This window comes from Henriciella aquimarina (assembly GCF_002088975.1).
GTDB classification, from domain to species: Bacteria; Pseudomonadota; Alphaproteobacteria; order Caulobacterales; family Hyphomonadaceae; genus Henriciella; species Henriciella aquimarina.
In genome coordinates this window covers 1-84,094 of the sequence record NZ_NCST01000037.1, presented here as the reverse complement: position 1 = coordinate 84,094, position 84,094 = coordinate 1, and the positions used below count along the sequence as shown (strand labels likewise).

The following is an 84,094-nucleotide window of genomic DNA, read 5'->3' as shown; positions in this document are numbered from 1 at the left end:
CTAGGTTCTGTACCCATAAGCGGGATTCCCATATTGGACGGGTCATGATTCACTTGCCTTGAAGGAGGTGTCTCATGGCCCGTTTTGATTTGAGCGATGCGGAGTGGGCGATCATTGCGCCCTTGTTGCCGAACAAGCCGCGCGGGGTGGCGCGGACCGATGACCGCCGGGTGCTGAACGGCATCTTCTATATTCTGCGGACGGGGTCGCCCTGGCGTGACCTGCCGGAACGCTACGGCCCTTACACGACGGTCTACAACCGCTTCAACAGATGGGCGAAGGCTGGCGTCTGGATCAATGTTTTCAACGCTTTGGCGCAGCAGAGCCCGGAATCCATGGCCTTCATCGACAGTTCTATCATCCGCGCCCACCAGCACGCCGCAGGCGGAAAAAAGGGGGGCCGGATCACGCCATCGGTCTCTCTCGCGGGGGACTGAGCACCAAGATCCATGCCGTGGTCGATGAGGCCGGCCTGCCCATCCGCCTGGCGCTCTCGCCCGGCCAGGCCAGCGACAAGGCCACCGGGGCCGCCCTGATCGCCAGCCTGAGGCAGGCCCGTCATGTCGTCGCCGACCGGGGCTATGACGCCCGTGCCCTGATCGAGCAGATCGAAGCGGCCGGGGCGGAGGCTCACATTCCCACCCAGCGGGACCGCAAAGTCCAGCGCTCAGTCGCAAGGGACATCTACCGCCAGCGCAATCTGGTCGAGCGATACTTCAACAAACTCAAGCACTTCAGACGATGCGCAACACGCTTCGACAAGCTCGCAAGGAACTTCCTCGCAGCCATCGCCCTCGCCTCAACGCGACTCTGGACCAGGGTTTATGAGTCCACAACCTAGTGTCGGGATATCTGCGCGCAATAGTGAAATTTGTAATATTCCAAAGTCAAAACGCCAATCTTGACGATAAAATCCCGAGCAGCCTACGTGGCGGTTACTAAGTCGGCGATAATGACGTCATATGTATAAGCGTCTTGGCTGGGAACTTTGCCAGCGGCGTGGCAGCAGGCACTTGGTCTATTCTGTTCAAGGCGCCATGGGGCTGAGAAGTCTTCAAGGACATCTCTGCCCGGCGCCTTGGTGAAAGCCTCCTGCTTTCTGCCGCCATCATCGCCCGAAAAACATAATGAGACGTGGCTGGTCCGGTCTGTCCGGTCATGGCGCGCGCGAGTGGTCTTCATGCGGCAAGAGACATGGTGCGACATGCTCTTGGCAGGGCTGCTTGAAGCAAGGGAGTTGAACGTTGAAAGCAATGACCATCGCCGCCCATGGCGGCCCCGAAGCCCTCAAGATGACCGAGGTTGCCACCCCCGAACCCGCAGAGGGTGAGGTGACGATCGATGTCGAATTCGCCGGCGTCAGCTTCATCGATATCTTCCTGCGCAGGGGTGATGTCACGATCCTGCCCCTGCCGATGACCCCCGGTGTCGAGGCGGGCGGGACGATCCGCGCGGTCGGCAAGGGGGTGACAGGCTTCAGCCCCGGCGATCGCGTCGTGGCCTTCCTCAACAATTTCGTTCTGACGAAGGGGCTCGGCGGCTATGCCGAGGTCGCTGTCGCCCGGCACGAAGTGATCCTGAAACTGGATAACGGCACTGATATGGCCGCTGCCACTGCCGCGCTGGCGAATGGCACGACGGCGATGATGGCGCTCAAGGATGCCGGCCAGGTGACGCCGGACGATGTCATGTTTCTCCCCGGGGCTTCCGGTGGGGTGGCGAGCATGGCCATACAGATTGCGAAGAATATCGGCGTTTCGCGCATCATCGGTGTGGCGTCGACAGCCGAGAAGCGGGCGGCCGCGCTGAAGCAGGGCTGCACCGATGTGCTTGAGCCGGATGGCCTGGAAGAGGCCCTGTCGGCCCTGACGGAAAAGCAGGGCATCGACCTCGCCCTCGATGCCGTGGGTGGCCCGATGCGCGCGATTGCCCTTCGCCAGCTGGCGCCCTTTGGCCGGATGGTCCTTCTGGGCAATGCCAGTGGCAAGGACGAGCCGCTGTCGGGCGACGAGATCTGGCATGGGGCGAAAACGGTGCGGGGCTTCAGTCTCGGGAAGATTTCCCAGGCCCCGGCAGACCTTGGGCGCGTGGCCAGCGCTGCGCAAAGCGTTGTCGATCTTGTCTCGCGCGGCGCCCTGGAACAGCCGGTCACTGTCCTGCCGCTCGAAGAGGCCGGGGAGGCCCATCGCCGCCTCGAGGCCCGCGAGGTCTCCGGGAAAGTGCTGTTGAAGATAGAAAAATAAGACCCGTCAACGCGACAGGGCGTGCCCGGTGTGTTGTGGGCTGAAAAGGGATTGAGGAGCAAAGATATGACAAAGTACAAATTGGTCGTCCTGATGGACGTGCCGGAAGATCTGTATGGCGAATGGGCCGACTGGAACCGGGATCATGCCCGCGACATGGTGAACGCCGGTTTCATCTCGGGGCAGACTTTCAAGGTCCGGCCCGACTATGAGGGCAATCATCCGGAGGCGCTGCCCTTTGTTCCCCCGTATTCCATGGTCAATATCTACGAAGTCGACGAGCCGATGCTCGAGACCATGCTCCTCACGAAAACCCCGGAGATGGGGCAGGGGCCTGCCGGCGGGAGCCGCCCATTCCCGTCTCCTCTGGGCAAACATATGGGCGATGGCTATCTGCTGGAGCCGGATTCAGAGGCGTTTCACAGCAAGGCCGTCGAAGAGGACCTGACACGCTACCGGCTGGTTCTGATGATGGATGTCCCGGTAGACCTGCTTGATGAGTGGAAGACCTGGAACCGCGATCATGCCCGGGATCTGGCACAGGTGCCCGGCTTCATTTCCGCCCAGTCCTATACGGTTCGCGATGACTACGCCCACATCCACCCGGAATCGCTGCCCGACCGGCCGCCCTACAAGGTGGCGGTCATTTTCGAGGTGAATGAGCATGCGCTTGAGAGCATGCTGCGCAAGCGGCCGGCCGTGGGCCAGGAGCCTGAAGCCGGAACCCGGACATTCCCCTCGCCACTCGGCAAGCACCTTGGTGACGGATTTCTCCTGGAGCCGATTGGCGAAGAATATCGGAAGCCATAGCGGTTGAGAGCGGCGCAGGCGGGCCTGCGCCTGTTTCGCCCTTCGGTCCTTCAGCTAAGGGGTTTTCCGTATAAAAATTGCACAATATCCAAATTATTGTGCAGGATAGTGGTTGGCCGTACGGTTGGACGGCCAGAACAGTCACGCAGGGAAGGAAGTTTCATGAGGCTGGTTTCCAATGGACGCGGAGGCACCTGTGATGCCGACCGCCTGCCATCATTCGCGGCGGGAGCGATGGTGACGACCGATCTCACGCTCGCCAGGAAGTTCTATGAGGAGTTCCTCGGCTTCGAATGTGTGCGCTACGCGCCGGACCGGCTGCTCCTGCGGGACAAGACTTCCGCGAACCTGATGAAGCAGGGAAAACGCGGCGGCTTCGTGATCGATGTCCGTGAAGTTGAAGAGGTTCTGCACCCCCAGCACCTGTTCAATCACTGGGGCCTCACCGTCGACTCGGCCGAGGAGGTCGACCGGATCCGCGAGATTGCCCTGTCGGACGGCGAGACTTACGGCCTGACCCAGGTCAACAAGATCTCCAAGATGCACAATTCCTATCAGTTCTACTTCAGTGACCTGGACGAGAACTGGTGGGAAATCGAATATCGCAACAATGGCATCACCAACGAGATGGTCTTCGAAAACGGCGACTTCAAAAGGAAGAAGAAGCCCGCTGAGACAGGAGAAGAGGCATGACGGTTGAAGTCTCGGAAAAGCCCGCTGCATCGGTGGTCGGCGAAGCTGAATTGACCCATGGTACGCTGGAGTGCCGACAGCTCGTTCCGTCCCGGAATTTCTATGAGAATGTCCTTGGCCTGCGCTGCGTGCAGCACTCCCCGATCACCCAACTGGTGAGCGGCTGCGGTGATGTGGGCGTCGTCTGCGCCGGGCTGGGAGACAAGGTCCATCCGCAAGGCGAAGAAAACCGGTGGGTCGTGGCCGTCGGCAGTGAGGAGGCCGTCGTCGATATCCGCAAGAAGGCCGCAGAGAGCGGCTTCACGCTTCATCTCGGCGAGCTTTCAACGAGCGACGGTATCACGCGCTTCATCATGCAGGATGCCGACTCCAACTGGTGGGAAGTCGCAAGCTTCGGGGAAGACTATTACCAGGCGCTCTTCGAGCGCGGCGATGTCGTGTGACGGGGGGGGGGGGCGCCCCTAGCGGCTTTTGCGCCGCTTGGGGGCGGTGTCGCCTTCGAGCTCCATCCCGGAGACAGAGTTTCCCCAATCCTCACGCAGGATGCGTCTCAAGGTAGCCACATCCTCGGCGCCGATCCTTGAGGTGAGTTCTTCTTCCAGGCCGTAGATGATCTCCACGGCCCTTTGCCGTATCCACTCGGTATCCTCGTGAAAATCGATGAGTTTGCCGCGTTTGTCATCGGGATGGTCCTTGATCTCGACCAGCCCGAATTTGGCAAGTTGTTCGGACATATGGCGTACGGCCGCCCGTGACAGGCGCATTTTCCTGGCGATCTCGACCGGGCGATGAACGCCTGCCGAGATATACATCATCATCATCGACTGGGTCTTGTTCAGGGTCGGCATGCCGCGCTCTGAGAGCGCCGTCTGGAGGCCGTTATCGAACCAGTCCCAGCCGGCGAGCAAACCCGACATGACATAGAGATGCGCTAGTCGCGAGGAGGCTGAAGACTGATTTCCCATCAGGTCTCACGCCAATAGATAGCCCGTCGTCGCTGCGCAAGCGAAATCTCGAGAACCGCTGCTTGCGCCCTGATGCATATATGTGGTCGAAGGCGCGCTCATGTATGTTAAATAATTTAACAAAGTTTCTTGTGGTCTTGAGCTCAGTGATGTTAAAAAAACTTACGACAGATCGTGAGATAGCTTCAGCGCGAGGGAAGAAAAGTGGCTTTTACGACAAATGGAGACGAAGGCGGCATCATTCCGGCCGAGCAGCGCATTCCGGAGGGCAATGACTGGCTGTCCCGAGAGGAACTGGACACACTGACGCCTGAAGAGATGGTGCGCCGTGCAAAAGCCCTGAAGCCCTTGCTTGCCGAACACACCCGTGAAGCGGAAATCCAGCGCAAGCCCGTCGACGAGGTCTGGCGTGAGGTGCGCAAGGCCGGCTTCTTCTACCACTTTGTGCCGAAGAAGTATGGCGGCCTGGAGTTCGACGTCGAGACCTTTGTCGACATTATCTATGAGCTCGCTCAGGGCTGTACCTCGACGGCCTGGGTGACCAGCTTCAACATGGAGCACAACTGGATGATGTCCCAGTTCCCGGAGGAGGGGCAGGACGAAGTCTTCGGGAAGTCTCCTTATATCAATGCGCCCGGTGTGAACGCCCCAACCATGGTGGCGACCCCGGTCGAGGGCGGATACAGCCTCAGCGGGCGGTGGGGGTTCGGTACCTGCATCATGCAGGCCGACTGGATCCTGGGCGGAGGCACCGTTCCGGGCGAGGATCCGCCCCAGCCCTGGTTCTTTGCCCTGCCGGCCGAACAGGCCACCGTGCTCGATACCTGGTTCATGGACGGCATGATCGGGACCGGCAGCAACGATATCGAGCTCAAAGACGTGTTCGTCCCGTCCCACCGCGTCTCGCATTTTGGAAAGATGGCTGCCGGTGCAGCGTATGGCCGGGAGCTTTACGACAACCCGCTTTATCACATGCCGATGATCCCGCTTCTGGCGGTGACGGCCGGGACCTGTGTTCTGGGCACGGCCCGCACTGCGCTTGAGAGTTTTACTGAGTATCTTTCCAAGCGGATTCTGTTCGGCTCCGGGGAGAAGCAGGTGGAAAAGCCCGCGGCTCAAATGCGGCTGGGCAAGGCGAGGCTGATGATCGACGCTGCCGAGCTGGCCATCCGGGACGTGGCGCGGCGCACGCAGGAAGCCGGCAAGCGGGGGGAGCCCCTGAGCGCGGAAGAGCGGTTTGCGCTACGCGCGCCTGTCGCTCATGCCGTGCATACCTGCCGCGAAGCGATCAATCTGATGTGTTCGGCGGCCGGCTCCAGCTCGCACCGGCTCGACCACCCGCTGCAGCGCGCGCAGCGCGACATCAACACCATGAGCAACCATGTCATCTACGACCTCGATGCCACCACCGAGCAGCTGGGGCGGATCGAACTCGGCATGCCGCTTTCTACAAATCTCGCATGAGGTTTCCAGGCTAGGGAACTCCAGTCCGAAATGATGCAGTTCATTTAGGTATTGTCTTCGGCACCTCCTGATGGCATGCCGTTTTTGATGGTATTGGTCGCGTTTCAATCGGTGATGGTGCTCGGTCTTTAGGTATTCAATTGTCTTTCGATGTATCTGAAGGGGTCACTGCAGGTTGAGTGCTGCGCAATGACCCTTTTAGACTTTTGAGTCACCTCTTCCTGCTTTTTGCCCTCTTAAACTCGGTATCGAGGCCAAGACCGGCCCAGATAATTCGAGTGAGGTCGCAAAATGCCGAGTGATAACGTTCTGACGTTCGACAGGCCAGCCATTGATGCTGTCCACGCAACATCGGTGAGGGCGTCCCTGGAGTTCGCCCTGGAATGTCTAGCCAGGTCGTCGAGCCGGAATGAGCCTCTCGAAGCCGCAATAGAGGCTGCGCTGCGACTGGCGTCGCGCAAGGAGCTGGAAATGGCGGTCTACCGCGACCTCAGTAAGGTGCGGCAGCGGCTCGGTCTCTATGAGCGCATTGCCGGCCTGCAACTGGTTACCGATCAGGAGGCAGACCCGCTGCAGACGCGTAAAGACCTTTTTTGACCTTTGAAGAAGTCGCCGGAAGCTTTGCTACCTTAGAGCGTAAAGGGGCCAGAACGAGTAATGAGGAAATCTGGATAGCGGTCTGGTTGGAAGAGGAGAGGGCCATGAACGATCTTACGCCCCCCGGTTTCACCGGCACATCCCCCGGCATATCGGAAGCGGCGCGAATACGCTTTCTGGAGGGGCTCAATATCCTCAACTTCAATAACGATCGCGAGCTCGATGACCTGGTCGAAAACCTTGCGGCATATTTTTCCGTTCCCATGGCCAGCTTTTCGCTCATTGGCAGGCGTCAGCAATGGACGAAAGCCAGTGTCGGCATCAACTACCGGCTGACCGACCGGGCAAAGTCCTTTTGCACCCATGTCGTCCGAAGCGGCCAGCCGATGGTGGTGAGCGATACGCTCAAGGATCCGAGGTTTTCCAGAAATCCGTTTGTCATCGGCGACCCGAATATCCGCTTCTATGCCGGCAGCCCGGTGGTTCTGGACCAGCACGTTATCGGTGCGCTTTGTCTGATCGATACGACGTCCAGAATACTGACCGGGAGCAAGTTGAGAATGCTCGCTCATTTCTCCGTAATACTGGGGGATATCGTGGAATATAAATACAACTAGAAACGATGGTGGTGTGTGTGAAGACAGGCAGGATTCAACTCTCGGAGCAGCATTTCAAGTCGATCAATAGCGAACTTTTCGTTGTCGACAGGCAGGGAAAGATCCTCTTCGCCAATAGCGCCTTCTGTACGCGTCTTGGCCTTCACAGAGCAGCGGGCCGCCGCTTTCTCGATCTCCTCGAGCGCAGCGGGCGCATGCGGGCCAGACGCTCGCTTGAAGACGCGCTGAAAGGTGAGGACCAGATCGAGGAGTATACGTTCTTCAATGGCGCCGTGAGCGTCATGAAGCTGATCCGGATCGGTTCGGACGAGACGACGGACCTGGTGGCCGGCCTGTCTTTCGTGTCGTCTCCGGCGGTGCATGCCAAAGCTGTCGAGGGCGCGCAGGACACACCGTCCCCGGACGCTGCCGCACTTGTCTATAAGGGGCTCTCGCTGGAACGCCTGCGTTTGGAACACAGGCTCCGTCGTGCCCAGCTAAAACACAAGGAAGCTTTGAAGGCCTCCAATACAGATCATCCGACCGGCCTGAAGAATCGGGCCGGTCTCGACCGGGATCTCCAGAAGGAAGTCGTGCAGGCCGGCGCAGAATGCGCCAATCTTTTTCTGGTCTATATCGACCTCGACGACTTCAAGTTCATCAACGATACCTATGGCCACCATGTCGGTGACCGCTTGCTGCGGGCGATCGGAAGGCGGCTTCGTGCGCCGGGCAACGTCGTCAGCGCAGCACGAGTCGGCGGGGATGAGTTTGCGGTTCTGGCGCGCTCGGAGGAAAAGGATCCGGAGGCTTTTACCGAACTGGCGCGCCAGGTGTGGTCGCGCGTTTTCGATGCAATACGGATCGATGGCCTGAGCCTCAACCTGACAGGGTCTGCGGGGGTGTCGGCTTTCGGGGCGGACGCGTTTGATCTGGAAACGCTGAAGCGCAACGCGGATGCGGCCCTTATCGAGGCCAAGCGCTCCGGCAAAAATCAGGTCAGACTGTTCGACGCGGCGCTGGAGCAGAAACGGGCGCGGCGAAAGGCGCTCGAACAGGGGCTGCGCCATGCTGTCTCAAAGGAGACCCTTGAGCCTTTCTATCAGCCTATTGTGCCGGGCAAGAGCGATCTTGGCATAGGGGTCGAGGTTCTCGCGCGGTGGCAGGATGAGCATCTCGGCGATGTTCCCCCGGATGAGTTCATTCGTGTCGCAACAGATTGCGGTCTCCTGTCCGATCTCGACCTTCTCGTCGCCCGGAAAGCTTGCCGGGAGCTGAAGCCCTTGGTCGAGAGCGGTCAGGTGAGTTTTGTGACATTCAATGTCTCTCCCATGGTGCTCAGCCGGGATGATCATGTCGATCGTTTCATCGAGGCGGTCCGCTGCTGCGGCCTATCCCTGGAAAACATCTGCATCGAGATCACGGAGTCCGACATCTTTCCAGATTTCGAGCAGGCGAAGGCGACCATCGCCACCCTGAAGCGGGCGGGCATCAAGCTCGCCCTGGATGATTATGGAACCGGGTATTCCAACCTCAGGGCCCTCCTGGACCTGCCGGTCGATGGCATAAAGATCGACCGGTCGCTGATGACGGGAGTCGCAAATGACGAGCGGGCGATGAGGGTCGTCCGCTCGATCATTCATCTCGCCCGGGTCTGCAACGCCTGGCTTGTGGCAGAAGGCGTGGAGACCGCCGCTCAGGTGGCAGTTGCCCAGGCCATGGGCTGCCATTACGTTCAGGGATACGCGCTCAGTAAGCCTTTGGCCTTTGCGGACCTTGAAACGTGGCTGGTCCGGCAGGCTGAAAGTCAGAAAAAAGGTGAGCCAAGCCAAGGATCAAAACAGGCGATTTCATTGGCATAATAGGCGGCCTGGCAGGTTGCCGAATTCAGGGAGGATAATTTCTTTCATGCGCATCCTGCTGATCGATGACGAGGTCAAACTGCTCAAGACAATCCAGCTTGGCTGGCCGGATGAGACGGATGAGATTGTTACCGCCCAGAGTTTCGCCGATGTGAGACAGATTATCTTTTCCAGCAGGCTTCTCGAGTTCGATTGTGTGATTGTCGACCTGCGCCTTCCCGATGCGAGCGGGTCGATGATCCTGTCTGAAATCCGGCAGATCGCTAAAGTGCCGGTTATCATGCTGTCGGCGTGGGGCGACACGCGGTTCCGGGCCGACACGCTGAATAGCGGGGCGGACGACTATGTGATGAAACCCGTGGGCGTGGAAGAGCTCCACGCTCGGGTCCGTAAACTGGTCGACAGTGCAGACCGGTCGCAGCTTCCTGCTGGCAAGACCTATGAAATCGGCCGGCTTGCTTTCGACCCGAATAGCCGGCTCCTGACGGGGCCGGGCGAAGCGTGTTCCCTCACCGGCGCGGAGGCCGCTCTATTGTCCAGCCTTGCTGCCGCCGGCGGTGGCATCGTTTCGCGCGAGCGCCTCTACCTGAAGGCTTTCGGACGTGAGGGCCGGTATGGCGAGAAGTCGCTCGAAACCTATGTCGGCCGCTTGCGGCGGAAGATGTCCGAGGCTGGTGACGAGGGAAACCGAAGACTGCTTTCGGTTCGCGGCAAAGGCTACCGGCTTGTGACGACCGCCTGAAGCGCCGCACCGAGGATCATGCATCCTCTGGTTTGATGTTCAGGGCTTTCAGGATCTTCTCGTGAAGCTCGTCGCGGCGATAGGGCTTGGTTAGCAGCACGCTGTCATCACTGATGTCGCCCTGATGGGCAATCGCATTCTGCGTATATCCGGTTGTGTAGATCACATGAAGGTTCGGGAGCATTTTCCGGGCCTCCCGGGCAAGCTCGTCTCCATTCATGCCGCCGGGCAGAACGATGTCGGTAAAGAGTAGCGAGATGTCCGGTTGCTTCCGGAGCAGCTCCAGCGCAAGGTTGGCATTTGTTGCTGTCAGGATCTGCAGTCCGAGTTCGGCCATGAGACGTTCGACATGGGCCATGACGAACTCATTGTCCTCGACAACGAGCACCTTCAGATCGGGCAGGGACGAGCCCTGAGAGGAATCATGATTGATCAGGCCGACCTCATCGGTATCGGCCTGGGGGAAATAAAGCGAGACGCGCGTTCCTGTACCGGGTTCGGAATAGATCGTCGCGTGGCCACCGGACTGCTTGGCAAAGCCATAGACCATGCTGAGGCCGAGCCCCGACCCAGCGCCTGCGACCTTGGTTGTAAAGAAGGGTTCAAAGGCTTTTTCGGCTGTCCTGCTGTCCATACCGGCGCCTGTGTCGCTGATGGAGACCTGGACATACCGCCCGGGCGACAGGCCTTCGACATGATCAGCCATCTTGTGGTCCATAAAGACGCTTCGCGATTCAATAAGGATGGTGCCGCCTTTGGGCATTGCATCCCGTGCATTGAGGCAGAGGTTCAGGATCGCCGTATCGAACTGGGTCAGATCCACCAGCACGATACCCGTTTCTGGCGAGAGCGAGAAATCAAGGTTGATCGATTCCGGCAAGGTTCTGCGCAGAAGCTTGCTGGCATGCGTCAGGCGCTCATTGACCTCGACATAGTCAGGGTCGAGAGGCTGGCGCCGCGCGAAGGACAGTAGCCGGCTGACGAGCTCTTCGGCGCTCTCGCAAGCCGCGAGCGAGAGGTCTGCCATATCCTTTAGCGGGCCGGACGGCAGGCGTTTGGCGAGACTTTCGCTATTGCCGAGAATGACTGTGAGCAGATTGTTGAAATCATGGGCAATCCCGCCGGTCAGCTGGCCGAGGGATTCAAGGCGCTCCGACAGCCTGACGCGTTCTTCCAGCTCCCGGCGTTCAGTGAAATCCTCCATCGTGCCGAGCATTCTGACGGGGGCGCCGTCTTTGTCGCGCACCGCTGTCACACGTTCCGAAATCCAGCGTATCTCGCCATCGGCGCGGATGAAGCGATAATCCTCCGACCAGAAGGTCAGCGTGCTTGCCCGAAATTGCTCCAGGCTTGAGAGAATGCGGTCCCGGTCGGCCTCGTGAATCCGGGAAACCCAGGACTCATAGGAGGCCGAGGTCCCTTCCGTTGAATAGCCGAATGCCCAAGCATAGTTATGATTCCACCAGATCTGGTCGTCCGGCAGTGACCTGTCCCAGATCACATCCTTGGTCGCCTGGGTGATGAGCCTGAAGCGGTTTTCCGCCATTTCGCGTTCAGCTGCGATTTTCTTGCGCTTGCTGATGTCGCGCATCACGGAGATGTAGTGGGTGTTCTTCTGACCGTCGTTCGATACCGGCACGATATCGATCTCGACCCAGAAGGGGGCGCCCATCTTGTCATGGTTGATCAGCTCTGTCCGGACCTGCTCGCCGTTCTCGAGGGCCTGCCGTATGCGGTCGAGTTCCGCGCGTGAGGACATGGGGCCCTGGAGAATGCGTGGGGTCTGTCCGATCGCAAACTCGCGGGAATAGCCTGTGCGTTTCACAAAGGCTTCGTTTACAAAGACAATCTTTGGCCCATGGGGGGAGTCGATATCGTCGGCCTTTGTAATAACGACGATATCGTTCAACCGGGCCACCGACTCGTTCAGGAGGTTGAGCTGGGAGGTTTTCTCCATGTCTTCCGTGACGTTCCGCGCAACTCCGGTCAGAATTCTACCGGATGTATTGTAGGTGATTTCTCCAACGCCCGAAAGCCACGCAATAGTCTTGTTTGGTAAAACCAGCCGATGGGTGAATTCGAACATTCGTGTGCGGTTGCGCTGGTATTCTTCGAAGCTGTCCAGGAGGGGTTGGCGGTCATCCGGATGGATAAGGGCAAGATAGTCACGAAAACTGCCCGGGAAATCCCTTGTGCGGATGTCGAGTTCGGCCTTCGGGTTGGAGATCCATTTCAATTCCATGGTTTCCAGGTTCAGCCGCCAGATCCACAGCCCGAGAAGGCGTTGGGCGGTACGGAGATTGGCTCTTTGCTCTTCAAGGCGCAGATTGGAAATCTTGAGATCTTCGCTTTGCTGGACAGCTGGGGCCAGCCGGGGCTCATTCATGAGGTCTTCAGGAGAAAAGCTGCTTTCGTTTCTGCCGGCCCGGTTAATGGCGTCTGTCACGTCCTCGGTGCGGTGAATAATGTAGGAGAGCCGGTTATCCTTGCCGAAAACCGGTTTATTTCTCGGTGACCAATAGGGCCGCGGCTCACCTTCCTCGTCAGTCGGGGCGATGTCGACCGGGATATACTGGATCGGCATGATGTCGGTTGCCCGCATCCGTTCGGCGCGTGCGACGGACCGCTTCAGCGCAGCGATCGTTTCAGCCCCCGGCTGCCCTTCCTTGGCCGCGAAGACCTCATAAAGAGGCCTGCCGACAAGCTCTTCGCGTTTGAAGCCGAATGCCGACACAAAAGCTTCCGTGACAGCAAGGATGCGATGCTCCTGATCGCTCGGGCCAAAAGCAATCATGTTGGAGGGGGAGGCTTCGAAGAGGAGCTGGAACCGCTGCGCCGAACTGTCCGCTTCGGCTTTCAACGTGCCCAGCTGGTCTGCTGTTGCGTCGGCCTTCTTCCGGGCCTGCATAACGTCTGCAAGATCGATGGGCAGCACCAGCTCGGCCTGCCGGTTGCCGTGATCCAGGGGGAGGGACGTAATCCGGACGTGAATCGTCTGGCCATTCTTGAGGGTATGTCGCCAGATGCCGGCCTTTTTGTTCCCGAAGGCTTGGCGGCGTATCGCTTCCCTGAGTTTTGGCACGTCTTCAGCGGGCCTGATGTCAGCGATGGTCATTCCCAGAAATTCATCCTTGGAATAGCCATAGAGGTCAGTGGCAGCGTCGTTGACGTCCAGAAAGCGCAGACTTTCACGATCGAAGACCAGGATGGGTTCTGGGTGGTCATGAAAAAGAGGGACAGAGAATTTCATGATATCTACTGGGCTGGCGCTGTCAGACAGGAGATTCGGATGAGACCGGTCACCTCGCCTTAACGGGCTTTTTGACGTTATTTTTTTGCCTGGTAATCTACTCGAAACACGGACTTCACGGACATCGGCTGTTATGATTTATTTATTCGCTCGATGGGTGCGATTGATTTTGCCTATGCCCAATTAATGGTTACCATATGCAATATTTAAATTAACCCTATTTTTTGCATCACGAATGCAAAAAGTTGTTTCCATTTTCGTGGCCCAAAACGGGCCCTTTTGGAAGTTATCGATATAAATCACAGGGGTTAGTGTTTCGGCGTCCGATCGCGTCAGCGGCGGCAGGGCCGGTTATTTAGACTTTTTGCGACCTTTGATTCCGGCTGCTTTAAAGCGGCGAATGGTTTCTCCCGCGCCAGTAGAAATGGCTGGGACGGTGAGTGTCATGCAAAACCAAATAATCAACTTTGGCTCCAAAGCGGCGGTTGCGGCCTTGATGGCCACAACATCTCTTTCGAGCACGGCTTATGCGCATACCGATGCGCTTGGCTTTATCATCACGCCTTCGGACTCCGAGGGCTTCTACGATGCCGAGATCTTCTATGGGAGCTGGCACAGTAGCGGCCTGAGCGCAGCTGAAGGCGACCTCCTGCTGACAATGGCGGACGGAACGCAAATCGGAACGCAGACCTTCGAACTGGTGGATGGTTTCGTGAGCGTGTCGGACGGCACGGTGCCGGACGGGCTCGTGGCTGGCGAGAACTACTTCTTTCCCAACACGTCCACGCCCGAGCAGGGCGACCTGACAGGTGATTCTGGTGGACACTCAATTTACGCCTTCCAGTCGGTGACCTTCACCAGTCTGGCGCCGGGCGAGTATCTGTTCGGCTATACGCAGGGCTCCTCCTTTACCGCGAACTGGCAACCGAGCGATACCGCCATCAACAATGGGTCCTTTACCATCGGCGAGTCGGGGGAACTGGAAGATGTCGGTGGCGCTGAGCCGAGCATACCGGATATCGACACAGCCGTCGGACAGTACACGGTCGATCAGCTCAATGATGGTGATGTAACCACTGTCTTTGACGGGGGCACGCTGGCGACGACCGGGGATGCGGCCCTTTCAACGGATTTCACGATCACGGATGCCGGCGGGACGATCGATACAGCGGGCCATAATATTGCCGTTACTGGCACGTTGAGCAATGAGGATGGGGCCTCGGGCGGTATGACCGTGGCGGGCTCCGGCTCGCTGACGCTGAGTGGTGAGAACACCTATGCCGGCGCGACGACCATCGACAATGGCGCGACACTCGCCCTCACTGGAACGGGCACTGTGGCGGCGTCCTCGGGGGTCACCGCAAACGGGACATTCGATATTTCCGGTACGGATGCCGGGGCTTCGATCACCACGATCGATGGCAGCGGCAAGGTTACGCTCGGCGACAAGACGCTGACACTGACCAATGCCAGCGGCCAGTTCGATGGCGTCATGTCCGGGCAGGGCGGCCTGACTGTTGCCGGTGGCGATGCGGCTCTCACGGCCCAGCAAAATTATCGCGGTGAGACCGAAATTCAGGAAGGCGCGAGCCTGGCGCTCAAGGGCGATGGCGATATCCGCTATTCCGGCGGTGTCACGGTGGACGGCACCCTCGACATCTCGAACAAGACAGATGCCGGCGAGGTCTGGTGGCTCAATGGTGGCGGTGAAATCGTCATGGGCGACAATGACCTCCGGGTGGTTAATGGCGAGACATTTGCCGGTGTGATTTCGGGAGACGGCGCGCTGCATGTTGATGGCGGGCAGCTGACTCTCGAAGGCGTCAACACCTATACAGGCGAAACGACCATCGGTGAGGCCACCGGCCTTGCCCTGAGCGGAAACGGCTCGATTGCCGCGTCGAGCGGCCTGGCCGTTGAAGGCTTCCTGTCCATTGAAGACACGACGGACGGGGCGACGCTGCAGAACCTGACAGGCTCGGGCGGCGTACGCTTTGGCGAGAAGACGCTGACCATCACACAGGCCAGCGGCCAGTTCGACGGCTGGACCTATGGCGATGGCGGCCTGGTCATCCAGGGGGGCGCTGCAAGCTTCGGCGGCGAGACCCACCACAAGGGGCAAACCGACATCAATGCCGGTGCCAGCCTCGCCCTGACAGGCGAAGGCAGCATCGCGGACTCCGCGGCCATCAAGGCTGACGGCACCTTCGATATCGCGTCGGCGGATGCAGGCGTTGCGATCAAGTCCCTCACCGGGGGCGGCTCGGTTGTCCTCGGCGACAATGATCTCACCCTGACCAGTGCTACAACGAGCTTTGGCGGCGTAATCTCGGGCGCCGGTGGTCTCACCATTTCGGCCGGCGATGCGGGCCTGTCCGGTGTGAACACCTATACCGGCTGCACCACGGTGGCGGAAAACGCGTCGCTCGCTCTGATCGGCAATGGCTCCATCGTCACGTCGGGTTGCGCCACGATCGAGGGCACCCTTGATATCTCGCATACGAATGAAGGCGCAGGCCTTCAGACCCTGGCGGGCAACGGGCGTGTTTCGCTGGGTGAGAAAGACCTGACCTTTACCGGTTCGGACGACTCGCTTTTCGGCGGCTCCATTTCCGGAACCGGGGCGCTCATTCAGGACGGCAAGGGGCTTCTGGCCCTGACAGGAGAGAACAGCTTCTCTGGCGGACTGACCATCAATGATGGTGGCGTGATGGCCGGGGCCGATGCATCTCTCGGCAGCGGGACTGTCACGATCGGGGATGCCATGCTCGTCGCATCCGGTGATTTTGCCAGCGACAATGCTTTCACTCTGAGTGATCCGAACTCTGTCATCAACACGAATGGCCATCTGCTTGAGCTGACCGGAAACATCGGCGGTGATGGCAGCCTGAACAAGGAAGGTGCGGGCACGCTGCGGCTTACCGGCGCCAACAGCTTCACGGGTCTGAACGTGAAGGGCGGCACGCTCGAGTTCGATTCCAACGCGGCGCTGGGCACGACAGACGGCATCGTCTCCATCGCGGATGATACGATCCTGCGTACGCTGGACTCGTTCGATATCGACCACACGATCTTCGTTGACGATACGCGCTATGCCGCCTTCGACACGGCTGGCCACGACGTTAACGTCACTTCGGACCTCACGGGCAACGGATCGCTCTACAAGCTGGGCGATGGCACGCTCACGCTCAGCGGCGCCAACAGCCAAGTCTATGTCGAAGTGCTCGGTGGCAACATGGTCGTCATGGGCGAGAATGCCTCCGGCTCTGCCGACGGCACGATCGTGCTGCGCCAGGATGCGACCTATACGGCCGGGACCGACCTCAACATTTCCCAGTCGGTCCTCATCATGGGCTCGAATGCGAAGGTCGATACCGGCGTGAACAATGTGTCGTTCACCGGCGGCTTCGCCGGTAGCGACTGCCTGCACAAGTTCGGTACGGGCAAGCTCTCGCTCATGGCTGAAGGCAGCAACGATATCGGCGCCTGCGTCCATGAGGGCTCGATGTCTTTCAACAGCGTGTTCGGCGGCAATGTCTGGGTCGACCAGGGCGCCGTAATGGAAGGCTCGGGCGGCGTTATTGGCGATGTTGAGGTGTCCGGCATTCTTGCCCCGGGCAACTCGCCAGGACGGCTTGTCGTCAGTGGCAGCGTCACACAGCTGGCGGGCAGCACGCTGTCGCTCGACATTGACGGGCTCCAGCCCGGTACGGGCGCCGGCTTCCATGACAGCCTCGTTCTGACGGGCGAAACCAGCGTCTATACCGCTGGTGGCACCATCGCGCCCATCCTGCGCGGCATCACGGGCGATGCCACCAACAGCTTCGACCCGTCCATCGGGGACATGTTCCGTGTCGTCGAGGCAGAAGGTGGGGTTGAAGGCTCCTTCGAGGGGCTCAGCCAGCCAGTCGACGGAATGCCGGAGAATGCCCGCTTTGACGTTGTCTATCTCGACAACACCATCCTGCTGACACTCACGCCGGAGTCTTATGGGTTGTTTGCCGACGGCAATGCCGGCGCCTTCGGGGCCGCGCTGGACCGCTTCCGCGGGGCCGCCGGTGTGCGCGACGACGGTGCGGTCGGGGCGCTGCTGGCCGGACTGTCCGGTCTCGACGCGGTCGAGCTTGAGCGTGTCATGCAGCAGGCGGCCGGTGAAATCCACGCCGACAGCATGGAGGCCATGTTCCAGACACGGCGTCAGATCCGGTCCACGGTGCGTGATCGCATGCAGGCCATCGCAGGGCGCGGTGAGGTTGCCGAAAGCCTGTGGGCTATATCGTCCTATGACTACACCCACTATGATGGCGACCGGAACGCCAGCAATTTCGACGCCGATACCCTGGCGCTGACGGTGGGCGCCGACGCGCAGATCGTCCCCTCGGTCCGGGCGGGGGCTGCGTTCACCTTTTCCGAGACCCGCTCCAATACCGAGCAGATGGGATCGGCCGTGGCCGACAGCTATACGCTGACCGCTTATGGCCGGTATGTGACTGGGAAGGCTTATGTCGACGGCCTGGTATCCTATGGGCTCGACCGCTATTCGACCAGCCGGTACGTCGATCTGTCGACTGGCACCGAGCAGCTGCGCTCAAGCCCGGATGGCGATTCGCTTGCTTTCGATGTCGAGGCGGGCCGCGCGATCGGTCTCAACGGCTTCACCATCACGCCGGCTGTTGGCCTCAGCCACAATGAGGTCGCCCGTCAGGATGTCCGGGAGGCCGGCGCCGAAGCACTCGCCCTCAGCTTCCATGATGAGCAGCGCGCCAGCCTTCAGGCCCGTGTCGGGGCTCGTCTCGCCGGGCAGTGGATCCGTGAGACCATGACAGTTCGCCCGACCATGTCGCTCTTCCTGAGCGAAGAGCTTCAGGATCAGGCGACAACCGTCGATCCGATGCTGCATGGGGCGCGTTTCGATGTGCAGTCGCCGTCGCTCGGCAACTATACGCTGAGCCTCGCCGGTGGCTTCGATGTCGAAGTGTCGAAGGCCGTCGATGTCGGCTTCGGTGTGCGCCTGGAAGAAAGCGACCGCTTCTCCCGGCAGAGCGCGAATGCCACATTCATCTGGCACTGGTAAGCAGAGGACCCCACACATGCCAGTTTCCAAACACGCCGCCTCCATCGTCGCCGGACTCGTTCTGGCAGCCGCCCCCTCTTTCGCAGAGGGGGCGGCCAGCCCGGCGGCCGGCGAGAAGACGGTTTACGACGCCTGGATTTCCCAGTGTTCGAAGCCGGGCGACCCACATAGCTGCCGCGTCTATTCGCCGGTGACCGTGAAGGCGGACAATGGCGAAAACGTTCTGACGAGCGTGATCTCGACCCGCCTGGTGAAGGGACAGGACACCCTGCAGGTCTCGGTGCAACTGCCGAATACGGTGTGGCTGCCGACGGGGGTGACCCTTTCTGGCGAGGAGGGCGAGCCGCTCGAGCCGCTTCCCTTCGTCGTCTGTGGTCCCCAAAGCTGCGAGGCCGGCCGGGTGCTCAGTGCGGAAGAGCGCAACCTTGTCGAGCAAGAGGATGCGCTGACGGCCAAGTATCGCTTGCAGACCGACCAGGATGTCCAGTTGAAGTTTTCCATGCAGGGCTTCAACGAGGCGTGGCAGGGTGTTCTCGCCCAGTCCGCGGGCGAGTAAGCCAGAGCAGGTGGGCCCTTCGCGGCTATAGGTTCTGCCGGGTCTCGAATGCGATGGCGATATCGACATCATCCTGCCTGACCAGCCGGGCCCGTGTGTCGATGCCGAGCCGTGGACACTGAAACCGGAAGCGGGGCGGGAGGGGCATGCGCTTGCGATTGCGGATGCGTGCGCCGGTTTCGGAAATGTCCATGCAGATGCCATGGGCTTTCCTGTTCGGTGGCCAGCAAAGCAGACAAGGCACCCATGTCTGCTGACGCTCGGCGCGGGAGGCTTGCAGACGCGGCTTTGGCATCGCCGCAGGCTTTGCCTTCCGTTTGCCAAGGGCCTGTTGAAGCCGTTGCTTGCTGATAGACCCGGATTTTTTCTTGAACATCTCTCTGCCGGCCTCTCCGTTTCCTGCGCCCGCACTGTGCCACAGCTTCTGCGACGGGCTGCATTATTTGCTTATCTAGGTCTGGCCGGAATGATTTGCAGGGCCACTGCCAGCAGCGGCCCTGCGTACTCATGTGTTTCCGGGGCAGAGAGCGCTCGGCTCCCAGCCAGCTTTTACTTCGGCAACGTATCGTAAAGTACGATGGCCGAGGTGGCGACGAGATAGAGGCCGAAAACACGTTTGAGGGCCTCGGCCGGAAGCTTGTGGGCGGCGTGCACCCCGATCGGCGCAGAGATGAAGGTCATGGTCGAGATTGCTGCGACCGCGATCAGATTGACATAGCCGAGCGAGCCAAAGGGAAGGCCCGCTTCTCCCAGGCCGAGAATGGCAAACCCGATACTGCCGGGCAGGGCGATAATGACGCCAAAGCCGGCGGCTGTGCCGACCGCCTGGTGGATCGGCCGCCCGCACCAGGTCATCACCAGCACCGCGATCGTGCCGCCGCCAATGCCCAGCAAGGCTGAAAACCCACCGAGGAAGGTTGCGATGGCCGCAAGCGGCAGGCCCGTCGGCATGGGAAGGTGGCCCGGGGTTTTCCGCTTCAGTACCGGGAAGAGGAAGTGCAGACCCATGAGGAAGACGCCCGCGGAGAAGATCCACTTCATCGACCGGCCATCCATGAAGCGCGCCAGAACGATCCCGATAACGACCCCGAAGAGCAGCCAGGGCAGCCAGTCCTTGATGATCTGGAAGTCTACCGCGCCCTTTCGGTTGTGGGCCTGCACGGAGCGTAGCGATGTGAAGATGATGGTTGCCAGGGACGTGCCGATGGCCAGGTGGGTGAGGACATCGTCCCCCACGTCGAAGACGTGGAAGACCAGCAGCAGCGCGGGCACGATGACGAACCCGCCGCCAATACCGAACAGGCCTGCAACAAAGCCGGCCAGAAGGCCGGCTGCAAGCATCACGCCGATGAGTTGAAGAATTTGTGTGAGGTCAGCTTCCATGCCCAGCATAAGCGACGCGACTCCCGATGATAAATTTGAAAATGAAGATTTGAAGAAATGAAAGGGAGTGGCGAGCGCCACTCCCTTCCAGCCGCATGCGGAGGAGGTCCCGCATACAGTGTATGCTTAGAATTCAGCGGCGACCCTCGCGTAGTAGAAGCCACCCTGCCAGTCGACGATGCTGTCGGAACGGTAGATCCGGCCGCAGCAGGAGTCCCCGATAAGGGCGTAGTCGGCCTCGTCCGGGTACTCGTCGAAGATGTTGCGGGCCCCGACGCTCAGCCGGACGTTCTCGTTGACCTGATAGCTGCCTTCGAGGTCGAAGAGCACCTCTTTGCCGAACTCCTGGATGTTGCCGTCGGCGCCACCGCTGTCGGAGTTCTTGTACGAGCCGTAATAGTTCGCACGCCCGACAATCGAGAAGTCACCGATACGGTGGGTCACGCTGAACACGCCCCGCCATTCAGGATCGGCATTCTCGAAGTCGTACTGGTCTTCGGCGTTGAAGATCGGCGTTCCGTTGACCACGGGAATGTCGCCATCGAACTCGGTCTTGTTGTAGTTCACGGACGCTGTGAAGTCCGTGGACTGGCCGTTCGCCCAGCTCTTGGCATAGGTGCCGACGATATCAACACCTTGGGTCGTCGTGTCGAAGGCGTTGGTGAAGTAGAACACGCCCCCGATCGATTCAGCCCCGACAACCCCGGCATCGACAAGCGCCAGATAGTTGTCATACGCCCCGCCCGATGTCGGGTCCGTGGACACATCCTGAGTGGAGACGGCGTTCACGCGGTCTTCCAGATCGATCTGGTAGAAGTCGACGGTCAGGCCGAAATTGTCCCAGTTGCTGGTGAAACCAAGCGTGTAGTTGGTCGATTTTTCAGGCTTGAGAGGTTCTGCCCCGAGAGCCTGGGCCACCGGCCCGCCGGCCGGGAAGAGGCCTGTCGCAACCGGGAAGCCGTTGGGCAGCCGGGTTGAAACGTTGGTCGTGCCCTGCTGGCCCGGTGTCGGTGCCCGGAAGCCGGTACCGACAGAGGCGCGCATGGCGAAGGCTGGCGTGAACTCATAGCGGCCTGCCAGCTTCCAGACGAGTTCGGAATCGAAGTCCGAATAGTCCTCGAAGCGAAGGGCGCCTTGCAGGAAGAGCGCATCGGTTACGTCCGCGCTCAGGTCGGCATAGGCGGCATAGGAATCGCGGGTATATTCCCCGGAGAATTCCGGCGAATAGCCCGGAAAGCCGTTCGAGCCGACACCGACAACAGTGTAGACCGGATCGGAGTCGTCGGCACAGTCGAGCGTTGAGCCGGTGGCAATCACGCCCAGACCTTCTGCTGTCGGCGTGCCATCGGCGTTACAGAAGCCATACGGGTCGGCACCGGCATAGGGCCCGGCTGCGTAGGACTGCGGATCGCCGCCTTTCAGCTCATAGGACTCATCCATATAGCTCAGGCCGAAGGCGAAGAGCAGCGGGCTGGCGAGCCCGGTATCGAAGCTCTGGCTGAAGTCCGCCTGGAGCTGCGTCTCTTCGTTGATCAGGTCCCCGGGATGGAAGCTGGTCGGCGATTGTTCGCCAAGCGACGGGTTCACCGTGTTTTCAAGGGTGTACTCGATCTCGTTGTGACCGAAACGGCCAGAGAGGTCCCAGGTGAAGCCGGTATCGGTTTCACCCTTGACGCCGCCCACAACGGAATAGTCGGTCACGTCACCGGAGAAACGCGGCGTGAAGCCGCCCGGGAAGAAGGCCAGCGGCGACCAGACCGAGCCGTCCTCAAGGCGGAGGTTCTCGATCGTGCCATTGCCCGGATAGCGGTAGAAGAAACCGCCGGAAGCTTCGGAGCTGGAATAGTTACCGAAGCTGTAGAATTCACCGAACCCGAAATCATAGCCGGCATTGTAGAACATGCGGAAGGCTTCGCTTTCCGGTTGTCCCCATGGCTGAACGACATCGCCGTCATTAATGTTGGCGTCCGGCAGGCCTGCGATGAACGCTTCTTCGTCGTAGAAGGCGATGTCAGTGTTGAAGCTCGGGAAAAGTGGGCTGTCGGGGTCCGTACAAGCCCAGGCTTCACAATAGGGATCGGCACGCACCGTCGATTCGCTATCGGAATATTCGCCCGAAATGCTGATGAACCCGTTGTCGCCAAGCGGGAGGCCGATATTGCCGGTCAGCAGATATTGCGTGCCGTCGCCTTCATAATACTGGCCCGTCTGTGCGGTCAGTGAAACGCCCTCGGCATTGTCCTTCAGGATGAAGTTGATAACGCCGGCGATCGCGTCAGACCCGTATTGGGCGGCTGCACCATCGCGCAGGACTTCGACGCTTTTCAGGGCCGAAGACGGAATGGTCGAAATATCCGGACCCTGGGTGCCCGACCCGCCGATCGAAACCAGCGCTGCGCGGTGGCGGCGCTTGGAGTTCACAAGAACAAGCGTCTTGTCGGTCGGCATGCCGCGCAGCTGTGCCGGGCGGATGAATGTCCCGCCGTCCGAGATCGGCTGGCGAGACAGCGAGTAGGACGGCACGAGCGTCTTCAGGACGTCATTGGTGTCGACAAAGGAAATGTCGGTGATCTGCTCTTCGTCAAACACGTCGATCGGCACCGGGCTGTCGGCGACCGAGCGTGGCATGCCGCGCGCACCAGTCACAACGACGGTTTCCTGAACGGCGTCATCATCGCCGGTTGTTTCGGTTTCCTGGGCATAGGCCGCGCCAGACATGCCGACAGCGATAACGCTTCCCAGAAGTAGCCCCTTTAGTGATCTGTTCATTAGATTTCCCTCATATCTAGTTGCCCCTGATCCAACGGCGCCCCATCCCTTTTTTCAGGGCGCACGAAGCTGTGTGCGGACGAACAAGGTCCGCAATAAATCGTTGATTTGGTTTGGCTTAATCGTGCCCCATCTCCGCTAGGCAGGAGCGGGGTAGCCGGTCCGACATTGGACAGCAGGGCCGCTCGCCGTTGAGACAGCCCGATATATGCAGACGACTAAACTTCTTGCTGGTGTGTAAACAGCGTTTCGTCCGTCGTTTGGTACAAGTTTGGCGACCGCCTCATTTTGATGCACTGCAACATTAATGCGACAAGAATTTCATCATCTGGGAATTATTTGCCGCGGACGCCGGCACTCGGCGCAAGGTCTGAAAGGCCGATAATGGTCTGGGCCACCTTGACGAGCTTAAGGCCTCTTTCCATGGCAACGCGTCTCATGGAGTCGTAGGCTTCCGCCTCCGAAAGGGATTGCTGCTGCATCAGAAGGCCCTTGGCTCGCTCGATCGTCTTGCGCGCGGTAAGCTCACTTTTCGAATTGAGCAACTCATTCTGCAGGGCGCTCACCAGGCGGTGACGCTCCATGGCCGTCTCGATGATCGGAGAGAGCCGGTCTTCGGCGAGCCCTTTCACGATAAAGCTGCTTGCCCCGCGCCGTACGAACTGTGCGGCCGCATTGGCGGGGGCGGTTTCCACGAAGATCACAACAGGCAGCTGGGTTTGCATGGCCACTTCGCCGCATGTCTCCAGCAATGCGTCATCCGCCTCACCGGCCAACAGCAGGACAAGGTTCGACCCGCCGCCCTGAACAGCGTCTATGACAGCATCGGTCTGGAGGTCCTGAAGGAAGGCAAGTCTTGCGCAATCAGCGATCGCCGCAGCGATCAGCGTCGCTTGCGAGGAATTGGCCCCCGCCACAGTTACGGCGAGCCCGTGCGATAGCTTATTCGGCATGATCCTGGTCTGCACTCAGTCGCGACTCCGAACATGGATATTATTTCAGCCATGAAATACAGAATTTCTTCCGACTCAAAGTCCACGATAATGCATGGCTATGGATTCATTGCAGTCTGCCTCAAAATCGAGCGGTAGCGACCTTCCAGACATCAGAAGGCGGAGGTTTTTGACCACTTTGGTTGTCTGGAGCGCATGAAAATGCCCTGACAGCCACCGTCCTTTTCGGATCGATGACGGCGGTGGAATGAAGGCGCGGGCACGTGCAGTATTCCTGCGAATGAGATTGACTCGCGATACCTGCAAGATTACCCGCGGGCGAAATTGAAAATCATTCTCACACGCAAAATGTGATCGCGAGGGCAACATGCAAGTCAGCCGACTGGCCGCAGCATTTCTGGTATCTGTAAGCACAACCGCGCTTGCGACAGCGCAGGAGTCCAGGACGGAGGCGGACAAGGAAAATCGCCAGGAAACGGTTATTGTCACGGGCACGACGGCCTTCGGAGCGACCAAATCGCAGACCCCGATCGTCGAGACGGCCCGCTCGCTCTCGGTCGAGACTGACGAGATGTTCGAGGACAAGGGGGCGCTGAACCTCTCCCAGGTCCTGACCTATGTCGCCGGTGTTACAGCGGAGCCTTACGGGTTCTCCACGCGTGGCGATTTCCCCCAGTCGCGCGGTCTCGATCTGCCGCGCTACCGCGACTCCATTCAGGAGCTGTTCGGCAGCTACAACTCCACCCGCGCCGACGTTTACACGGTTGAGCAGGTCGAGGTGCTGAAAGGGCCGGCCTCGGTGCTCTACGGCCAGGGTTCGCCCGGCGGCATCGTGAACTATGTCTCCAAGACGCCGAAGGAAGATTTTGGCGGCGAGCTCCAGGCAGATGTCGGCAATTACGACCGCTATCAGGTGGCCGGCGATGTCACGGGCCCGGTGGCGGGCAGTGACGGCAAGCTGCTCTACCGGCTCGTTGGCCTCTACCGCGACACGGGCACGCAGATCGATCAGGTCGACGAGAAGACGAGCGTGTTCATGCCGTCGCTTTCCTGGCTGCCGACTCCGGACACGAAGTTCACCCTGATCGGCCTCGTGCAGGAGACCGACAGCGACACGGCGGCTCAATTCATCCCGGTCGAAGGCACGCTCAACCCGCTCGATGGCGGCGGTTATCTCGACTATGAGGTCTATGCCGGCGAGCCGGGCTTCAATCGCTATGATACCGAATCCCAACAGGTGACTTTGCTCGGTGAGCACCGTTTCAATGACAATCTGATGATCGAGGGCACCGCGCTCTGGCGCTCCGGCGAAGCCGATTACCATCAGGCATGGCCGGCCTTCACGGGGGCGGGCCAGAGCCGGTATCTGAACGATATTCTGGCTGAGAATCCTGCCCTGCAGGCGGCCGCTGACGCACAGGGACTGACCTTCAGCGATACCACCGTGCCGCGCACCTTCTATCGGGGAGACAATACCTTTGACCAGATCGCCGGCGACATCCGTCTGCGCGGCAGCTTTACGACGGGTGTCCTGGAGCACGACATCCTCGCAGGCATCCAGTATCAGGATGTGGAGACCGACAGCGATACGGCCAATATTTATGGCGGCGGCGCGCTCGCCGGTGATTTCCGCTATGTGCTGGATCTGAAGAATCCGACCTATGGCAATTATCCCGATGAGAGTGCCTTTGATGCTGTCCTGAACAATACGCCCGCCGAAACCGTCGAGGACACGGGCGTCTACGTCTCCGACCAGATCTCGGTCGGCAATTGGCGCTTTACCGCTGGGGTTCGCGCCGATCGTGTTGAAAACGATAATGGCACGACCACGCAGGAAGACGATGCGGTCTCTACCAGCATCGGTGCGCTCTACCGCTTCGATAACGGCCTTGCGCCCTATGTCAGCTATTCGGAATCCTTCGAGACCGTCGTCGGCAGCGATGTTCAGGGCAACCAGCTCGATCCGCAGGAAGCCCGCCAATATGAAGCCGGCTTCAAATACGAGCCGCGCGGCATCCCGGGCCTGATCACGCTGGCCTATTACGATATCGAGATTTCCAATCTGCCGAACCCGAACAGCCTGCCGGGCGATGCAGCCCAGCAGCAGGGCATATCCAAGCTGAAAGGCTTCGAGCTGGAAGGCCGGCTGCAGTTCGACGAAATCTATGTGCAGGCCGCCGCCTCCACCATCGATGCGGAAGATCCGAACGGCTTTGAACTGGCGGCCATCCCCGAAACCCAAGCCTCCTTCTGGACGACATGGCGCCCGGACGGGATGCTGGAAGGCTTCAAGGCCGGGGCCGGTCTGCGCTATGTTGGCGAGACCGTCTCGGAAAACGGCACGATCCGTTATGTGACGCCTGATTACACGCTGGGCGACCTGATGGTCGGGTATGAATGGGATCAGTGGGACTTTGCGATCAATGCGCGTAACGTCACCGATGAGAAATATCTCACCGGCTGCCTGACCCGCGGGGACTGCTTCCCGGGCCTGCGCCGGACCGTTGTGGCGAACCTGCGCTACAAGTTCTGATCGGGGTAGGGCGAGGCGCATGACGGCATTTGACTGGAGCATGATGACAGCCTCGGGCCTGATGTGTCTGGCCGCGCTCGCCCTGCTTTTCCTCTCCTGGAAGCGTCCGGGTAATGTGAAGGCGCTGACCGGGGGCTGGGCCTTGCTCGCAGGCGCGCTCGTCCTCGCCTTCTTCGCTAATGGGGACCGCGGCGTCGCCCAGGCCAGCGTTATCGCCATGGCCGGGGCGACAGCGTTCTTTGCTATGCCGGTCCTGAAAGGGCTTGCGCCTCCCGTCGCAGGCGCCCGCAGAAGAACGCGCAATGAGGCTGAAGCGCCGGCCGGTCATCCGCTGCGCACCGGGTTGTTGGGCGTCTGGACCTTTCTCGTCGCCGCACCGGTCGCCGGGGTTATCGCCTTCCTGGCTGCGGCGGGGCTCTTCAAGCTCATCCGCCCGGCTGAAGGCAGCGCGGCCACGGCAGGCACCATCGCCATCATCGCTGCCGTCTTGATCTGGGCGCTCGTCTCGGTTCTGCTGCTCATCGAGCCCCGGGCCGGGCGCCGGTCAATCTATGCCGGTGTTGCGCTTGCCGCGACAGCCGCCATGGCTTTCATCTGAGGAGCGGAATATGGCGTCTTCCATCTGGCCGAAATCGAGCAAGGCCCGGGTCGACCGGTCGCTTTCTGCCCATTCCGTCATGGGGCTGGTGATCAGCGCTATTCTCTTCATCGTCTGCCTGAGTGGTGCGGTCGCGGTCTTCGAGGATGAGCTTGGCTGGTGGGAAAACCCCGTCTCCGACCCGATCCAGTCCGTCTCGCCGGAAGCCGCGCAGGCGACCGTGGAAAGCGTTGCCGCCGCCCAGCCAGACACCACGCACCTCTACCTCTACCTGCCGCGCAACAACTGGCCGCGCTATGTCGCTGGCGGCGATGACGGCCTGCAGACGGCCAATCCCTCCGGCGAACTGACCGGCGAGTATGAGACGCCTTGGAACGACTTCCTCATCCACCTTCACTATTATCTCAACCTGCCGACCAGTTTCGGCATGATCGTGGTCGCCATCTTCGGGGTCATGCTGGTCGCCATGGTAATCTCCGGCTTCCTTGCCCATCCGCGTATCTTCCGCGATGCCTTCCGCTTTCGACGCACGGGGCAGGCCCGGCTCGTCCAGGCTGATCTGCACAATCGGCTGAGTGTCTGGACCGCGCCATTTACCATCATCGTGGCCGCCACCGGCGCGATTATCGGCCTCTTCTCCATTGTTGCCCTGGTGCTGGCGCAGACGAGTTTCGATGGCGACACACGGGCCCTGTCGGAAGCCGTCTTCGGGGCGGAGCCGGCGCCTGACGAGACGCCGGCCGATCTCCCCAATGTGGAGGCGGCGCTGGCCAGCCTGTCGGAGATCGCGCCCGAGGCCGATCCGTTTCTCGTCATCGCGCATGACCCCGGTACGGCCGGGCAGCACATCACCATTTACGGCGAACACCATGACCGGCTGATCTATGGCGAAACCTATGAATTCGACGGCGCCGGCACCTATACCGGCAAGGGCGGCTATTCCGATGGCGAAGCCGGCAAGCAGATCACCATGTCGACCTACTATCTCCATTTCGGGGATTTCGGCGGCCTTGCCGTGAAGGTGGCCTATGCCGTCTTCGGCATTGCGCTCTGCATCATCATCGCGGCGGGCATGAACATCTATTTCCTGAAGCGCGCGGAGGCCGGGCGTGCCCTGCCGCGCCTCGCTTCGGCCTGGTCCGGCCTGGTCTGGGGAACTTCGGCCCTGCTTGCGGTGACGCTTCTTGCAAGCCTGATAGGCTTGGGCAGTGGCTGGCTCACCGCCGTTTTCTGGGGTGGCACGCTCGCTGTCGGTGCGCTTGGCTATTGTCTGTCGGATCCGATCAGGACGGGACAGCTCATGCGGGCGGGCCTCGGCGTTGCCCTTGGCGCGGCCGTGCTGATCCATGTTGCCGTTTACCTTGGCCATTATGACAACCCCTATACATGGGTGACATCGGCCTGCCTCCTGCTGCTGGCGGTGTTCACCCTGGTCCCGCCGTCAAGGTTCAGGTCACGGTCGCCCCACCTTGCGCCGAGGACGGCAGACTGAACTCTCCAGCGATTGCCGGGCCCGTCAGTCTGGCGCCCGCTGGTCCGAGGCGGAGTTACTCTCCGATGGCTGAGCGTCCTTGATACGGCCCATCATTTCGAGCAGCCAGGCCAGGGCCGGATCCTGGGTCTGGGACGGTCGGTAGATAGCGCCGATGCGCATCGTGGGGCAGGGGTGTGGCGGCTCAAGGATCTGCAGGGTTCTAGCTTGCCATGTTTCGGCAAGGCCTCGCAGCGTCAGGGTCACAAGGTCGGAGCGGCTGACGATTGCGAGCGCGTGGGAGGGATCTCGCACCCGGACAGTCGAGCGGACCTTGCTGGTGGCCGGGATATTTCTGGCAGTGTTCTGCAAGTCAGGCGTTTCGTCGAAAAAGCGCCGGGCTTCGGTATAGTCCGGTTCGATCAGGGTACTTAGTCGTTCGATAACGACGTGTTGGGCTTTGGCCAGCATGTCGAGGGTCAGCGGTGCTTTGATGAACGGGTGGCCTGTCCGGGCCGCCCAAACCATGTCTTCCTCGGCGAGTGGTGCCCAGGCCAGCCGCCCTGTGGCCGCTTGTGGCACACCGATCGCGAGATCCAGCCGGCCGTGTTCGACATCGTCGAGATAGCTGCCCTCGATCCGCTCGAGGTTGATACGGATGCCGGGTGCGGTCTCGCCGAGCGTCTGGATCAGCTGGGGCAGCAGGACCGATGAGACATAGGTGCCCCCGGCAATCGTGAAGTCGCGTTCGGCGGTTGCCGGGTCGAACTCACTGCGGTCGACGGCACGGCGCAGCTGGCTGAGGGCTGGGCGGACTTGGCGGCCAAGTTCGAGGGCATAAGTGGTCGGAACGAGTTGGCCGCCCTTTCGCTCGAAGAGAGGGTCGTCGAGAGAGGCGCGCAGCCTGGCAAGGGCGTGGCTGACAGCCGATGGCGTGAGGGCCAGGTCTTCGGCCGCCCGCGTGACGCTGCGATGTTCCAGCAAGGTCAGCAGGACCCGGAACAGGTTGAGGTCGATCGACCGAAATTGAATTTGATTCATTATGCCTGTGCATAAACATCATTTTGTTCATGAAGTCGATCCCCTTATGTACCCGCTGGGGAATAATGTCCGCCCTCCGGCGGATCTTCAGACAGGTAGAACATTATGGACGGTTCGTCCGCAGGGCCGATCGAGGAAGCATCGGCCGACACAGCATTGGCACCACAGCCTGAACGCAAGAAGCCCAAATGGTATCGTGGCCCGCGGTTTATCCTCATGGTCGTGCCCCCGGTCCTGGTGGCCTTGGGCGTGGCCGCCTACCTCATCAGCGTCCGTGGGCATGTCTCGACCGATAATGCTGTGGTCGCCGCCGCGCGCGCACCGATCAGTGCCAGCATAGGTGGCCGGGTGACGGATGTGCTGGTGGAACAAAACCACCAAGTGGAGGCTGGCGACGTATTGTTCCGGCTCGATGATTCCGATTATCGCACGGCTGTCGCGAGCGCCGAAGCGAGGCTGGCATCGGCGCGGCTGCGGGTCTCGGCACTTCGCGCGTCCTACCGTCAGGCCATGGCCGACCTTTCCACCGCGCGCAGCCGGGCGGACTATGCCGGGAGCGAGCTCAAGCGCCAGAAGAACCTGGTCGAAGCCGGTGTGAGTTCCCAGCAGAAACTGGACGAGGCCCAGAATGCGGCCGATGTCGCAAGGCGCGCCGAGACGGCTGCGCTTGAGGCGCGCGCCAATGCGCTGGCCAATTTGGGGGGCTCTGCCGATGTCGAGACCGACCGGCACCCGCTCGTGCTGGAAGCGCAGGCCGCGTTGGAGCAGGCCCGCAGCGATCTTGAGGATACTGTCATTGTCGCGCCCTCCAGCGGCACAGTTGCACGCGTCGACCAGATCCAGCCTGGCGCCTATGTCCAGCCGGCCCAGACACTGTTCTGGCTGATTTCAGGCAATCCCTGGGTCGATGCCGCCTTCAAGGAAAACCAGCTGGAGCACCTCAAACCCGGCCAACCTGCAGAAATCCGTGTCGACGCCTATCCCGATATCGTTTTCGAGGGCCACGTGGTGAGTTTCTCGCCGGGCACAGGCTCGAGCTTCTCGGTGCTTCCGGCCGAGAACGCCACCGGAAACTGGGTTCACGTCGTCCAGCGTCTGAATGTCCGCATCGAGTTCGACGAACCGCCTGCGACGGACCTTGCCGTCGGGCTGAGTGCCGAGGTGGATGTAAACACCAGGCCTGAGGGCCCCTCCGGGTCATGAGCGATAGCACAGTCAGCCAGGCCGTGCCGGGAGAAGGAGACTATCCCGCGCCTGCGCAACGTACCCTGATCACGACCGGGCTGATCCTGATGACACTGATGACGACGATCGACGCCACGATCGCTAATACGGTGCTGCCCCAAATCCGCGCGAGCCTCGGGGCCTCGCAGGACGAGATCCTGTGGGTGCTGACCTCCTTCATCCTCGCCCGCACCGTGGTAATGCCGGCCATTGGCTGGCTGGAGCAGCGGTTCGGCCGCCGCTTCCTGCTCCTGTTCAACCTTGTGGCCTTTACCGTCGCATCCTTCCTGTGCGGGATCTCGACCAATATCTACGAGATGGTCGGCTTCCGGCTTGTCCAGGGGGCCTCGGCGGCGCTCTTCATGCCGATGTCGCAGGCGATCCTGCTGGATATCACCCCGCCCGAAAAACATGCCCGGGCCATGTCGATCTGGGGGATGGGGGCTGTTCTGGGCCCGATCATGGGACCGATCCTGGGCGGTGTCCTGACCGAGCATCTGAGCTGGCGCTGGGTCTTCTTCATCAATGTCCCGCTGTCTGTTGTCGGCTTTCTCATTCTTTCATCGACGCTGTCGAAGCATACCGAACAGGTCCGCGAGCGCTTTGACGGCTTTGGCTATGTCACGCTGATCGCCGCCCTGATCGCCCTGCAATTATTGCTCGACCGGGGGCCAACGAAGGAGTGGTTCGCCTCGACCGAGATCTGGGTCTACCTCGCCGTCCTGCTGCTCGGCTTGTATCTTTTCTTCGTCCATATCTTCACGACGCGGCGGCCGATCATCCACCCCTCCATCCTGGCGGATGCAAATTTCCTGATCGCGGCGCTCATGGTCCTCTGTATCGGTGTGCTGATGTTCGCGGGCATGGCCGTGCTGCCGACCATGATGCAGAATTTGCTCGATTATCCGGTGATTACCGCCGGGATGACCCAGGCCTCGCGCGGGGTGGGCAGTTTCATTTCTATGTTCCTCGTCGGCTGGCTGGTCGGGCGGTTCGACAACCGGCTGATTGTGCTGACCGGCATCGCCCTGGTGGCGGTGTCCTACTACATGATGTCCGGCTTCTCCCTGCAGATGAGCCAGGACCCGATTGTTGTCTCTGGCTTTTTCCAGGGTCTGGGCATTGGCCTCATCTTCATTCCGCTGATGACCATGGCCTTCGCGACCATCCCGCAGGCGCTGCGCACGGAGGCGGCATCCTTCTTCGGCCTGATCCGCAATGTCGGCAGCAGCGTCGGCATTTCCATCGTGGGGGTGCTGCAGATCTACAATACGCGGATCGTCAGCGACCGGTTGGCTGCGGGGCTGACGCCCGACGACCCGACGGTTCGTGCCATGCTGCCCCAGACGCTCGATCTTCATACGGCCAGAGGCCAGGCCATCGCGGAAGGCATGGTTGGCCGACAGGCGGCGATGGTGGCCTATGTCGACAGCTTCCATCTGCTCTTCATCATCTCGATGGTGATCCTGCCGCTTCTCTTCTTCCTGCGCTCGACGGAGGCAAAGAATGCCTGACTTGAGACCTCTTCTTTTCGCCACGCTGGCAGCTGGCCTTGCGGCCTGCACGACGGTCGGCCCGGATTTCCGTGCGCCGGACGCCCCTGCCGCAAAGGGCTATTCGATGAGCGGCGACAGCCCCCTGCCGGAGGAAGTGCGCCTGGTGGCCGACGAGACCGTGCCGGCCGAGTGGTGGACGGTCTTTGGTTCCCCGGCGCTGGACACGCTCATCGAGCAGGGGCTTGCCAACAATCCGACCCTTGCCGCCGCTGACGCCTCGCTTGCGCAGGCGCGGGCGTACGAGCTGTCTGAACGCGGTACGCAGGAGGCCCAGGCGTCCCTTCAGGCCATGGCCGAGCGGCAGCGGGTCAATACCGCTTCATTTGGCATAGAAGGCTTTCCAAGCCCGACCATCAATCTTTACTCGATCGGCGCGAATGTCAGCTACGATCTCGACCTGTTTGGCGGCAAGGCCCGCCAGATCGAGAACCTGTCGGCGCAGACCGAGGCGCAGCGCCTGCGCCGGGATGCAGCCTATCTGAGCCTCACCGGGGCGCTGACGTTGAAAGCCATGAAGCTTGCCTCGCTCAATTCGCAGATCAATGAACTGCAGGCCATTATCGAGGCTGACCGGCAGACGCTCGACATGATCGGGCGCGCAATTGCCGCCGGCGGGGAGCCGGAAGCCGCGCGTGTCACCGCGCAGGCCCAGCTCGCCGAGGACCAGGCAAAGCTGCCAAGGTTGCGCAAGCGCCGGGCTGCAGCGCGCCATGCATTGGCTCTGCTGACAGGGCATCTGCCGGGGGAATGGGCGGCACCCGAGTTCACCATTGATGACTTTGCTTTGCCAGAAGACATTCCGCTCAGCCTGCCATCCAGCCTCGTCCACAACCGTCCGGACATCCTGGCGGCTGAGGCTGAGTTGCATGCGGCTGTGGCCCGGATCGGCGTGACCATGGCCCGGCAGTATCCGAACATCTCCCTGGATGCGTCTTTCGCCTTCGCCGCGCTCAAACCCGGGGAGGTCTTCAACTATGAAAGCCTCGGCTGGGCGGTTGGTCCGTCGGTGACCGCGCCCTTGCTCGATGGGGGCAGCCTGAAAGCCAATGAAATCGCCGCCCGGGCCGCTGCGGAAGAAGCCGACGCCAGGTATCGCCAGACAGTGCTTGAGGCCTTCGTGCAGATTGCCGATGTCCTTGAGGGCCTGACCCAGGACAAGGCGCTGATTGCCGCGCAAACGGACGCGATCCGGGCGGCGGAGGAAAACGCGCGGCTCTCTTCGCTTGCCTATGAGAACGGGGCGGGGTCCCTTTTGTCGCTGCTGGATGCACAGCGCCAGGCCCAGCGTGTCCGGCTCGGCGCGGTAGAGGCAAAGGCGCAACTGAGGGCCGATATCGCCGAACTCTACGCCGCCACAGCCTCGCAGCTTGTCGGGATGCAACCGGCAGCTTTTTGAGCCGGCAGATTCATAAAAATGGTGACGCCGCACGAGCGCAGATATCGCCTGTTGCAGGGCGAGGTGATCTTGTCTGCCATGGATGTCGTGCGCGTGACGTCGATAATCGGCGCTTGTCGAAGCGAGCGATTTATTTTTATACCCCCATGAGAAAATATATAATTGGGAGGAATATTGCGGTGCATAGACAGAAGAATTCAGTCGGGCATGCGGGCGACGCGCCGACGAATCCGCATAGCCTTCAGGGAGTTTTCGAAGAAAGCTATCGGGAAATATTCGCCTTCGTCAGGGGCAAGGTCGGGGCCGGGCCACCTGATCCGGACGATATCGTCCAGCAGGCTTTCGCAAAATATGCAGCGTTGGCTGACCGGTCCGCTATCGGAAATCCCACGGCCTTCCTCATCAGGACGGCCGGAAACCTGATCAAGGATCACGCGCGCAAGTCGTCGACCCGCTTCAATGTCAGCGTAAATGGCGCAGAACTCGATTTTGTTGCGTCTAATCATGACGATTTGAGCCCGGAGATCGTCTTATTAGGGAGAGAACGTTTTCAATGTGTCGTTGCGGCCTTGAAGGAGCTGCCCCGCCGTCGCCGGAGGTTCGTCCTGCTGAACAGGCTTGAAGGCATGAGCTATGTTGAGATTGCACGTATGAGTGGCACGAGCGAGTCGACGGTTCGGAAAGAGGTCAAGGCGGGTGTCGCCACGTGCCGGCGTGCGCTTGCGAAGTTGATGGGTGATGAGGATAGCTGAGCGCAAACACATGTCTGCGGAAACGATCCAGTCGAGGGATGATATCGGCGAGGCTGCTGATTCCTGGGCGCAACGCATGGCGTCCGGGTCGCTGACCGCTGAAGAAGCACGCGCCTTCAATCAATGGGTGTCGGCTGACCCGGCCCACGAGGCTGAGTTCCAGGCCGCCCAGGCCCTGCGCAAGGAATTGCCGCATCTGCGCCATCTCGACCAGTACAGCGACTGGCTGAAGCCACCTTTCCATGAATGGGCGATGGCGCGCGTTATGGTGTTCGCCAAGGCTCTGATGGCGCCGTTCCGGGGGCGGGGTGGTCTGCGGGCCATCGGGGGCGGGCTGGCAGTAGCGTCTCTGGCCGTCGCCATGCTGGCGATCTTTCTCTCTTCGTCCGCACCCGTCGACACGCCGGATCTCGTCACGGAGATTGCCGAGGTCAGGGATGTGACGCTTCCTGACGGTTCTGTCGTGACCATTGGCGCGGCTTCCTCACTCTCTGTCGATTACACGGCCCATGAGAGACGGGTCAGCCTGTCGGAAGGCGAAGCCTATTTCGATGTGAAGAGCAATCCCGACCGGCCTTTTATCGTGGTCGCGAACAATACGGTTGTGCGCGTCCGGGGGACAAAGTTCGATGTGTCTCTGGAAACGGAGGCTGTCAGCATTGCCGTCTCCGAGGGCCGGGTCGAGGTGATCCAGCCCGAAGCGGTGAAAGGTGCCATTCGCGACAAGGACATCAAGCATGTGCTGCTCGCCGGACAGCAAGTGTCTGCGCCAAAGACCGGGCAGGTCCAGCCGGTACGCCCGATCAAGGCTGAGGATGTCGCTTCCTGGCGCCGGGGGGACCTCACCTGGGTCGACACGCCGATCAAGGACATCATCGCCGACCTCGACCGCTATCTGGAAGAGGATATCGAATTACAGGCGAGCGATGTTGCCGATCTGGAATATACGCTGGCTGTCCAGGCTGACGATTTGCCGGCCGCGCTCGACCTGATCGCAGCGTCTCTCGATCTTCAGATCGAAGAGAAAGACGGCGGCGTGGTCGTTCTCCGCTAGGGCGCTCTTTCCAGACAGCGCCGCTGCACCCTTCCCTGAAAATATCCTGCCCGGAAGATCGTTTTGCACATTTTGCGACGAATTGGACGGGCTCGTTCGTCGGACATGCTGAAGGCTTTCAAGGCGGGGAGGTAATCGCTCCGGCAGGCCTCAAAATCACAATTGATAAAAAATCGAGGGAGACATCATGATCCATAAGAACAAGACGGGCTTTCCAGCAAAAAGGCTGGCCGCCGTTTCCGCGCTGGTCCTGGCCCTTGCAATGCCCGGCCATGCCGAAGGGGAAAAGCTTCAAAAATACGATATTGAAGCCCAGCAGCTTTCGGAAGCCCTGCTTGAATACTCCCGCCAGTCGGAAGTGAACGTGATCGCGCCGTCCTCGATTACGCGCGGACGCATTTCCAGACCGGTTTCCGGTGAAATGACACCGACGGAGGCGCTCAGTCGTCTCATCGAGGACGAGTCCCTTTCCTACAAGGCGCAAAAGGACGGCTCCATTGTACTGGTCCTGGCAGAAACGAAGGAGGCGGCCGGCGAGGAGGAAAAATCCTTTCGCATGGCTCAGGTGGATCAGGCGGATTCTGGGCCTGTAGAGCGGCGTCCGGCTGAGCCGCCGGTCCAGGAGGACGAGACGTCGGAGGCGCGTGTCTACGATGTCGTCAAAGTGACCGCCCAGCGTCGGGCCGAGAGCATCCAGGATGTGCCGATCAGCATCACGGCGGTGGACGACAGTGCACTGGATGCCGCCTCTATCGACACGACCAGCGGTCTTTCGAATCTGGTGCCGGGGCTGGTGTTCACAAAGACGGGGCCATCCGGCCAGCCCTTCCTGCGGGGGCTCGGCCAGACGGCCGCTGCGGCCGGGCTTGAGCCGCCTGTCGCGACCTATCTCGACAATGTCTATCTGCCCGCATCGGCGGCGACGGTGCTTTCCCTGAACAATGTCGACCAGATTGCGGTCCTGAAGGGGCCGCAGGGCACATTGTTCGGCCGCAACACGACAGGTGGTGTGGTCCAGATCAATACGAGAGACCCCGGCGACGAACTCGCCTACAGTGCCGAACTTGGCTATGCGAACTATGATACGTTCCGGGCCAAGGGCTATATTGAAGCGCCCATTACCGATTCCGTGAGCACCGGGCTTGCCCTCTACAGGCTGCGCCAGAATGACGGATGGGGCCGAAACGCAACCCGCAATACCGATCTCTACACGCGTGAGAGCTTCGTCGCGCAGAGCAAGACCATTGCGGAGCTGGGCCCGAACACGGAGCTCACCTTCAATTTCCTCTATTCCGATGCGACGGATGACGCCGGCAACGCCCCGGCCATTCTGGACGGCACGGTGGCTGTCGATGGCGAGACGACCTATCTGGGCGAATATATCGGGACGTCTCCGGTCGATCCGAAGGTCGACATCGAGCAGAATCTCGAAGCGGTGACCCTGACGCATGATTTCGGCTTTGCCGAACTCATGGTCATGGGCGCGCATCACCACTCCTCCGACGCCACCAATATCACGCCCGGCCCCATTCCGTTCGGCTCAGGCCTGGCCGTGACACTGCCCAACGCGAATGAGAGCACCAGCGAGATGGGCGAACTCCAGCTGAAGTCGGATGACGATAGCTGGCTGCGCTGGATCGTCGGCTACTTCTACATCAATACCGATACCGATTCCGACCTCTTCGTGAATGTCGACGAGACGACGCTCTTCCGGCTGTTTTCATTCCAGGAGCTTGTCAGCCATGCGGTCTATGGCGAGGTGAGTGCCGAACTGACCTCCGATCTCACGCTGACGCTGGGCGCGCGCTACACTCAGGACGAGAAGGAGTTCGGTGGCCGGCAGGTCTCGCCTGATGGCGACGTGTTGCTGACAGCACAGCAGGCAGCTGCGGCCGGTGGCTTTCCACTCGAGAGAACCTGGAAAATGCCGACCTACAAGGCGGTGCTACAATATGAGCCGACCAACAATCTCATGCTGTACGGCTCCTATAATCGGGGCGTGAAAGGCGGCGTCTACAACCTCTCCAGCTTGACCAATCCGCCGGTCAATCCGGAGAAGGTCGATTCCTATGAGGTCGGCGCAAAAACCAATTGGTTCGACAACAGGCTGCAGCTCAACGTCGCCGCCTATTATGCGAATTATTACGATCTTCAGCTGCGCTCGACGCCGTCCGACCAGGCAGTGCCCATCCAGTTCAACGCCGCGGAAGGCGAGGTCAAAGGTCTGGAAGTCGATTTTCAGGGCCGGGTCACCGACCGGTTTCAGGTCTCTGGCGGGTTCTCGGCCATGGATGCCGAATATGCGAGCTTCCCCGGTGCTGTGTGTACCCAGCCTGTCCCCGGTGGCGGGAATGTCAGCGTGACCTGTGATCTCTCTGGACAGAGCATGCAGAGAGCGCCGGATTTCACCGGCAATCTCAGCCTGCAATACCGGGTGCCGCTCGAGGGTAAGGAGCTCATGCTTGCCGTGAACGAGAACTATAATAGCGGCTTCATCTGGGAGCCGGACGGCCGGGTCGAGCAGGACCCTTACCATTCGATCTCAGCCTCTGCGACGCTGAATTTCGATGGCGGATACTTTGTCCGTCTGTGGGGCGCCAATCTCGCCGATGAGCGGATCCGGAATGTCGTGATCCAGGACGATAATGACGTCTTCTCGCCCGGGGCGCCGCGGACCTTCGGGATCACCTTCGGGGTAAAAAGCTTCTGATGGAAAGCCCCGTACGTCCCACGGCGTGCGGGGCTTTGCGTTTGTGCGCCGGCGGCATCCTTGTGTTCTGCAGGCTTAAGGCGGGGCAGGGGAGGCCAGCCGGCGACACACCCATCAAAGATGATCGACCAGATATGTTTTCCTGAGACCAATTCTTTTTATTAGGTGCAAAGGCCGCAATTTTTTAAAGGTGTTTCGAATATGCGTAGTGTGGCTCCCGCTTCTGACCAGGCCCCGGAAGATACAGAGGCCGATCGTGCGTTGAACAGGAAGGACATCTTCCTCATCTGTTTCTGCGTCGCAGCGGGGCTGGTCGATGGCTATGACTCGCAAGTGATTGCCTTTGCGGCGCCCTATATGCAGGAAGAGCTGACCCTGTCGTCCAGTATTCTGGGCTGGGTTTTCAGCGCGGGGCTGATCGGCGGCATGTTCGGCGCCGTACCGGCCGCCCATCTGGAAATGAAATTCGGCCGGCGGGCCGTTCTCATGCTCTGCCTGTTCTGGATCTCCATCGGCTCCATCATCACCTCCCTGATCAGTACAGGGCCTGTGCTGGTCGTTATACGCTTCTTTGCCGGGATCGGGCTCGGCATGGCCATGCCCTTGCTGTTCGGTGCGATGATGGATTCCGTCCCGCGAAAGGTGCGTGCAAGATCGCTCTCGCTCGTCATGTGCGCCATACCGGCGGGCGGCCTGTGTGGCGGGCTTCTCTCGGCGACGATTTCCTCCCAGTATGGGTGGCGACCGCTTTTCTGGATCGGCTGTGTACTGCCGATCCTGCTATTGCCGTCCCTTTTTGCCGCTATCCCGCGTGAAAGGCGTCCTGCAGCGGCGGATGCACCGGTGTCTGAGACGGCACAGGAGAAGGCTGAAGGGGGTGTTATCCGCTCGCTTCTGAAAGCTGGCGGCATCGCGTTCGCCATCATTTTCGTAACCAACATCTTCAGCGCCGGGCTCGGCTATATCCTGATGAGCTGGACACCGACCTTGCTTGTCTACACCGGGTTTTCCAAGGCAACAGCGGCCCTTTCCGGCGGCCTTCTCATGGGCGGGGCAATGGTCGCGTTCCTCATCCTGGGCTTTCTGGTCGACCGTCTGGGCCCGTTCAAGGTGGCTATTCCCGCCTATGCTGGGGCAGCCTTGTCCATCCTCTGTCTCGGTGTGCTGTCAGGGGATCAGACGACGACAATGGTGCTTTGCTTTCTTGCCGGCTTTTTCGGTGTGGGGTCGCAGGTAACCATCACCTATATCGTGGGCGACCTCGTCCCCACACAATACCGCGTCGCTGCCTTTGGCACGGCGATGATTTCGTCTCGCATCGGCGCCGGTATTGGACCGCTCTCGATCGGTTTCATGTCCAGCGCCGGATTGACGCCCATGGCGCTGTTCGCCGTGATGGCTGTGCTCGGCCTGATTGGCAGTGTCGGCGTTTTCCTGAGTAACCGGGCCCGGCGGGAGGCACAGTAGCTGCCTGGTGCCCGGGCAAGGCCGTGTCCACAAACCAGAAACAAGGGAGGCCACAATGGCCGATGAGCTTTCAGGCAAGGTGGCGATCGTCACAGGTGGGGCGAAAGGGATTGGCAGGGCCACCGCAGAACTGTTCGTGGCCGAAGGGGCAAAGGTCGTCATTGCAGACCTGGATGCGCAGAATGGCGCGGCCCTGGCCTCGCATCTGGGGGGAAGCGCGCGTTTCCTGCGCACCGATGTCAGTGTGCGCGCTGACCTTGAAGCGCTTGTGGATGACGCCGTCTCGGCGTTTCAGGGCCTGGACATCATGGTCAACAATGCCGGCTTTCCCGGTGCGTTCCACGACCGGTTTCTGGACGACCCCCTCGATGACTTCGACAAGGTCATGCGTATTAATCTCGCTGGCGTCATGTATGGCAGCCAGATCACGGCGCGCGAGATGGTAAAGGCCGGCGGGGGCTCGATCATCAACACCACTTCAACGGGGGGTGTCACAGCCGGCTATTCGCTTTCCGCCTATCGCGCCGCCAAGGCCGGCGTCATCAACCTCACCAGATCCCTGGCAATTGATCTTGGCGAATACGGCATCCGGGTGAACGGGCTGGCGCCCGGCCGCATTCCCACCGGGATGAGCGCTTTCGCCGAACCCGGCCTGTCGGAGCAGGCTCAGGCGGAGCTGAAGGCACGCCTCGACGAGGTCTGGATGGCGACCCAGCCACTCAGGCGGCGGGCCTCTCCGAGCGATGTGGCAAATGCGGCCCTTTTTCTTGGAAGTGACCGCTCCCTGCACGTGACAGGGCAAATCCTTGCTGTTGATGGCGGCGTGACAGCCGGGGACCCCCATAACCTCGTCGCCACACTCCAGAAGGCGAGGGAGACGTTTCTCCAATCGCAAGACTGATCAGGTTTTGAGAAACGCGTACAAAGCCCTTCTGGGCTTCGGCCTCGTATTCCCATCGCTCAGGCAGACAGCGGCGGCGGGAAAGTTGAGCAAGAGCATATCTTAGTCAACTTTGAGATCTTCCCGAGTATGGAGATGTTTCAGACCAATAAGCTATCAGCATACAACACCAGCCGAAGACGGAGCGGCAGTGCAATTAGGGGCTAGGCCTTGCCCTTGACCGGCTTTTCCAGTCGGACGCCTGGCCCGCCGCCATTCTCGTCGATAAAAACAAGGCCATTGGCTTCGAAAATCATGCGAACCAGCTGGGCTGTACTTGCTTTCAGAGCGGTCCTTCCCCGCTCAAAATTGCGAATGGTGAAATCGCTGACTTTAGCCTCATTTGCCAAGTGCAGTTGGGTCCAGTCCAGGAGCGCGCGGGCCGCACGGCATTGTTCGGGCGTGATCATGCTCGAAAACTGAAGGCAGGCTCTTTTAAACGCAATAAAGCCTCGGAAAGCGATTGACAATTATCTCGGATTTTAGAATATTAGTTTCGAAAAACAGAGAAAATTGTTACGGCATACGAGCAGATCAAAGGAGCCAACAGTGCCACAGAGGGAACTGATTCGCTGGGCCGGCCAGCCTTCGCCCGATCTCCCGGTGTCTTGCGCGGTCTCTTGTTTTTGGGAGCGGCGCTCATGAGCAAACGCCGGAAATCCGCTTCGTCGCGAAACCGCAGCCGGCTCGCGCGAGAGACCAGAAGGGAACGCGGTGCGTTTGACACCGTCGATGTTGCCGACCGGCTTTACACTGTCATGGCAGAGCTTTTCGTCGTCTCCGACGCGGTTGCCGGGAGCGAGCTTGAAGATCCGAAAGTGAGCGGCCTGCGGATGATCCTCCACCGCCAGATCGAGGAGCTCAGAAACCTGAAAGACATCATTCATCCGTGGATGCCGCCAGGTTCCGAGGAGAGAGCTTCATGACGCGGCACCTCCTCGGGACCGGGTTTGACGGTGCAACCGACAACCGCGCCGCAATTGTTCATCACGCCAATTCCTGTCCGGATAAGCAGCGCTTTTGTTGTCAGAATACATCCCTTTCACGCCACGCGGGAGCATCTCCAGAGCTTTGTTAATTTGTCTTGGAAAATAGAGCCTGGTGCCAGGAGAGGCATCAAATCAATGAATTAGTCGTCTGTTTTTATTGTTTTTTTAAATCGAGAAATATGGATATACCCGCAAATGTACCCGCATTTTGCGCGGCTACGTTGCATATAGATATCTTTGCACCGCCGAGAAGGCGCTGCGTATTTCACCGATTTCACCTAGTCTGCGTTTCGCATCGCCAGTGGACCCATAACGCACACGCAAAAGATCGCCGAGCTTGTTGTAGCCCAGCTCGGTAACGCCATCTCTTTCATAAGCATGCAGCACATCCTTGAGGAAGTCGCGCATCTCCAGTTCGAATCCTTCCAGGCCATGTTCTCGTGCGCTGTCAGCTCGGTCCCGCCTTGTCTTCGGGTCCAGTGAGAAGCGGACATAGGCAAGCACGTCAAAAATATCGCTGTCCCGCGCATCAATCAGTGTGCTCATGTCTTCCAGGCGCTCAAGATCGTACCCACGCTCTTCCAGCACGGTGAAGAGCTTTGCCCGTAATTCCGGATCGCTCCATTTCTCGCGCAGCTCGTCCTCGCCGGACACAATGTCGGAAAGGTCGCCAAAGAGGCGCTTCATGAACTCTTCAGCGCCGATCGGTTTCCCATCCACCCAGTAGCTTGTAGATGCCATGTACTGAATGCGCCGTTCTTTCCCGTCGGCAAGCTGGACGCGGATCCTCGCCGGGCGCGGTTCACCAGGGCTATCGTCCACATAATCTTCGCCCGGGTCTTCCATGCCACCGGCCGTCTGTCCTTCTCCGTCAATCACAGCGGGCCGGTCCGGCTCCAGAGGTTCGCCGTCCCATTCGGGATCGTTGAAGTGCTCATAGGCCTTCACGAAGTCGTATATCGTGAAATAGTCCTTGCCCTCGAAGGTGCGGGTGCCGCGCCCAATGATCTGTTTGAACTCGATCATGGAGCGGACGGGCCGCATCAGAACGATATTGCGGATGTTGCGCGCATCGACGCCGGTCGAGAGCTTCTGGGACGTCGTGAGGATGGTCGGGATGGTTTTCTCATTGTCCTGGAAGGTGCGCAGGTGCGCTTCGCCGATCTCACCGTCTTCAGCCGTCACCCGCTCACAATAATGAGGATCAGGCACCACTTTCATTTCATTGATATAGTCGCGCACGCGGGCCGCATGGTCCTGCGTGGCGCAGAAAACCAAGGTCTTCTGGCGCGGGTCGATCTGTTTCATGAACTCCCGGACGCGGCTGCGTTCGCGCTCCTCGATCACGATCTTCGTGTTGAAGTCGCCTTCCGTATATTTGCGGTCTTCCTCGATCTCGCCGTCGATCACGGTATCGCCCGCCCCGAAGACATACTCATCGATCGTACTCGCCATCTGGCGCACCTTGAACGGCGTGAGAAAGCCATCCTCGATCCCCTCCTTCAGGGCATAGGTGTAAACGGGCTCGCCGAAATAGTCGTAAGTGTCGACATTGATCGTCCGTTTCGGTGTGGCTGTCAGGCCAAGCTGCACGGCAGGCGAGAAGTGCTCCAGAATGGCCCGCCAAGTGCTTTCATCATTCGCACCGCCCCTGTGGCATTCATCGATCACGATGAAATCAAAGAAGTCCGGCGGATATTGGAGGTAGTTGGGGGGGGCCATTGGACACGATCTCGCCCGTCTCATCCTCGCCTTCTTCGGCTGCCCCGCTCGTCATCATGGTCTGGAAGATGGAGAAGAAGACGCTGGCGTTCTTCGGCATGTTGCCGTCGCGCTTCTTGATCTCCTTGGGGTTCACCCGTGACAGAGCCCCCGCCTCGAAGGCGGAAAATGAATTGAAAGCCTGATCGGCGAGGATGTTGCGGTCTGCCAAAAACAGGACTCGTGGGCGGCGCACTGGCTCACCCGACAGATTCCAGCTGGCGTGAAACAGCTTCCAGGCGATCTGGAACGCGATACTGGTCTTGCCCGTCCCGGTCGCCAGGGTCAGCAGAATCCGCTTTCTACCCTTCGCCACGGCTTCCAGAACCGCATTGATCGCATTGTGCTGGTAATAGCGCGCTTCCCATTTGCCGCCGCCCGTCTCGAAGGACACATCGCCGAAGCGGTCCCGCCAGCGATTGTCTTCGGAGAAGATGCGGTTCCAGAGTTCATCAGGTGTCGGGAATGGCAGGGCGATATCCCGTTCGGCGCCCGCCACCATATCGACTTCGCGCCAGCCGATCCCGTTGCTGGAAAAGCCGAAGCGGACCTTCAGCCGCCCGGCATAGTCCTTGGCCTGGCCCATGCCGACGCTATGGCCGACACCTGCCTTTTTCGCTTCCATGACAGCGAGCTTCTGGCCGCGATATTCGAAGACATAATCGGCGGTCTTGGATTTCCCGCGCCGCCCGCCGCTCATGATGCGGCCGGGACAGATCAGCTCCCGGCGCACCCGTGCGCCCGGCGTTGTTGTCCAGCCAGCGGCGGCGAGTACCGGGTCGATCCGGTTTGCGCGCGTGTCGGCTTCGGTTTCTTCAGACACGCTTCATTGCCGCCCCAAGCCCGGCCTCTGCTTGCTCAGCCTCGCCAAGCAAGTCTTCCCAGTTTCCTGGCGGGTTTCCTGAATCAAGCATGCGCGCGAAAACGCGGTAGGCGTCTGTCTTGCTGTCATAGGCGCGCTTGGTTCCTTCATCATTCACCCATCCAAGAACAATAACTTTAGCCTTAGAGTTGAAACGATAAAAGAGTCTGTATTGCTGGAAGAATTTGACGCGAAACCAGTGCTTGTTTTCCGCGCCAAGCGTGTCGCCCTGCATATGATCTGGTGAGCCGGGGGCAGCCGGAATAACCTCAGTGACAATCTTCTCGATCGCGGCAAGGCGCTTAGCGCTGTTCTTCTTGTGATAGCCCCCCGAATCTTTCGCCTTCTGCTTCTCGACCTTCGCGGTCAACTCGGACAGCTGATCAAGAAAAAGGGGATGAGCGAATATCGTCCATCCCCCGATCACTAAGGGTGTCTGCTTGGGTTTTGTCATTCATCGTCTGGCGACAGCGGCGCATCCAGATCGATGTCGACATCCTGCGTCAGCGATGCTACGCGCGCCATGAAGTCGGCGCCAAGCGGCTCGATGCGGCCCGGATTGGCTTCCATATCGCGCGCGAGAAATCCAAGAAACGCTATCATAGCCGGGTCTTCGGTCTCGCCAGTCTCTTTTTCGATCTGCACGGCTCCCTCAGCTGAAATGCTATACTTCAGCTGGTCTTTTTTTCCGAGCTTCAGCGCCTTGCGCACCTCGGCGGGAACCGTGGTCTGATAGCGGTCTGTCAGCTTGGAGCGGGTCTGAATGGCGGCGGGCATGAGATTTGATCCTTTCGACATCACGACAGGTAATGCATTTGCATTGTCATGTCAAGATTTGAAGGTTTTGAGCCACTCCGAAATATCCAGTCCCGGCATGCCGCCCTGGCAGTGCGGGCATTTGCGCTGGTGGAAGTCCGAGCCGTTTGCGCGTAGCGGGTGCCGCAGATCGCGCCGGTGTGGCTCCAGCCCAAGGACCAGGAGCGCTGCGTCTTGCACTTTCAACTCATCGCACAGCAGCCAGAACTTTGAGACGTTCCTATATCGCGACCACGCATCCGGCGGCGCCTTATCGAATACTGGGTCCCAATCAGGGTCAGGGCTTTCAAAATCTTCTAAACATCGCTTGGCGCCCATATCTGGTGCTCCTATACAATCCGAGTACAATCTATAGGGTGCAGCAAAGGCGTGGAAGGGTTGATTTCCGCAAATTTTCTGCGTTTGTTCTGTCCTCCACAAATCAGAGTCGCGCTGTGGAAATCGTTTTCGTGATTTGGTTTGCCCACCAATCCGCCATCCTCACGCGTTCATCCCAATAGCGGGCGCGATGATAAGCGCGGCGTACTTCGTCTGCGCCGACATGCCCGAGCTCGGCTTCAATCGCGTCCGCGTTCCAGAGACCGCTTTCATTCAGAAGGCTTGAGGCGGTGGCCCTGAAGCCGTGCGAAGTGTGCTCGTGCTTATCAAAACCCATGCGGCGGAGCGCCTGATTAAGCGTGTTCTCACTGATCGGCTTGTCGCGTGCGATGGATGACGGGAAGACGCGGTAATTGCTGCCCGTCTCGGCTCGCAGGGTCTTCAGGATATCAACCGCCAGAGACGGCAATGGCTTTGTATGCTCGCGCCGCATCTTCGTTCGCGCCGCCGGGATGGTCCAAGTGCTCTTCTCCAAATCGAACTCATCCCAAAGCGCGAGGCGCAATTCGCCGGGTCGCGTGTACAAAAGCGCCATTAGCTTCAGCGCCGCCCGCGTCGAGGGCGAGCCGCCTTCATAATCCCAGATCGCGCGGATCAGGTCGCCAAAGCCATCCCAATCCGTGATTGCCGCCATATGCGAAACCTTGGGCGCGACCAGTGCGCCACGTAGCCCATATGTCGGGTCGTTTTCAGCCCGCGCCGTGGCGATCGCATAGCGGAACACCTGCCCGATCGTGGAGCGAAGCCGCTTGGCAGTCTCATAGTTGCCCTTGGCCTCGACCTTGCGCAGCGTTGTCAGAATGTCGGCCGCCGTGATCGCGGTAATCGGCCGATCGCCAAAATCAGCGTTCGCCATATCCAGAAGCCACTGCTTCTTGGTCAGCGTCACGTCAGCCTTGCCTTCCTTGCGGAGCTTCTCGACAAGCTCGGCGGCGATCTTTTCGAACGTATGTTCCGTCAGCGCGGCCTGTTGCGCCTTCTCGGCTTTGGCATGCGCAGCAGGATCTATCCCCTCTGCCAGCAGCGTCTTTGCTTCGGCCCGCAATTCGCGCGCCCGCGCCAGGCTGATCGCCGGATAGGCGCCGAAGGCCAGAAGCTTCTGCTTGCCGTCGAAGCGATACCGAAACCGCCAGAGTCGGGAGCCAGTCTTGCTGACATGGACATAAAGCCCGCCGCCATCGGCCGTCTTGTAGTCCTTTTCACGCGGCTTGAGTTGGCGAAGCTGGATATCTGTAAGCGGCATGTGCGGGTATCGTGAGCAGCAGAGCGGGTAGCAAAACCCCGGATACCCTCAAATCTACCCACAAAATACCCGCATGCCAACGGACATACCCGCGCCTCGCCGGACACTATCCGCCGAGATTTCGTCTAAATATGCCTATTTTAGAAGGGATTGTGGAGCTTTTCGGACTGTCTCGGAAAAAGCAATGGTGCCCAGGAGAGGACTCGAACCTCCACGTCGTGAGACACACGGACCTGAACCGTGCGCGTCTACCAATTCCGCCACCTGGGCATTCAGGGTTCGGAAGGCGGGGTGATACGGCGCTCGCGTGATTAGGTCAACGGGCAAATCCAGCGAAGGCCCGACTTGTTTTCCCGATCGCCGCCCCCCGCTTTTCCGGATTGTGGTTTTCCAGGATTCCGGCTTGGGGTGGAGCAGGGGCGGTGAGCCCTTACCGGTCCTGGCAAGGGCTTGCCCGAGCCTACAGATGACACTCTGATGGCGTTTCGTCGGCCAGTTGCCATTGCAGGCCTTCGACTGGCTGCGTCCAGGGGGTGTATGTCACGGTGAGCGGGGCGCCCTCACGACGGATATCGAGCGTGACACTGGTGCCCGGCTCAGCTTGTTCTGCCGCTTCGAGTGTTTCCGGATTGGTGATGATGTCATAGCGCCTCAGGCCAGCCTGGCCGGCCGGAGAACCAGGTGTGACGGGGCCGATGCGTGTGCGACCCGCCTTGTCTTCATACGGGCGGAAGCCACGCGCGAAATCCTGCAAGGTTTTGCTCCTGCCGTCGAAGCAAGGGCCGAACAGATCCTTGGGCAGGTCCAGCGGCGCGCCGCGCATCATTGCGTCGAATTCCTCGCCACCGGCCTCGCCCAGCGCATCGGTCACGACCTCCCGCCAGAAGGCGACCGGAGCCTCGGCCTCGCCGCGCTCTGCGATGAAGCGGAAGATCAGGTCGTCCACACGCTTCTCGCCATGGCTTGCCTGGCGCATGCGGTAGTCTGTCAGTGCAAAGTAGAGGGGGCCGCGATTATAGGGCACGACCTGCGCATTGGAATCGGAGAAGAACCGTGCGGTTACCTCCTCATTGGAAAGACCGCTTTGCGGGTTGGTGTAGTAGTTGAGCGCATGCGCGTTGAAGGCGTCGATGAACTGGTCGAGGCTGGTCAAGCTGGCACGATGGGGCAGGACGATCGTGTAGTACGAGGTCGCGCCCTCGGAATACCATTGCTGGCCGCCCGCTCCGCCACCATCGCCATAACTGCCGACGAAATGGTGGAGGGCCTCATGGGCGAGCAACGAGCGAACCTCGTCGGGATCACGGTCCTCGCCCTCGACGGTGCCGAAGATGAAGGAGTTGTAGCCGCCTCCGCCACCGCCCTGGAAACGCTCTGTCGTACGCATGAAGACGCGGAAGGCATCGGCGTCCTGTCCGAAGAAGTTCGAGAAGTAGTCATAGGCCTGTTCCGTCCACGTTGCGGCGCCCTTGAGATCGAACGCGGCCGGCGTCATCCAGTAGACGACAAAATCGCCGGTGCCGCTTTCTGGCTGGCTCTTGAGTGGCCCTGCCATGAAGAAGGTGTTGTTGAGATTTTCCTGCGTGACCAGGGCTTCGGCCGTGCCGAGGCCCAGACTGGAGGCGGCCCGGGCGCCCTCCGGCATGTCGGAGAGATCCCACTCGACACGCACGTCGCGTGGCCAGCCGTCTTCCGGCAGGGCGAGCATGGTATTGCCGGAGCCGTAGATGCCCCAGAGCTCTGTGCGGGTATCGATCAGCGGGCCGGGGCGGGTGTCGGCGGTGATGATGCGCGGCTCGATCGTATAGCGGATTTCAACATCGCCTGCCGTGTCGCGGTCGACCAGCCAGCGCCGGTCCTGCCGGAAATCGGATGGATCTTCGGGATCTTCCTCAATAGTCAGCGGGACGGAGCCCAAATCATCCGTGACGGTCAGGCTTTCCGGATCGGTGAGGGCGGTTGGTGCCATGACACGGACAATGGCCATGGTGAGGAAGGTCTCGCCGGCCTCTAGATCCGGGGCCGACAGGTCGATGGCCATTGCGATGGACTGGACCTCATCGCTTCCCTTGAGCTGCGGCGACAGACGGATCTCCATTGTGTCAGTCTTGTCTGCCACCGGAGCAACCGCCGGCTCATGCGTTTCGCAGGCTGACAGGCCGAGCAGGCCGAGCCCGCTGGCCGCTGCAGACAGTTGGAGGGAGCATTTGCGGAAGAGGCGAGGGCACATCAGGCGGTCTCCATGATCTGGACGTGTCGGCTTTGACTTTCCAGCCTAGGCAGCCGGCCGGGATTGTTTAAGCGTATCGCGCCTGCAGACTGCGATGGCAGACAAATTTTATGCATGAGACCTTTGCATCCTGCATGGCTCTGCCGGAGTAGACGCTGCTGCGCAACAGCTATGCCGCCATGCTGTGGTTGAGCTGAATTTCATGCCGAACACGGTCTTCCCTTCGAACGGTTCGAATAGCTCTTGTTCCGGCGCAATGGGACAAGAAACTCTCGACCCAGGACCGCCGGAGGCTGATCATGATGAGCGATATGCGAAGGACAGAGACCGCAGCGACGACGTCCGGATGGACGGGCCAGCTTTTTGAAATCGCCCTGATGATTGTGCCCGGGCTTGCCCTGGCGGCTTGCCAGCTTGCCCGGCCGGCCACCGCACAAATACAGCCTGAGACGACTGCGCAATATAACCTCACACTCAAGCCGGACGTCACCAGCGATGGCACTGTTGAGGCGATTGAGGTGTCGTCCAGGCTTACGGGCGGCTTGGCCGAGGGGGAAGAGACGCTCCAGCTGATGGCGCCAATCGTCTATGTGAACGTCACTGGCATAGCCGACCGGATCACCGGCCTTGAGGTGAGCGATGCCAATGGCCCTGTCACCTTCGCGACCGAGGATGATGAGCCGGTCCCCGGCGGCTATCCCTATTTCCGGCACTGGACGGCGACCCGTGAGGTAACGTTTCCGGTCGAGATCAGCTACCGCGCACTTATCCAGCCGGAAGGCAGCCCCGGTGGTCCGGCTTTCGGGATTCGGCCCTCGGCCGGAGGGATAAGCGGGGCAGGGGCAGGCTTCATGATCGTGCCGTCCAATGCCGCGTCCACGCAATCGGTGCTGGCGTGGGATCTCTCGGAATTCGATGCCCCGTCAGTGGGCGTGACCACCTTTGGAGAAGGCAAATCACGCGTTGATGGTCCGCCGGCCAATATCATGCAGGGCTGGTACATGGCCGGTCCGACCGGGCATTATCCCGAAGACATCACGCAGGGCGACTTCCATGCCTACTGGCTGGGGGATTTTCCTTTTGATGAATATGAAGAAATGGCGTTTACCGCCAAGATGTACGACTATTTCGAGACCTATTTCGATCATCTAGATCCCGCCCCGGAATACCGTGTCTTTATGCGTCTGCTGCAGACTCCGCCCTATGGCGGCGGTACGGCACTGGCCAATTCCTTCATGCTCTCGCGGGGGCCGGTCACGCCAGAGGAGGACAGTGATTACAGGGATATCCGGTCCGTGTTCGTGCACGAACTCCTGCACCAGTGGGTCGGGTTCGTCGAGGGCGGATCGATTGACGAGAACTGGTTCTCGGAGGGGCTGACGACCTATTACCAGTATACCCTTCCATTTCGTGCCGGAGAGATTTCGTTTGACGACTATCTCGAGGGGCTCAACCGCCTCAGCCGGAACTTCTACACAAACAAGGCCCGCGACTGGTCAATCAGCGAGATCAAGGAAGTGGGCTTCGGGGATGGTGAGATCCGTCACGTTCCCTATCAGCGCGGTGCGCTCTACTTTGCCGATCTCGACTCCCGGCTGCGGGCCGCAAGCGGCGGGGCGCATGGTCTCCACGATTTCATGAGCAAGGTCTTCCGGCAGCGCGAGTCCGGCGAGATTTCGCTGACGCCCGACAAATGGCGCGCTCTCGTCAGTGCGGCGACAGGCGAGGATGAAACGGCCTTTCACAACGCGGTTCACGTCGAGGGCAAGGTTCTCTTCCCGGCTTCTGACAGCTTCGGGCGTTGTGTGAAGGGGGTGCGCACCAGCATCGAGAAAGACGGGGAAACCTATCCGGCCATGCAGTGGGAGCCGGCCGGTGATGTCGCGCCGTCGGATTGCTTCGTCAGCGGCGGGAGCGAGTAGGAAACACGCGGGGAAAGGCCTGTATACGCCAGACGCCGATGCAGAACATTTATGCGCGTTGGCGGCTCCGCCTTGGGGCCTTTGCATAAAAAATCTCCCGGTCGGGCGTAATGTCGTCCGGGTTGAGATGTCCGGTCCAGGCCGGATGGCAGAAATGGGATCAGCACAAGTGGATGCACCGGGTTTGAAAACGGATGAGGTAAGCTGGGTCAGCTATGCCCATTGGGTGCGCGATGCGCTCGGCCTGATACGCAGTGGCGCTCCGGGCAAGATCGGGCTCTTTGAAAGTTCTGTCCGCGAGCCAACCGCGATGCTGGCCGACACCGTCTCGCAGGCTTTCAGGCATGGCGTGCCGGCAAGCTATCAGAGCGTCTTCATGCGCAGCAATCCGGACCTGGCGGTGCGATTGTCAGAGCGTTACGCCATGCCGGTCCGCAATATCCATTGCACCACCGGCGCAACTTCTGCCGTACAGCTTGCCTATCCAGCCCTTCTGAACCGGGGTGATCAGGTTCTGGTCGAGCGTCCGGGCTTCGACATCTTCGCGAATTATGCTGACGATGCCGGAATGGAGACCGCGTTTTTCGAGCGCAAGGCCCCGCATTTTTCCCTTTCCACCGACATGGTGTTGCAGCAACTGACATCCCGCACGCGCATGGTTGTGGTGAGCAATCTGCACAACCCAAGCGGCGCGCTCGTTCCCGACGACGAGCTCGCCCGCCTCGCCGAGGCGCTGCGAAAGCGGGATGTCTACCTGCTGGTGGACGAGGTCTATCGCGACTATCATGAAAGAGCGGTGCCGGGCCTGGATCCCGAACAGTATCCGAACGTCGTCCGTATCGGCAGCATGACGAAGATCTTCGGGTTGAGCACGTTGCGCTGTGGCTGGCTGTTCGCGGCGGGCGAGACAATGGCGCGGCTCAAGGCGCATTGCGACCGGGTGGATTTCTCGGTCTCGAAATTTTCCCATTCCGTCGCGGCCGAAGTTCTGGCCCGTGCGCCGGCCTATGATGCCTGGCGGGTGGGGCATATGGAGACAGCCCGCCCGATTGCCGAAGCAGCGTTCGAGGACATGGCCGCCCGGAAGCTGATCGAAATTGCGCTTCCGGTGGAGGGTTGCACCTGTTTCCCGAAAGTCGTCGGAATCGGCGACACAATGGCGCTGTCGCGCTGGCTGATTGCGCGGCACGGCGTGGTGGTCGTGCCGGGAGAATGTTTTGGCATGGCCGGTCATGTCCGCATTGGCTATGCACTGGAAGAGGCAGAGCTGCGCAAGGGGCTTGAGCGGCTGGCTGCCGGGCTTAGCGAGTATCAGCAGAAATATGCCGAAAGCCAGCGGATCGCCTGATGGCAAGATTGCCCGAAACAGCCAGTGACCTGAAGCGCACCGTCGGCGTGACAGGGGTGGTGGCGCTTGGCCTGGGAACAGCAATCGGGGTCTCGGTCTTTTCTATCCTGGCGCCGGCCGCTGCCCTCGCCGGGCCGGCCATGCTGGTTTCCATGCTGTTTGCCATGGTGCCGATGATTGTTTTTGGCGTCGTCTATGCTTTCATGGGGGCGGCCGTGCCTGTCACGGGGGCCTCTTTTGAGTGGCCACGCCGCTTCGTGCACCCCTTCCTCGGCTTCCTTATAAGCTGGCTCAGGATTGCGGGCAGTACGGCGGCGGTCATTGTCCTGACCATGGTTCTGGTCTCCTATCTCGGGACCGCGATCGATGTTCCCCTGAAGCCGACCATGCTGGCCATTCTGGTCTTCGTGCTTGCGGTCAACCTGATCGGGGTTTCGGCGGCGACGATCAGCCAGTCCATCATGCTGTTCATCCTGTTGGCGACGTGTGCCGTTTTCGCCTTCGGCAGCGTGCCGTCGATTTCCATGGAGCGTTTCGAGCCTTTCGCCAGCCACGGCACCGCGGGGGTGCTTGCGGCGATTCCGCTGATGATCTCTCTCTTCCTTGGCATAGAAAGCGCGACAGAGGTGGGCGGAGAAGTAACCCGTCCGGGACGCACCATCCCGCTCGGCATAACCATTTCCGTCCTGCTGACGGCAGCGGTTTATTTTATCGTGGCATTTGCCGCCATAGGCGTGCTTGGGGGCGAGGGGCTGGCGGCCTCCGAGGCGCCTCTGCTGGATGCCGCGATTGTCTCTCTCGGCGAACCGGGACGCTGGCTTATCCTGATAAGCGCAACCGTGGCAATCGGCAGCTCGATCAATGCGACCTTCATCATCATGTCGCGCTTTCTCTATGCGATGGCGCGGGCTGGCATGCTGCCAGGCGCTCTTGCGCGCGTGCACGAGAATAGCGGTGTGCCGCGTCCGGCCGTTTTGGTCGCCTTCCTGCTTTGCTGTCTCGGCCTCTTCATGCCGGACAATCTCGTCTTCCTGTTTCTGGCAGTGAACATTCCGACCATCCTGAAATACGCGGCCACGTGCCTGTCCTCAATCATGCTGTTGAAGCGGCAGCCCGACTTGCACGCCGCTTCGGCCTTCAGGCCGTCGCGCCACGTCCTGCAAGGCTTCGCCGTGGCCGGGATCCTGCTGGGCGGGCTGATCATCGTGCTTGGCTGGTCGGCTGACTGGCGGCCCTATCTCCTGCTCGCCGGCTGGGCGCTCCTGGGCGTTCTTTACTATGGCTTCGCGCGGAGGTTCGGGCAGCCGGCATTGTCGGAACAGGGCGCCGCAGGGGAAACAAAAGCGGGTACGGAATAAATATTCCCGAGGCCGGGTGTGGTGAATAATTGTTGCCGAAGCCGAAGGTGCTCTCCGCCAAATAGTATAAAAAATCCGTCATGCGCTTCCTAGCGTGGTGAGTGGTCAGAGAGGGCGTCTGCTCCGGCAAGGGCCGGCAGTTCAGCCAGATGTGGAAGGGGTAGCCGATGAAACGGGAAGCGATTTTCAAAGGTCTTTTGGGCAGCTGCGCCATGGTGGCGCTGGTTCCGGCTATGGGCTTGCAGGCAGCCCATGCGCAGGAGCAGGCAGACGAGATCGAGACGCTGCCGGCTGAAGCTGGCGATGAGGATGAGACGGCGACGATGGATACCGTCGTCATCACCGGTTCGCGTATCCGCCGCGAAGTGGCCTCGACAGCGGCCCCCGTCACGACATTCGGCCAGCAGGACTTCGCTGACCGGGGTCTGCTCAATGCCGCAGACGCGCTCAACGAAATCACTTCGCTGCGCCCGAAATTCAATCAGGCGGCGGGCGACGGCTCGGATTCAGGCTCGGGCCAGCAATTTCCGGAACTCTTCGGCCTCGGAACAGGGCGCACACTCACCCTCGTCAACGGTCGCCGTTTCGTGACGACGTCCAATGGCCTCGGTGATGCGCAGGTCGATGCCAATGTCATCCCGACGGGGCTGATCGATCGGATCGAGGTCGTTCAGGCGGGTGGCGCGGCCGTCTACGGCTCGGACGCGATTGCCGGCGTGATCAACTACATCCTCAAGGACGATTTCGAAGGACTTGAGGTCGACGCCCAGGTGGGCAACGCCGAAAATGGCGAATACCCGACCCATTCTGCCCGCATTACCGCGGGCCGGAATTTCGACAGTGGCCGCGGCAATATCGCCGTCAATGTCGAGACCTCGAAGACGCCGGTCGTGCGGTTCTCTGATTTCGAAGCGTCGAACCGGTCCCGCATCACCCAGGGCAATCCGGCCGATACCGGACCGGATGACGGCATCCCGTCTCTTCAGGAGGTGATCCCGGCCTATTTCTGGAACTTCAACGGCAATGGGGTGGTCTTCACTGCGCCGGCCCCGCCGCCAAACTTCCTCGCCAGGGCGAATGGCACGCCGCTGCAATTCTCGCCGGACGGCTCGGTCGTGCCCTACAATCCGGGCAATATCCTCGGCATTCCGTTTGCCGAAGGTGGGGATGGCACACGTTACAGTGATCTCGCCGGTCTTCGAACCGGGGTTGAGCGGCTCGTCGGCAATGTTGTCGGCCACTATGACCTTTCGCCCAATCTGCGCTTGAAGGGTGAGTTTACCTTCGCCGATACCAAGGGTGAAAGCGTGCCGCAGGGCACCGCACGCAGCGTGTTGAACCAGACCGATCCTGCCCTCGGCGCGATCATGTTCACCAGCAACAATCCCTTCCTCAGCCAGGATGCCATCGATACGCTGAGCCAGGCCAATCCGGGGTTTGCCGCTGGGGCACCGCTCTGGCTGTCGCGCAATTTCTACAATGATCTTTTCCCGAGCAATTATCAGGAAAACGATACCCGGACCTGGCGTGCGCTTGCCGGTCTCGAAGGGGATTTCGACGCAGCCGGGCGCAATTTCTACTGGACGGTTTCCGGCAGCTATGCGGAAGTCGAAGGCCAGCAGCGCCGCTGGGAAGCGAACACCACGCTGTTCAACCAGGCGCTCAATGCCGTCAATGACGGCAGTGGCAATATCGTTTGCGCAATCAATGTCGATGCTGATCCGTCGAACGACGATCCAAACTGTGCGCCGCTCAACCCGTTTGGGGCGGGCAATATAAGCCAGGCGGCCACCGATTATGTCTCGGTTCGCGCGGGCAGCGACTATACGAATGAGCAGATCGATATCCTAGCAACGATGGGCACAGAGCTGTTCCAGCTGCCTGCGGGCGGTGTCGATGCGGTCTTCGCCTATGAGCACCGCCGGGAGGAAGCGAGCTTCACTCCCTTGCCGGCCAACCAGCAGGGCCTGTTCGGCACCGGTACTCAGGAAGTGCCGACATCCGGGGATTATAATACGAACGAAGTCTCGGTCGAGCTGCTCGTTCCGGTCCTTGGAGGTGACTTCACGCTTCCTGGCGTGAAGACGCTCGAATTCGACGGGACGTACCGCTATGTCGACAATTCCATCGCAGGCGAGGAATCTGTTTGGAGCGTCGGCACACGGTGGGAGCCCTTCGACGGTGTGACCCTGCGGGCAACGCGCAGCCGCAACTTCCGCGCACCGACACTGACACAGCTCTTCGCGCCGACGACCGTGACCGTCACCAATGCCGGGATCGACCCGTGCGATGCCGACCGTATCAATGCGGGGCCAAATCCGGCGATCCGCCGCGCGAATTGTGAGGCCGAATGGGCAGCCAACCCGCAATATGGTGATCTCGCCACCTTCCAGGATCCGGCTGAGAACTTCTCGCTTACGGCAGTGACCTCGGGCGGTAACCCGGACCTGGAGAACGAGGTCTCCGATACGACGACGTATGGTCTCGTCATTGATCGGCTCTTTGTGCCGGGCCTGACCTTCTCTGCCGACCGGATCGAAATCGATCTCGAGAACGGGCTCTCGGCCTTCACCAATGGCGACTTCATGGCGACCTGCTATGACAGCGAGCCGCAACCGGCCGATATCTGCTCCGTCTTCACGCGGCTGCAGACGGCCGACGGCTCCAACCCGCCGGGCACGGTCGTTACTGGTCGCGAGACAACCTTCAATGCCGGGGAAATCGTCTTCCGGGGCGAGGTTTACTATCTGAACTACGCGTTCGATATCGCGGACCTGACGGGCACCGACGCCGGCAATCTCTCGCTTGGTGTCGAGGCCACCCATACTTCGAAGCTGTCGACCTCGGTAACCGGCACGACCTTCAACCGGACCGACAACACGGTCGAGCAACCGGACTGGACGGCACGTTTTGATGCGGTCTATTCCAACGGTCCGCTGCGGCTGACCTATCAGCTGGATTATCTCGATGGCGTGAAGGCCGAAGAAGGCGCGACGATCGAAAACAATCCCAATCCTGTCATCGACTCCAACATCACCCACTCAATCTCGGCGCTCTATTCTTTCGAGAATGGTGTGACTTTCCGGGCTGGCGTGACCAATTTCACCGATGAGCTACCGTCCTATCCAACGCTGACCCATGGCGATATTCTCGGTCGGCGTTACTTCGCAGGTATGAATATCCGCTTCTGATGAAACGGGCATTGATGACAGAGCGTCCCTCGCAGGGCTGGCCGGTTCGGAGCAAGGTCTCCGGCCGGCTGGCCGCTTGTCTTGCCGGCATGTTGGCAATCGGCGCCTGTGCGGCGCAGCCTATGCACGCCGATCCCTCCGGGCCGGCCACGGCTGAAGAGCCCGAGGGGCTTGAGCGCGAGCTCACCCGCCATGGCGTCTTCGGTGGTCAGGCCGTGGATTACGTGGCGCGTCTGGAAACGTTCGATATCCCCGGCAAGGATGACCTGGCGGATGTCGATCTGGCGGCCTTTTCCTATGTTGCGGAAACCGAAGAGAAGAACCGCCCGGTCTCTTCGTCTTCAATGGCGGTCCCATCAGCGCGTCTCTCTGGCTGCATATTGGCGCGGTGGGCCCAAAACGGGTGTCGGCGCCTGACAACCTGACCGCCCCGGCGGAGGAATTCGAGCTGGTCGATAATGTCGCTTCACCGCTGGATGTGGCCGACCTTGTATTCTTCGATCCGGCATCGACCGGTTTCAGCCGTGTGGACGAGGGGGGCGCTCCGGCCGATTATTTCTCGATCCAGTCCGATGCTGCGCAATTCGTGGCCTTCGTCGATGCCTGGCTGGAGCGCCATGAGCGCGATGACGCTCCGGTCTTCATCCTCGGGGAAAGCTACGGCACGATGCGTGCGGCGGAAGCCGCCGGCCAGATGGCCGAAGAGGGCGGGCCGCCGCCGGCAGAGGGCGTCTTCCTGATGGGGCAGGCCGTCAACATCATCGAATATTCCCAACGTCCGCAGAACATCATCAGCTATGCCGTGTCAGTACCAACGCTGGCGGCGATGGGCTGGGAGCAGGGCAAGGTTGAAGCCAAAGGGCGCAGTTTCGACGCCTTCATGGCGGATGCAACGGCGTTTGGAGAGACCGACTATCTGCTCGCTCTCTTTCAGGGCAACCGGCTGGGCGAGGACGAACGCCGCCGCGTCGCGGCCAAGCTGGAAGAGTATACGGGCATTTCGGCTGACTATTATCTCGACAACCGCCTACGCATCACCAAGCAGGCCTATCGCGTGGAACTCCTCAAGGATGAGGGAAAGGTGCTCGGCCGCAGTGACGGGCGCTATGTCGGCCAGGATCCGAAGCGCGACGCCTCCGGCGTGCTCCAGGAGGCGTATCTTTCGGCCTTCAAGGCTTACGTCTCGGATGTGTTCGGCCTGGAAATCGACGACCGCTACAAGACGATTGCCGATGTCGGCGGCCTCAATGCCTGGGGCTGGGGTGCGTCTTCGCCGTTTGGCCACTATGATTACAGCGACCGTCTCGACGGCGCCTTCTCCGCCAATCCGGATTTCCGCCTGCTGATCGGGAATGGCTATCACGACACAATGACGACGGTCGGAGCTGCAACCTATCTGGCCGCCCAGGCCGACTGGCCGAAGGACAGGGTGAAGCTCAGCTTCTATCCGGGGGGCCACATGGCCTATTCGATCGATGAGTCGGCGGTGGCATTCGGAAACGACATTCGCGCCTGGATCGAAGGTGCTGACAATTGGGGCGCTGACGACTAGCAGCGCGAGGCTTGCCGATGATCCTGATCGACCCGGACCGTATCCGAGACCTGCTGTCCTATCGTGATGGCATCACGGTCATGCGCGAGGCGATGGCTAAGCTATCGGCTGGCGAAACAAAGCAGATGTTGCGGAATATCCTGCCGCTTGATCATGGCCGCATGTTCGGGGTCATGGCTGGCACGATGGGGCCCGGCGGCGCCTGGGGTTCGAAACTGGTCAGCGTCACTCCGGAACGCACCGACCCCGCCATTCCATCGCATCAGGGTGTTGTGATCCTGTTTGATCCGGACACCGGCGCGCCGGCCTGTCAGGCCGAGGCCGGAGCCATTACAGCGATCCGGACCGCAAGTGCCAGCGCCATGGCCACGGACGTCCTCGCCCGCACGGACGCCCGGGACCTTGCCATCCTCGGCACGGGAGAGCAGGCCTACCACCATGCTCTCGCCATGTTGGAAGTGCGCGACATCGGTGAAATACGCCTTTGGGGGCGTACCCATGAGAACGCGGAAAAACTGGCGGACCGGCTGGTTGCCGAAACCGGTATCGACGTCCTGGCCTGCACGTCGGTGCAACAGGCGGTGGTCGGCGCGGATATCATCTGCACGGTTACCGCTGCGCAGGAGCCTGTCCTGCCGGCAGCCTGTGTGAAACCCGGCGCGCATATAAATCTGGTCGGCTCCAGCTTTGACGGTCCGCGCGAGATCGACGATGCCCTTGTCGCCGGCAGCCGCTTCTTTGCGGATTCACGGGAGTCCGTTCTTGCCCAGGGCGCGGAGTTGCGCCACGCCATCAAGACAGGGATCGTCGACGAAAGCCATCTCGTGGGCGAGATCGGCGAGGTCCTGCTTGGCAACGTCGAAGGACGCCTCAGGGACGACGGCATCACCATCTACAATTCGCTCGGCCATATCGTACAGGATATCGCAGCCGCAGCATTCATCTTTGAAAAGGCGAGGGTGGGGATATGAGCATCCGTGACCGGTTGAAAACTGGCCGTTTCCTGGCGTTGGGCCTCATGACGCTGGCGGGCTGTGCGAACGCGCAGGATTACGATCTCGCGACGTCTTCGCCCCAGGAGGCCCAGAGCAAGGCCGCCGACGAAAGGGTAGCGCCCGCCCGCGACGTGGAGACGGCTTACCGCAAGGTGACCCATCACACGCTGGTCGCGAATGGCGAGCGCATTGCCTATGATGCCATCGCGGGTGAGACCCTGCTGACGGATCTTTCCGGCGATCCTACGGCCCGGATTTTCACCTTTACCTATTTGCGTACCGATGTGGACGACCCGGACCGTCCCGTCCTTTTCATCTTCAATGGTGGGCCGGGCTCGGCCTCGCTGTGGATTCACATGGGGGCGATCGGGCCGAAGCAGGTGGTGCTGGATGCGGAAGTGAACCCGTCCAATGTCCCGCCATTCGGGCTTCAGGATAATACGGCCACGGTTCTCGATGTGGCCGATCTCGTTTTCATCGATCCTGTGGGGACGGGCTTCAGCCGTCCCGCAGAAGGAGTGGACCCGGAGCGGTTCTGGGGTGTGGATGAAGATGCCGAAGCCATGTCCCAGTTTATCGAGCTCTGGCTGAGCGAACACGGGCGCTGGAATTCGCCGAAATACGTGCTCGGCGAAAGCTATGGCACGATGCGGGCCGCGGTCCTGCCGCGCTTCCTGATGGGCAGCCCGATCTATAACGGGGTCATGCGCGGGATTACGCTGGACGGGATCGTCCTGCTTGGCACGACCCTGGGCGCGCGCGCGGAAGAAGGCGCGGAGAAGCCCGCCGGCGATATTGCGGCCCGGCAGGCGCGCACTTTGCCTGGGCTCGCTGTGACGGCGGCGTATCATGGCCAGTCTGCGCTCGAGGGGGATGCAGACGAGATCTACAGTCAGGCATCGGCCTATGCCTATGGCCCTTACAAGGCTGCGCTTCTGAAGCGGCAGCAGGGCATGCTGGACGAGGCAGAGCGCCAGTCCGTGATGTCGGAACTCACCCGCATGATCGGGCTTTCTGCTGATAAGATTGGTGAAGATCTCCACATAAGCGAGCGGGAATTCGCAAAGCTTGTCCTGGACGGGCAGGGCCTTGAAGTCGGCATGTATGACAGCCGCTACACACTGCCCCTCGCCAATTCCGGAAACGATCCGGTGGCTGACGATCCAGCCATGACCCGCTACGTGCCGGGCTTTGTCGCCGCCTTCAACGAGATGCTGCGTGACGATCTCGAGGTGCGGCTTCCGCGGCCCTACAAGGCGATTTACTGGAAGGACCTCCTGCAGAGCTGGAACTGGCAACGCCGCGCGATCCCGCCGGGGCAGAGCTTCGCTGTCGACCTTGCCATTGCCATGCGGCGCAATCCGGACCTGCGCCTCTTCGTGGCCTCGGGCTATTATGACCTCGTCACGACGCCCGCCGAGGCCAAGGCACAGATCGAAAGCGCGGATATCCCCCGGGAGCGTGTCCGCTTCGAGGACTATACCTCCGGCCACATGCTTTATCTGGGCGGGACGGCGGAGGCCTTTGCCGATGACCTCCGTGCTTTCCTGACAGCCGACTAGGCAGTGCCGACAGCCTCCAGGAAGGCGTCGACATCATCCATCGTGTTGAAGACCGACACCGTCGGACGGAAGCGGTTGCGTGAGAGCGTGGTAACGATGCCCCGCTCCTTCATCACCGGGCCGAGCCGCTTGTAGGCATCTTCATAAATGGCAGTGACGATCGGGGTCTGGAAGTCATCCCCCGTGAGCAGGTCGAAGCCTTGAGATTTCAACCCTTCCTTCAGCCGTGAGGTCAGCGCCTGGGCATGCGCCTGTATCGTCTCCACGCCGAGGTCGAGGATGTAATCGAGCGAAGCGTTCAGCTGGGCGATGACGGTGTGGGAATGTGTGCCGAGCGCGAACCAGCCTGAAGCATTGTCGGCGAAGCTGTATTCCACCAGCTCATCGCCCGGCGCATCGTGTGGGTACATATGCGTGGCGAACTGGCTGATGCCGTAATAGCCGTAATTGGTCCGCCTCAGCTGATCCATCACGCCCTTGCGGACATAGAGGAAGCCGAGGCCGAAGTCGCCCATCAGCCATTTATAGCTGGCTGTCGCGGCGAAATCGACGCCGCTGGCGTGCAGATCCACAGGCACGCAGCCGGCGGCGTGGATGATGTCGGCATAGACAAGCGCTCCGCGGGAATGCGCCAGGTCACACACGGCCTTCAGGTCATGCTCGAAGCCGTTGATGGTGGAGACCAGCGACAGGGAGACAAGCCTGGTCCCCGGCGTGATCGCGCGATCCATGTCTTCAAGGGAAATCCGTCCATCCTTCGCTTCCACCCAAGCGACCTCGCAACCCTGGCGCTCAAGCTCGCCATAGAGGGGGAAGGAACCGAAGAAGTGCAGCGTATCGGTGACCACCTTTGCTCCCTGTTCGGGCAGGCCGAGGGAGCGAACGATCATCTGCTCGCCTGCCGTGGTGCTTTGCACCCATGTCACTTCGTCCGGGTCCGCGTTGACGAGTCGAGCGAACTTCTCGATCGCTGCATCGCTGCCGAGATCATACGCGTCGTTCGGGGCCATGTGGGCGCGGTGATCCAGATAGGCTTCGATCGAGGCGCGGGCCGGCTTGCTGATCGGATGCTGCGAGCCGGCATTCAGATAGACCGTGCGGCCAAGAGAAAAATTCTGCAGGTCGGGCAGGGCGGCCGATGCCGATCCTGTCTGCGGGCCTGCCGGCATGGCCGCCGCTGTTCCGGCCCCGCGGCAGGCCGTTGATCCTGCAAGGGCTGCTGCTGTCAGGCCAAGGGCATCGCGTCGTGTGAGCTTCATGGAAAGGCTTCTCGAATCTGCTTCTGCCTTCAGTGTAGAAGGACAGACTGGCCAATGATCTTCGAACTTTGGCCGATTTCACATGCAGGGGAATGATCAATTCGCTGAGAAGGGGCAGGCGGAATGGATTTTCCCGTATGCTTGGGGCGGTCTGCTCAATAGGCATAGGAATCGTGTCGCAATTCGGCTGAATTTGATGGCATGAAGATTTCGCCTCTTGCCCTGACGCGTCCGGCCATCGCTGCTGGCATGGCCTGCACTTTTCTGAGCACCGCTCATCTGGCTATCGGGCAAGAAGCCGCTCCTGACTGGACGCATGTCGAGAATGGTCAGGTCTTCTCTGTCAGTGACCGCCATGCCGACGATACGATCCGCTATCATACCCATTGGGACAGCCTCGTGCTGGATCGCGATGGCGCGGGGGCTGCCTCGACCATCTCGGGAACGGCCTATATTCGCGAATGCGAATGTCCCCCGGATGAGCGGCCCGTCATGTTCCTGTTCAATGGCGGGCCTGGCGCCTCCTCGTCGCCGCTGCATTTCGCGCTCGGCCCGCACGCGCGTGAGAAGACCGATGGAGCGGCAAGCTTTCCGGATAATCCGGACACGATCTTACGAGCAGCCGACCTTGTCCTCGTGGATCCGGTCGAGACCGGCTTCAGCCGTGCGGCCTCGACGGCAGGCGACAGTCCGTATCTGAGCGTGCATGGCGATGCCGAGGCTGTAGGCGCCTTCATCCATGACTGGCTCAAGGCCCATGACCGGGAGGGTGCGCCGGTCTTTGTGACAGGCCAGAGCTATGGGGGCTTTCGTCTGGCCAATCTTCTGCCGGCCCTGGGCGACCTTGAGGTCGAGGGCCTGGTCATGGTCTCGCCCATGCTGAATGCCGGGGCCCGGGCAGGCGATATGGGCCATGTCTTCGCCCTGCCGACCATGGCCGCGACCGCCTGGCGCTTCGGCCAGTCTTCGATCGAGGCCGACACCGAAGCCGAAGCCTGGGAGACTGCGCGCGCCTTCGCAGAGAGCGACTATCTCGTCGCTCTGCAGCGGGGTGACCGTCTCGACGAGACGGTTCGCGAACGACTTGCCGGGAAGATCGCTGCGATGACAGGGCTGGACAAGGATCTTGTCGAGGCGTCCGATCTGCGCGTGAATATCCAGGATTTCCTGGAGGGCGTGCTGGCGGACGAAAACCGCCTGGTCAGCCGGCTGAACACGGCCGTGACACAGGAGAAGCGCCCGCCGGCCAATCCCGACCGCCCGGATGGCGCCAACGATCCGTCGCTGGGGCTCGGCAAGTCCAACAAGATCATAGCCGCGGACATCGGCACTTATCTCGAGAGGATGACCGGGCTTGAGCGGGAGGATGGCTATCGCTCGCTCAATCTCGATGCCAATTTTGCCTGGGACTGGCGGCCGCAGGACAAGGCTCCGGTCTTCAGCGTCAACGCCATGCCGATGGTCGATGCCTTCATGAGCGAGAATGAAAATGTCCATCTGCTCGTTTTCGGCGGCTATCGTGACCTCGCCGTGCCGGTGCTGGAAACGCAATATGCACTCACTCATGCCGGCCTGCCGCAGGCGCGTGTGTCGCTTGTGCGTATGGCCTCCGGGCATTCGCCTTTCGACGAGGACGCTCTCAGAACGCCTTTCGCAGACCGGATATACGATTTCATCGCGGCAGGGCTCGCCGATGAGACAGGAGAAAACCCAGAATGAGATGCACACTCCAGAAGCTTGCGGCGACGCTCTGCTCGGGCCTGTTGGTCGCGCAGGGCGCGAACGCTCAGGACTATGCCTACAGCCTTATCCGGAATGGTGAGAATGTCGGCCACCTGAAGATCGACCAGGATGACCGGACCGAGACCGTCGAATATTATGTCGACAGCAATGGCCGTGGCCCGAAACATGATGAGCGCATCATCCTTGATGAGGCGGACATCCCGGTCGAGTGGCAGATAGAAGGCACCTCGCTGATGGGCAGCCCGGTCGAAGAGGTCTTCCATCTTGAGGACGGTGTCGCGACCTGGAAAAGTCAGGCCGATAGCGGCGAGAAGGTCGTCTCCGAGCCAGCCCTCTATGCCGTCAATGACGGAAGTCCGTGGGCGAACTATGTCTATGCCCGCGCCATGCTGGAGAATGACCGCACGGCCATGCCGGTCCTGCCGGCCGGGACGCTGTCCCTCGCACAGGCCGATGAAACCGAACTCTCCGTTGGAGGTGAGACGGTCTCTCTCGACATATACCGACTTTCCGGAATCGATCTTGGCCCATCGCTGATCGCGCTGGATGCTGAGGGCGCTTTCTTTGCCGGCTTCTCGGAATCCTCGGCCATGGTGCGTGAGGGATATGAGGCGCTTGCCGGCGATCTCATGGAGCTTGCCCGCGATCTCAAGGTTGCGTGGGCCGAAGAGCTTGCCGGGACGATCCGCCATACATTCGATGGCCCGTGGGCAATTGCCAATGTTCGTATCCTGGACCCCGTCGCTGGCGAACTGGGGGAGCCGTCTACTGTGGTAATCGAAGACAACCGGATTGCACGAATCGAGGCCTGGTTACCCGCTGCCGACTATCCAGACGGGATGACGGTCTATGACGGGGCGGGCGGGACGTTGATGCCGGGCCTCTGGGACGTGCACTCGCATGCCTCGCTCTCCTCCGGGCTCTATTATATCGCTGCGGGCGTCACTTCCACCCGGGACATGGGCAATGACAATGACTTCCTGACTGGGCTGATGGAAAAACTCGAAACCGGGCAACTGGTTGGTCCGCGCATTACTCCGGCTGGCTTCATCGAGGGGCGTAGTCCGTATTCGGCACGTCACGGCATTATTGCCGCCAGCGAGGAAGAGGCCGTGGATGCCGTGGACTGGTACGCTGCGCGCGATTACCCCTTCATCAAGATCTACAACTCGATGAATCCTGACTGGATTCCCGCCATGGCAGACCGGGCCAAGGCGCATGGCATGCGGGTGATCGGCCACGTGCCAGCCTTCACCAATGCCAATGAAATGATCCGGGCGGGCTATGACGAGATCACCCACCTCAATCAGCTCATGCTCGGTTGGCTTCTTGACCCTGACGAGGATACGCGCACCCCGTTGCGTCTCACAGGTATGCAGCGTGCCGCCGAGCTTGATCTTGCTTCCGACAAGGTCAGCGAGACCATCGGGCTGATGCAGGCGCATGAGGTCGGGACCGACCCGACAGCCGTGATCCTGGAGCGGTTGATGTTGAGCCGGGCGGGTAAGGTACAGGAAGGCGACAAGCCTTATCTCTCGCACATGCCCATCGGGTATCAGCGCTATCGCAAGCGTAGTTTCGTGACGCTTGAGGATGACGCGACCGATCAGGCCTATGTCGAGGCTTTCGAGCGCGTGCTGGAGACGCTGAAACTGTTGCATGACTCCAGTATCCAGCTCCTGCCCGGAACCGATGACGGTACGGGCTTCACGGTTCATCGTGAGCTGGAACTCTACGAGAAAGCCGGCATTCCCACCGCCGATGTCCTGCGCCTGGGCACATTGGGGCCGGCGCGCTATTTAGGCTATGGCGAGGACCGCGGCACGCTTGAGGCCGGCAAGCTTGCCGATTTCATTCTGATCGGTGGCAACCCTCTGGAAAACCTCTCGGCAATTCGCAAGCCGCGCCTCGTCGCGAAGGATGGCGATGTCTACTTACCAGCCGAGATCTATGCCGCGCTCAGCATTGAGCCCTTCGCGACCCCGCCAGCGGTGTTGGACGCCTCCGATGCCCCCGAAACGGCAGAACCGATCCGTTATGAAGGCCGTCCGGACAGCGCGGTCGAGCACTTCCCTATGCTGATGGATGGGGAGCCGGTCGACGCCGACACGCTCCCTTTCTCGGCGGCTGTCCGCGTCGGCGATGTGCTCTATCTTTCCGGGCAGATCGGGCGGGGCGGCGAAAGCTTCGAGGCCGATGCCCGCCAGGCGATGGACTCCATCAAGGCCCTGGTCACGCGTGCGGATGCGGACATGTCGGACATCTTCAAATGCACTGTCATGATCGACGATATGGACCAGTGGCCCGCCTTCAACACCGTCTACAAGACCTATTTCAAGGCGGGAAAGATGCCGGCCCGGAGTGCCTTTGGCGCTGACGGTCTGGCGCTTGGTGCGCCGCTCGAGGTTGAATGCATGGCGCATGCGCCCGGCACTGCGAAGGCCGCGAGCGCTAGAGCCGGATGGGGGACGTGGCTGCTCGGCGGGCTCGTCGTCATTCTTGCCGGTGCCCTGGGCTTCGCGCTCGGGCGCAGGCCCCGGAGGGCCTAGAGCGCCACATTGCCCCGCACCGGGATGGCGGTGGTGGACTTGATTTCGCCCAGGGTCGCCGTCGAGTTCACGCTGTCTACCCCGGGCAGGTTGAGCAGAAAATCCATCAGGAATTCTTGATACCACTTCATCGATTTGGCCTGGATCTTCATGAGCAGGTCCATCTCGCCGAAAATGGAATAGCATTCGAGGATTTCCGGCGTGGTCTGGATTTTCCGCATGAAGGTGTCGCGTTCTTTTTCCGAAAGCTTTGCAACCTTCACATAGGCGAAGATGTGCAGGCCATAACCGAGCTTCTCGCGGTCGAGAATGGCGACCTGGGACTTGATGTAGCCCTCATCCTTGAGCCGCTGCAGGCGGCGCCAGCACGGCGACTGGGACAGGCCGACAATCTCGGCGAGCTCGACGGTAGAGACCGAACAGTCCTTCTGGAGCTGTTCAAGGATCTTGATATCAAATAACGACAGTTCTTCACTCATGCGGATAGTTTATTTCGAAAAATGCAGAATGAAAGCTATTTTCTCTTAAAGTTTCTCAAATTCCATAGTGTGTATCCTGTTTGTGCGCCGAATGCGAATTTTTTAGTTCGTGCCGAATGGCCGGCGTCAGATCTTTGTAGGTGCAGCCAATTGTCCTTTCGGGACTATTGAATCCTGGTGCGTACAAGCCCGAACAAACGCCAGGCCCGAACGGCATAGAGTATCCCGGCAATGAGCAGCAGAATGGCGCCGATGATCACGGTGCGGATGGTCGTTTCAAGTTCGGAGACGAACATCAGATTATCGACGTTTCCGGTCTTCCAGAAGACCCACTCTCCGGCCAGCCGTGTTGCCAGCAGGTTGTTCCCGGTTTCGAGGATGATGATGGCGTCCCCGGTCTCCGGATCCAGCCGCACCGCAGTGTTGATGGCCGGTTCGTTGTTGCCATCATGACCGACAATGAAGCCGCCGCTATTATTGGGGGCGTACAGCATGACGCCCAGGCCCCAGATATCCGCCCCCAATTGTGAGGCATGGGGGCGCCGCATCTGGTTGAGTGTTTCCTGCGTCAGCACGCCGTTTTCCTGTCCGGCCGCGGAGGGCAGGTGGGCCTTCATCAAGGCGGCGAGGTCGTTCGCGGACGTGAAGGCCGAGGCCGCCGCCAGGGCGGTGTAGTACCTGAGCGGCTCGGTCTCCCCATCCGGTCGGTAATTCTCTGCGAGCCCCATCTCACGGGCCTCATCGAGGTCATATGTTGTCCTCTGCATGCCGAGGGGATCGAAGATGTTTTCGTCCATGAACGTGCTGAAGGACTGGCCCGAGACTTCTTCGACAAGCAGTTGAAGCAGGGTGTAGCCGCCCCCCGAATACGTCCACTTTGCGCCTGGCGCCTGCACGAGGCGGACGCTCCCTTCCGCTCCGGGCGATGCATCGGCTGCCCGCGTAAGAGAGGCTTCCAGGGTTTGCATGGCCTCTTTGGTCGCAAATCCATTGTAACCGAGACCGTCGCCCAGCCCGGCCGTATGGCTAAGGAGCCGTCTGACGGTAACGCCTTCATTGTCGTAGGGGCTCGGTGGCAAGGACCAGCGGGTCAGATAGGTTGAGACAGGCGCGTCCAGGCTGATCCGGCCGTTTTCGACGAGGCGCATCACCCCCAGGGCTGACAGCCATTTGCTGAGGGAGGCGACCTGGAAGAGGCTGTCTCCATCTATCCTCTGGCCCTTGGAGGCATAGTGCGAACCGGCAATGTCGCCTTGCTCGATAAGGATCATGGCAACGTTGCCGGTGTTTTCGTCCTCGATGACTGTCTCGGCGGCTTTCAGGAACGCCTCAGGCGACTCTGAGGATGTGAGAGGCTTGCGCCACCATCCCTCACTTGCCGCGGCAAGCGTTATACCGGACCAGCCAATTATGCAGGCAAGCGTAACAAGTGCGATCAGGATAAGCCTTCTCATTCTCTGTCTCTTTTACTTGTTCAATAGGTCTGGCGGATCGGGCGTGTGGACTTAGCCTGCATGAACCGGATCGCTACAATCCCAGCTCACTCAAGCCGGGATAAGTGTCGGGGCGGCGCCCGAGCGGCCAGTAAAGCAGACGCTCTTCCTCGCGGAGGGGCAGGTCGTTGATGCTTGCATAGCGGCGTGTCATGAGGCCGTCGGCGTCAAACTCCCAGTTCTCGTTGCCATAGGCCCGGAACCAGGCGCCTTCATCATTGTGAAACTCATAGGCGTAGCGCACCGCGATGCGGTTCTCCTGAAAGGCAAACAGCTCTTTCACGAGGCGATACTCATGCTCCTGGCGCCATTTCCATTCCAGGAAGCGCACAATCTCGCAGCGTCCGGAGACGAACATCCGGCGGTTGCGCCACAGACTGTCGGTCGAATAGGCCATCGCCACCTTGCCGGGGTCCCGGCTGTTCCAGCCATCCTCTGCGAGGCGGACTTTCTCAATGGCGGTTTCCAGGGTGAATGGGGGAACAGGCTTGCGCATCTGTCTTCTCCGGAAATTGGGGTAAGGCGGCGGCCTGGTGGCCCCAGGCCGCCATGCAGGCGCTACAGGTCGCCGACGGCCTTGTGCTGGATGCTCGGCCAGGTCTTCTCGGCCTTGGCGAGGATGCGTTTCGAGTCCTTCTTGTACTTCTCGAAAACATCCGCATTGACGAAGAGATAGAGCTTGCCATCGACAATATCGGCATAATGAGGGTCACCATCGAGCTTCTTGCCGAGGGCGACGGCAAAGGCGCAGAACCCGCCATATTGCGGCTTGTAGCTCGCCGGATCGGCCTTGAAACGGCGCGCGGATTCCTTGGACGCGAAGTAATAGGCGACACCGTCATTCACGACCGTGTGCATTGCGTCGCCTTCGGCCACGGCATTCAGTGTCGAGAGCGCGACCGTGTCGATGCCATGGACACCGAGCGGGACGCCGTCCGGGGTCGTGCCGGTGGAGACGTTATATTCATCCTCGGCAAAGCTCGGCAGGGCCGGGATGAAAGCGAGGGCCAGCATGGTGCCGGTCAGGAGAAGTTTGAAGGTCATGGATCTGTTCCTTGGGTCTGGGCGCTGCGGCGCAGCGGTTTGAGAGAGCCATACCGACGGGCAAGAGCCGGCACAGCGGGGCTTCGTTCAGCGGCATCGGTTGGAATGGCGCTGGCGAATTGGGGGAGGCGCCCGGCCGGCCGGAGAGAGTGAGGTGCGCCGGCCGGGCGCATGAAGATCATCCGGATCACAAGGGGTTGGGGACGTCCGGATGAGCTTCAGGGCGGGTTACCGGTGATAGGCAGCCTTGATCGCTTTTACCGTGTTGGCGGTGTTATCGACCTTGCTGGCGATCATTCTGAAATTGGTGAGAGAGGCCTCGTAGCCGTTGTAATGCGCGGTGATGGCACCGGCTGTCGCATCGGTGACGACCATGACCTCGAAGCCCTGCTCGATCAGGCCGCGCATATGCGACTCCGTGCAGAGGTTCGATGACATGCCGGCGAGGATCACTTTCGAGATGCCGGACTTGCGCAACTGCAGTGCCAGGTCATTGCTGTCGGGGCCGTAGACCTTGTGCGGACTGGTGACGACGGTTTCGCCATTCTCGATGTACGTCCTGTACTGTTCCAGCCAGTCGGCGCCAGACCCCTCGAAGCCTTCAAGGTCGAGGGCATTGGGCCGGTCGAACATGCCGATCGAATGCATCAGCGTTTCCAGCGTGCCTTCGAATTCCCAGCGATGGTCGTGTTCGTAATAGTAATGCGGCGAGATGAAGAGCGGCATGCCGGTCTCTCCGGCCACGCGGAAGAGTTCCTCGATGTTCTCGATCGTGCCGTTCTCGGTAATGCTCTGGCCAACGACGCCCCATGTCACACCATCCGGTGACAGGAAATCGTTCTGAGGATCTGTCACCACGATAGCGGTTTCACCGGCGACTATGTCGAAGCCAGGCATTGGTAGCCCGTCATTGACCGGCGGTTGCGAGGCGGAAACAGGGCGAGCGTTCCCATCCTGGGCGGTGGCGGCTCCGGCATGGAGCGAGATGGCAAGTGTCGCGGATACGACGATTGTCAGGATCGGGGCGGGATCGGCTTTAGGGGGCGGCATGACAGGTATCTCCAGATCGAGTTGGCACAGTCTCGAACCGGTTCGGCATGCGGTTGATTTGTCCGCCTGTCCGCTGGTCGGCTCAAGGTTTGTCGAAACTATCCAGAGCCCAACCAGGGGTATTGACGCCGGGCGACACGTTTTTGACCGCTCGCGTCAATTCCAGGCTCGAAGTGTTTGAGCCTCAGGAAAAAGTGCCTAATATGAAGACTCAGGCGTGGGGAATGGGGGCGTGGCCGGTCTAAGGCTGCGATTGGATATGGCGCAGATGTCGGCATTGTTTGCCGTCAGAATGATCAATCAGGCCGGGCCGGGGGTCGACCGTGGGGCGCTTTTCAGGTCATTCGGGCTGGAGGAGGCTGCGCCGCTGGATCCGACGGTCATGATTTCCGATACGGCCTATTACGATCTGCTTGAGATGATCGCCGAACAGGAACAGCCCGATATCGGGTTTCACATTCGCGTCTCGCAATCCATCACATGTGCAGACCTGGGGGCGGTGGGACTGGCCTGGAAGTCCGCGCCCGATCTTCGCAGGTCGTTCCATCGGATGGACCGGTATTCCCGGCTCTATAATACAGCCTCGAGCTTTGAACTCGTCGACAGGGGCGACACCTATCTGTGGACGCATACGCGGACAGAGCCCGACCGCCTGGGCATGTATATTTCGAATGAAGGGGCTCTCGCCACCTATGCCAATATCTGCCGGGAAGCGACCGGGGCGCAAAACCGGCCGCAGTCCGTACAGTTTCGCCATCAGGACCATGGCGGCAGGAAAGCTCTTGAGGCGCATTTTCGATGCCCCGTTATCTTCGGCGCAGACATCGATGCCATCGTCATTCCGGCGGGGCGGCTGGATCAGCCAAACCTGGTTGGGGACCAGAGCATCTGGAAATTCTTTTCCTCGCACGTGGAAGAGAATCTGCCTGAGGAAGAGGTCCCGTTCGAACGCCAGCTGGTTCTGAAAATCGCAGATATGCTGAGCGACGGCGTCCCACCCCTGGCCCTGGTGGCCACAAGTCTCGGCATGAGCGCGCGAACCTTGCAGCGCAGACTTGCCGAGCATGGGGCGACCTACCAGACCCTCGTCACGCAGGCCCGGCTGGAACTGGCGCAGTCGCTGATGGGCGAGACCGGCTATTCGCTGGCGGAGATCGCCTTCCTGACGGGCTTTTCAGAGCAGAGCGCCTTTACCCGCGCGTTCAAGCGCTGGGTCGGCAAGACGCCCGGCGCATTCAGGAGCGAGGGGCGCGCCTGATCGAAGGCCGGGGCTCGTGTGTCCCCGATGAGGTGAGACCGGCTCGAGCCTCTCTGGCACCCTCGGTCAAACCGTTGGCAGCCCGGGTCAATACCGTGTCGGGGCATGTCCGCTATCCTTGGATATCGCTTCTATTACGGGAGATATTCGATGCGACGCCTGACCCCTGTTTCCTCAATTGCCTGTCTTGCTGTGCTCTGTGGCGGCCTCTTTGCCTATGCAGATGGAGGCCAGGCGCACCACCCGGCGAACACCATCACAATAGAAGAGGACCACCCTGACAGCTTCCGTCATTTTGCGCCGGAACTTCCCTCGATGCGAGCACGCCTCCCCGAGATCAATACCGGGTTCGGTCTCCATGTCAGCGAGATCGAGCCCGGACTCTTCTTCGCTACCGACATGATCTACCAGTCGGCCTTCCTGGTAACGGAAGCGGGGGTTGTCGTCTTCGACGCGCCGCCCAGCTTCGGCGAGCGTCTGCGCTTGGCCATCGAAATGGCGGCACCGGGAGTGCCCATCACCCATTTCATCCAGAGCCACAAGCATGCCGACCATAATGGGGGCGGCTACACTTTCGCGGATATTGAAGGGCTGACAGTCATCGGCGCACAGGCAAATGCCGACAGCCTCGAGAGCAATCCGCTGCGTGGTGTCCTTGTGCCAACGGAAACCTTCGAGGAGAGCTATTCGATCTCGATCGGCGGGATTCCGATCGAGTTGCACACAGCGAGTTTCCATTCAGTCGAAACCGACGTGATCATCCACCTGCCCGAACAGCGCTTCCTTATGGCCGTCGATACAATCACGCCGGGCGAAGCCCCCTTCATGAACTTCGCCGCGACCAGCAATCTCGATGGCTACATGGAGAGTTTCGAGACATTCCTTGCCTATGATTTCGAGCACTTCCTGTCCGGCCACGTCTCTGTTCTGGGCAACCGGCAGGACGTCGAGACCGCCCGCGACTATGCCTTCGACGTTCGCGATACGGTGAGCGAGCTCTGGCCGAGCTTCATGGAGAGGTTTGCGGCCAACATGGAAACGACCGAGTTCCAGAACGGCAACCTGGCGTATCGCATGACGATGGAACAGGTGCGCGATGCGTGTGCCCGTCAGATAATCGACCGCTGGTCTGGCACGCTGTCCGTGGTTGACCTCTGGGCGGACAGTCACTGCGAAACGGTCGTGCTGCACGCGATTATGAACTGACATTGCAGCCCTGTGTATGACTTGCGGGCTGTGCCCAACACACATCCGCGCCGGTGCGAATTTGACAGCCAGCGCCCGGATTGCGACCAATGCGGATCGCAGGCGCGCATGAAAGCGCCATTGGCGCGGTCTCTGATGCGCCTCACCAATTTTCACACTCGATAGGAAACATCATTATGGAAGCCGCAAAAAAGGGCGACACCGTCCTTATAGATTACACCGTTCAGACAACCGATGGCCGGGTCGTCGGGAAGACCGAAGAAAACGAGCCCGTATCGGTTACGATCGGCAGCGCCGAGATATTCCCGGAAGTCGAAACCGCCCTGGACGGCATGGAAGTCGGTAGTGAGCAGTCCGTGACCGTGAGTTCTGACAACGCGTTCGGCCCTCGCCGCGAAGAAATGGTCATCGACATCCCGCGCGCCCAACTGCCGAATGACAATACGCCCGAACCCGGCATGACGCTGGCCGCCCAACAGCAGGATGGCTCGACGGTGAACCTCACCATCATCGCGGTGAACGACGAGACGATCACGGCCGATGGCAATCACCCTCTCGCCGGTGAGGACCTGCATTTCGGCGTGAAGCTGGTTGAGATCAAACCGGCCGCCTGAAGCAGATATTGCAATCCGTGTCTGCGTTTCGCCTCGCAGGCACTTGCATTGGAGCAGACCGATGCCGCCGATAGCCGGTGACCTTTAAGGCGTCGGTCTGCTTCTCATACAGCGCCTCTGTGCAATCGCGTCGCTGGCGGTGTCGCCAGACAAGGCGCAGTGAAGTGGGGTAGCCGGCCCTCCTCATCAAAACAGATCCGCTGGCCCCGATCGGGATCAGGCCGCGTTTGCGCTGACATCGCCCAAGCTGACATGAATGTGAGTTGCCTTGTCGGCCACTCGCTGAAAGCGTTGTGCCCCTAAACCGGCTCTAATCAGGGAAACCTGCCATGAAACTGTCAGCTGTCAGACATTTCTGCCTTTCCTCTTTGATGTTTGGCACTGTGGCCATGAGTGGATCCGCCCAGGCCAATGAGGCTGGCGGCGCTGCACCTGCCCTCGTGCCGCTTGAGATCGAGGTCTATGCTGAAGAGGGGCAGGCGATCCCGCATTTCATGGTCGATGCAGCCTGGCCGGATATGCCTGCCGAGATGATCATCGGGCAAGTGCCGGGACTGGCCGTCGACAAGGGCGATAATGTCTGGCTGGTTCACAGGCCGCAATCGCTCACCTTCTCGGATGTCGGCCTTGCCCAGTCTCCCCCGCAAGCTCTGTGCTGCCGTCCGGGGCCCGATGTCATGAAGTTTTCCGGAGACGGGACGTATCTGGGCGGCTGGACAGGAGATCCGGAGTGGCCGGAAACCGTCCATGGCATCCATGTGGATGACGAGCAGACGGTCTGGATCGGCGGCAATGGCGAAGGCGACCATGTCGTCTACAACTTTACCGAGGATGGAGACTTTATCCGGCAGGTCGGTACGCACGGCGAGACAGACGGCAATGCCAGCCCGGACAAGCTGGGCAACCCGGCCGACATCTGGCGCGGTCTAGGCCAGGTCTTCATTGCCGATGGCTACATCAACAAGCGCATTGCCGGGTTCGACGAGGAGTCGCTTGGCTTTCAGGGCGCATGGGGCGCCTATGGGACAGTTCCCTCAGGGGGAACGCGCCAAGGCAGTTTTGACCAGAGCCAGGCCTCCACCAATACCGATGGTGGGGCAGATCCCGACGCGAAAGCGTTCGGGGACATTGTTCACTGTGTCGTCGGGACCGATGATGGGTATGTCTATGTCTGTGACAGGCGGAACAACCGCGCCCAGATGTTCCGCGTCAGCGACACAGGCGATCTGGAATTTGTGCGCGACATTGTGATTGCTCCCGAGACGGGTGGGACACGCACCGTCACGGACATCGCCTTTTCGCCGGACGGAGCATTTGTCTATGTTGCCGACATGATGAATTCGACGATCTGGGTATTGGACCGGTCCACGCATGAGCCGGTCGCCCGGATCGGTCGGATCGGGCGGTATCCGGGCGAGTTTACGTGGCTGCATTCGCTGGACGTGGATTCCGAAGGCAATATCTACACCTCCGAAGTGGGCACGGGACGCCGCGTGCAGAAGCTGGTGTTCACGGGAATGAAGCCGGCGTCCGAGTGACTGGCGCGATTTGATCAGACAAATACAGATTCGTCTCTGGTGTCCGGCGAACAGGCCGATTCAGACTGCCAGACGCTGAGGCCTGCTGCACGGTTTTTCCCAGAAAACTAGGCAGGCGTTTGTGGCACGGCAATCGCTTTGCATTAGCACCGTGTCGCGGGAAATCGCGATGGGCATGGCGGGGTTCGGGGCAGGACTCCGTTTAGATGGGTAAGTTTCACTTACCGAAGGGTTCATGCGCCATGAAACGATTTACCAGACGCAGGCTGATGATTGGTACCGCGCTGCTGGCAGGCGGGGCCGCCGCTGCCCCGGTCGTCTTTGCCGACAGCCGCAAGGGTGGGAAGGAGACGTTCCACTTCCGGGTCCATGTCCCGAACGTCAAAGAACTCTCACGTCTGAAGGGAGATGAACTCAGCAACGCTTTGCTGCGCTCCCTGCAGCTTGAGGCACGCGGGGAAGGCCGTATGCCGCCCGTCGAACTGATCGCTGTGCGTCTGGAGAAGGGGCGTGTGGCCGACATTCTCGTCTCCCGGTCCTTCAAGGCAAGGTCCGGCGAGAGCCATATCCCCGGCGACATGCTGATTCCGGGGGACATGCTCATTCCCGGCGACATGTTGATCCCTGGTGACATGCTGATTCCGGGAGACATGCTGATCCCGGATCGCGGAGCGAAGCGGGTTGTTGCCGACATGGCGACGGAGGCCTTGCGTGAGACCCGTTTCGAAAGCGGCCTGTTCTTTATCGTCGTCAGTCAGGGCTCGAATGTTCGTTCCGGTGGTACGCTCATCCCGCTGACATGAAGGCAGTGGACGGCACACCAGGCTTCGACGCCGTTATCTTAGGGGCAGGGTTTGCCGGCAGGCTGGCAGCGCTGACCCTGCGCCAGGCCGGTGCGCGAGTGGCCCTTGTGGGCATGTCAGATCGGCCGGTCCGCCAGGCTGTGCATGTCCACCAGCTTTCGCCGAAGGCCTGGGATGAGTTGTCGGTCCTTGTTCCGGACTTGATGGATAGGCTGGGGGTCAGCGGCTGTACCGGCCCAGCGCAGCTCTCCCGTGCCACGCTCGATAGGCTCATGCAGACTTGTGTGGAGCAGGCCAGCGATATTGTGCGGGTTCCACGAGTGTCAGAAGCAGACCGGTCCGGCGGGCAATGGTTGCTCAGGATCCAGGGCGAGGAACGTCTGCGTGCAGACTGGCTGATCGACGCCAGCGGCTCTGCCCGCGCGGGCTGCAAGTTTCTCTCGAGCCTGTCGGGCCAGGCAGTAAGCCTTGAAGACGTCGAAGCCGATTTCGCCTGTAAAAGCTGGCGCGTGAAGGGCGTGGCCCCCTCTTCGGGCGACAAACTCGTGCGCGCGACAGTCATGGACGGACAGTGCGGCATCCTTTGCCAGTTTCTCGGAAACGGCCGCGCCACACTGACCCTGCATGGCTTGCCGGAGGCGCTGCATGCCATCGAGGACCCACTCACCCTCGCACAAAGCAGCGACAATGACGGTCTGCAGAATAGCTTTCGGGAGGCGTATCTTGCTTCCGGCCCCTATCGTTGGCGCGGCCAGTGGGCGAACCGAATTCTGCTGGAAGAAAGCGAAGCGGCACGGTTCAACTGGTTCGCCCTCGGCGACAGCCTGCTGACGACGCCTCCCATCCTTGGCTGGGGGCTCGCTCAGGCCATCGAGCAGACAGCGCTGCTGGCCCGCACGGGGCTTGCTGCTGACATCGTTCCTGCTCTCGACGCCCTTGCGGAACCGCGCATGCGGCAAGCCACGGTAGCGAGCTTCCTTCGCACCAGCAGCCTCTCACGAAATGCCGCGACCCATGCGGACACGCCGTCAGCCTCAATGGTGGGCGAGCGTGCCCCGGCCATCCAGACATGTCGATCCTGACCCCAGATTGTGGAGATACCTCATGCAAAGAACGGCTCTTATCTCAACGCTTGTCGCCAGCGCTGCACTCGCTGCCTGCCAGACCTCTTCGGGGGACGACAGTGCGGCTGCGCCAGTAGAGGAGGGGGTTGAACTGAGCATTGTTCAGGAAGGTGCCTCGGCTGATGGCTTCTGCGAGGTGAGGTTCCGGACCACTTATCCGACGGACATGACTGGTCTGCCCCCGCAAAAGTGGTCCATTATTTGAGTTAGTTCCGGCTTCAGATATGGAGCTGAGACATGGGCAAGAGATCAACGCCTGAAGAGATCATAGCGAAGCTGCGGGAGGTGGAGGTTCGCCTCGCGCGCGGTGAGACGACGGGACAGGCCGCGCGTTCGATCGGGGGTGACGGAACAGACATACTATCGGTGGCGCAAGGAGTATGGTGGCCAGGTTGGCCAGGCCAAACGGATGAAGGAGATCGAGAAGGAGAATGCGCGCCTTCGCAAGGCGATCTCCGATCTCACGCTGGACAACCAGATCCTTCAGGAAGTTATCAAGGGAAAGTTCTGAGCCCTTCACGCAAACGCGAAGCGGTCGATCATGTGGTGGAGACGCTCGGTGCAACAGAGCGCCGGGCCTGCCGTGTGATCGGCCAGCATCGTTCCTCCCAGCGCAAACCGGGCGTGCCGCGTCAGGATGAGGATGTTCTGACAGCGGCCATCATCCGCCTTGCCGAGCAGTTCGGCCGATATGGCTATCGCCGCATCACGGCCTTGTTGAGACGAGATGGCTGGCATGTGAACGAGAAGCGTGTGTATCGCATCTGGCGGCGTGAGGGGCTTAAAGTTCCGATGAAACAACCAAAACGCGGCCGGTTATGGCTGAATGACGGTTCGTGCGTGAGGCTCCGACCAGCGCATAAGGGCCATGTCTGGTCTTACGATTTCGTCCAGGATCGCACCCATGACGGCAAGGTGTTCCGTATGCTGTGCGTGATAGACGAGTTCACCCGAGAATGCCTCGCCATCCGCGTCGAGCGCAAGCTCAACTCGCGTGATGTGCTCGACACGCTGGGCGAACTGTTCGTCCTGCATGGCCCGCCGGCGCATATCCGTTCTGACAATGGCCCCGAGTTCATCGCCACCGCCCTGCGCGAGTGGCTCCAGCGCATCGGCGTGAAGACGCTCTACATCGAACCGGGCTCGCCTTGGGAGAATGGATACTGCGAGAGCTTTAACTCCAAGCTCAGGGATGAGTTACTGGCGAGAGAAATCTTCTTCGATTTGCGCGAGGCACAGATCCTGATCGAAATCTGGCGGCGGCACTACAACACCGCGCGCCCACACTCTTCTCTGGGCTACCGGCCACCTGCGCCACAAACCATCTTGCCCGCGGCGTTCATACCGCCTTACTGTGGGGAGGTAGCGGCATGAACGCCGCTACGTGGAAACCGCCGGACTAACAAAGCAGGTGGACCACCTCGGTGGGGCAGAGCAGGTTCATCGGGAAGGCCGGGCGGATTCTGGTTTCCAGGGAAAGGGCGAAAGAGCTCTTGGCTGCCCCAATATTGAAACAACCGATTGATACGGTTTTGCGCATCAATTTGCCAAATCGATATGTTTAAACGTATCACATCTTGCATTTCTCCTATCTGTGTGATACGTTTAAAGGGATAGGAGTTGTTGATTGATACGCAAAAAAAGATCGTGACATATGTTCTAGAGGATATCGGAGAAGCGCTTCGGCAAGCGCGTGAACGCAAAGGCTTCAGCCAAAGAGAGCTGAGCGCCAAAGCCGGAGTACGTCAGGCCCAGATTTCTCAGGTGGAGAATGGCGCCATTGATCTCAGGCTGTCCAGCTTGATTGCTCTGGCCCGCGCTCTTGATTTGGAATTGGAGCTTGTTCCGCGCAAGCTCGTTCCCGCTGTAGACTCTCTGGTGAGGGATACCCAGCGCATTCCGGCAGTTTCTAATAAGCAAATTCAGAAGGCTGTCCTGGAGGCGTCTCGTGCCGCGCAAATCTTCTCAAATGCAAACCTGCCGCAGCTGAAAGAATTGGCGCGAGCGCTAGCAACTCTTCGTACGGAATTTCAAAGTCCCAGCTTTCAAGGTGAGTTGCAGAAAACCCTGACGCTTTATCGGGAGGCCGCAAAGCAACTATCCGATTTGCCTAAAAATAACCGCTTACAGAACGCGATGCGTACTCTGCAGCATCTACGCAATGCTGCCGTGCATGAACCTCAGCTTGAGTATGAGGATCAACGGCCAGCATACAGTTTAGAGGAGGACGATGATGAGTAGTAGTGTAACCGTCCTCGATGTCCTTCTGTATGGAGAGCCGATCGGCACGCTGACACGGGTTGGAGGAGACCGTGTCGTCTTTGCTTTCACCGATGAGTACATAGAAAGCGAAAGCCGTCCGACGCTCAGCCTGAGTTACAAGGACAGCTATGGCGAGCTGATCACGAACTTCAAACCTACACAAACCAGGCTTTCCCCGTTCTTCTCAAACCTGCTGCCGGAAGGGTCGATGCGTGACTATCTGGCCGACCGGGCGAAAGTGCACAGGCAGCGTGAATTCTTTCTGCTTTGGGTGTTAGGGCGAGATCTTCCAGGCGCGATCACTGTGCAACCCGCCGATGCCGATGGCGAAGATTGGCCGGCGGATGCACATGATGGAAAAAATGATCAAAGGGAAGAGGCGCGTGAAAACGCGCTACGGTTTTCGCTAGCAGGTGTGCAGCTCAAATTTTCCGCCATCCATGAGGCGCGTGGCGGTCTGACGATCCCGGCAAGCGGTGTTGGGGGTTCATGGATTGTGAAGCTGCCATCGCGCGAATTCGACGGCGTACCAGAGAATGAATTCTCTATGATGCAGCTGGCAAGCAAAGTCGGCATAGAAGTGCCTGAGCACGCCCTCATCGACGTTGATGCCATCTCCAATCTGCCAACCGGTATAGGGTCGCTGCAAGGTCAAGCCTTTGCCATCAAACGCTTTGACCGTACCGAAGCGGGCGAAGCCGTCCATATGGAGGATTTCGCCCAGGTGTTCGGTGTTTATGCGGCGGACAAATACAAGAAGGCCAGCTATCGAAACATTGCGACAGTTCTGGGCGTCGAAACTGACGATGCCGACATAGCAGAATTTATCCGGCGGCTGACGTTCAACACACTTATCGGCAATGCCGATATGCATCTGAAAAACTGGTCGCTTCTCTATCCCGATAAACGCAATGCCAGCCTTGCCCCAGCCTATGATTTTGTTTCCACGATTGCGTATATAGAAGACTCAGACGCTGCATTGAAGTTTAGTCGAACCAAGCGGTTTGACGGATTTACTCTGGATGAGCTTAGCCACATGGCGGCCAAAGCGCGCTTGCCAGAAAAGCTAGTTCTCGATTCTGCGCGTGAAACCGTCGAGCGCTTCATGCAGGAATGGGCATCTGAAAAGCCGCACTTACCTATACACACGAATGCACGAGACACCATCGACGAGCATCTCGCTGGTCTTCCTCTCGTGACTGATAAGTAGCAAGCAAAACACACACATATTTATGGCTGAATAAATTGACAGTACACAGATGAATATGACATAATATTCTCATAACAAGTGAGGATATTTGAGGTCAGCGAGATTTAGTTTTGATGGTACACGAAGAGGAATAAATGACGCGTGTCCCGCAGCGGTTGCTGTCGGTTTGACGCTCTTCGCCATTGGGGCGAAGCGCCTAAACGCGCGCGGCATTCAGTTTGAGGCGATGTCGGGGGAGTATGATCTCAGCACGCCAGATGGTGGCTTCACCTTTACGCTTCGTGCTGCCTTGTCGGAATGGGAGCGTGAGAAGCTACCGGCTGCAAAACTTGAGGCGGCCGTTTCCAAAGCGATCGGGAACTGGCTTGAGACCACCGCTGAGCGTCTGCTTGCTGATCCGGGCGCTGAATCCTTCACTAACGTTCAAACCGCCTTTGCGCGGATCACCGAGCAGCTGGCATCCCGCCAGTCGCTGGTGCATATTAAAAGCTTCACGGAACGAAAACGCGGTGTCGAAACCGTCCTCATTCTAGGGGCTGAGACACCGAACCGGGACGAGGCGCTCATCAAAGCCGTGGCTCGCGCGCATGCCTGGATGGCGGAATGGCGGGCTGGTGTGTCCCTTCCAACCCTTGCCAAAAAGCTCGGCTGGACGACATCGCCGCTGCGTTAGAGATTGAAGCTAGCCTTCCTGTCACCGGCGATCGTTCGAGCCATTTTTGAGGGGCACCAGCCGGCTGACCTGAGCCTCGAAACTCCTGCGAACAGCCCTCCCGCTGGACTGAGATCGGCAGGCAGAAGTGCTTGGATTTTCGTTTCCCTGATCAGGTGTAAGCGTCCAGTTCTTACACATCAGCGCGTAATGCAGCCCAGTTCCAGGGTAGCAGATCATCGATCTGGCTCATCGGATGGCCTTGGCTTAGGCGCTCGAGAACGTCACTCAGATAGGCGTGGGGCTCGACATCGTTGAGTTTGGCGGTCGTCAGGAGAGAAGCGATGACGGCCCATCTCTGTGCACCGCCTTCCGAGCCGGCGAACAGATGGTTCTTGCGTCCTAGCGCGACCGGGCGGATAGCGCGTTCGACAGTATTTGTATCGAGGGCGATGCGGCCATCCTCAAGGAACAGACTGAGCTGGTCCCAGCGGGTGAGCGCATAGCGGATCGCGTCGCCCAGTCCGCTGCGCGGCGGGATGCGCTGGAGTTCGGTTTCCAGCCAGGCTTTCATCGCGCGGACCAGCGGGCGGGATTTCCGGGCCCGCACGATCCGACGCTTGTTCGCGCTCTGCCCACGGATCGTGGCGTCGATAGCATAGAGCTCGGCGATCCGCTGCAACGCTTCGGCCGCGATCGGTGAGCCTGTGGCCTGGTGCACCTCGTAGAACTTGCGCCGCGCATGCGCCCAGCAGGCGGCCAGCATGATATCCCCGCCCGTGGTCAGTCGCTCGAACCCGGCATAGCCATCGACCTGCAGCACACCGCTGAAGTCCTTGAGATGGGTTTCCGGACGTTCGGCGCGCCGATCCGGGCTGTAGATATAGACAGCAGCTGGCGGCCCCGGCCCATTCCACGGTCGATTATCGCGGGCATAGACCCAGAGCCGACCTGTTCGGGTGCGCCCGCGGCCCGGATCGAGCACAGGCAGCGGCGTGTCGTCGGCGAACAGCATCTTCGAGCTGAAGACATGGCTTGCGAGCCGCTCATGCAGCGCTTCCAGCCACCAGCTGGCCCCGCCCACCCAGTTGGCAAGCGTTGATCGGTTCAGCTTCACACCTTGGCGGGCAAAGATCTGCGACTGGCGATAGAGCGGCAGGTGATCGCAATACTTGCTAACGATGACATGCGCGAGCAGGCCCGGCGTGGCCAGCCCCTTTGCGATCGGGCGTTCCGGGGCCGGTGCCTGGTGGATCTTCCCGCAGCCCCGGCAGCCATAGCGCGGGCGCTTCATCCGCAGGACACGCAGTCGCGCTGGAACATGATCCAGCATCTCGCTGACGGTTTCGCCGATGAAGTGCAGCGCACCGCCGCAACATGGGCAGGCGCTGGTCTCGGTGTCGACCGCGACATCCTCGCGTGGCAGATGCTCTGGCAGACTGAACGCGCGGGTGCGGGCTGGGCGCGGACCAGTTTCGACCAGTGTGTCTGGCGATGCGGCTTCAAGGTGCGCCACATCACTGTCCAGATCCTCCAGGCCAAGCTGGAGCTGGCCGGGATCAAGCCCCTCGGCCCGGCGACCGAACTGGCTGCGCTGCAGCGTCTTCACCATCTGGCGCAGCCGCTCGATCTCGGCCCGTGTTTCAGCACGCTCGCTGTCACGCGCCGCAGCCATCTCGCGGATCATGCGATGCAGCACATCCACGTCTTCAGGCAGGGCGGCGAGATCAAGCTCCATGGCACGGAGTTTACGATGGAATCAGCTCGTTCCGCACAGCTTTCTGCGGCCTGATTCAATCGGTCGCATCCGCGTCTCACCCCGCCCGATCAGGACGCCAGCGCTCATCCGGGGATCGCCAGTCGATGCCTTCAAGCAGGACAGAGAGCTGCCGGGCGCTGAGCTTCACCACAGCACCCTGCTCGGTCTGCATCGGCCACAGGAAACCGCCTTTCTCCAGGCGTTTCGAGAAGAGGCAGAGCCCGGTCCCATCCCAGTAGAGGATCTTGATCAGGTTCGCCTTGCGACCGCGGAACGCGAACAGATGTCCAGAGAACGGATCCTGCGCCAGCACGCCCTGAACCAGCATGGCGAGCCCATCTATACCCTTTCGCATGTCAGTGACCCCAACGGCGAGGTGCACCTTCAGACCTGATGTCGTCAGCATCATGAGAGGTCTGCCTCAAGCAGAGAGACAAGCTGCCGGACACGGTCAGGATCGACATCCTTGTCAAACCGGATTCGACGCCCACCGATAAGTTCCACCTCTATGCCAGGCGCTCCGCGTTCTATGATTATCGGCGATGGGGCGCCTGCTGACGCGCCCCCTCCACTCGCGTCTTTCTCTACTTCAACAGAAAGGAATGTGGGACTGTCCTCTGACGGGGATAGCTCATTCTTCCAGCGGAACAGCACGCGCTGAGCGATATTGTACCGTCGCGCCACGCCGCTGACCGTCCCGCCCGGTTTTTCCGTCTCGGCCACGATGCGGCGCTTGTCTTCAGGGCTGAACTGGCGCTTGCCGTTCGGCGCATCAGAGCGCGATGGCAGATATTTCGAAGGCGGCGGAATGTCCTTATCCGTCATATGACCAGTCATATGACTAAGCTGTCCGCCGCGCCGGTAGAGCACCTTTCCGCTCACACGAGACTTTTCGGTTTTGAATATGGCCCGCCAGTTACCGAACCGCTTCAGCGGTAACCCATGCGCCTCGCAATATTCACGCTGATTCAGCGTGCTACGCATCCAGGCATCGTGATGAGCCCGCCAGAAAGCCTCAAGCTCTATCTGTTTCGCCGTCTTCCGTTTCGACACCAACACCTCCTCAGATCTGTGCGGATTGCACCGTGAGAAGAAAGATCAGATGCCGCTCCTAGCGGACAAGCGTGTGAGAAATGGACGCTTAC

66 protein-coding genes, 1 tRNA gene and 3 pseudogenes are annotated in these 84,094 nt (G+C 60.3%); 43 read left to right on the top strand and 27 right to left on the bottom strand.

All coding sequences use genetic code 11. The features are described from left to right. Positions 1–74 precede the first annotated feature (74 nt). The 5 genes from B8784_RS05425 to B8784_RS05405 all read left to right on the top strand — a co-directional run bounded on the left by B8784_RS05425 (position 75) and on the right by B8784_RS05405 (position 4,189). A protein-coding gene (locus B8784_RS05425; RefSeq protein WP_143435309.1) for an IS5 family transposase occupies positions 75–841 on the top strand; the annotation gives its coding sequence in 2 pieces (ribosomal slippage) (positions 75–402 and positions 402–841; 768 coding nt in all). Positions 842–1,253: 412 nt separating this feature from the next. Continuing rightward, complete coding sequence (locus tag B8784_RS05420; RefSeq protein WP_084396581.1) at positions 1,254–2,243, top strand: quinone oxidoreductase family protein; 990 nt, start codon at positions 1,254–1,256, stop codon at positions 2,241–2,243. A gap of 66 nt (positions 2,244–2,309) precedes the next feature. Beyond that, on the top strand, positions 2,310–3,053 hold the full coding sequence (locus B8784_RS05415) for a hypothetical protein (protein WP_084396580.1): 744 nt from the start codon (positions 2,310–2,312) through the stop codon (positions 3,051–3,053). Between the two features lie 234 nt (positions 3,054–3,287). Next, positions 3,288–3,746: a VOC family protein gene (locus B8784_RS05410; protein WP_158085593.1), complete on the top strand. Its 459-nt coding sequence runs from the start codon at positions 3,288–3,290 to the stop codon at positions 3,744–3,746. Next, on the top strand, positions 3,743–4,189 hold the full coding sequence (locus B8784_RS05405) for a VOC family protein (protein ID WP_084396578.1): 447 nt from the start codon (positions 3,743–3,745) through the stop codon (positions 4,187–4,189). Before B8784_RS05410 ends, B8784_RS05405 begins: the two co-directional genes overlap by 4 nt. An 18-nt stretch (positions 4,190–4,207) precedes the next feature. On the opposite strand, the gene B8784_RS05400 is transcribed toward B8784_RS05405, so the two are convergent. Beyond that, the gene (locus B8784_RS05400) at positions 4,208–4,711 is read right to left on the bottom strand and encodes a MarR family winged helix-turn-helix transcriptional regulator (protein ID WP_084396577.1); all 504 of its coding nucleotides are present in this window, start codon (positions 4,709–4,711) and stop codon (positions 4,208–4,210) included. Between the two features lie 204 nt (positions 4,712–4,915). Here B8784_RS05400 and B8784_RS05395 point away from each other — a divergent pair, with 204 nt between their 5' ends. The 5 genes from B8784_RS05395 to B8784_RS05375 all read left to right on the top strand — a co-directional run bounded on the left by B8784_RS05395 (position 4,916) and on the right by B8784_RS05375 (position 9,972). Then, on the top strand, positions 4,916–6,175 hold the full coding sequence (locus B8784_RS05395; RefSeq protein WP_084396576.1) for an acyl-CoA dehydrogenase family protein: 1,260 nt from the start codon (positions 4,916–4,918) through the stop codon (positions 6,173–6,175). Positions 6,176–6,466: 291 nt separating this feature from the next. Further along, positions 6,467–6,772, top strand: a complete 306-nt coding sequence (locus tag B8784_RS05390) for a hypothetical protein (RefSeq protein WP_084396575.1) — start codon at positions 6,467–6,469, stop codon at positions 6,770–6,772. A gap of 104 nt (positions 6,773–6,876) precedes the next feature. Then, complete coding sequence (locus B8784_RS05385; protein ID WP_143435307.1) at positions 6,877–7,389, top strand: GAF domain-containing protein; 513 nt, start codon at positions 6,877–6,879, stop codon at positions 7,387–7,389. Positions 7,390–7,406: 17 nt separating this feature from the next. After that, positions 7,407–9,230, top strand: coding sequence for a sensor domain-containing protein (locus B8784_RS05380; RefSeq protein ID WP_158085592.1), 1,824 nt, complete (start codon positions 7,407–7,409; stop codon positions 9,228–9,230). A 46-nt stretch (positions 9,231–9,276) separates the two neighbouring features. Next, positions 9,277–9,972: a response regulator transcription factor gene (locus tag B8784_RS05375; RefSeq protein ID WP_084396572.1), complete on the top strand. Its 696-nt coding sequence runs from the start codon at positions 9,277–9,279 to the stop codon at positions 9,970–9,972. Positions 9,973–9,988: 16 nt separating this feature from the next. Here the strand turns inward: B8784_RS05375 and B8784_RS05370 are convergent, their stop codons facing one another. From B8784_RS05370 to B8784_RS21550, 3 genes and pseudogenes are all read right to left on the bottom strand, one after another. Further along, entirely contained in the window at positions 9,989–12,706 is a 2,718-nt protein-coding gene (locus tag B8784_RS05370) for a PAS domain-containing protein (protein ID WP_233355981.1), read from the bottom strand. 255 nt (positions 12,707–12,961) lie between these two features. Then, positions 12,962–13,222 (bottom strand): annotated as a pseudogene (locus B8784_RS22165) (PAS domain-containing protein); the annotation flags it as partial. A 351-nt stretch (positions 13,223–13,573) separates the two neighbouring features. Further along, positions 13,574–13,726, bottom strand: coding sequence for a hypothetical protein (locus B8784_RS21550; protein ID WP_158085591.1), 153 nt, complete (start codon positions 13,724–13,726; stop codon positions 13,574–13,576). On the opposite strand from B8784_RS21550, the gene B8784_RS05365 reads away from it, so the two are divergent. Both B8784_RS05365 and B8784_RS05360 read left to right on the top strand, forming a co-directional pair. Further along, positions 13,719–18,296 (top strand): autotransporter domain-containing protein, encoded by a 4,578-nt coding sequence (locus tag B8784_RS05365; protein ID WP_158085590.1) that lies wholly within the window; start codon positions 13,719–13,721, stop codon positions 18,294–18,296. The two genes, B8784_RS21550 and B8784_RS05365, sit on opposite strands and share 8 nt — an antisense overlap. Before the next feature lie 16 nt (positions 18,297–18,312). After that, positions 18,313–18,852, top strand: coding sequence for an invasion associated locus B family protein (locus tag B8784_RS05360; RefSeq protein WP_158085589.1), 540 nt, complete (start codon positions 18,313–18,315; stop codon positions 18,850–18,852). A 25-nt stretch (positions 18,853–18,877) separates the two neighbouring features. Here the strand turns inward: B8784_RS05360 and B8784_RS21545 are convergent, their stop codons facing one another. The 4 genes from B8784_RS21545 to B8784_RS05340 form a co-directional block, all read right to left on the bottom strand. Beyond that, the gene (locus B8784_RS21545; protein WP_158085588.1) at positions 18,878–19,045 is read right to left on the bottom strand and encodes a hypothetical protein; all 168 of its coding nucleotides are present in this window, start codon (positions 19,043–19,045) and stop codon (positions 18,878–18,880) included. A gap of 356 nt (positions 19,046–19,401) precedes the next feature. Further along, positions 19,402–20,235 (bottom strand): sulfite exporter TauE/SafE family protein, encoded by an 834-nt coding sequence (locus B8784_RS05350; RefSeq protein WP_084396585.1) that lies wholly within the window; start codon positions 20,233–20,235, stop codon positions 19,402–19,404. Positions 20,236–20,361: 126 nt separating this feature from the next. Beyond that, positions 20,362–22,953 carry a TonB-dependent receptor plug domain-containing protein gene (locus B8784_RS05345; protein ID WP_407646468.1) on the bottom strand — a complete coding sequence of 864 codons (2,592 nt, stop codon included), beginning with the start codon at positions 22,951–22,953 and terminating at the stop codon, positions 20,362–20,364. Positions 22,954–23,339: 386 nt separating this feature from the next. Continuing rightward, positions 23,340–23,957 (bottom strand): ANTAR domain-containing response regulator, encoded by a 618-nt coding sequence (locus B8784_RS05340; RefSeq protein WP_084396566.1) that lies wholly within the window; start codon positions 23,955–23,957, stop codon positions 23,340–23,342. Between the two features lie 367 nt (positions 23,958–24,324). Here B8784_RS05340 and B8784_RS05335 point away from each other — a divergent pair, with 367 nt between their 5' ends. Genes B8784_RS05335 through B8784_RS05325 form a run of 3 tightly spaced genes read left to right on the top strand, consistent with a single transcriptional unit; the run spans position 24,325 to position 28,580 of the window. After that, complete coding sequence (locus B8784_RS05335) at positions 24,325–26,490, top strand: TonB-dependent siderophore receptor (RefSeq protein ID WP_084396565.1); 2,166 nt, start codon at positions 24,325–24,327, stop codon at positions 26,488–26,490. A 19-nt stretch (positions 26,491–26,509) separates the two neighbouring features. Next, on the top strand, positions 26,510–27,088 hold the full coding sequence (locus tag B8784_RS05330) for a hypothetical protein (RefSeq protein ID WP_143435305.1): 579 nt from the start codon (positions 26,510–26,512) through the stop codon (positions 27,086–27,088). 10 nt (positions 27,089–27,098) lie between these two features. Further along, positions 27,099–28,580, top strand: a complete 1,482-nt coding sequence (locus B8784_RS05325; protein ID WP_158085587.1) for a PepSY-associated TM helix domain-containing protein — start codon at positions 27,099–27,101, stop codon at positions 28,578–28,580. 24 nt (positions 28,581–28,604) lie between these two features. Here the strand turns inward: B8784_RS05325 and B8784_RS05320 are convergent, their stop codons facing one another. Continuing rightward, positions 28,605–29,600, bottom strand: coding sequence for a LysR family transcriptional regulator (locus B8784_RS05320; protein ID WP_084396562.1), 996 nt, complete (start codon positions 29,598–29,600; stop codon positions 28,605–28,607). 105 nt (positions 29,601–29,705) lie between these two features. Between B8784_RS05320 and B8784_RS05315 the strand changes: the two genes are divergently transcribed. The 8 genes from B8784_RS05315 (at position 29,706) to B8784_RS05280 (ending at position 40,660) form a co-directional block, all read left to right on the top strand. Further along, the gene (locus B8784_RS05315; RefSeq protein ID WP_084396561.1) at positions 29,706–30,803 is read left to right on the top strand and encodes an HlyD family secretion protein; all 1,098 of its coding nucleotides are present in this window, start codon (positions 29,706–29,708) and stop codon (positions 30,801–30,803) included. Further along, positions 30,800–32,338 carry an MDR family MFS transporter gene (locus tag B8784_RS05310; protein WP_084396560.1) on the top strand — a complete coding sequence of 513 codons (1,539 nt, stop codon included), beginning with the start codon at positions 30,800–30,802 and terminating at the stop codon, positions 32,336–32,338. Before B8784_RS05315 ends, B8784_RS05310 begins: the two co-directional genes overlap by 4 nt. A gap of 1 nt (position 32,339) precedes the next feature. Further along, entirely contained in the window at positions 32,340–33,776 is a 1,437-nt protein-coding gene (locus tag B8784_RS05305; protein ID WP_158085586.1) for an efflux transporter outer membrane subunit, read from the top strand. Between the two features lie 179 nt (positions 33,777–33,955). Continuing rightward, entirely contained in the window at positions 33,956–34,528 is a 573-nt protein-coding gene (locus tag B8784_RS05300) for an RNA polymerase sigma factor (RefSeq protein ID WP_158085585.1), read from the top strand. Between the two features lie 10 nt (positions 34,529–34,538). After that, on the top strand, positions 34,539–35,582 hold the full coding sequence (locus B8784_RS05295) for a FecR family protein (protein ID WP_158085584.1): 1,044 nt from the start codon (positions 34,539–34,541) through the stop codon (positions 35,580–35,582). Positions 35,583–35,769: 187 nt separating this feature from the next. Further along, on the top strand, positions 35,770–38,292 hold the full coding sequence (locus B8784_RS05290; RefSeq protein WP_084396556.1) for a TonB-dependent receptor domain-containing protein: 2,523 nt from the start codon (positions 35,770–35,772) through the stop codon (positions 38,290–38,292). A 201-nt stretch (positions 38,293–38,493) separates the two neighbouring features. Beyond that, positions 38,494–39,759 (top strand): MFS transporter, encoded by a 1,266-nt coding sequence (locus B8784_RS05285; protein WP_084396555.1) that lies wholly within the window; start codon positions 38,494–38,496, stop codon positions 39,757–39,759. A 55-nt stretch (positions 39,760–39,814) separates the two neighbouring features. Beyond that, positions 39,815–40,660 (top strand): SDR family NAD(P)-dependent oxidoreductase, encoded by an 846-nt coding sequence (locus tag B8784_RS05280; protein ID WP_084396554.1) that lies wholly within the window; start codon positions 39,815–39,817, stop codon positions 40,658–40,660. A gap of 203 nt (positions 40,661–40,863) precedes the next feature. Here the strand turns inward: B8784_RS05280 and B8784_RS05275 are convergent, their stop codons facing one another. The 9 genes and pseudogenes from B8784_RS05275 to B8784_RS05235 all read right to left on the bottom strand — a co-directional run bounded on the left by B8784_RS05275 (position 40,864) and on the right by B8784_RS05235 (position 48,978). After that, a complete protein-coding gene (locus B8784_RS05275; RefSeq protein ID WP_084396553.1) occupies positions 40,864–41,109 on the bottom strand; it encodes a helix-turn-helix domain-containing protein in 246 nt (81 codons plus the stop codon). 72 nt (positions 41,110–41,181) lie between these two features. Next, positions 41,182–41,586 carry a hypothetical protein gene (locus tag B8784_RS21220; RefSeq protein WP_143435302.1) on the bottom strand — a complete coding sequence of 135 codons (405 nt, stop codon included), beginning with the start codon at positions 41,584–41,586 and terminating at the stop codon, positions 41,182–41,184. Positions 41,587–41,904: 318 nt separating this feature from the next. After that, a pseudogene (gene hsdR / locus B8784_RS22160) lies at positions 41,905–44,272 on the bottom strand (EcoAI/FtnUII family type I restriction enzme subunit R). Beyond that, entirely contained in the window at positions 44,265–44,765 is a 501-nt protein-coding gene (locus B8784_RS05260) for a type II toxin-antitoxin system YhaV family toxin (protein WP_084396551.1), read from the bottom strand. The pseudogene hsdR and the gene B8784_RS05260 overlap by 8 nt, the downstream one beginning before the upstream one ends. Further along, positions 44,762–45,088 (bottom strand): type II toxin-antitoxin system PrlF family antitoxin, encoded by a 327-nt coding sequence (locus tag B8784_RS05255; protein ID WP_084396550.1) that lies wholly within the window; start codon positions 45,086–45,088, stop codon positions 44,762–44,764. The genes B8784_RS05260 and B8784_RS05255 overlap by 4 nt, the downstream gene beginning before the upstream one ends. A gap of 51 nt (positions 45,089–45,139) precedes the next feature. Next, positions 45,140–45,445 carry a hypothetical protein gene (locus tag B8784_RS05250; RefSeq protein WP_084396549.1) on the bottom strand — a complete coding sequence of 102 codons (306 nt, stop codon included), beginning with the start codon at positions 45,443–45,445 and terminating at the stop codon, positions 45,140–45,142. Between the two features lie 103 nt (positions 45,446–45,548). Beyond that, the gene (locus tag B8784_RS05245) at positions 45,549–46,748 is read right to left on the bottom strand and encodes a tyrosine-type recombinase/integrase (protein WP_084396548.1); all 1,200 of its coding nucleotides are present in this window, start codon (positions 46,746–46,748) and stop codon (positions 45,549–45,551) included. Positions 46,749–46,933: 185 nt separating this feature from the next. Then, positions 46,934–47,018: transfer RNA gene (locus tag B8784_RS05240), tRNA-Leu, on the bottom strand. Positions 47,019–47,208: 190 nt separating this feature from the next. After that, positions 47,209–48,978, bottom strand: a complete 1,770-nt coding sequence (locus tag B8784_RS05235) for a M61 metallopeptidase family protein (RefSeq protein WP_084396547.1) — start codon at positions 48,976–48,978, stop codon at positions 47,209–47,211. 299 nt (positions 48,979–49,277) lie between these two features. Between B8784_RS05235 and B8784_RS05230 the strand changes: the two genes are divergently transcribed. From B8784_RS05230 to B8784_RS05195, 8 genes are all read left to right on the top strand, one after another. Beyond that, entirely contained in the window at positions 49,278–50,900 is a 1,623-nt protein-coding gene (locus tag B8784_RS05230; RefSeq protein ID WP_084396546.1) for a M61 family metallopeptidase, read from the top strand. Between the two features lie 154 nt (positions 50,901–51,054). After that, the gene (locus B8784_RS05225) at positions 51,055–52,248 is read left to right on the top strand and encodes a pyridoxal phosphate-dependent aminotransferase (RefSeq protein WP_158085583.1); all 1,194 of its coding nucleotides are present in this window, start codon (positions 51,055–51,057) and stop codon (positions 52,246–52,248) included. Then, positions 52,248–53,606, top strand: a complete 1,359-nt coding sequence (locus B8784_RS05220) for an APC family permease (protein ID WP_084396544.1) — start codon at positions 52,248–52,250, stop codon at positions 53,604–53,606. The genes B8784_RS05225 and B8784_RS05220 overlap by 1 nt, the downstream gene beginning before the upstream one ends. 212 nt (positions 53,607–53,818) lie before the next feature. Further along, entirely contained in the window at positions 53,819–56,797 is a 2,979-nt protein-coding gene (locus tag B8784_RS05215; RefSeq protein ID WP_233355979.1) for a TonB-dependent receptor domain-containing protein, read from the top strand. A gap of 14 nt (positions 56,798–56,811) precedes the next feature. Continuing rightward, positions 56,812–57,222 carry a hypothetical protein gene (locus tag B8784_RS05210; RefSeq protein WP_084396542.1) on the top strand — a complete coding sequence of 137 codons (411 nt, stop codon included), beginning with the start codon at positions 56,812–56,814 and terminating at the stop codon, positions 57,220–57,222. Continuing rightward, the gene (locus B8784_RS05205) at positions 57,153–58,349 is read left to right on the top strand and encodes a S10 family serine carboxypeptidase-like protein (protein WP_084396541.1); all 1,197 of its coding nucleotides are present in this window, start codon (positions 57,153–57,155) and stop codon (positions 58,347–58,349) included. Before B8784_RS05210 ends, B8784_RS05205 begins: the two co-directional genes overlap by 70 nt. Positions 58,350–58,366: 17 nt before the next feature. Beyond that, positions 58,367–59,320, top strand: a complete 954-nt coding sequence (locus B8784_RS05200) for an ornithine cyclodeaminase family protein (RefSeq protein ID WP_084396540.1) — start codon at positions 58,367–58,369, stop codon at positions 59,318–59,320. Next, positions 59,317–60,906, top strand: a complete 1,590-nt coding sequence (locus B8784_RS05195) for a S10 family peptidase (RefSeq protein WP_233355978.1) — start codon at positions 59,317–59,319, stop codon at positions 60,904–60,906. Before B8784_RS05200 ends, B8784_RS05195 begins: the two co-directional genes overlap by 4 nt. Here B8784_RS05195 and B8784_RS05190 read toward each other — a convergent pair. Next, entirely contained in the window at positions 60,903–62,165 is a 1,263-nt protein-coding gene (locus B8784_RS05190; protein WP_084396539.1) for an aminotransferase class V-fold PLP-dependent enzyme, read from the bottom strand. The genes B8784_RS05195 and B8784_RS05190 overlap by 4 nt on opposite strands. Before the next feature lie 201 nt (positions 62,166–62,366). On the opposite strand from B8784_RS05190, the gene B8784_RS05185 reads away from it, so the two are divergent. Together B8784_RS05185 and B8784_RS05180 are read left to right on the top strand one after the other, a co-directional pair. Beyond that, positions 62,367–63,884 (top strand): S10 family serine carboxypeptidase-like protein, encoded by a 1,518-nt coding sequence (locus B8784_RS05185; protein ID WP_084396538.1) that lies wholly within the window; start codon positions 62,367–62,369, stop codon positions 63,882–63,884. Continuing rightward, entirely contained in the window at positions 63,881–66,457 is a 2,577-nt protein-coding gene (locus B8784_RS05180; RefSeq protein WP_084396537.1) for a Rid family hydrolase, read from the top strand. The genes B8784_RS05185 and B8784_RS05180 overlap by 4 nt, the downstream gene beginning before the upstream one ends. Here B8784_RS05180 and B8784_RS05175 read toward each other — a convergent pair. The 5 genes from B8784_RS05175 to B8784_RS05155 form a co-directional block, all read right to left on the bottom strand. Further along, a complete protein-coding gene (locus B8784_RS05175; RefSeq protein ID WP_084396536.1) occupies positions 66,454–66,936 on the bottom strand; it encodes an Lrp/AsnC family transcriptional regulator in 483 nt (160 codons plus the stop codon). The genes B8784_RS05180 and B8784_RS05175 overlap by 4 nt on opposite strands. A 164-nt stretch (positions 66,937–67,100) precedes the next feature. Beyond that, a complete protein-coding gene (locus tag B8784_RS05170; protein ID WP_143435301.1) occupies positions 67,101–68,390 on the bottom strand; it encodes a serine hydrolase domain-containing protein in 1,290 nt (429 codons plus the stop codon). Between the two features lie 73 nt (positions 68,391–68,463). Beyond that, positions 68,464–68,925 (bottom strand): nuclear transport factor 2 family protein, encoded by a 462-nt coding sequence (locus tag B8784_RS05165; protein WP_084396535.1) that lies wholly within the window; start codon positions 68,923–68,925, stop codon positions 68,464–68,466. Between the two features lie 62 nt (positions 68,926–68,987). Beyond that, positions 68,988–69,473 carry a YHS domain-containing (seleno)protein gene (locus tag B8784_RS05160; RefSeq protein ID WP_084396534.1) on the bottom strand — a complete coding sequence of 162 codons (486 nt, stop codon included), beginning with the start codon at positions 69,471–69,473 and terminating at the stop codon, positions 68,988–68,990. A 228-nt stretch (positions 69,474–69,701) separates the two neighbouring features. Further along, positions 69,702–70,523, bottom strand: a complete 822-nt coding sequence (locus B8784_RS05155; protein WP_084396533.1) for an isochorismatase family protein — start codon at positions 70,521–70,523, stop codon at positions 69,702–69,704. 268 nt (positions 70,524–70,791) lie between these two features. On the opposite strand from B8784_RS05155, the gene B8784_RS05150 reads away from it, so the two are divergent. From B8784_RS05150 to B8784_RS05100, 10 genes and pseudogenes are all read left to right on the top strand, one after another. Beyond that, positions 70,792–71,781, top strand: coding sequence for an AraC family transcriptional regulator (locus B8784_RS05150; RefSeq protein ID WP_158085582.1), 990 nt, complete (start codon positions 70,792–70,794; stop codon positions 71,779–71,781). A 150-nt stretch (positions 71,782–71,931) separates the two neighbouring features. Then, entirely contained in the window at positions 71,932–72,987 is a 1,056-nt protein-coding gene (locus B8784_RS05145) for an MBL fold metallo-hydrolase (protein ID WP_158085581.1), read from the top strand. Positions 72,988–73,163: 176 nt separating this feature from the next. Then, on the top strand, positions 73,164–73,601 hold the full coding sequence (locus B8784_RS05140; RefSeq protein WP_084396530.1) for an FKBP-type peptidyl-prolyl cis-trans isomerase: 438 nt from the start codon (positions 73,164–73,166) through the stop codon (positions 73,599–73,601). Between the two features lie 389 nt (positions 73,602–73,990). After that, entirely contained in the window at positions 73,991–75,139 is a 1,149-nt protein-coding gene (locus B8784_RS05135) for a beta-propeller fold lactonase family protein (RefSeq protein WP_233355977.1), read from the top strand. Between the two features lie 242 nt (positions 75,140–75,381). Further along, positions 75,382–75,942 carry a hypothetical protein gene (locus tag B8784_RS05130; RefSeq protein WP_143435300.1) on the top strand — a complete coding sequence of 187 codons (561 nt, stop codon included), beginning with the start codon at positions 75,382–75,384 and terminating at the stop codon, positions 75,940–75,942. Positions 75,943–75,947: 5 nt separating this feature from the next. Next, positions 75,948–77,024, top strand: coding sequence for an NAD(P)/FAD-dependent oxidoreductase (locus B8784_RS05125; RefSeq protein WP_158085580.1), 1,077 nt, complete (start codon positions 75,948–75,950; stop codon positions 77,022–77,024). Positions 77,025–77,303: 279 nt separating this feature from the next. Further along, positions 77,304–78,440, top strand: a pseudogene (locus tag B8784_RS05115) (IS3 family transposase). 249 nt (positions 78,441–78,689) lie between these two features. Then, positions 78,690–79,307, top strand: a complete 618-nt coding sequence (locus B8784_RS05110; protein WP_233355976.1) for a helix-turn-helix domain-containing protein — start codon at positions 78,690–78,692, stop codon at positions 79,305–79,307. Next, positions 79,300–80,538, top strand: coding sequence for a type II toxin-antitoxin system HipA family toxin (locus tag B8784_RS05105; RefSeq protein ID WP_084396525.1), 1,239 nt, complete (start codon positions 79,300–79,302; stop codon positions 80,536–80,538). The genes B8784_RS05110 and B8784_RS05105 overlap by 8 nt, the downstream gene beginning before the upstream one ends. A 166-nt stretch (positions 80,539–80,704) precedes the next feature. Continuing rightward, positions 80,705–81,211, top strand: a complete 507-nt coding sequence (locus B8784_RS05100; protein WP_084396524.1) for a recombinase family protein — start codon at positions 80,705–80,707, stop codon at positions 81,209–81,211. Positions 81,212–81,383: 172 nt separating this feature from the next. On the opposite strand, the gene tnpC is transcribed toward B8784_RS05100, so the two are convergent. The 3 genes from tnpC to tnpA all read right to left on the bottom strand — a co-directional run bounded on the left by tnpC (position 81,384) and on the right by tnpA (position 84,002). Next, entirely contained in the window at positions 81,384–82,928 is a 1,545-nt protein-coding gene (tnpC, locus tag B8784_RS05095; RefSeq protein WP_084396523.1) for an IS66 family transposase, read from the bottom strand. A gap of 76 nt (positions 82,929–83,004) precedes the next feature. Beyond that, positions 83,005–83,358, bottom strand: coding sequence for an IS66 family insertion sequence element accessory protein TnpB (tnpB, locus tag B8784_RS05090; RefSeq protein ID WP_084396522.1), 354 nt, complete (start codon positions 83,356–83,358; stop codon positions 83,005–83,007). Beyond that, positions 83,355–84,002, bottom strand: coding sequence for an IS66-like element accessory protein TnpA (gene tnpA, locus B8784_RS05085; protein ID WP_143435299.1), 648 nt, complete (start codon positions 84,000–84,002; stop codon positions 83,355–83,357). Before tnpA ends, tnpB begins: the two co-directional genes overlap by 4 nt. Between the last annotated feature and the right edge of the window lie 92 nt (positions 84,003–84,094).

What these genes read in the sequence shown, in the direction of transcription:
- B8784_RS05420 (WP_084396581.1), top strand. Translation starts at nt 1,254, where the DNA reads ATGACCATCGCCGCCCATGGCGGCCCCGAAGCCCTCAAGATGACCGAG.
- B8784_RS05415 (WP_084396580.1), top strand. Translation starts at nt 2,310, where the DNA reads ATGACAAAGTACAAATTGGTCGTCCTGATGGACGTGCCGGAAGATCTG.
- B8784_RS05410 (WP_158085593.1), top strand. Translation starts at nt 3,288, where the DNA reads ATGGTGACGACCGATCTCACGCTCGCCAGGAAGTTCTATGAGGAGTTC.
- B8784_RS05405 (WP_084396578.1), top strand. Translation starts at nt 3,743, where the DNA reads ATGACGGTTGAAGTCTCGGAAAAGCCCGCTGCATCGGTGGTCGGCGAA.
- B8784_RS05400 (WP_084396577.1), bottom strand. Translation starts at nt 4,711, where the DNA reads ATGGGAAATCAGTCTTCAGCCTCCTCGCGACTAGCGCATCTCTATGTC.
- B8784_RS05390 (WP_084396575.1), top strand. Translation starts at nt 6,467, where the DNA reads ATGCCGAGTGATAACGTTCTGACGTTCGACAGGCCAGCCATTGATGCT.
- B8784_RS05385 (WP_143435307.1), top strand. Translation starts at nt 6,877, where the DNA reads ATGAACGATCTTACGCCCCCCGGTTTCACCGGCACATCCCCCGGCATA.
- B8784_RS05375 (WP_084396572.1), top strand. Translation starts at nt 9,277, where the DNA reads ATGCGCATCCTGCTGATCGATGACGAGGTCAAACTGCTCAAGACAATC.
- B8784_RS05365 (WP_158085590.1), top strand. Translation starts at nt 13,719, where the DNA reads ATGGCCACAACATCTCTTTCGAGCACGGCTTATGCGCATACCGATGCG.
- B8784_RS05360 (WP_158085589.1), top strand. Translation starts at nt 18,313, where the DNA reads ATGCCAGTTTCCAAACACGCCGCCTCCATCGTCGCCGGACTCGTTCTG.
- B8784_RS21545 (WP_158085588.1), bottom strand. Translation starts at nt 19,045, where the DNA reads ATGGACATTTCCGAAACCGGCGCACGCATCCGCAATCGCAAGCGCATG.
- B8784_RS05350 (WP_084396585.1), bottom strand. Translation starts at nt 20,235, where the DNA reads ATGGAAGCTGACCTCACACAAATTCTTCAACTCATCGGCGTGATGCTT.
- B8784_RS05345 (WP_407646468.1), bottom strand. Translation starts at nt 22,953, where the DNA reads ATGTCTGGCGCGGCCTATGCCCAGGAAACCGAAACAACCGGCGATGAT.
- B8784_RS05340 (WP_084396566.1), bottom strand. Translation starts at nt 23,957, where the DNA reads ATGCCGAATAAGCTATCGCACGGGCTCGCCGTAACTGTGGCGGGGGCC.
- B8784_RS05335 (WP_084396565.1), top strand. Translation starts at nt 24,325, where the DNA reads ATGCAAGTCAGCCGACTGGCCGCAGCATTTCTGGTATCTGTAAGCACA.
- B8784_RS05330 (WP_143435305.1), top strand. Translation starts at nt 26,510, where the DNA reads ATGACGGCATTTGACTGGAGCATGATGACAGCCTCGGGCCTGATGTGT.
- B8784_RS05325 (WP_158085587.1), top strand. Translation starts at nt 27,099, where the DNA reads ATGGCGTCTTCCATCTGGCCGAAATCGAGCAAGGCCCGGGTCGACCGG.
- B8784_RS05320 (WP_084396562.1), bottom strand. Translation starts at nt 29,600, where the DNA reads ATGAATCAAATTCAATTTCGGTCGATCGACCTCAACCTGTTCCGGGTC.
- B8784_RS05315 (WP_084396561.1), top strand. Translation starts at nt 29,706, where the DNA reads ATGGACGGTTCGTCCGCAGGGCCGATCGAGGAAGCATCGGCCGACACA.
- B8784_RS05310 (WP_084396560.1), top strand. Translation starts at nt 30,800, where the DNA reads ATGAGCGATAGCACAGTCAGCCAGGCCGTGCCGGGAGAAGGAGACTAT.
- B8784_RS05295 (WP_158085584.1), top strand. Translation starts at nt 34,539, where the DNA reads ATGTCTGCGGAAACGATCCAGTCGAGGGATGATATCGGCGAGGCTGCT.
- B8784_RS05290 (WP_084396556.1), top strand. Translation starts at nt 35,770, where the DNA reads ATGATCCATAAGAACAAGACGGGCTTTCCAGCAAAAAGGCTGGCCGCC.
- B8784_RS05285 (WP_084396555.1), top strand. Translation starts at nt 38,494, where the DNA reads ATGCGTAGTGTGGCTCCCGCTTCTGACCAGGCCCCGGAAGATACAGAG.
- B8784_RS05280 (WP_084396554.1), top strand. Translation starts at nt 39,815, where the DNA reads ATGGCCGATGAGCTTTCAGGCAAGGTGGCGATCGTCACAGGTGGGGCG.
- B8784_RS05275 (WP_084396553.1), bottom strand. Translation starts at nt 41,109, where the DNA reads ATGATCACGCCCGAACAATGCCGTGCGGCCCGCGCGCTCCTGGACTGG.
- B8784_RS21220 (WP_143435302.1), bottom strand. Translation starts at nt 41,586, where the DNA reads ATGAATGATGTCTTTCAGGTTTCTGAGCTCCTCGATCTGGCGGTGGAG.
- B8784_RS05260 (WP_084396551.1), bottom strand. Translation starts at nt 44,765, where the DNA reads ATGACAAAACCCAAGCAGACACCCTTAGTGATCGGGGGATGGACGATA.
- B8784_RS05255 (WP_084396550.1), bottom strand. Translation starts at nt 45,088, where the DNA reads ATGCCCGCCGCCATTCAGACCCGCTCCAAGCTGACAGACCGCTATCAG.
- B8784_RS05250 (WP_084396549.1), bottom strand. Translation starts at nt 45,445, where the DNA reads ATGGGCGCCAAGCGATGTTTAGAAGATTTTGAAAGCCCTGACCCTGAT.
- B8784_RS05245 (WP_084396548.1), bottom strand. Translation starts at nt 46,748, where the DNA reads ATGCCGCTTACAGATATCCAGCTTCGCCAACTCAAGCCGCGTGAAAAG.
- B8784_RS05235 (WP_084396547.1), bottom strand. Translation starts at nt 48,978, where the DNA reads ATGTGCCCTCGCCTCTTCCGCAAATGCTCCCTCCAACTGTCTGCAGCG.
- B8784_RS05230 (WP_084396546.1), top strand. Translation starts at nt 49,278, where the DNA reads ATGATGAGCGATATGCGAAGGACAGAGACCGCAGCGACGACGTCCGGA.
- B8784_RS05225 (WP_158085583.1), top strand. Translation starts at nt 51,055, where the DNA reads ATGGGATCAGCACAAGTGGATGCACCGGGTTTGAAAACGGATGAGGTA.
- B8784_RS05220 (WP_084396544.1), top strand. Translation starts at nt 52,248, where the DNA reads ATGGCAAGATTGCCCGAAACAGCCAGTGACCTGAAGCGCACCGTCGGC.
- B8784_RS05215 (WP_233355979.1), top strand. Translation starts at nt 53,819, where the DNA reads ATGGTGGCGCTGGTTCCGGCTATGGGCTTGCAGGCAGCCCATGCGCAG.
- B8784_RS05210 (WP_084396542.1), top strand. Translation starts at nt 56,812, where the DNA reads ATGACAGAGCGTCCCTCGCAGGGCTGGCCGGTTCGGAGCAAGGTCTCC.
- B8784_RS05200 (WP_084396540.1), top strand. Translation starts at nt 58,367, where the DNA reads ATGATCCTGATCGACCCGGACCGTATCCGAGACCTGCTGTCCTATCGT.
- B8784_RS05195 (WP_233355978.1), top strand. Translation starts at nt 59,317, where the DNA reads ATGAGCATCCGTGACCGGTTGAAAACTGGCCGTTTCCTGGCGTTGGGC.
- B8784_RS05190 (WP_084396539.1), bottom strand. Translation starts at nt 62,165, where the DNA reads ATGAAGCTCACACGACGCGATGCCCTTGGCCTGACAGCAGCAGCCCTT.
- B8784_RS05185 (WP_084396538.1), top strand. Translation starts at nt 62,367, where the DNA reads ATGAAGATTTCGCCTCTTGCCCTGACGCGTCCGGCCATCGCTGCTGGC.
- B8784_RS05180 (WP_084396537.1), top strand. Translation starts at nt 63,881, where the DNA reads ATGAGATGCACACTCCAGAAGCTTGCGGCGACGCTCTGCTCGGGCCTG.
- B8784_RS05175 (WP_084396536.1), bottom strand. Translation starts at nt 66,936, where the DNA reads ATGAGTGAAGAACTGTCGTTATTTGATATCAAGATCCTTGAACAGCTC.
- B8784_RS05170 (WP_143435301.1), bottom strand. Translation starts at nt 68,390, where the DNA reads ATGAGAAGGCTTATCCTGATCGCACTTGTTACGCTTGCCTGCATAATT.
- B8784_RS05165 (WP_084396535.1), bottom strand. Translation starts at nt 68,925, where the DNA reads ATGCGCAAGCCTGTTCCCCCATTCACCCTGGAAACCGCCATTGAGAAA.
- B8784_RS05160 (WP_084396534.1), bottom strand. Translation starts at nt 69,473, where the DNA reads ATGACCTTCAAACTTCTCCTGACCGGCACCATGCTGGCCCTCGCTTTC.
- B8784_RS05155 (WP_084396533.1), bottom strand. Translation starts at nt 70,523, where the DNA reads ATGCCGCCCCCTAAAGCCGATCCCGCCCCGATCCTGACAATCGTCGTA.
- B8784_RS05150 (WP_158085582.1), top strand. Translation starts at nt 70,792, where the DNA reads ATGTCGGCATTGTTTGCCGTCAGAATGATCAATCAGGCCGGGCCGGGG.
- B8784_RS05145 (WP_158085581.1), top strand. Translation starts at nt 71,932, where the DNA reads ATGCGACGCCTGACCCCTGTTTCCTCAATTGCCTGTCTTGCTGTGCTC.
- B8784_RS05140 (WP_084396530.1), top strand. Translation starts at nt 73,164, where the DNA reads ATGGAAGCCGCAAAAAAGGGCGACACCGTCCTTATAGATTACACCGTT.
- B8784_RS05135 (WP_233355977.1), top strand. Translation starts at nt 73,991, where the DNA reads ATGAGTGGATCCGCCCAGGCCAATGAGGCTGGCGGCGCTGCACCTGCC.
- B8784_RS05130 (WP_143435300.1), top strand. Translation starts at nt 75,382, where the DNA reads ATGAAACGATTTACCAGACGCAGGCTGATGATTGGTACCGCGCTGCTG.
- B8784_RS05105 (WP_084396525.1), top strand. Translation starts at nt 79,300, where the DNA reads ATGAGTAGTAGTGTAACCGTCCTCGATGTCCTTCTGTATGGAGAGCCG.
- tnpC (WP_084396523.1), bottom strand. Translation starts at nt 82,928, where the DNA reads ATGGAGCTTGATCTCGCCGCCCTGCCTGAAGACGTGGATGTGCTGCAT.
- tnpB (WP_084396522.1), bottom strand. Translation starts at nt 83,358, where the DNA reads ATGATGCTGACGACATCAGGTCTGAAGGTGCACCTCGCCGTTGGGGTC.